Below are 115343 nucleotides of genomic sequence, written 5' to 3'. Positions count from 1 at the left end.
CGTTGCTACAGCAACTATCCTATGATAATGAAAGTCGTTTTCATTTAGGCGTTTTCACTTTCTTTTTCAAAACAGAAAAGGTACGCTCAATAATGTAAAGTGAATGATGGGAGAGAAAAAGAGATGAAGCATGTAACAAAATTGGGGATTACAATTATAACAGGAGTTTTGGCATTATTATTTGAATTTATTTTACATCAGCCGAATTGGGCGTATGGCATTATTTTAATAACAGGTTCTGTAATGGCGTTAATGATGTTCTGGGAAATGATTCAAACCTTACGTGAAGGAAAATATGGTGTCGATATTTTAGCGATTACCGCTATCGTTGCAACCTTAGCTGTGGGAGAATACTGGGCCAGTTTGATGATTTTAATTATGTTGACTGGTGGTGATTCATTAGAAGACTATGCTGCTGGAAAAGCTAACCAAGAGCTGAAGTCATTATTGGATAACTCGCCACAAAAAGCTCATCGCTTGAATGGCGAAAATTTAGAAGATGTTTCTGTTGAGGAAATCAATGTTGGCGATGAATTAGTAGTAAAACCAGGGGAACTAGTTCCAGTTGATGGCTTGGTAAAAACCGGGACATCAACAGTCGATGAATCTTCATTAACAGGAGAATCAAAACCAATTGAAAAAAATCCTGGGGATGAATTAATGTCGGGTTCCGTGAATGGTGATGGCTCTTTGAAAATGGTTGCTGAAAAAACTGTAGCAGACAGTCAATATCAAACAATTGTGAACTTAGTGAAAGAATCTGCGGCACGTCCAGCTCATTTTGTACGTTTAGCAGACCGCTATGCGGTACCTTTTACACTAGTTGCCTACTTAATTGCAGGTGTTGCTTGGTTTGTTTCAAAAAGTCCGACACGTTTTGCGGAAGTCTTAGTGGTTGCTTCGCCGTGTCCTTTAATTCTATCTGCCCCAATTGCTTTAGTGGCAGGGATGGGTCGTTCAAGTCGTCATGGGGTCGTTATTAAATCGGGAACGATGGTCGAAAAATTAGCTTCTGCAAAAACGATTGCGTTTGATAAAACAGGCACGATTACGCAAGGACAACTTTCTGTTGATCAAGTCCAACCAATCAATGCTGAAATAACTGCTGCTGAATTAGTGGGATTGGCAGCAAGCGTGGAACAAGAATCAAGTCATATTTTAGCTAGATCAATTGTTGCTTATGCCAGAAAGCAAGATGTCCCATTAAAAAATATTACAGATCTAGCGGAAGTTTCTGGTGCTGGCGTGAAGGCATTTGTGGATGGTGCTGAGATACGGGTAGGTAAAAAGAATTTTGTGACACAAGAGTCTCAAGCAACTGAAAAAATTGATAAAACGACTATTCATATTTCACGTAATGGCACATATTTAGGCCGAATTACTTTTACAGACACAGTACGACCAGAAGCAAAAGAGACTATGGAAAAATTACACCAATTACATCTTCAACGAATTTTAATGCTGACGGGGGATCAAGAATCCGTCGCAGAAACGATTGCTGCAGAAGTAGGAATTACCGAAGTACATGGGGAATGTTTACCACAAGATAAGTTAACTATTCTAAAAGAATTGCCCAAAGAAAACCATCCAGTCATCATGGTAGGGGATGGTGTAAATGATGCACCTTCGCTTGCTGCTGCAGACGTAGGTATTGCTATGGGCGCTCATGGAGCTACTGCGGCTAGTGAAACTGCTGACGTTGTTATTTTAAAAGATGACTTAAGTAAAGTCAGCCAAGCGGTCGAAATTGCCCAAGATACCATGAAAATTGCCAAACAATCTGTATTAATCGGAATTTTTATCTGCGTTTTACTAATGCTAATTGCTAGTACCGGGATCATTCCGGCGCTAATCGGGGCTATGCTACAAGAAGTCGTGGACACTGTGTCAATCTTATCTGCTTTGCGTGCTCGTCGAATTGGCAAGTAAGGTGGAACAATTAATTGCCTGAATGTCCAGCTTAGTGGTAAAATAAAGGTACGTTTTTAATATTAATAAGTTACAGGGGAGAGATTGTGCAATGAAAGGAAACCAAATAGATGGGCAACCAGTCACGGAAGAACAACTATTAAAAGAAGGCTACCGTAAATATACGGGGGAAGGAATTGATATCTTTTATAATAAAGATATTTGTGAACATATTGGTAATTGTGTTCGCGGAAATCCAGAAGTCTTTGAAGTTGGTCGGAAACCATGGATTATTCCAGATAACGGAAGTGTTGAAAATGACATGATTGTGGTAGATTCATGTCCAAGTGGTGCTCTAAAATATATTCGGAAAGCAGGGAACGAATATGCAAATTAAAGAAGAAAACAATCGTTTTGCTCTATATAACGATGAAAACCAAGAAATTGGTGAAATGACTTGGTCAGATGCTGGCGAAAGCATGATGATTATTGATCATACGTTTGTTGATCCAACTTATCGTGGACAAAAATTAGCTGAAAAACTTGTTTTAGCAGGTGTTGAAAAAGCGAGAAAAGAGCATAAAAAAATTATTCCGCTATGTCCATTTGCCAAAAAAGAATTTGATACTAAACCTGAATACGGAGACGTATTGAGAAAATAAAGAAGAAACTAGCAACAGCCGCAAGTAGAAATCTGATTCCTACTTGCGGCTGTTGTTATTAGAGACAAATAAGGAAAGACATTAAATTTCACTGGTGTTTACAGATAAAATATGCTACATTAAAGTAGATGAATTTCGCATATTTGTATAAAAAGGAGAATTAACGCATGTATAATCTAATCTTAACGTTGGTCATCATTTTATCTGTTTTAATCGTCATTACTGTTATGATGCAACCAAGCAAACAAAACAGTGCAGCAAGTGCCTTCACTGGCGGTGCAGATAAATTATTTGGGAAGCAAAAAGCGCGCGGTTTTGAAGCTGTTATGCAACGCTCAACAGCAGTTCTTGGCGCAATTTGGATGATTTTATTATTTGTTTTGGCGTTCTTATCTTCAAAATAAGTACGTAATCTTTTAAAATGACAAGTTTAGAACAGAGAGATGAGTGCGGACACTTATTTTTCTGTTCTTTTTCTTTCTGAAAAAGTCTTTGAAACTTATCATTTCGGAAGGTTTTCTTTTGAGAATATGATAGAATGAAGCTGAGGTGAGCGAAGTGGCAAAAAAAATCAATTTACCGAAGCCGTTATTTTCAGAAAAAGGAAAACGGGCGGTCCTTTTATTACATGCTTATTCTGGCAGCAGTAATGATGTACGGATGTTAAGCAGACGTTTAGAAAAAGAAAATTATACTGTCTATTCGCCTAATTTTTCAGGACATGGCACGCTAGTTCCTGAAGATATTTTAGATCAAACAACGGAACAATGGTGGCAAGATACACAAGAAGCAGTCGCTTTTTTGAGAGAAAGAGGCTACCAAGAAATTGCCATTTTTGGTTTATCAATGGGCGGGATTTTCAGTATGCATGCATTAACGGAACAATTAACAGGATTAATTGGTGGTGGATTTTTCTGTTCACCGATCTACCCTGTCGAAAATAAAGTCCCAGAAAATTTCGTATTATACGCAGAAAACGTGATGAAAATCGCAGAAGTTCCTGCAGAGGAACAACAAAGCCGGTTGCAATCGATTGAGCAACGAGTCAAACAACAATTAGGAGCGATTGAAACAATTGCTAGTCAGACGGCAGACAAACTAAACAAAATCCACGCACCTCTTTTCTTAGCGCAAGCTGGCAAAGATGAAATGATTGAGCCAATGGGCGTCTATCAAACGGCCCAAGCGCTAACACAAGCACGTGTGACCTTACAATGGTACCCAAATAGCGGACATGTCATTACGGTGAGTGGAGAACACAAACAATTAGAGCAAGATGTGGTGCAATTTTTAGCAACACTACCTTGGAATGAGGAGAAATAATGACAAAACAAACAATTAAAGAGCAAATTTTACATTTCATGGAAAGCCAAAAAAAGAAAAGCTTTTCAATGGAAGAAATTGCACAAGGCTTGAATTTAGAAAAAAGTTCAGATTTTAAAATTTTAGTGCAAACCATTGCACAAATGGAACGAGAAAAGTCAGTTAGTTTCAACAAAAAAGGCAAAGTCCTGTTACCAATGAAAGACTTATTAATAGAAGGAACGTTTCGTGCAAATGAACGAGGCTTTGGTTTCGTGACCATCGATCCTGAAGAACCAGATGTTTACATTCCTAAAGAGGCAACGAACTTTGCAATGGATGGAGATACGGTTTTAATCGACGTGATCCAACATGCGGATCCTTTTTCAGATCGCGGCGCAGAAGGTAAAGTCAAAGAAATTAAAGAGCGAGCAGTGAGCCAAGTTGTCGGAGAATTTGTGGCATATAGTGAAGAAGAAATGGCAGAAATGGGACTGTATGGCTACATGATTCCCAAAGATAAGAAATTGAATCAGTATACTGTATCAATTGCACCTGAAGGGATTAAGCCAGTAGATGGTAGCATTGTCATTGCTGAAATTACCTATTATCCAGATCAAGAATATCCAACGAGTATGGAAGGACTAGTCAAACAAGTGATTGGTCATAAAAATGATCCAGGAATGGATATTTTATCAATCGTGGTGGCTCATGGAATTCCCACAGCATTTCCTGATGAAGTTTTGGCTGAAGCGGACCAAGTACCAGAAACTATTGCAGAAAGCGATTTAGTCGGTCGTCGGGATTTACGTGATCAGTTGATTGTGACGATTGATGGAGAAGATGCGAAAGATTTAGATGATGCAGTAACGGTACAAAAGTTAGCAAATGGCAATTTCTTTTTAGGGGTGCATATTGCAGATGTTTCTTATTATGTAACTGAAGGAAGCCAATTGGATATGGAAGCGTATGAACGCGGCACAAGTGTCTATTTGACAGACCGTGTTGTGCCAATGATTCCGCAGCGATTATCAAATGGTATTTGTTCGCTAAACCCACATGTTCCACGTTTAACCATGAGTTGTGAGATGGAAATTACACCAGAAGGAGAAGTTATTTCGCATGAAATTTTCCAAAGTGTAATCCAAACAACGGAGCGAATGACCTATACAGCAGTCAATGAAATTTTAGAAGAGCAAAAACCTGAAACGTTAGAACGCTACAAAGAGCTAGTTCCCATGTTTAAAGAGATGGGCGAGCTGCACCATATATTAGAAGAGATGCGTATGCGCCGTGGTGCGATTTCTTTTGAAGATCGTGAAGCCAAAGTCCTAGTTGATGAAAATGGTCATCCCCAAGATATTCTTTTACGCACGCGTGGCGTGGGTGAACGATTAATTGAATCCTTTATGTTGGCAGCGAATGAAACTGTGGCGCGTCATTATCATGACTTAAAACTGCCATTCATTTATCGGATTCATGAACAACCAAAAGAAGAAAAAATGCAACGTTTCTTTGACTTTGCTGCAGTACTTGGCATTCTTGTTAAAGGAACAAAAGAAAACATTTCACCGAAAGATTTACAAAAAGTTTTAGAGCAAGTTGAAAATAAGCCGGAAGAAGTGGTTATCAATACGATGTTGCTAAGAAGTATGCAACAAGCGAAATACTCAGAAGACAACTACGGACACTATGGGTTGGCTGCTGAATATTATACGCATTTCACTTCACCAATACGTCGTTATCCAGATTTAATTGTGCATCGTTTGATTCGCAGCTATAGCCAAGATCAATCTGAAAAAAATCAAGAAAAATGGAACGAAGCATTACCAGAAATTGCCAATCATAGTTCAAGTATGGAACGTCGCGCAGTTGATGCAGAGCGTGAAGTGGACGCCATGAAGAAAGCCGAATTTATGGTAGATAAAGTGGGAGAAACGTATGACGGGATTATCAGCTCAGTCACAAAATTTGGTATCTTTGTGGAACTGCCTAATACAATAGAAGGCTTGATTCACGTGAACAACTTAAAACAAGATTATTTCCACTTTATTGAAAATCATATGGCGTTAGTTGGTGAACGGACGGGAATGACTTTGAAAATTGGTCAGAAAGTTCAAATCCGTGTTGAAAAAGCTGATCCAGAAACAAGAGAAGTTGATTTTGAATTGATTTCAGCTGAGGAAGTCGCGCCAGTCGAAGGACCAAAAGGACGTAAAAAAGGTAAAGCCAATTCTTCAACTCGTTCAAATAATCAACGAAGAAATAAAAAAGATGAATCATTTGATGGTAAGAAAAAGAAAAATAAGAAAAAAGGCAAAGGCAAAAAACAACCTTTTTATAAAGAAGCAATGAAACAAAAAAATAAAAAAGGGAAAAAGAAGAAGTAGAGGAGGTCGCTTATGCCAAAAGGGGAAGGAAAATTAATCGCACAAAACCGCAAAGCTAGACATGATTATTCAATTATCGATACGGTTGAAGCAGGTCTTGTTTTACAAGGAACAGAAATCAAATCTATTCGAAATGGTCGTATCAATTTAAAAGATGGTTTTGCACGAATTCGAAACGGAGAAGCCTTTTTGTATAATGTTCATATTAGTCCATATGAACAGGGCAATATTTTTAATCATGACCCATTACGTACCAGAAAATTATTATTACACAAAAAACAAATTAATAAGTTAATCGGCGAAACCAAAAATACAGGTATCACATTAGTACCTTTGAAGGTCTATATTAAAGATGGCTATGCCAAAGTTTTGATTGGTTTAGCTAAAGGGAAAAAGCAGTACGACAAGCGTGAAGACTTGAAACGTAAGGAAGTTGACCGACAAATCAGTCGAACATTAAAAAATAACCGACGTTAAAAATGTAAATTTATTCTTTTTCGCATATTTGCTTGCCTTTCTTCGGATTAGGTGTAAAATCTGGTAAGTGTTGAGTAAATGAATGTAAATGATTCATTTTTTAATCGCTTCGGAAAGCAGTACCACCCTGCATTAGATTGGTTTATGGAAAAGGTTTTCCAACCAATTTTCAACACATGAAATTTTAAAAGTAAACTATTTGTAAATTATCAACAAGTGGTGGTACGATAGCTTTGCCAGGGATTATCACTCAGGAGTAGGATGAAACTTCTGAAAGATTGTTGGAAAAGAGGTGAATTGATTTGGAAGAGAAGAAATTACTCTTCAATATCGGACCAATTTGGTTTGATGGAACCATTGTTTTGATGGTGCTGTTGACGTGTATCATTGTTTTCGCCTTTGTCTATGCTTGTACGAGAAATATGAAGCTACGACCTAAAGGCAAACAAACGGTCATCGAATGGTTAGTGGATTTTATTCGTGGAATCATTACAGACAATTTACCTCGTAAAGAAGTGAGCAATTTTCATTTAATGGCGTTTACCCTGTTCATGTTTGTGCTTGTTTCAAACATCTTGGGTCTCGTTACAAAAATCGTTGTGGGCGACGATCTCAGCGTTTGGAAAAGTCCAACCGCCGATCCAATCGTAACCTTAACGTTAGCGATGATGATGATTGTCTTAACACACTTCTTTGGTATGAAACGCTTTGGTTTTAAAGGCTATCTAGTTAATAGTTATTTAAGACCCGTTGGTTTCTTACTACCGGTAAAATTAATGGAAGAATTCACGAATCTATTAACATTAGGCTTGCGTTTGTACGGAAACATTTTTGCCGGCGAAGTTCTCTTGGGCTTGATTGCTGGAACCGTAGCAAGCGTCGGATTATGGGTTATCCCACTAGCAATTCCGCTAGAAATGATTTGGGTAGCATTCTCAATCTTTATTGGATGTATCCAAGCGTTTATCTTTGTGACACTTTCAATGGTTTATATGTCACACAAAATTGAAACAGAAGAATAATCAAGAAATACGAAGGACAAAAATTATCTTTTAGGAGGATTTTACACAATGGAAGGATTAAATTTTATCGCAGCAGCAATTGCAATTTTCGGTTCAGCTATCGGAGCCGCTATCGGTAACGGACAAGTTATTTCAAAAACAATCGAGTCAATGACTCGTCAACCAGAAATGTCTGGTCAATTAAGAACAACAATGTTTATCGGGGTCGCTTTAATCGAAGCTGTGCCAATTTTAGGTGTCGTTGTTTCTTTATTACTTTTATTCAGATAAGCAATAAAATGGAGGCAGGACGCTGATTATTATCGGGACCGTCACTGCTTTCTTCTATCTTTAGCCTTTTCAATAGCTGGTGATAAAGCAATTGAAGAAGCTAAATCGATTTTTGCAGGAAAGGAAGTTGAGACTTCATGCTACTTACTACATTGGTAGTCGGTGAAACGGCTCCTAGTACCACACTAGGCACGATGATTGTTGTCAGTGGTGCATTTTTAATCTTGATGCTCTTATTAAAGAAATATGCATGGGGAGCAATCGTAGATATTTTGACACAACGTGAAGAAAAAATTGCCAACGATTTAGACTCTGCAGAACAATCTCGCGTAGCAGCAGCGAAAATGGAAAAAGAACGTCAACAACAATTACTTTCTTCCAGATCAGAAGCAGCTGAAATTATTAAAAACGCGAAAGAAAGTGGAGAACAGACTCGCCAAAAAACATTAAAAGAAACAACTGCGGAAGTTACTCGCTTACGCGAAAAAGCTCGGACAGATATTTCTCAAGAACGTGAAGAAGCATTGTCTTCAGTAAAAAATGAAGTGGCAGATCTTTCTCTTCAAATTGCAGCCAAAATTTTAAATAAAGAATTAACACCAGATGCACATGAAGCATTGATTGATTCTTATATTGAAAGTTTAGGTAAAGCAAATGAAACTAGATAAATATACAGTTGGTAAACGCTACGGCAAGGCTTTGTTTGAGTTGGCAGTTGAAAAGAACCAAGCTGAAGCAATTTATCAAGAATTATTGACGCTTCGCGAAGTCTATCACCAAGTACCTGGTATTGGCGATATTTTAAGTGATGATCGCTTAGAGCCTTATGAAAAAGACAGCATCATGGAAAAACTAGTAACAGGTTTTAGTGAAATGATGCAAAACTTTTTGCGAGTGGTTTACGAATATCGTCGCATGTACGATCTGCTCTTGATGATTGATGAATATGAACGACGTTATGATGAGCACCAAGGACTAATTTTGGGTTCAGTGACAACAGCCATTCCTTTATCAAAAGAACAACATCAAGCAATGGAAGAAAAAGCTGCCCAATTATTAGGGTATGAACAAGCGCATTTAGTCAATTTAATTGACCCGTCAATTGTCGGCGGAGTGGTTATTGAAGCAAACCATCAAGTAATCGATGGCAGCATCCGCAAACAATTAGAACATATGCAGCAGAAGTTATTAAAATAATCTTTAGGACTACAAAGAGGTGAATTGAATGGCTATCAAAGCAGAAGAAATCAGTGCCTTGATTAAAGAACAAATCGAAAACTATCAACAACAGCTTGCTGTTGAAGAAGTTGGAACAGTCACTTACGTCGGTGACGGAATTGCCCGCGCCCACGGTTTAGAAAATGCCATGAGTGGAGAACTTGTTGAGTTTTCAAACGGTTCATACGGAATGGCACAAAACTTAGAAACAAATGATGTAGGGATTATTATCCTTGGCGATTTTGAAACCATTCGTGAAGGAGATAAAGTACAACGCACAGGCAAAATCATGGAAGTACCCGTCGGGGAAGCTTTGATTGGCCGTGTTGTTAATCCATTAGGTCAACCATTAGATGGTTTAGGCGAAATTAAAACAGACAAAACACGTCCTGTGGAAGCAACAGCTCCCGGTGTTATGCAACGTCAATCTGTTGCTGAACCAATGCAAACTGGCTTAAAAGCCATTGATGCCCTAGTACCAATTGGTCGTGGACAACGGGAATTGGTTATTGGAGACCGTAAAACAGGGAAAACATCGATTGCAATTGATACAATTATTAACCAAAAAGGACAAGATGTAATTTGTATTTATGTAGCGATTGGTCAAAAAGAATCTACTGTTCGTAACCAAGTAGAGACACTTCGTAAATTTGGTGCCTTAGATTATACAATCGTTGTGACTGCAGGGGCTTCACAACCAGCACCATTACTTTACATTGCACCATATGCAGGAACTGCAATGGGTGAAGAATTCATGTATAACGGCAAACATGTCTTAATTATTTTTGATGACTTATCAAAACAAGCCGTGGCTTATCGTGAACTTTCTCTACTATTACGCCGTCCACCAGGTCGTGAAGCTTATCCAGGGGATGTCTTCTATTTACACTCACGTTTGTTAGAACGTGCAGCTAAATTAAGTGATGAATTAGGTGGTGGTTCAATGACAGCCTTACCATTCGTTGAAACACAAGCAGGCGATATTTCTGCTTATATTCCAACAAACGTTATTTCAATCACTGATGGACAAATTTTCTTAGAAAGCGACTTGTTCTATGCAGGCACTCGTCCAGCCGTTGATGCTGGGTTATCTGTTTCTCGGGTCGGAGGATCAGCGCAAATCAAAGCAATGAAAAAAGTTGCCGGAACGCTTCGTTTAGACTTAGCTAGTTACCGTGAGTTAGAAGCCTTTACACAATTTGGCTCTGATTTAGATGCGGCAACACAAGCTAAATTAAACCGTGGTCGTCGTACGGTAGAAATTTTAAAACAAAAACTACATGCGCCACTGCCTGTAGAAAAACAAGTCTTAATTTTATATGCGTTAACACACGGCTTTTTAGATAGCGTGAGCGTGGATAAAATTTTACACTTTGAACAAGATTTATTCGATTATTTTGATGGCAAACATGCAGACTTATTGGAAACCATTCGTACAACGAAAGACTTACCAGATACTGATGCATTAGATGCAGCGATTACAGAGTTTTCTGAAATGTTTGCAGCGGCAAACAACAGCGGAGATTCAGCCAAAGAAGCTTTAGAAAAAATCGATAACGCATAAGAGAGGTGAGCGACATTGGGTGCTTCATTAAACGAAATCAAACAACGCATTGCATCAACAAAAAAGACAAGCCAAATTACCAAAGCGATGCAAATGGTTTCTGCAGCCAAATTGACCAAGTCAGAAGGCGCCTCTAAAAGCTTTCAAGAATATTCTTCAAAAATTCGTAGTGTCGTTACGCATTTAGTAGCTGCTCAGTTAAGTGAATTACGTGAAACAGAACAATCTTCTCTTAGTGAAGGGAACTATCATGTGATGTTAGCACAACGACCTGTCAAAAAAACAGGCTATATCGTTATCACTTCTGACAAAGGGTTAGTTGGTGGCTACAATAGCTCAATCTTAAAACAAACCATGAGTATGATTCAAGAAGACCATGATTCTAATAAAGAATATGCCTTAATCGCTATTGGTGGTACAGGGGCGGATTTCTTTAAAGCACGCGGAATCGATGTTTCCTATGAGCTAAGAGGCTTAACGGATCAACCAACGTTTGAAGAAGTCCGTAAGATTGTGACAACGGCAACGACTATGTACCAAAACGAAGTGTTTGATGAATTGTATGTTTGTTATAATCACCACGTTAACTCACTAACGAGTCAGTTTCGTGTGGAAAAAATGTTGCCAATTACTGATTTAGATCCATCAGAGGCGACCTCTTACGAACAAGAATATCTTTTAGAGCCTTCACCTGAAGCAATCTTGGATCAATTATTACCACAATATGCAGAAAGCTTAATTTATGGGGCGATCATTGATGCGAAAACAGCAGAACATGCTGCTGGGATGACCGCCATGAAAACAGCCACTGACAATGCGCAAAATATTATTAGCGATTTAACAATTTCTTATAACCGTGCTCGTCAAGGGGCGATTACCCAAGAAATTACAGAAATTGTTGCTGGTGCAGCTGCACTAGAATAATCTAGTCTTACGTTTGAACGTTTATAAAAACGTTCAAAGCGTGTGACTTTATGAAGACTGGAGGAAAGAAATTATGAGTTCAGGAAAGATTGTTCAAGTAATCGGTCCCGTTGTTGACGTGGAATTTTCATTAGATCAATCCTTACCCGATATTAACAACGCTTTAGTCGTTTATAAAAATGGCGAAGCAAAACAAAAAGTAGTACTTGAAGTCGCTTTAGAACTAGGTGATGGAGTGATTCGTTCTATCGCCATGGAATCGACAGATGGTTTACAACGTGGAATGGAAGTTATCGATACAGGAAAATCAATTTCAGTTCCTGTTGGTAAAGATACATTGGGTCGTGTGTTTAACGTTTTAGGAGACACAATTGACTTAGAAGCGCCATTCCCTGCAGATGCTGAACGTAGTGGGATTCATAAAAAAGCGCCAGCATTTGATGAATTAAGTACCAGTAATGAAATTTTAGAAACAGGGATTAAAGTTATTGACTTATTAGCGCCTTATCTAAAAGGTGGTAAAGTCGGACTTTTCGGTGGTGCCGGTGTTGGTAAAACCGTCTTAATTCAAGAATTAATTCATAATATTGCCCAAGAACATGGAGGGATTTCCGTCTTTACTGGTGTTGGTGAACGGACACGTGAAGGGAACGACCTGTACTATGAAATGAAAGATTCAGGCGTTATTGAAAAAACAGCCATGGTTTTTGGTCAAATGAACGAACCACCAGGTGCACGGATGCGTGTGGCCTTAACTGGGTTAACGATTGCTGAATATTTCCGTGATGTGGAAGGACAAGACGTGCTATTATTTATTGATAACATTTTCCGTTTCACCCAAGCCGGTTCAGAAGTTTCTGCCCTTTTAGGTCGGATGCCGTCAGCCGTAGGTTACCAACCAACCTTAGCGACTGAAATGGGACAATTACAAGAACGGATTACTTCAACGAAAAAAGGATCAATTACCTCTATTCAAGCAATCTATGTTCCAGCCGATGACTATACCGATCCAGCGCCAGCAACAGCGTTTGCCCATTTGGATGCAACAACTAACTTGGAACGTAAATTAACCGAACAAGGGATTTATCCAGCGGTAGATCCGTTAGCTTCATCTTCTAGTGCCTTGGCTCCTGAAATTGTTGGAGAAGAACACTACGAAGTGGCTACCGAAGTGCAACATATTTTACAACGTTACCGTGAATTACAAGATATCATCGCTATTTTAGGGATGGACGAATTATCAGATGACGAAAAAGTACTTGTTGGTCGCGCACGCCGTGTTCAATTCTTCTTATCTCAAAACTTTAACGTTGCTGAACAATTTACAGGTCAACCTGGTTCTTATGTACCAGTTGCGGAAACAGTTCGTGGCTTTAAAGAAATTCTTGAAGGTAAACATGACAATCTGCCAGAAGAAGCCTTCCGTAGTGTCGGTAAAATTGAAGATGCCATCGAAAAAGCGAAACAATTAAACTACTAGAAAGGCGGCAAACACAATGGATAGTCTTACTGTGAATGTAGTAACGCCGAATGGTCTAGTTTATGACCACCATGCAAAAATCGTTGTGGCGAAAACAACAGATGGTGAGATTGGTATTTTACCAAAACATGCGCCAATCATCGTTCCGCTAGCGATTGATGAAGTCCGCATCAAACGGACCGATTCAGATACACATGTTGACTGGGTAGCTGTAAATGGTGGTATCATGGAAGTCCGTGATAATGTCGTTTCTATTATTGCCGATAGTGCTGAACGTGAACGAGATATCGATGTACCTCGTGCTGAACGAGCAAAACAACGAGCAGAACGTTTAATTGAAGAAGCCAAAGCAAAAGACGACCGCGATCAACTACGTCGTGCGACTGTTGCTTTGCATCGTGCAATCAACCGGATCAACGTATCGAAACATGGGTAAAAAAGGCTGAAGGATTCAGTCACTTTTGTAGAGTTTAAGGCGCTTGCTATTGAGTCAGGTGCCTTAAACTCTATTTCTTCGTATTTTTTAATAAATAGTGTCAAATTTTGGCATTTCAAGTGGATTAATTATCGGTTTTTATTATTTTGTGATAAAATGTTCCTACGTTAGAAAAAAGGAGGCTCCTTATGCAATACTATGGAGTAGATGCTATTGTTCGAATCGTTAGTCATCTTATGTTCATTTACATAAGTTTTTGGGCGTTGCAATCATTGCGTATTGAGCAATTTTTCAAAACCCAATTTACACCGCAAATCAGAATGTTGATGGTATTTTTCGCCATCGCTATCGGATACACAGTTAGCTCGTTTGCTTTAGAATTGATTGCGCTTTGTCGAAATCTTTTCATTGTGTATTTTCCTTAAAAATTGAAAAATAAAAAAAGGTACAATTTTTAGTTGAATAATGGTATAATAGTAAAGATTTTGAATAGGAATACCTATTCTCATTTTTTTGGGGGGAACAAAATGGAACAAATTATTGTTCATGGTGGTAATACAAAATTAGAAGGAACTGTAAAAATTGAAGGCGCCAAAAACGCTGTTTTACCAATTTTAGCAGCTACTCTTTTAGCTGAAGAAGGCGTTACTACTTTAAAAAATGTACCAATTTTATCTGATGTATTTACAATGAATCAAGTAATTAAGCATTTGAATGTAGCCATTGATTTTGATGAAGACGCGAATGAAGTAACAATAGACGCAACACAACCTTTAGGGATCGAAGCAAACTATGAGTACGTTAGTAAAATGCGTGCTTCTATCGTTGTAATGGGACCTTTATTGGCTCGTAATGGCCATGCCAAAGTGGCAATGCCAGGTGGCTGTGCCATTGGAAAACGACCAATTGATTTACACTTAAAAGGCTTCCAAGCATTAGGTGCAAAAATCATCCAAAAAAATGGTTACATTGAAGCAATTGCGGATGAACTAATCGGTAACACTATTTACTTAGACTTCCCAAGTGTCGGCGCTACGCAAAACATTATGATGGCTGCTGTTCGTGCGAAAGGAACAACCATCATTGAAAACGTTGCTCGTGAACCTGAAATCGTTGACTTAGCAAACATTTTAAACAAAATGGGTGCCAATGTTATCGGTGCTGGAACAGAAACGATGCGTATCGAAGGCGTCGATAAATTACATGCCGTAGAGCATTCAATCGTTCAAGATCGAATTGAAGCAGGTACGTTCATGGTAGCTGCAGCAATGACTGAGGGAAATGTTTTAATTGAAGAAGCAATTTCTGAACATAATCGTCCGCTAATTTCTAAATTAACTGAAATGGGTGCAATCATTGAAGAAGAAGAAAATGGCATCCGTGTAATTGGACCAAAACATCTAAAACCAACAGATGTTAAGACAATGCCGCATCCTGGTTTCCCAACAGACATGCAAGCACAAATGACAGCGATCCAAATGTTTGCTGAAGGAACAAGCATCGTGACAGAAACAGTCTTTGAAAATCGTTACCAACACTTAGAGGAAATGCGTCGAATGAACGCTGACTTAAAAATTGACGGCAACATTGCCGTTATTAATGGTGGCAACGAGTTACAAGGAGCAGCAGTGGAAGCCACTGATTTACGGGCAGCTGCCGCATTGATTTTAGTAGGGTTACGTGCAAATGGCATTACACGTGTCTCTAATTTGAAATATTTAGATCGTGGCTATTATGAGTTCCATAAAAAACTTCAAAAATTAGGCGCGAACGTTGAACGTGTCAATGATGAAAAAATTGAAGAAAAACAAGCAACGACAGTAATCTAAAGGAGTCAAACGTATGAGTTCATTTCGTTATATTTTAGTAACATTATTGAAAATTCTAGTGGTCATTTCGTTAGTCATTATCTTATTTGTTGTGGGAACAATGATTGGTTATGGTTTGATTGGAAATGGGAATCCAATGGATGTCTTTGATGAAAAAATTTGGACTCATATTATGAACTTCTTTAAATAAAAACTTATTTTAAGGCGGTGAACAAAAGTCAATTGACGATTGTTCACCGCCTTTTCTTTTTCCTGAATATCTATTTTATTCTATGCTATAATAATAGAAGTAAGATAATGAAGGAGTGGGATGGAAGATGCAAGCAACCGTAACAGAAATAGGCAAACATGCAATCGATGATTCAGAAAAAATGATTATTCTTTTTGGAGAAACTGCTACCGATACCTTGAAGCAACATGCAGTTATTCAATCATTCCCAGAAAAAGACCAAGTTACCTTGGCAGAAGGAGATCATCTGAAAATTGGCGATACAAACTATACAATCACAAAAGTGGGTTCTTTTGCCAATAGTAACTTGCAAAGTATCGCTCACAGCACTTTAATCTTTGCTGATGCACCAACCGATGAGGATGATGTTATCCGAAATGGTGTTTATTTAACGCCCCATCAGTTACCAAAGATAACCATTGGAACAACAATTGATTATTTAGTAAATGGAGCGTGAATCAATGGATAAAAAACAAACGACTGATAAACGCCTGTCTTGGTTTTGGCGTTGGTTTTTAAATAATCAAGTAGTAACAGCCTTACTGATTGTCTTATTGGTGCTGTTAATTATTCTAACTTTTACGAAAGTTTCTTATTTATTTAAGCCCGTCTGGCAGTTTTTTGGCGTTGTCGGCTTACCAGTAATTATGGCGGGGATTTTATATTATTTATTAAATCCGATTGTCGATTATTTAGAGAAAAAACAAATCTCGCGTGTCTGGAGTATTATCGGCCTATTTATTTTAATTGTGGCACTACTCATTTGGGGTGGTATTGTAATCGTTCCTAAAATTCGTGAGCAATCTGTCAGCTTTGTGAATCATTTTCCTCAATATATTGATACAATTGATCAAAAATCGCAGGAAATATTAAGTGATCCACTTTTTGCGCAATTTAGAGAACAACTTGAAGCGGCAGGCGATAAAGTTGTCAGTTCGTTAGGTACCATCATTAAAAACGTCTCAACGTTCACAGTACAAGGAATTGGTAATTTCTTTGGGGCGGTGGCTACGATCTTTGTCGCCATCATTACGATGCCGTTTATTCTATTTTATTTACTGAAAGATGGCAAAAACTTAGCGCCATATTTAATGAAGTTTTTACCAGTGAAGATGCGTAAACCAACCTTAAAAGTTCTTGCAGAAGTCAATGATCAAGTCTCTTCTTATATTAGAGGACAGTTAACTGTCGCTTTCGCAGTGGCAATTATGTTTATGATTGGTTTTTCTGTCATTGGCTTAGATTATGCAGTCACTTTAGGTATTGCAGCAGGCTTTTTAAATTTAATCCCTTATTTAGGGTCATTTTTAGCCATGATTCCAGCAGTCTTTTTAGGAATTGTCAGTGGGCCAGCTTTGTTAATTAAAGTCTTGATTGTTTTTGCCATTGAGCAAACGGTCGAAGGTCGGTTTATTTCACCACTTGTCCTAGGCAGTCAGTTATCCATTCATCCAGTCACCATTTTGGTTGTTTTATTAACGTCTGGTAAACTATTTGGGATTGTCGGGGTGATTTTAGGAATTCCTGTTTATGCCGCAGCTAAGGTGATAATTACACACATTTTTGAGTGGTACCAAATTGTTTCCGGTTTGTATGATGAAGATAAGCCAGATCAACAAGAATCTACGTAACAAAAGAGACAAGCAGTGAACGAACTGCTTGTCTCTTTTTGATGTAAATCACTCGGAAAATTTAGAATGTTTTACCGTATTCAGTTGCTTTGGTCATGGCAGTATTTAAAAGTTCTTCCGCGCGATCAGGGAAATGATCGATTCCTTCGATGAATAATCCGTCGACTTGCTCAACACCAATAAAGTTTAGAATCGCTTTAATGTATTGAGAAGCAAAATCTTTTCCTTCGTAGAAGCCGCCATTTGATTGGATGTGTAAGGCTTTTTTACCACTTGTTAGAGGTTTTGGTCCTTCTGCAGTATATTGGAATGTTTTTCCAGCAACGTTGATTGTATCTACCCAAGCTTTTAAGCGTGTCGGTACGTTTAAGTTCCACATTGGATTAGCAATTACTACTTTGTCTGCAGATAAAAATTGATCAGTTAATTCATTAAAACGAGCCACTTTTTGTTGTTGGTTTTCGCTTAATGTTTCAAACGCTGCGCCAGCGCGAAGTGCACCCCAAGCAGATAATAATTCTTCATCGATTTCCGGCATGTTTGTTTCTGGTGCATAAACATCTAAAATTTCGATTTCGTCTGATGGATTTGTTTCACGGTATGAAGCTAAAAATGTTTCTAACGCACGAACTGAGCGTGATTCTTCTTTTGTTAATGGATGTGCTTTAACAACTAATAATTTTGACATTGTGTAATCTCCTTAAAATAAATAGTTTAAAAATTCAACATCTCTATTTTACTAATAAAAAGTAAGAGAAAGCAAGTCTTTTTTTTACTTTTAGTAAACTTTTTTTAAAATGGATCAAAAGTGTAAAAAATAAATAAAAATATTTTTTTGGAAAGGCTTGCATATTAAAAAAAAGCATGCTATTATTACTTTGTAAATAAGGATTGTTACTGCTTTGCAGGCAAAACCAGAGTCTTCCATTAACACAATCAGTGGAGGGATTCTGGGCTTTTTTTATAAAAAAGTGAGGTTGCATTCATCATGAGGATTGAAAAAGTTTTAAATAATAATGTCGTGCTTTCAAGAAATGAGCAAGGCGAAGAAATTGTTTATATGGGACGCGGCTTAGCCTTTCAAAAGAAGATTGGAGACACGATCAATCCAGATTATGTTGAAAAGGAATTCGTGTTAAAGGACTCCGCTATGGCAGGGCAATTCCAGCAGCTGTTTGAAGACGTCCCCACCAAAGAAGTAGAAGTCGTCAAACAAATCGTTGATTTAGCAGAAACAACGCTAGCGATTGAGCTTTCATCAAATATTTATTTAACTTTAACGGATCATATTCACTATGCGTTACTTCGAGCCAAAGAAGGAATTGATATTCCGAATCCTCTTGTATTCGAAACACGCAAATTTTATCCTAAAGAATTTGAAATCGCAAAGCAAGCATTAGCGATTATTGCTGAAAAGCTAGGGGTTCAATTTTCAGAAAATGAAGCGGGCTTCATTGCTTTTCATATTGTGAATGCTGAACAAGGAAATGGCAATATGGAAGTTACCATGGAAGCAACCAAGATGGTTCGTGATATTTTAACGATTATTAGTCGCTACTTTGGACAGGTGTTTGATGAAGATTCATTGAACTATCAACGAATTGTTACACATCTTCAATATTTTGCGCAACGTTATTTAAAACAAGAAGCGCATGATGAGGAGGACGAATTTCTTTTTGCATTGGTCCAAGGAAAGTATCCTAAGGCGTTTCAAGCGGTCCAACGTATTAATGAGTATTTATTAAAAAGCTATGATCGACCAATTGATCAAGCGGAAATGATTTATTTAACCATTCATATCCAAAGAGTGGTCAATGATAAAAAAGCATAACAACCAATAATCGCGGATTGTTACTGATAATGCAGGCAAAACCTAGATTGAAAAAACCGATAACGATTTTCGCAGACTGCGCAGCTGTGAAGAGAAGGATCTGGCTCTTTTTCAATGTAGGTTTTTTTGATATTAAAAATTAATGGAAATGAGGATCTAGAGATGAGTAAAAATCAAGAAATTGCAGCACGTGTGTTAAAAGCTGTTGGGGGCGAAGGCAACGTTAATAGTGTTGTTCACTGTGCTACGCGCTTACGTTTTAAATTAAAAGATGAAAATAAAGCAGATACAGCTGCATTGAATGCTGACCCAGATGTTATTCAGGTAGTTCAAAGTGCAGGACAATATCAAGTGGTTATTGGCAGTCACGTTAGTGATGTCTATAAGGATTTGATGGCCAACAGTGGACTAGGTAATGATTCTGATAATAGAGAAAAAGAAAGTGGCGGAAATATCTTTAACCGTTTAATTGATATTATTTCTTCTATTTTTACACCGTTTTTAGGTGCAATGGCCGGCGCTGGGGTTCTAAAAGGCTTCTTAACATTGGCTGTAACTATGGGCTGGTTGGCTGACACTTCAGGCGTATATCTTGTTCTCTTTTCGATTGCAGATGGTTTATTTACTTTCTTACCAATTATGTTAGCGTTTACGGCTGCTAAAAAATTCAATACTAATCCCTTTTTAGCGGTTGCTTTGGCGATGGCCTTAGTTCATCCCAGCATTACTGCTTTAGCAGGCAAAACAATTAGCTTTGCTGGTCTTCCAGTGATTATTGGGCCAAGTGGCTATACTTCTTCGGTTTTACCAATTATTTTGGCTGTTTTTGCACAAAGTTATGTGGAACGTTTCTTCAAAAAAGTAATTCCGAGTTTTCTACAAATTATCTGCGTTCCGTTAGCTGTGTTCCTTATTATGGCACCTGTTACCTTCTTAGCTATTGGTCCTATTGGGACGGTCATCGGCGATTGGTTGGGACAAGGATACAACGCAATTTACGCTTTTAGTCCAATTATCGCAGGGTTATTAATGGGTTCGTTGTGGCAAGTCTTGGTAATGTTTGGTATGCATTGGGGCTTTGTACCAATTATGATGTTAAACTTAACACAAGGTGGTGATACGATGGTACCAATGTTATTACCAGCCGTTATTGCACAAGGCGGGGCTGCTTTAGCTGTCTTTTTCCTAACAAAAAATGTGAAACTAAAAGGTTTGGCTTTGTCTTCAAGTATTACGACTATTTTTGGAATTACTGAACCAACTGTATATGGCGTGACTTTACCATTGAAAAAACCATTTATTGCAGCTTGTATTGGTGGCGGTATCGGTGGTGCATTTGTGGCTATGAATCACGTGAAAAACTTTACGTTTGGCTTGGTTAGTATGTTGAGCTTACCTGGGTTTATTCCTGCAGAGACAAAAGATACTGCACCGATGATTACTGGTGCAATTGGTGCTGGAATTGCTTTTATCATTGCGTTTGTCTTAACGTTTGTCTTACGTTTTGAAGATCAACCTAATCCAGAAACAGCAACTGAAAAAACAGCAACTGATAAGGTGGTGGCACCTGTAAAAACGAATCAAGAAGACAAAATTATTTTAGCAAGTCCACTTCAAGGTGAAATTTTACCGCTAGAAAAAGTACAAGACCCTGTTTTTGCTTCAGGTGCTTTAGGAAAAGGTGTTGCAATTGAGCCGACTGAAGGCAAACTGTATGCACCCGCAGATGGTGAAATCACCACATTATTTCCGACAGGACATGCTGTTGGCTTGACGACAACAGAGGGCGTTGAATTATTAATGCATATTGGCATGGATACGGTCGAATTAGATGGTAAAGGCTTTGAATTATCAGTGAAACAAGGTGATTCTGTTAAAAAAGGAGATTTGCTGGTTACTTTTGATATTGCTGCCATTAAAGAAGCTGGTTATCCAGTAGTTACACCGATTGTGGTAACGAATACGAATGATTATTTAGATGTTTTGGATATGAACCAAACAGACGTGTTACATGGTGAAGACTTTTTAGCCATTATTAAATAAAAGACAATTGGAGGAGGAACAAGTATGACAACAACGACAAAATTTCCAAAAGGATTTTTATGGGGCGGTGCGACCGCAGCCAATCAATTAGAAGGGGCTTACTTAGCCGATGGTAAAGGGTTATCTGTGGCAGATGCGATGCCGGGAGGAAAACAACGTTTCGCTATTTTAGGAGATGAAGCGTTTGATTGGACGATTGACGAAACGAAATATCGCTACCCTAATCATACAGGAATTGATCACTATGATCGCTTTAAAGAGGACATTGCGTTGTTTGCTAAAATGGGCTTCAAATGTTATCGCTTTTCAATTGCGTGGTCGCGTATTTTTCCAAAAGGAGATGAAACACAACCGAATGAAGCCGGCTTGAAATTTTATGATGCGGTTATCGATGAATGTTTAAGCTATAACATTGAACCAGTAATTACGATTTCTCATTATGAAATGCCACTGCATTTAGCGAAAGAATACGGCGGGTGGAAAAATCGTCAATTAGTTGACTTTTATGAACGTTTTGCGGAAACTGTTTTAACACGTTACCACCAAAAAGTTAACTATTGGATGACATTCAATGAAATTAATTCAGCTTTTCATTTCCCAGCACTTAGTCAAGGATTGGTGAAAAGCAATGGAGCCAATGATTATCAAAACATTTTCCAAGCCTGGCATAATCAATTTGTTGCAAGTAGTAAAGCTGTAAAAATTGGCCATGAATTAAATCCAGAATTACAAATTGGATGTATGATTATTTATGCAACAACGTATGGCATTGATTCGAATCCAGTCAATCAAGTTGCTACAATGATTGAAAACCAAGAGTTTAATTATTATTGTACAGATGTTCAAGTTCGTGGTGAATATCCAGCATACGCAGAACGCATGTATCAAAAATATGCTGTGAAAGACTTAGTTATTGAAGAAGGAGATTTAGAATTATTAAAAGAATACCCAGTGGATTACATTGGCTTTAGTTATTATATGTCGACTGCTGTCGATGTTACTGGTACTACCAACGATACAGCAAATGGGAATCTTTTAGGCGGCGTTAAAAATCCCTTCTTAGAAGCAAGTGAATGGGGTTGGCAAATTGATCCCGAAGGCTTACGAATCGCCCTAAATGAATTATATAATCGTTATCAAAAACCTTTATTTATTGTGGAAAACGGCTTAGGTGCAATTGATAAAGTAGACGAAAATTTCTATGTGGCAGACGACTATCGGATTGATTATTTACGTCGTCATATTGAAGCAATGGCAGAAGCAGTTGCAGACGGCGTCGATTTAATGGGCTATACGCCGTGGGGCTGTATTGATTTAGTCAGTGCTTCCACAGGTGAAATGAGTAAACGGTATGGGTTTATTTACGTTGATTTAGACGATGAAGGAAATGGTACTAAAAACCGTTATGAAAAAAAATCGTTTAATTGGTACAAACAAGTTATTGAAACTAATGGACAAAACTTAGACTAGTTATTGTAATTAAACAAAACAAGATAAGCGTAGTAGGTTGTTGCTTCTGTTCCCGCCGTTTATTAATTTTTAAGCTTGGACCAAAAATCTAAAGTGATTTTTGGCCCAAGCTCTTTTTTGTCAATTTTTCAAAATAGTGCACAATACGTTATAATAGAAACAACTGAGAGGAGCGTTTCTAATGATTAAGCAATTACAACATCCATTTTTTGTTATTATGGGTCCGAGTGGTTCTGGCAAGACCGCAATTACAAGTAAGGTTTTTCCGAAAAACTATAAAGTTATCTCGCATACTACGAGGAAAAAACGATTGGATGAAGTGGATGGTGTGGATTACTATTTTGAAACAAAAGCAAGTTTTCAAACCTTGATTGAAACCAATCAGTTAGTGGAGTATGATTTTTACCATGGAAACTATTACGGTGTCGGTGTAGCTGCCATCGTTGAAACAACGAAAGAGCATCCAGCCTATAATGCGTTAACTTTTCCAGGCTTTCAAGCGGTCTTTGAGCGTTTCGGCGAGTCCGTCATTCCAGTTTTTTTTGACGTTTCAAAAGAAAATATTTATCAACGTTTAAAACAACGAGAATCTGATCCTAAAATTATTGAAGAACGTTTAAACCTTTATGATCAAGAAATTCTTATCAAAAACCAATTGGAACAATATCCTAATTATCAACGAATAGATGCCAATGGACCTATAAAAGAGGTCGCTGGCTTGTTACAAGAATGCATCAAACACTATTATTAATCAAGCAACTGGTGAGACAGAATCTAACATCAATTTTGTCTTGCTAGGTGCTTGATTTTTTTTGTAAAAAACTTGCATTCTGAATAGAGAGTGCTATAATGACATGGTGTCATATGACAATGTGTCATAAAAGGGAGGAACACAAATATGCCTACGAATACGTTTTTTCATTTGCCAGAAGAAAAGCAACAACGCTTATTAGATGCTGCGCAAATTGAATTTTCACGACATTCTTTACAAGAAGCGTCAATTGCAAATATTGTTAAATTAGCGGGAATTCCGCGCGGTAGCTTTTATCAATATTTTGAGAACAAAGAAGATTTGTATTTTTATTACTTTGCGACATTAAGAAAAAATAGTGAACGAGATTTAGAGAAACAAATTATTGCAGAAGATGGCGATTTAATCGAAGCCATGGATGTCTATTTCTCCAAGATGATTGTCGAAGTGCTAACTGGAGAGAATGCTTCTTTCTATCGGAATTTATTTGTCAACATGGACTATCGTGCTTCACGTCGGGTGACAGATAATTTAGCGACTGGGGAAGAGGAAAAAAATAGGAAACAGCACTGTCATAAGCATAGAGGAAGAAAAGGCCATGCTGCCTATGCAGAACATCTTTATCAAATAATCGATCGTTCGAAATTAACCATTGAAACGCCAAAAGAATTCACATGGTTCATGCAGACGGCGATGCATGCCGTTTTCTCAACAATTGTTGACGGGTATCGTCAACAAAGAGAAAATACCGCCTATGATTCAACTGAAGCAGTCAAACAATTAAAAATGAAATTAAATTGGTTGAAAAATGGCGCTTATAAGTAGCAAAAAGGAGGAGAAGTTAGTTGATTAAACTAGTCAAACGGATGTCGTTATGGTCGGTCTTTGCAGCGGTTGTATTTATGATCGTACAAATTATCGCAGATTTATATCTGCCCACATTAACATCTAATATCATTAATGACGGTGTCGCTAAAGGAGATATTAACTATATTTGGAGTACAGGAGTTGTCATGTTAGGCTTTTCTTTGATTAGCATTGTCGCTTCTATTGGAAATACCTTTTTTGCCACCAAAGAATCACAAAGTTTAGGTAAAAAATTACGGACTGATATTTATCGAAAAGTTGAAAATTTTTCTAATAATGAATTTGACAAATTCGGGACAGCTTCGCTAATTACACGAACAACCAATGATGTCAATCAGATTCAAATGGTTATGCAAATGTTTTTACGTTTAATGATTAATGCACCGTTAACGTTAATTGGTGCAAGTTTTATGGCGTATAACAAGGACCCACAATTGACAAAAATTTTTCTATATGTTTTACCAATTATGGCTGTTTTAGTGGGCGGTATCATGTTTTTAGCGGTTCCGTTATTTAAGAGCATGCAAAAGAAAACCGACCGTTTAAATTTAGTTTTTCGTGAAGGACTGACAGGAGTTCGTGTGATTCGGGCCTTTGGCAAAGCAAACTATGAAGAACAACGTTTTGATGAAGCCAATAAGGATTATACACAAACGGCGATTAAAGTGAATACGATTGTCGCTTTGATGATTCCTTTAATGACACTCATTATGAGTGGTACCAATATTGCAATCACCTGGTTTGGCGGTCATTATATTGCGGAAATGCAACTAGAAGTAGGAAACTTAATTGCCTTTATGACTTATGCCATGCAAATTCTGATGAGTTTCATGATGTTATCTATGATTTTTGTCATGGTACCGCGGGCGCAAGCTTCTGCTGATCGGATTAATGAGGTGCTAAATACTGATTCAGAAATCAAAGATGTACCCAATCCAGAACTACTCTCTCTAAAAGGCGACAAAGCAACATTGGCGTTTGAACATGTTAATTATCGTTACCAGCATGCTGAAAACTTAGCACTGGAAGATATAGATTTTTCAGCAAAATCTGGGGAGACGGTCGCAATTATTGGTGGGACAGGTTCTGGGAAAACAACGCTAGTTAATCTTTTACCACGTTTTTATGATGTTGAATCTGGCAAGATTTTGCTAAATGGTAAAAACATTAAAGATACGTCACAGCATAATTTACGAGAAATGATTGGCTTTGTACCGCAAAAGGCTGTTTTATTTACAGGAACGATTCGTGAAAATATGCAATACGGCGCCCCAAATGCGACCGATGAAGAAATTTGGCAAGCCTTAGAAATCGCGCAGGCGAAGGCGTTTGTTTCAGAATTGGCAGAAGGTTTGGATAGTCATGTCGAACAAGGCGGCGGTAATTTTTCTGGCGGACAACGCCAGCGGTTGGCTATTGCTCGTGCTTTAGTAAAACCAGCAGATGTCTATGTTTTTGATGATTCCTTTTCTGCATTGGATTTCAAAACAGATGCTAATTTAAGAAAAGCCTTAAAAGAGCAGATGACGGATGCAATTGTCGTTTTAGTGGCCCAACGTGTAAGTACGGTTATGGAAGCATCGACAATTTTAGTATTAGACGAAGGAAAATTAGTTGGTAAAGGAACGCATGAAGAGTTATTAGCGAATAACCAAACGTATCAAGAAATTGTACATTCTCAATTGAGAGAGGAGGACCTTGCATGAGTAGTCGACCAAAAGGCGGACCAATGGGCGGTGGACCAGGACGCAACATTGGCGCAAAAGGGCCAAAACCAAAAAATTTCTGGAAAACAGTGAAACGTTTATTTCGGTACATGTCTAAACGAATGCTGTCAATTATTGCTGTCTTAGTGTTAGCAATCGCAGCCGTCGTTTTCCAAATTCAAACACCAAAAGTATTAGGACAGGCAACAACTGAAATTTTTAAAGGCGTCATGAAAGGCGCTGCTGAAATGAAACAAGGCTTAAAAATAACATCTTTTCCAATTGATTTTGACAAAATCGGTCAAATTTTATTAATTGTTATTGCCATGTACCTTATTTCTGCTGTCTTTAATTTCTTGCAGCAAGTAATTATGACACGTGTTTCACAGCGAACAGTTTATGAATTACGTCAAGAATTAGAAGCGAAAATGAACAAAGTTCCAATTTCCTATTATGATACTCATAGTAATGGGGACATCATGTCGCGGGCAATTAACGACATGGATAATATTGCGAGTACTTTACAACAAAACTTAACCCAATTAATTACCAGTATCGTGACATTTGTGGGCGTACTTTGGATGATGCTGACCATTAGCTGGCAGTTAACACTAATTGCCTTAGCAACAGTGCCATTAAGTTTAATTGTTGTGATGGTTGTGGCGCCTCGCTCGCAAAAACATTTTGCGGCTCAACAAAAAAGCTTAGGATTATTGAATAACCAAGTCGAAGAAACCTACGGTGGTCACGTAGTAGTAAAAAGTTTCAACCACGAAGAAAGTGATCAAGAAGTATTTGAAAAAGAAAATGAAAAATTATATCATGCTGGTCGCAAAGCACAATTTATTTCAGCGATCATTATGCCTTTAATGAACTTTATCAAAAATCTAGGCTATGTGTTTGTTGCAGTCCTTGGTGGCGTAAAAGTAGCGAATGGTATGATGGATTTAGGGGATGTCCAAGCATTTCTTCAATATACCAATCAATTTTCACAACCGATTACTCAAATCGCTAATTTAATGAATACAATCCAAGCTACGGTGGCTTCGGCAGAACGTGTCTTTGAAGTATTAGATGAAGAAGAAATGGTGGATGAACCTTCTGGCATACCAGTGGAAACAGATAGTCCTTATCGTGTTTCTTTTGAACATGTTGCTTTTGGCTATTCACCAGAGAAATTATTAATGAAAGATTTCAATTTAAATGTTAAACCTGGGGAAATGGTCGCAATCGTGGGCCCAACAGGTGCTGGGAAAACAACCCTAATTAACTTATTGGAACGCTTCTATGATATTAGTAGCGGCAGCATCAAATATGATGGCGTAGATACGCGCGATTTATCTCGCGAAGAGTTGCGAGCACACTTTTCAATGGTTCTTCAAGATACTTGGTTGTTCACTGGAAGTATCTATGACAATATTCATTATGGTAATGAGCAAGCGAGCGAAGAAGAAGTGATCCGTGCGGCGAAAGCAGCCCATGTGGATGATTTTGTCAGAAAATTACCAGAAGGCTATCAAACGATTCTAAATGAAGAAGCCAGCAATATTTCTCAAGGTCAACGACAATTAATTACAATTGCTCGAGCATTCTTAGCAAATCCAGACGTTTTAATTTTGGATGAAGCCACCTCAAGTGTGGACACTCGAACAGAAATACTGATTCAAGCAGCAATGAATCGTTTATTGGAAAATCGGACCAGCTTTGTAGTTGCTCATCGCTTGTCGACTATCCGTGATGCCGATACGATTATCGTTATGGCAGAAGGTTCAATTGTAGAAACAGGAACCCACGATGAATTAATGGCGAAAAACGGTTTTTATGCTGATTTATATAACAGTCAGTTTTCTGAGGAAGTAGCCTAAAAGGCGAAGCAAAAAAATAGTAATTCATGATGAGGCTTCAGGAGCCATAGTCGTAAAGACTGGTTCCTGAAGACTTATTTTTTTAACAAAAAGTTAGCGAAATTGAAAAATTTCTATTTTCTTTTGAGAAAAACAGGATATTACTTGATGAAATAGCAAGAGATGTATAAAATGGGAGAGAAGAAAATGGAGGTAACAGAAAAAATGACTGAATTTCAATTAGAAAAAGCTGCGACATTAAAAACAATTGCCATTCGTGCGAAAAAAGTTGGCGAAATGGTCGACTTTTATAAAAAAGTAATGGGTTTTGTTTTAAAGTCAGAAGAAAATAACCTGTCTATCTGGGGTACACGTGAAGCAGGAACGCAATTATTAATTTTAGAAGAAACTAGAAAAGCCGAAGATTTTCATAATGAAGAAAAACAAATGGCTTATTTTTCAATTAAAGTTCCTACGGAAAAAGAATTTTTACAAATTGCTCAACGAGTGCTTGAACAAGACTACCCAATTGATGAAAGTTTCCAAATTGGCACACGTCAAAGCATGTTCATTACTGATCTTGAAGGCAATCAATTTGAGATTTTTCACGATGAAGCAACAGCAAATTCGACTTCTGAAAAGCAACCAATTGTGCTTAAAGATCTTATCAGTGAGGACTTAGAGCCACATCAAGGGTTAGCCGCTGGGTCATATTTAGCGCATGTGCAATTAAAAACAAACAATCAAAAAGAAATAAAAGCATACTATGAGGAAGTTCTGGGTTTAAAACGCAATGAAAAAGATCAATTTGTTTTAGAAGATGGCAAAGCAACTATTGGATTCCAAAAACCTGAAACAAGTGAAGTGGATCAATTACCTGATCCACACTTAGGTTTAGATTTCTTTACCATTAAGCTCTCTGATCAAGAACATATTTTAGCAATGGAGCAACAATTAACGGCAAAAAATCAAGAGTTCTTTATTGACCAGAAAAAAGCGATTGTCACTGTGTTTGATCCAATTGGCTTGGAATGGTGGTTTGTCTTAAAATAAACGCTTAGACAGACAAAATAAGCTTGTTTTAGCAAGTCTGGAATAAAGTCGGAATAAAAGTTTAACGCTACTTTTGTTCGGAACTTATTCTAGACTTTTCCTTTAATATTAAAAATAGAAGGTAAGGTGAAAAAATGTACGAAAAAACAAAGTGGAAAATTCAAAAAATGATGAAAAAAGGTGTTTTTTCGGGGGCTAGTTTTTGTTTCATTGAAGGTGAAAAAGAGGAGAGCAATTGTTGGGGACTGGCACAAGTAAAACCCACCAAAGAACAATTAACCTCGGCCATGCTGTTTGATGTGGCTTCTTTAACCAAAGTAGTCGGCACCACCACCGTTATTTTGCAATTAGTGGAAGAAGGAAAAATTATTCTAGATCAATCATTACAAACTTATTATCCCTCTTTTCAAGATTCTAATATTACAATCCGGCATTTGTTGACACATACGGCAGATTTACAAGGCTATATTCCTAATCGTGATCAGCTGAATGCCCAAGAATTAAAAGACGCCTACAATCATTCATTTCACGCAGGCAAAGCAATAGGTAAAAAAGTCGTCTATACAGATGCAGGGACTATTTTATTAGGCTTTATGTTAGAAGAAATGTTCCAACAATCAATGATAGAAATTTTATCTGAGCGAGTATTGCTTCCTTTAGGGATGAACGAAAGTACGTTTCTACCAAAGAATCCTTTAAACTGTGTGCCAACAGAATTACATGAACAAAGAGGGGTGATTCGAGGTGCAACCCATGATCCTAAGGCATTCGTTTTACGGGAACATGCAGGGAATGCTGGCTTGTTTAGCAATGTCTATGATTTAACAAAATTTGTTCGAATGTATTTAAATCGAGGCAGTTATCACAATCACCAATTCTTGAAAAAAGAGACAATTGATTTGTTACTAGTTAACCAAGTGCCAGCTGCAGATAAACCACGTTCTCTAGGCTGGGATTTTAAATATGATGTAGCTACGCAACGGCCATTATTATTCCATACAGGCTATACAGGCACTTTTTTGCTAATTGATGTGCAACGACAATCAGCGTTTATCTTTTTATCTAATCGAGTCCATCCAGAGGACCACCGGAACACTTATATCGAAGAAAGAGATCAGTTGTTGGCAACCTATTTAAAAGAGAAATCATCAGTTTCAGATGAAATGACTAGTTTTTAGTGATATAATGAGAGCGAATTCAATTTGGGAGGTCACAGTCAATGCAAGAACCATTATTTTTACAACCTGTTTTTCAAGAAAAAATTTGGGGCGGCAATCGTCTACACACGCTATTTGGTTTCGATTTACCGAGCGATAAAATTGGTGAAGATTGGGCAATCAGTGCACATCCACATGGCGTTAGTACTGTTTTAAATGGCGAATTTAAAGGAAAAAAATTAGATGAATTGTGGGCAGACCATCAAGAGTTATTCGGCCATGCAGGTGGCGCTGTCTTTCCATTATTAACGAAAATTTTAGATGCTGAAGATGATTTATCCGTGCAAGTTCATCCCGATGATGCATATGGCCAAAAACATGAAGGCGAGCTAGGCAAAACTGAATGTTGGTATATTATTGATGCAGAACCTGGCGCTGAAATCATTTATGGACATCACGCGAAAACAAAAGAAGAACTTGCAGAAATGATTGAAGAAGGTCGTTGGGACGATCTTTTAAGAAAAGTACCAGTGAAAAAAGGCGATTTTTATTATGTACCAAGCGGCACTATTCATGCCATCGGCTCGGGTATTTTAATTTTAGAAACGCAACAAAGCAGTGATACTACGTATCGGGTTTATGATTATGATCGAACAGATGATCAAGGAAAGACCCGGGAATTGCATATTCAACAATCCATTGATGTGACAACCGTTCCGGCAAAGGATCCTGACCTCTCTATTCAACAAGAAAATCAAGGACAATCAAGCATTGTTACTTATGTAAAAACAGATTTCTTTAATGTCTATGAGTGGCGTGTCAGTGGGATTCTAAAAGTCAAAAAACAAGCACCTTATACATTAGCAACAGTTATTGAAGGTGTGGGTCGATTGATTACAGAAGATGCTGCAAAAGCAGATGTGGCTACTTTTGATTTGAAAAAAGGTGATAGCTTTATCTTTCCAACAGATATTCCGAGCTGGCGTTTTGAAGGTGATCTAACGATTATAGCTTCAGAACCTGGTAGTCGCTAAAAAAAGAGGAGATCATCAACAGATGATTTCCTCATTTTTTGGCATTAAAACAGTTTATTTTGTTATAAAAGAACGTTTAGGTAAGGCAGCAATAACAGCTGTGACGATAATGACTGATAGCAGACGATCCCCGTAATCTGTTATCAATTGAACCAACAGGACGCTTGCTAGCTGATTGAAGCCTAAACCATATAAAAATTGGACAATTATGCTGGAGCCAGCAGAAGTAATTCCACCAAATAAACAAACTGTAATCAAGGAAGAAATCACTGTTCCTGGTATCGTTAACCACAACGTTTTAAATGGTAATTTGGTTACTTTTAACTGCTGATGAAGGAGCAAACCTGCTAAAATTCCTGTGCAGAGTTGGACAGGTGAATAATACAGAGAAAAGATATCCGTTGTCAATCCAGTTACTAGACTTGTTAAAATACCTGTCAGTGCACCAAAGAGTGGGCCTAATAACGCACCTGTAAAAATAGTTCCCACGCTATCAAGATAAATTGGTAAACGAAGGAGTAACGCAATGGTACTGCCAAGGTAATTTAAAGCAACACTAAAAGCGATAATTGTAATGATTCGTGGTGTTATTTTTTTCATGGTTGTCCCATCCTTAAATTTTTGAAATCTCTTTCGATCTCATCTATTTGTACATTTAAAAGAATGGATAGAAACTTCACGAAAAACTGTTGACTATCAACCGTAGTCAAGACATGACAATTAGCTGGTTGCTGCTGGAAATGATACTGATCGATCATTGATTGCCCCATAGCAATGCCGTCAGGAACAATTTGTCCGTAACTGGAAAAGCCTTGGCAGAGCGCAGGATCAATAAAATAAGCAACCGCTAAGGGATCGTTGATAACACACCCTAAAATACGTTCATATTTCCAATGAAAATCAAAATAAAATTGAGTAATCTCAGCGAGGTAATTCCCCATTTTGGGGTTGAGTCGTTGACAATAATTGAGAATTGTTGGTGTAAAAACAATTTCTCGTGTGACATCTAAGCCGACCATTTCGATTTTTGCACCTAATTTCTCAAAAACCCAAGCTGCTGCATCAGGATCACACCAATAATTAAATTCTGCAACAGGAGAGCAATTGCCGTGGCTTTTAAAGGTACCACCCATTGAGACAAAACGTTGAAGATTTCGCCCCAGAAGAGGTTCTTTTTTTAAAGCCAAAGCAATATTTGTTAAAGGACCAAGGGCAATGATTGAGCAATCGGTAGCTTGTTGAAAGGTTTGTGCTAAATAGTCAGCAGCGGAAAGCGCTTGTGCTTGGATTTTGCTAGTTCTGGGGAAATATGTTTCACCTAAACCATCCATGCCATGTGTATCTTGCGCACTAACAAATGGCCGTTTTAAAGGGCTAGCAGCCCCTTGGTAGACAGGAATATCTAAGCGATTAACTTTTTCCAAACATTTAAAAACATTTTCCACGCCAATCTCCACAGGGACATTTCCGCAAACAACTGTAATCGCTTGGACATCTAGCTCTGGTGAAGCAAGTGCGTACAAGAGAGCAAGCGTGTCATCAATTCCGGGATCACAATCAATAATTACTTTTTGCATTTTTTCCAATCCTCCTTTTTCGTTAACTGCAAATGATAACTCTTGTTAAAAAAGCTATGACTTGAGTTAGTATTGAGAGATACTTAGTTTTTTATTCTGGGAAGTTTCCGAACCAGTCCGAGAAATTCTCGATTTTAAATGCACCTCTTTATCTTACTATATTTTGTAAAGATGTAAATAGTTGTCGGAGAAATGAAAAAGAATCTAGCCCTATATGTAGGAACTAGATTCTTCTTTTATTTATAAAGCGTTTCAGGAATAGCGATCGGTTCACCATATTTTTTCTCTAAAGCGGTCCGAATTAACCGAATCCCTAGATTTTTGTTGCGTGCTAAGATTGGACCGTGGAAGTAGGAGCCAAACACATTTTTGTAGACAACGCCTTCGCCATTATCTTGACCGTTATTGCCTTTGCCTTGTTTGACTGTTCCTAAAGGTCGTTCACCTTCGCCTAAAAAAGTCATGCCATTATGATTCTCAAAACCATAATACGTTTCATCGAATTCTTCATTATAAATTTCGATATCACCAATGAAACGATTGTTGTCTTGGCTCAAAGTGTAATGATCTAATGCACCGATTCCTTTAATTTTTTCGCCTTGTGCGCCGACATAGTAATGTCCTAGAAGTTGATAACCACCACAGATAGCTAACAAGACGCCGTCATTTTCAATATAAGAAGTCAAAGCTTCTTTTTTATTCTGAATGTCTTCTGAGATGATCAGTTGCTCGAAGTCTTGACCGCCACCAACAAAGACTAAATCATATTTTTCGGGATCAAACGGTTCGTAGATACTGATAATTTCTGATCGGAAGGTAACGCCCATTTTTTCGGTTAAATATTTAAGCATCAATAAATTTCCGTTATCTCCGTAAGTATTTAATAAGTTGCCATATAAATGACAAACGACTAATTCTTTAGACACCATTCATTCCCCCTTGAATATACCCTTGGGCTGTTAATGATTTTCTTAATTGCAAAACAGCAGTATAGGTTGCCAAAATATAGACATGATCTGTCGGCAACGTTTTAATTTCTGAAATTACTTGCTCTAAATCAGCAATTTCTAGTAATTTTTCTTCAGGAATACCCGCAACTTTTAAACGCAAGGCCATATCTTCATGGCGATCACCGCCAGCAATTACTTTTGGAATGTCCATATCAGCAAAGGCTTCATGATTACCATCCCAAATCCAACTGACATCAATTCCATCTGCATAATTAGCATTTAATAATGAAACCAGCGAGAAAGAGTAAGGGGCTAAGCCCATCATATGAATGACCTGATTTAAACCAACGGGATTTTTTACTAAAACTAACGTACATTCTTTATCGCCAACTTTAATAGTTTCTTGACGCCCAAAAACTTTTTCATCATAAGCTAAGCCTGCTCGGATTTTATCTGGTGCCACCTGATAATATTCTGCTACCGCTGTGGCCGCTAGCGCATTATAAACATTATACATCCCACCAACAGCAATGCCGTATTCTTCGCCATCAATCACAAAATCAGCAGATGTGTTATCCATCCGGACCATTTCCGTTAACTGTACATCCAATTCAGGGCGTTTGAAGCCACAATTTGGGCAATAGTAATCACCTAAATTAGCATACGTAATCATTTTATAATGAAGAATATGATTACATTTTGGACATAAAACCCCATCTGTATTGTAATGAGCCAATTGCTCTTTCGGTGGTAAATGATTAAATCCATAGTATTTGCGAGGATTTACAGTTTCTTTTGAATTAAAAATTGGCGAATCACCATTGCACAAAATAGTTGCTTCAGGAGCAGCAGCGGCGCCTTCCATAATTAAGCGATACGTCGTATAAATTTCGCCATAGCGATCCATTTGGTCGCGGAAAATATTCGTAAAAACAAATAATTTTGGTTGAATATATTTAGTGACACGGCTTAAACTTGCTTCATCAATTTCTAAAACCGCAAATTTCTTTTGTCCTTTTTTCGCCTTGGCATTTAAAAAAGTAGAGACAATTCCTTGCTCCATGTTAGCACCCGTTGGATTTGTTAATACCTCATCAAATTCTTGGCGTAAAATGTTAACAGTTAAAGCAGTTGTCAATGTTTTGCCGTTCGTTCCAGTGACTACGACAATTTCATAGTCTTTTGCCAATGTATCTAAAATTTTAGGATCGATTTTTAGGGCTAATTTCCCTGGGTAGCTACTGCCGCCTTTAAAAAATGTTTGTAAAACCCATTGCGAAGTTTTTCCTGCAGCAATTGCTAAATGACTTCGAATCCCCATTTGTTGTCCCCCAATTTCTATATCTTTAATTTTTCGTTATTTTAAATTAAACTCAATCTATCATACCATAACTAAAATAAAAAATTAATTCCTTTTACTTTTTCTTACTATTATTTAAAAAGTCTTTTAGAAAAAGTAGAATAGTGAAGGAAAAAAGAGAATAGACGACTTGTCTTAACAACAAATCGTCCATCGATTTCCATTTTTATTTCGCATCAATATAACTGTATAGCGTATATTTAGAAATATTGAAGAAGTTAGAAACTTTGTCCCCAGATTTAGTGACTAAGAAGGCGCCTTTATTGTTTAAAAATTGAATACACTTGATTTTATCGTCCTTCGTCATTAATGGGACCGGCTTACCAACTAATTTGACTGATTCATGAATTAAATCGTCTAACAACTCATTAACATCCTGAGGAATGTAATCAGGGTCTTTATCTTCTTCAGGTTCTGCAGTGGAAATCAAAGATTTTAAGTTTGACTCTGCAGCAATCAATGTAGTGATGTCGTAGTTAATAGCAAAAATACCATCGAGTTGACCATTCTCATCTTTAAAATACATTGTACTAGATTTTAAAATACGACCATCATGGGTACGGGTTAGATAGTTAATATGATCATTCAACTCACTAGGGTCTTTTTTTAAGGCTTCTAAGACTACTTGAGAAGGTCCATCGCCCAGATGACGAGAAGAGACATGACCATTTTCAATGGAAACAATAGAATTGTTAATATTGTCTTCATTGATTTGGTGGATAACGACTTCGCAGTTTTCCCCAAATTGACCAGCTAAACCTTTAGCAATTTGTGTTAAAAAAGTAAGTTTTTCGTCGGATAACATAAATAAGCTCCTTTCTAATGTGCCTGGCACAAACAGTTTTTATAAGATTGTGTCAAATTTAACATAATATTTTTAAATGGAATAGGCAGGGCTAAATCCTTTAATGTCGCGTACTACCTGTTCTGAAAAATAATGATAGCATGATAAAAATAATAATACAAGATAACGGCTGTCAAAATTCTAAAAAATATTTTTTAGGTAGCATTGTTTTTTTTAAGGTAAGGTGATATACTTTAATCAAGTTAATGAGTTCGTTAGTAAAAAAATGCAAGCGCTTCAAATACTTTTCGTAGAAATATAGATTAGAAAAGATAGACAAGCTATATTCGTGAATGATTGAGCGATTGATTTGTAAGCGTTTGCTACATGTGGGGAATAGGTTGGAAAATAGGAGGAGAATACATGTTATTAATTGGAAATGGGCGTTTAATCACTCGGGATGCGCAGAATCATTTTTTTGAAAATGGGTGTGTGGCGATTGATGGTCAAGTTGTGAAACAAGTCGGAACGACAGAAGAATTAAAACAAGCTTATCCAGAAGCGACATTTATTGATGCTAAAGGTGGAGTGATTATGCCAGGCTTTATTAACATGCACAATCATATTTATAGTACCTTTGCACGTGGGTTAAGTTTAACGAATTATCATCCTAAAAATTTCATGGATATTTTGGTAGATCAATGGTGGCGAATTGATCGTGCCTTGACATTAGAAGACACTTATCAAAGTGGTAAGGTTGCTTATTTAGATAGTATTTGCAACGGCGTTACAACTGTCTTTGATCATCATGCTAGTTACGGAGAAATTACAGGGAGTTTAACCCAATTATCTAATGCAGCGGACGAGTTAGGGATTCGAACCTGCCTTTGTTATGAAGTTTCTGATCGCGATGGTGAGCAGAAAATGCGGGAAGCAGTTCAAGAAAATGCCGCCTTTATTAAAGCCAGTTCCTTAAGAAATGATGATATGCAAAAAGCGATGATGGGTATGCATGCAGCATTTACTTTATCAGATGCTTCTTTAGAATTATGTGCAGCCAATACGCCAGATGGGATTGGTTATCATATTCATATTGCAGAGGATTTAGCCGATGTTCATGATTCTTTGAAAAAATATGGGAAGCCGATTGTGAACCGATTATTTGATTTAGGGATTTTAGGAAAACAGACAATGGCAGGTCATTGCATCCATATTGGACCTCATGAGATGGAATTACTAAGAGATACAGACACAATGGTGGTCACGAATCCAGAGTCGAATATGGGGAATGCGGTCGGTTGCCCACCTGCGATGCGCATGTTTAATGAGTATGGTATTTTGATGGGTCTTGGCACAGATGGTTATACGAATGATGTGACGGAATCCTATAAGGTAGGAAATGTTATCCACAAACATCATTTAGCTGATCCAAATGCGGCTTGGGCAGAAATTCCCACAATGCTGTTTGATAATAATCCGCAAATGGCTAATCGCTATTTTAAAACAAAGCTAGGCGTTTTAGAACCTAATGCAGCAGCAGACGTCATTATTGTTGATTATCATGGCCCGACACCAATGACAAAAGAGAATTATAACATGCACATTTTATTCGGCATGAATGGTGGGATGGTCACTGACACGGTGATTAATGGAGAAATTCGGATGCGTAATCGTGAAGTTCAAGGAATTGATGAAGAGAAAGTTTGGCATGATGCGCAAACGCAAGCACAATCTTTCTGGAAACGAGTAAATCAATAGCTTTCATTATAAATAAAAGGAGTGACGTTAATGAGTGATATTATGCATCCCATCTCAATTGAGGCTTTATTAAATTGGATTTTTAGTGAGTATCAACAAGATGGCACAATTTTTGGCATTCGTAAATTTTATCATGCGGATCCTACAAAAACGATTTCGTTATTTGGAGAAAAAATGGAAACCCCTTGTGGTCCAGCAGCAGGTCCCCATACACAATTAGCACAAAATATTATTGCGGCCTATTTAACAGGTTCTCGTTTTTTTGAAGTTAAGACAGTCCAGATACTGGATGGAGAAGATTTACCAGTGAGTAAACCATGTATCGCAGCAGCAGATGAATGTTACAACGTTGAGTGGTCCACAGAATTGCGCGTTCCCCAAGCTTATGATGAATACGTCAAAGCATGGTTCGTTTTGAAGTTACTGAGTAAAGAGTTCGAGCTAGGTGACCCGAATGGTTTCATTTTTAACATGAGTGTTGGCTATGATTTGGCAGGGATTCAATCACCAAAAATTGATCGTTATATTAACGAAATGCAAAACGCAGAAGGAACGCCGATTTGGGCGGAATGCCAAGCAGCTGCCAAAAAATATCTATCTTATTTTAAAAAAGTAGATGACTCATATATCGAAGCAATTAGTCCTAAAGTCTGTCATTCTATTACGCTATCGACTTTACACGGCTGTCCATCAGATGAAATTGAACGAATTGCGGCCTATTTATTAAGTGAAAAAGGGCTCCATTCCTTTATTAAATGTAATCCAACCATGTTAGGTTATGAATATGCGCGTCAAACGATGGATGAGCTAGGGTTTGATTATATGGTTTTTGACGATCACCATTTTAAAGAAGATTTACAATTTGAAGAAGCAGTACCGATGTTACAACGTCTGCAATTATTAGCCAATAGTAAAAATCTAAGCTTCGGAGTTAAAATTACGAACACTTTCCCGGTAACGATTGCAGCAAATGAATTACCTGGTGATGAAATGTACATGTCAGGACGTTCGCTATTTCCTCTTAGTATTTCATTGGCACAAAAATTATCAGAAGCATTTGATGGGAAACTACAAATTTCTTATTCTGGCGGTGCAGATATTTTCAATAGTAAAGAAATATTTGATGCTGGGATTTGGCCAATCACTATGGCAACGACGCTATTGAAACCTGGTGGCTATCAACGAATGAATCAAGTTGCTAATGTATTAAGCGCAGCAGAATATCCTCAGATGGTTCATGTCAACTTGGATAAATTAGCCCAAGTTGTTGAGAAAGCTAAAACACAAGCGCGTTACCAAAAATCAATTAAATTACCAGAAAGTACCAAACTAAGAAAAACAGTTCCACTAACAGATTGTTATATCGCTCCTTGTCGAAGTGACGGTGGTTGTCCAATCAATCAGGATATTCCTGCTTACCTTCGTTATGTAAGTGAAGGCAATTATTTAAAGGCCTTGCAAGTAATTGTCGATAAAAATCCGTTGCCTTTTATTACTGGAACCATTTGTGCACATCCTTGTATGACTAAATGTACACGTCAATTTTATGAAGAATCTATTCATATTCGGGAAGTGAAGTTAGAAGCAGCTGAACATGCTTATGATGAATTATTGACGACACTAGAAAAGCCACAGCCAAAAGAAAATGCACCTAAAACAGCTGTTGTGGGTGGAGGTCCTGCAGGGATCTCTGCTGGGTATTTATTAGCACGTGAAGGCATGCCTGTTACTGTGTTTGAAAAATCCGAGACAATTGGGGGCGTTTGTAGCCAGATTGTACCAGAATTTCGAATTTCTATGGAATCTGTTCAAAAAGACGTTCAGTTAGCGGAATTTATGGGAGCCGAATTCCGTACAGGACAAGAGGCGCCATCATTGGCGGAATTGAAAAACCAAGGCTATACGAATGTTATTTATGCCATTGGTGCATGGAAACATGGGGTCCTTCGTTTAGAATCTGGTCGAGCATTGAACTCGTTAGAATTTTTAAAAGCAAATCGAGAAAATCCAACGATTAATCCTTACGGAGAACAGATTGTCGTCGTTGGTGGCGGAAATACAGCTATGGACTGTGCTCGTGCAGCCACAACATTACCTGGTGTTAAAAAAGTCTCAGTGGTTTATCGTCGGAATAAACGCAATATGCCAGCAGATGAAGAAGAACTTTATTTAGCCTTAGAAGATGGCGTTGACTTTTTAGAATTACTTTCGCCAATTAAACATGAAAATCAACAATTAACTTGTGAAAAAATGGTCCTAGGTGAACGAGATGCCTCTGGACGCCGTCGACCAATTGGTACAGGAGAAATGATTGATATTCCTGCTGATACAGTGATTGCCGCTGTTGGTGAAAAAGTAGATACAGAATTTTACCAAGCATTAGGCATTCACACAGACAACTATGGGAAAGTCGTTTCAAATCAAGAAACATTGGAAACAAATATACCAGGCGTCTATGTCATTGGTGACGCTAATTTAGGACCAGCCACAATTGTTGAAGCAATCGCTGATGCAACCAAAGCGGCCAATAATATTTGTCTTGTCCACAATCATCACTATGAAAAAGATAATTTAAATAGTGATGTTGCATTTGTTAGAAACAAACGAGGCATCCTTGTGACAGACGAGATGTCTTGTAGTCAAGCTAGTCGTTGCTTAGAATGCTCCACAATTTGTGAATCTTGTATGGATGTCTGTCCAAACCGAGCAAATATTGTTGTGTATGTCGAAGGAAAACCACAAATTGTCCATGTTGATCGGATGTGTAACGAATGTGGCAACTGTGAAACATTTTGCCCTTATGCAAGTGCCCCTTACAAAGACAAATTTACCTTATTTAACAGTGAAGCTGATTTTTATGACAGTACTAATTCAGGTTTCTATGTTCAAAATCCTGTGGATAAAATTTGTTTACTGCGTCTATGGGGAACGGTGTCAACGATTCAATTAACAGATCAAGGATTAGATGTACCAGAAGATTTAATCGCATTAATGGTAACTATGATTGAAGAATATGCTTATTGTATGCAAGCATAAAAGGAAATTTACGACTGGGGGATAAATAAATGTCTATTCTGCTCAAAGGTGGAACCGTCGTATCTGCATATAATCGTCGTCAATTGGATATTCGAATTGACGGCGAGCAAATTGTAGAGATGGGGGCAAATTTACCAGTAGAAAATTCTCAGATTGAGGATGTTACGGGGTGTTATGTATTACCAGGCTTTATTGATGCGCACACGCATCTGGAATTAAATAATGGCAAAGGTTCGTTAAGTACGGCGGATAACTTTACTACTGGAAGCCAAGCGGCGGTGGCCAAAGGTACGACTACGGTTATTGATATGGCTACACCTAATAAAGGCGGCTCATTGAAAGACTGTTTAGCTACTTGGAATCAATTGGCTGAAGGCAAGAGTTCATGTGATTATACTTACCATATGTCCATGATTGAATGGAAACCAACGATAGCTGCTGAAATTCAGGAAATGATTGCTGCAGGTATTACTTCCTTCAAAATGTATATGGCTTATGATAATTTGCGAACCACAGATGCGGAAATTTTTGAAGCGATGAAGGAAATAAAAAAAGTTAATGGAATGTTAGGTGTTCATTGTGAAAATGGTGATTTAGTAGATGAATTAATCCAATCATATGTTTCTCAAGGAAAGCTAACCCCGCACTATCATCCGTTATCAAGACCGGCGGCTGTTGAAGCAGAAGCGGTAGCAAGATATTTGATGATAGCGGAAATGGCTGATTTGTCGGTTAACATTGTGCATTTAAGCACAAAACGATCATTAGAAGCGGTGGAACGGGCTCGTCAAAGAGGACAATCAGTTTATGTAGAAACTTGCCCTCAATATCTTTTACTAGATGATCACTTGTACGATGCGCCTAATTTTGAAGCAGCAAAATATGTCTGCTCACCGCCACTACGCAAACGAGAGGATCAACAGGCTTTGTGGCAAGGGATTAAAGAGGGGGCAATCAATACAATATCGACAGATCACTGCAGCTTTAATTTTCACGGACAAAAAACAGTTGGCAAAGATGATTTTAGTAAAATTCCCAATGGGATGCCAGGTGTTGAAACGAGACCAGAATTAATTTACACGGAAGGTGTGGCGAAGGGCCGAATCACCTTGGAAAAAATGGTTGCTTTGCTTTCTGAAAATATTGCTAAACAATTCTCGATGTATCCACAAAAAGGTGTGGTGCAAGAAGGCAGTGATGCCGATTTAGTTGTTTGGGATCCTAGAACAACCGGCGTGATTGCTGCGAGAACGCAGTTACAAAATGTCGACTATACGCCGTATGAAGGATTTGAAACACAAGGACAGGCTCGAATGGTTTATTTAAGAGGTCAAAAAGTTGCTGAAGCTGGGCAAGTCATCTTGGCAAATCAAGGAAAATTTGTTTTTCGTAAAGCAACTTAAAAATAGAAGGAGGAGAAGTATTTTTGGAAAAAATTAAATGGACAGCAAATGAAATGCCGAAGACGGAGGATAAGTACTTACCTCTGATGTCTAAAGAAAAAATTGAGAAAGCTTTGGCTTTTCACAAAAGTTTTCCACAGTATTCAGAAACACCATTAGCAGAATTGAATCATATGGCCGCTTATCTGGGGTTAAATGATTTCTTTGTTAAAGATGAATCTTATCGCTTTGGTTTAAATGCTTTTAAAGTCTTAGGTGGTTCGTTTGCCATGGCTAACTATATTGCCGAAAAATTAAAGAAAGATGTTTCGGAACTAACATATGATGAATTAACTTCTGATCAATTACGATCAGCTTTTGGACAAGCTACGTTTTTTACAGCAACTGATGGTAACCATGGACGAGGAGTCGCTTGGGCTGCGAATAAATTAGGCCAAAAATCAGTTGTACTCATGCCGAAGGGTTCAACACAGACGAGAAAAGAAAATATTGAAAAAGAAGGCGCAACCGTCACAATTGAAGAAGTTAATTACGATGAATGTGTACGAATGGCTAATAAAATGGCCGAAGAAACTGAAAACGGTGTCATGGTTCAAGACACCGCTTGGGACGGATATGAAAAAATTCCGACTTGGATTATGCAAGGATACGGAACGATGGCGTTAGAAGCCTCTCAACAATTAAGAAAGTTTGGCTCTGAACGACCTAGTCATGTTTTTGTTCAAGCTGGTGTCGGCAGTTTAGCTGGGGCGGTGATTGGTTATTTTGCTAATGCTTTTCCAGAAAACCCACCGATTATGGTCGTAGTTGAGGCACAGGCGGCTGACTGTTTATATCAATCAGCAATTAAAAAAGACGGAGAAATTCGCTTTGTCGATGGTGATTTACAGACAATTATGGCTGGCTTAGCATGTGGAGAACCTAATACGATTTCTTTTGATATTCTAAAAAATCATACATCCTTCTTTGTTTCAGCACCAGATTGGGTTTCTGAAAAGGGAATGCGTATGTTGGGCGCGCCATTAAAAGGGGATCCGCAAGTTGTATCAGGCGAATCTGGGGCAGTAGCAATGGGCTTAGTAGCTACAGTGATGCAAGATCCCGACTATCAAGAATTACGTGAGGCATTGCAACTGGATGAGACGTCAAACGTTTTAATGTTTTCTACCGAAGGGGACACTGATCCAGACAATTATAAAAAAATTTTATGGAGGTAAAAGGAATGGATTTTAATGCAGTAAATGCAGCAGCAGAAGGTTACAGAGAAGATATGGTCAAATTTTTAAGAGACCTTGTCAAAATTCCAGGAGAAAGTGCAGAAGAAGGCAACAAAATTGCGCGAGCAAAAGCCGAAATGGAAAAATTAGGTTTCGATAAAATTGACATTGATCCTCAAGGAAATTTACTTGGTTATATGGGGTCTGGTGAAAAATTAATTGCTTTTGATGGGCACATGGATACTGTCGGAATTGGTGAAATGAGTAACTGGAAATTTGATCCTTACGATGGCTATGAAACAGAAACTGAGATCGGTGGTCGCGGTACGTCTGACCAAGAGGGCGGGATTGTTTCGGCTATTTATGGCGCTAAAATCATGAAAGATTTAGGTCTATTATCAGAAAAATACACTGCTTTAGTAACAGTTACTGTCCAAGAAGAAGACTGTGACGGCTTATGCTGGCAGTACATTATCAAAGAAGACGGTATCCGTCCAGAATTTGTTGTTTCAACAGAGCCAACAGATGGGGGGATTTATCGTGGTCAACGAGGCCGAATGGAAATTAAAGTTGATGTCAAAGGCGTTTCGTGTCATGGCTCAGCACCAGAACGTGGAGATAATGCCATTTACAAAATGGCGGATATCTTACAAGATGTTCGTGCCTTAAACAACAATGGAGATACAGAAAGCACAGCGATTCGTGGTTTAGTTCGTATGTTAGATCCTAAGTACAATCCAGAGTGGCAAGAAGCCCGTTTCTTAGGTCGTGGTACGGTGACTGTTTCGCAAATTTTCCATTCTTCACCAAGTCGGTGTGCTGTTGCGGATGGCTGTACCGTTTCACTAGACCGTCGAATGACTGCTGGAGAAACTTGGGAAAGTTGTTTGGAAGAAATTCGCAATTTACCAGCTGTTAAAAAATATGGAGATGATGTGACGGTTTCAATGTACAACTATGATCGTCCTTCTTATACTGATTTAACTTATGAAATTGAATGTTATTTCCCAACATGGGTAATTCCAGAAAATCATGATGTAACAAAAGCCTTGATGGAAACGCATAAAAATCTCTATGGAGAAACACGGAAAGGCTCTGTAGAAACATTGGAAATGCGTGAAGAGCGCCCATTGTTAGATAAGTGGACCTTCTCAACAAATGGCGTTTCAATTATGGGACGTAATGGCATTCCTTGTATTGGTTTCGGGCCAGGGGCGGAAGCACAAGCACATGCACCAAATGAAAAAACTTGGAAAGATGATTTGGTTCGTTGTGCAGCCGTTTATGCGGCATTACCAACGGTCTATTGTGGTTAAGTAAAGGATTATTAGACAAGAAAAAAGGAGCAGATGGAATGGAAACGTTTAAAGAATATATTGAGAAATTAGATAAATTAGAATTTGAAAAAATGTACGAAAATGACTTTTTCCTAACTTGGGAAAAAACAAGAGATGAATTAGAAGCTGTTTTCACAGTTGCCGATACATTACGCTATTTAAGAGAAAATAATATTTCAACTAAAATCTTTGATAGTGGCTTGGGGATTTCTTTATTCCGCGACAACTCTACAAGAACACGTTTTAGTTTCGCTTCAGCGTGTAATCTTTTGGGCTTAGAAGTTCAAGATTTAGACGAAGGAAAAAGTCAAATTTCTCACGGAGAAACTGTTCGTGAGACAGCAAACATGATTTCTTTTATGGCTGATATCATTGGTATTCGTGATGACATGTACATTGGTAAAGGCAATGCTTACATGCACGAAGTATCAGAATCTGTCCAAGAAGGATATAAAGATGGGGTATTAGAACAACGCCCAACGTTAGTGAATTTACAATGTGATATTGACCATCCGACGCAAGCAATGGCGGATGCGTTGCATTTAATTCATGAATTTGGTGGTATTGAAAACCTGAAAGGGAAAAAAGTTGCCATGACTTGGGCGTATTCACCATCTTATGGAAAACCATTATCTGTTCCTCAAGGAATTGTTGGTCTAATGACCCGTTTAGGAATGGATGTCGTCTTAGCACATCCAGAAGGTTATGAAATTATGCCAGAAGTAGAAGAAGTTGCGAAGAAAAATGCGGCAGAATTTGGTGGAAACTTTACTAAAACGAATAGTATGGCAGAAGCATTCAAAGATGCGGATGTTGTTTATCCGAAAAGCTGGGCACCTTTTGCGGCAATGGAAAAGCGAACTGAATTATATGGCAATGGTGACCAAGCAGGAATTGATCAATTAGAACAAGAATTACTTTCTCAAAATAAAAAGCACAAAGATTGGGAATGTACAGAAGAATTGATGAAAACAACAAAAGACGGCAAAGCTTTGTATATGCATTGTCTACCAGCTGATATTACTGGCGTTAGTTGTGAAGAAGGCGAAGTGGAAGCTTCTGTTTTCGATCGTTATCGGGTCGAACTTTACAAAGAAGCTAGCTACAAACCGTATGTTATTGCGGCTATGATTTTCTTAAGTAAAGTAAAAAATCCGCAAAAAACCTTAACAGACTTAGCGGATAAAGCGACACCAAGAGAAGTAAAATAATGAATTTGGCATGAAGACAGATGCTTTTTCTTTACACAATGAATCATTAGAAGTTGCCTCTTCAACATGAACAAATAAGACCTTCCCAAGTCTATTCATGAATGTGTGATTGTCTCGAGTCAAGAACGCTTAGTCATGTGCGTTGACTTCATGCAACGACAACAGACAGTTAATACGAAAACTCGTTGTGAAAAAGAAAAAGCATCGTCCTTTTTATAAAACAGAAAATGAGGTGAAGCAATGGGCAAACGCGTCGTAGTAGCTTTAGGTGGCAATGCTTTAGGAAATAATTTGACGGAGCAGATGACTGCCGTAAAACAGACCTCCAAAGCGATTGCAGATTTGATTGAAGCAGGATATGAAGTTATTTTATCTCATGGCAATGGTCCTCAAGTGGGGATGATTCAATTAGCTATGGAAGAATTTTCCTTTAATAATCCACAATATCCAGTTGTTCCGTTATCCATGTGCGTAGCCATGAGTCAAAGTTACATTGGCTATGATTTAGAGAATGCGCTACAAGAAGAGTTCCGTCAGCGAAATATAAGTAAAGCCGTCACCACCATAGTCACTCAAGTGGTCGTGGATGAAAATGATCCGGCGTTCAAAAAACCAACGAAACCAATTGGTCGCTTCATGACAAAAGAAGAAGCAGAACAATTAGTCAAAGAAAAAAATATACAAGTGATGGAAGATGCTGGCCGTGGTTATCGCCAAGTCGTCGCTTCTCCTAAACCAAAAAATATTGTCGAACTTCTCACGATTCAAACATTGGTTGATGCTGGCCAAACAGTCATTGCTGGCGGCGGTGGTGGCATCCCAGTCATTCAAGAAGGGAACCGACTAAAAGGTGTCAATGCAGTCATCGACAAAGATTTTTGTAGTGAACGACTGGCTGAACAAGTAGATGCTGATCTGCTCGTGATTTTAACAGCAGTTGAAAAAGTTTGTATTAATTTTGGTAAAGAAAATCAAGAAGCCTTAGGGAATGTTTCAACAGAAAAAATGAAACAATATGCGCAAGAAGGTCAGTTTGCTCCAGGTTCAATGTTACCAAAAGTTGAAGCAGCGATTAAGTTTGCTGAATCTAAGCCAGGTCGAAAAACATTGATTACGTTATTAGAAAAAGCCAAAGAAGGATTATCTGGAAAAACAGGGACTTTAATTGAAAATAAAGAATCATAGAATGGAGGAAAACGATGACAAACAAAATGATTAATTCTGCACAGGCACCAGCTGCTGTAGGACCTTATTCACATTCTGTCTTAGCGGGAAATACGTTGTACATTTCTGGACAACTAGGATTAGATCCGCAATCGGGCGAAATGAAGGCTACAGTGGAAGAACAAGCAAAACAAGCTTTTATCAATTTAGGTTCGATTTTAAAAGAGGTCGAGATGACCTATGATAATGTTGTGAAAACAACGGTGTTTTTACAACATATGTCTGATTTTAGCAAAATTAACGAAATCTATGGGAATTACTTTTCAGAAGTTTTGCCTGCACGTTCTTGTGTAGAAGTAGCCAAGTTGCCAAAAGATGGTTTATTTGAAATTGAAGCAGTTGCTGTCAAAGGATAATTTTTAAGATGTTTCTGAGGGAAAAAGGATTGCATTCTTTATTGATTAAGGGGAACAATCCTTTTAGAATAAAAAGAAGAAGGAAACGATCCTATGAATGAAAAAAAAGAGCAAGCATTATTTGAATATGATGCGAAACTATCAATTTCTGAAGCAATTCCGATGGGATTGCAACACGTTGTCGCAGCAGTAGTAGGGATTGTCACACCGGGAATCATGATTGCCAAAGTTTGCCAATTAAGTCCTAGTGATACGACTATTTTGATTCAAACATCATTGATTTTTTCAGCAGTTGCAACGTTAATTCAACTTTTCCCTATTTTTGGAAAAGTGGGTTCACGGTTACCAGTTATGATGGGGGCAAGTTTTGCGTATGTACCGATTTTGATGGCCATCGGAGCTGATTTTGGGATTGCAGCAATTTTTGGTTCCCAATTAGTTGGCAGTATTCTTGTTATTATTGTTGGTTTGTTCATTAAAAAAATCCGTGTGTTGTTTCCGCCTTTAGTAACAGGAACGGTTATTTTAAGCATTGGACTATCCTTGTTTCCAGTTGCGATTAAGTATATGGCAGGAGGAGCTGGTAGTGCTGATTTTGGTTCAGCCCGGAATTGGTTAGTTGCATTATTAACCTTTGCGATTGTCTTTTACTTCAATTATTTTGCAAAAGGATTTTTGAAGTTATCAGCAATTTTAAACGGAATGGTTATTGGCTATTTGATTTCTTTAGCTTTAGGGATGGTTAGTTTTGAGCCAGTTCAAAATGCTAAAATCGTTCAGGTAATTACCCCGTTTCACTTTGGACTGGATTTTCAATTGGTACCAATCTTTACGCTTGTGGTGATGTTTATTGTTGATGCTGTTCAAGCCATCGGCCAATTTACAGCAACAACGGTTGGGGCAATGGATCGGGATGCAACGGATGAAGAATTATCTGGCGGAATTATGGGGAGTGGTTTCACTAACTTTATTGGCAGTTTATTTGGATCAATCCCAGTAGCAACTTTTGGACAAAATGTTGGTCTGGTTACGGTAACAAAAGTGATTAATAAGTATGTTCTGGTTTTCGCTTCAGTTATATTATTAATTGCTGGTTTTGTTCCGAAAGTAGCTGCGTTATTAACTACGATTCCTTACGCGGTAATTGGTGGTGCAACGATTTCAGTTTTTGCTTCTATTTCTATGACAGGTATTCGGATGATTGCTTCGCAGGAAATGACTCCTCGAAATACTGGGGTTGTCGGAACAGCTCTAGCATTTGGAATTGGTGTCACATTGTCTACTGGAAGCTTAGCTGGTTTTCCAACTTGGGTAACAACGATTTTCGGTAATTCGGAAGTTATCTTAACCACTTTGGTAGCAGTCCTTTTAAATGTCATTTTAAAACCAAAAAAGCGTGTAGCACTTGAGTGAAGATTGCTTTTTTTGATACGAAAGTGAGTAAGCTTTCGTATCCTTTTTCCCTTACGTTATCTATAAAAAAATGAACGAATAAAGGAGGAGAAGATGTTTACGTATTCCCTAAACTTAAAATTAAAAACAGATCGGAACTTTTTTGGTCCTGGCGTTGTCGAAGTTTTACAAAAAATTCAGCAAACTGGTTCACTAAACTTAGCGGCAAAAGAGATGAAAATGTCTTATAATAAGGCATGGCGGATTGTGCGGGTAGCTGAAGAAGAGCTATCTTTTCCATTAATTATCAAAAGCGTTGGCGGTTGTAATGGTGGCGGGTCAATTGTTACGGATCAAGGAAAAGAGTTGATTGATCAATATCTTTTATTTGAGAAAAAAGTGTATCAACAGGTAGAGGCATGCTTTGAAGAAATATTTAAAGAACAGGATGTAGTATCGGAGGAACTGAAATGAGAGAAGTATTTCAGCGTTTGAAACAGGCAATATTGGAAAAGCAAGACACGATGTTATTAACGATTGGTACAAGTTCAGGATCTACACCACGAAGTCAAGGGGCTAGAATGCTGGTTTCCGCCGAAGGTAGAATAGCCGGAACTGTTGGTGGTGGCGCGGTAGAATTTCAGGCTGAACAAGTGGCAAAAAAGCTACTTATTGAGAAAGAAAATGCACAACGCCAATTTATTTTAGCCCCGAATAATATTGCTGATTTAGGCATGGTCTGTGGCGGAAATGTCACGATTTTTTTCCATTATCTTTCATGGGAAACGCCATTTTTAAAAGAGTTGTGTGAATCCATAGAAACGCATTTTCAAAATAACCAACAAGGTTGGTTAGTGACTGAACTAGATCAAAACAATTTAGGAAAAGTATCCTTTTATAGTGAAACAGGCGAATTGATTGGTTCCACTTCTTGGGAGGGGGAATTAAGTTTGCTACCTAAAGGTATCCATTGTGAGCAAAAAGAGGACATAATTTTTTTAACAGAAGCGATCCTCCAAGTAGGGAAAGTGTATATTTTTGGAAGTGGTCATGTTGCACGCGCATTGGTACCTATTTTAAACTATTTATCGTTTTATTGCGTTGTAGTGGACGATCGTCCAGAATTTTTGACGGCACAAGCTTTTCCACAAGCTGAGGAACTACGGGTGATTCCTTTAGAAAATTTAGCTGCATTTATTGAAATAACGGCGGATGATTATGGTATAGTAATTACCAGAGGACACAATTTTGATTTCATCGTTGCCAAACAGTTATTGGAAACACCAGCCAAATATATTGGTGTGATGGGGAGCAAACACAAAATTGCTTCACAAGTTCGACGGTTAAAAGAGGTCGGTTATACAATGACTGAAATTGAAAGCATTTTCATGCCAATTGGCTTAGATATTGCAGCCGAAACACCAGAAGAGTTAGCGATTAGCATCGCGGGAGAATTAATTCAACAGCGCTATCAATAATGAGGATCTTTAAATTAAATAAAAAACTTTTTTTGCTAAAAAATAATTTTTAGAACGGAGATTTGTGGTATAATCTAGGTGATTGAACACTAAACTATATCAGAAATCGAGGTGCAAGAAATGTATTCAATTATTGTAAATGGTCAAAGTGAAACCTGTGAAACAAACAAAAAATTAATAGACTTTTTGCGGGAGGATCTGGGCCTAACTGGAACAAAAGATGGCTGTAACCAAGGCTCTTGCGGTGCATGTACGGTGTTAGTAAATGGAAAGGCTTCCAAAGTATGTTTGTTTACTCTAGAAAAATTAGCTGGTAAAGAAGTCACGACAATCGAAGGTTTAAGCCAACGGCAAAAAGATGTCTATGCCTATGCGTTTGCAAAAACGGGTGCAGTTCAGTGCGGGTATTGCATCCCTGGGATGGTTATTTCGGCACAAGGATTATTGAACAAGAAACCCGAACCCACAAAAGAAGACATTCAGAAAGCTATACGAGGAAACATTTGTCGTTGTACAGGATATGTGAAAATAATAGAAGCCATTCAGTTAGCTGCTAAAATGTTTTGTGAAGAAACGAGCATTCCAGAAGAACATTCAAATGGTAAATTAGGGGAAGACTTCCAACGGGTCGATGCAGTGGAGAAAACCTTAGGCACAGGGATTTATGTAGATGACATTGACATAGAAGGAATGCTTCATGCATCTGCTTTGCGGAGTGCCTATCCTCGCGCAAAAGTTCTATCAATCGATAGTACCCAAGCATTGGCGCATCCTGACTGTGTGGCTGTGTTCACAGCTAAAGACGTTCCAGGAAATAATAAAATTGGTCATTTAGAATTTATTTCCGATTGGGATGTAATGATTCCAGAAGGTGAAATAACACGGTATGTTGGGGATGCAGTGGCACTCGTTGTTTCAAAAAGAAAAGAAACCTTACCAGAGATAAAAAATTTAGTGGAAGTTGATTACGAAGAAATGATACCGCTTACTTCTTGTGAAGCTGCTTTAGCAGAAGGTGCACCAGCTATTCATGAAAAGGGCAATATCTTGTCTCATGAACACTTGGTACGTGGTAATGCAGAGGAAGTGTTAGCAAATTCTGCGTTTGTAGTGACAGAACATTATTCCGTACCAATTAACGAACATGCCTTTATGGAACCCGAGTGTGCGATTGCACAGCCTGAAGGTGAGGGCATTTTACTCTTTAGTGCGGGTCAAAGTATCTATGATGAACAACGGGAAGTGGCTCGGATGTTAGGACTAGACAAGGAAAAAATTCATGTTCAATCAAAACTTGTTGGTGGTGGTTTTGGTGGAAAAGAAGACATGAGTGTTCAGCATCATGCATCCTTAGCCGCTTGGTTATTGAAGAAACCAGTAAAAGTACTGCTAAGCCGTGAAGAAAGTTTGATGGTTCATCCCAAACGCCATGGCATGGAAATGGACTTTACGACCGGCTGTGATGAAGAAGGCAATTTAACTGCAATGAAAGCAGTGATTTATGCGGATACTGGGGCCTATGCTTCTTTAGGAGGACCAGTATTGCAACGGGCTTGTACACATGCGGCAGGTCCCTACAAGTATCAAACGATTGATGTGGAAGGGTTTGCTGTATATACTAATAATCCGCCAGCAGGTGCATTTCGCGGATTTGGTGTTTGCCAAACGGCTTTTGCAATTGAAAGTAATTTAAACTTGTTAGCAGAAAAAGTCGGACTATCACCATGGGAAATACGCTTTAAAAATGCCGTCGCCCCAGGAGATACTTTACCGAATGGACAATTGGTCTCGAAAAATGCGGCGTTAAAAGAAGCCTTGTTAGCGGTTAAAGACGTCTATGAACAAGCGGAAGTTGCTGGAATTTCTAGTTTCTTTAAAAATAGTGGCGTGGGTGTGGGGCTACCTGATACAGGGCGTTGTATTATTTCTGTTGAAGAAGGAAAAATACATGTCCGCACAAGTGCTGCTTGTATCGGTCAAGGGATGGCAACCGTTACGACGCAAATTGCCTGTGAAACATTAAATTTACCACCAGAAATGATTGTTGCGGAAGCCCCTGATACAAGAAGAACACCCAATTCAGGAACGACAACGGCTTCGAGGCAGTCACTCTTCACAGGAGAAGCAACTAGAAGAGCGGCAATGCAATTACGGTATGAGCTTGATATGGGACGTGCTTTAAGTGATTTGGAAGGTGAAGAATTTTATGGGGAATATTCAGCGAAAACGGATCCATTAATTAATGATAAAAAAAGTCCAGTTAGTCATGCTGGCTATGGTTATGCTGCTGAAGTAGCTATTCTAGATGACAAAGGAAAAGTAGCTAAATTTGTGGCTGCGTATGATATGGGGCAAGTGGTGAATCCACGAGCTGCTGAAGGTCAAATTGAAGGTGGGATTGCGATGGGCATGGGGTATGCTTTAACTGAAAAATTTGCCTTAGAAGAAGGCTATGTTAAAGCAAAATATGCAACGCTAGGATTAGTGAACGCCACTCAAGTACCACCAATTGAAACAATTTTGGTTCATGCTGACAATCTTCACGAAGGTTTAGCTTATGGAATTAAAGGCGTAGGTGAGTTAGCAACGATCCCTACCGCACCAGCTTTAGCAGGCGCATATTTTGCCTTGGATGGTCAGCTCCGACCAAGTCTGCCTTTAGAAAATACCCCTTATCAAAAGAAAAAAAGATAAAAGGAGACAACTCATGTCACTCGTTAGTGTCATTATTCTAGCATCGGGCAATTCACAACGGATGGGCCAAAATAAATTGTTCTTAAAATATCAAGGAAAAACATTTTTAGAGCACACGTTAACCTTAGTGAATCAATTAGACGTATTAGAACGGATTTTAGTTGTTTCGCCTGAGAATCAGCCAGCGTTTCCTTTACCTAAGAACATTCAGTTGATTCTCAATCATCAATGGCAAGAAGGGCAAAGTAGCAGTATTCGTTTAGGAACTGAACAAGCTCGGGGAGCTGGCTATTTATACTTACCTAGTGATCAACCATTGTTAACACCTAAAATGCTACAACCCGTGTTAGATAAATGTCAGAGAAATAAAATTATAGTGCCATTACAAAAAGATGGTTGTCCTAGTAGTCCAGTATTATTCGGTAATCAATTTCGACAAGAACTATTAACATTGACTGGTGAAACAGGCGGACGCATGATTTATGAACGCTTTCCAGAAGCAGTTCAGATGTTGAGAATAGCGACTCCTGGCCGTTTAAAAGATATCGACACGCCAGAAGAGTACCAAAAATTAATTCAAGAAACCAATAGTTAGAGAGGAAAAACGTATGAAGGACTTGGTTTATTTAAATTATGCAGCGACTTCCTATAAAAAATTTCCAGCAACCATTGAGGCTTTGACTGCCTATTTAGCAGAAAATCAGTTCATGAATTACGGAAGAAATGCCCCTTTGCTGAGAGAGGGGCTTCCTCTTTTAGAGACACGTCAATTGTTAGCAGACTTTTTTCAGGCACCCAGTGCGGCTCAGATTACGTTTACGAATAACGCAACAACTTCCTTAAATCTTGCATTAGCGGGGATTTTACAACCTGGCGACCATGTGATTACGACTATGTTAGAACATCATGCAGTAGCTAGACCTCTTCACTTGCTTGAGAAAGAACGAGGCATTTCAGTGACGTATGTTGCTTGTCAAAAAACTGGCCTGTTAGATGTAGAAGATATTCAGCGAGCCTGGCGCACGAATACAAAAGCCTTGGTGATGACACACGCATCCAATGTCTTAGGCACCATTTTACCCATTGAAAAATGTTTTCAATGGGCCCAACAGAAAGGATTATTAACCGTTTTGGATGCGGCTCAAACGGCGGGCTTTCTACCAATAAAAATGACCCAGATGGCCATTGATGTGTTAGCCTTTACTGGACATAAAAGCTTATATGGATTAGCAGGTATTGGTGGGTTAGCTTTTAGTGAGCGAGGGGCTGAAGCGGTCAAACCACTGATGGCGGGCGGCACTGGTAGCCATTCTAATTCCTTTGATCAACCCTCTTTTTTACCAGATAAATTTGAAGCTGGTACGTTAAACAGTTTAGGTATTCTAAGCTTAAATAGTTCTATTAAAGAGTTGAATAAAATTGGTTTAGCAGCGATTCAAAAGCATGAACGAACCTTAATGCAGAATTTTTTAAATGGTTTATCAGGGTTACCTGTCACAATTTTAGGAACCAAGGACGTGGCACAAACTGTCCCTGTTGTTTCTATCACACTGTGGAATCAGGAAGAAACAATAGTGGCACAGCAACTAGCAGAACAATATGGCATTATGACGCGCGCAGGTTTGCATTGTGCACCATTAGCCCATCAAACAGCTGGGACTTTAGCAACTGGCACCTTACGTTTTAGCTTTGGTTGGCAGACAACGCCTGAAGAAATTACTTGGACAATTCACGCTTTACAAGAACTACTAATTTGAGAAGGAGCGGACAGCATGGATTTTTTATCACAATGTACATCAGGTGGCTGTGGGGCAAAAATTGAATCCCGTGTACTGAACCAATTGTTGCAACACTTACCCGAAACACCGGCAAATGAGCGGCTACTCGTCGGATTTGAACATGCCGACGACGCCGCTGTTTACCAAATAACGTCTGAAAAAGCTTTGATTTCAACGGTAGATTTTTTTTCACCAATGGTCAATGATCCGTTATCATTTGGGAAAATTGCGGTCGCTAATGCTTTAAGTGATGTCTATGCCATGGGCGGAACAGTCCTTTATGCGCTAAATCTTGTTTGTTTTCCACAAAAGATGTCAAAAGAATGGTTGGAACAAATGCTCTTAGGTGGCAGTTTAAAATTAAAGGAAGCGGGTGCTTTACTGGCGGGAGGCCATTCGATTTATGACCATGAACCCAAGTATGGTCTAGCGGTAACCGGAGAAGTTCATCCAGAAAATTTGTGGCATAATAATACGCCACAGGTGGGGGATGTCTTGATTTTAACTAAAGCATTAGGTGTAGGAATTATTCAAGCGGCTGTTCGGGGGCAATTGGCGAAGCAGACGGAACAAAAAATCGCACAAGATTCGATGGAACGTTTAAATAAATATGCCGCTGCGAATGCTCGATCCTACGCAGTACATGCTTGTACTGACGTGACTGGGTTTGGTCTATTAATTCATGCAAAAGAAATGGCTGATAATCAGGTAACATTACTGATTGATACAGAAGCATTACCAACCATTACAGGAGCGTTGGCCTACGCCGCAGAATGTTTAGTCACTGCAGCTGGGCAAAGAAACCGCCAAACAATCGGAACGACAATCGATTATTCAAAAATTTCTATGGAAATGCAAGAACTTTTGTTTGATCCACAAACTTCTGGCGGACTGTTAATTAGTGTCGCTGCTGACGAAGCGGCAGCCTGTTTAGCAGCTATTCAAAAAGAGGACCCTGTTGCCAAAATTATTGGCGAGGTTCTGCCAAAAGAACAACAAGCAGTAGTACTTTTATAGAGAGAAGGGCCAAATATGAAATTAGTAGATGCATTGGGGAAACCTTGCCCAATACCTGTGATTGAAACAAAAAAAGCTTTGGCGGAGTTAGGTTTAGCTGGAGGCACTATCGAGGTATTAGTCGATAACGAAGTAGCCATTGAAAATTTAAAAAAATTAGCTACTAAAAAACAGGCCACTTTGACTGCGAAGCAGATAGAAGCCACGGTTTTCTCTGTCAAAATTACGGTACCTGAAGAAGCGACTCAACAAACAAGTCAGTCAGCAACAGATTTAGTAATTACGATTGGCTCCGATCAATTAGGTACTGGAGACGAGCAGCTAGGACGACTATTAATGAAAAGTTATCTTCAATCATTATCAGAAGCAGAAACTGTTCCTACACAGCTATTATTCTTTAATCGAGGGGCGTTTTTAACGAATCAAGCAGCGAATACCTTAGCTGATTTGCAACAATTAGCGGAGAAGGGAACCACGATTCAAACGTGTGGGGCCTGTTTAGATTTTTATCATTTAACAGACACCTTAGCTATCGGCTCTATTACTAATATGTACGAAATTGTTGAAACAATGAATCAAGCGGCTAAAGTAATTACGCTTTAACAAAAAAGAAGGTGAAAAGATGGAGTATTTGCTAACCTTTCCGAATACACATTATGCTGTTCAGGCAGAACAAGTACTGTTGACAAGAAAGGTGGCTGTTCGCGTCTTTACTTTGCCACCATCATTGACGGATGGCTGTGGGATCGGTTTACTCATTAATGAAGCGGAAATAACTCGCAGTGTATGTTTTTTAGAAGAAGCAAAAGTACGCGTAGCCTCTATTTTTTCTGTGAAAAATGACCTTGGGGAAAGGAGGTACCAACTGTGGAGTCCTTAAAAAAGTGTTTTGATTTACAAGGGAAGGAAATTGTGTCGATTGTTGGTAGTGGTGGGAAAACAAGCTTAATGTGGGCGCTAGCAAAAACATATCGAAAGGAAGCTGTTCTGGTTAGTACAACCACAAAAATTGGGTTTCCCCAACGTCAATTGTATGATTATTTTTATACAAACCATTTTGAAAAAATAACGCCGAATATCTGCGGAATCACTTTAGCAGGAACAGCTATCAACAACCAAACAAAACTAACGATGCCTGCAATGACCTCGTTTCAAACATTGTTTCAGCACTTCACGAAAGTTTTTTTAGAAGCGGATGGGTCCAAACAACGACCTTTGAAAGGCTGGTCCTCTTATGAACCCGTGATATTAAAAGAAACAACCACCACAATTGGTGTGCTTCCGATTTCTGTGATTGGTCAAAAGATAGATGAAACGACCATTCATCGGTTGCCGCTTTTTTTGGAATTAACCGATGCGCAACTACAAGAACCAATCACAGAAACATTGTTAGCTCAACTGATTGATCATCCAAAAGGATTGTTTAAAGAGAGCCAAGGCCAACGAATTTTATGTTTAAATCAAACCCATACGCGAAGAGAGTTCGTTCAAGCGATGAATGTCTGTCTTCAATTACCCAAAAGCTGTTTTGAAAAATTAGACAAGATTATTGCTTGCAATATGGAATTAGAGAAAGGACTTATTTTATGGGAGAAATCAGTCAAAACATCCAAGAAAAATTAGTGATTGTTCGCGGAGGGGGCGATCTAGCGACAGGTGTTATCCAAAAATTATGGCACGTTGGCTTTAAAATACTAGTATTAGAAACAGAATGTCCTCTGGCCATTCGGCGGACTGTTTCAGTTTGTGATGCTATTTTTCAGAAAGAACAAAGAGTGGAAGATTTGGTTGCTGTTCGAATTACTTCATTAAAGGATTGCGCGAAATGTTGGCAGCAAAATAAGCTGCCTGTTTTTGTCGATCAAACAGCAAGTGCTATTCAACAATTGAAACCACTGATTGTTATCGATGCGATTTTGGCTAAGAAAAATTTAGGTACGCATCGAGGAATGGCACCGATTACGATTGCTTTAGGACCAGGCTTTTCAGCACCGCAAGATGTCGATGTTGTGATTGAGACAATGCGTGGCCATAGGTTGGGACGTTTATACTTTGAAGGAACAGCTTTACCTAATACAGGTATTCCAGGTGAAATTGGCGGAAAAAGTGCGGAACGAGTTGTCCATGCCCCTGCTTCAGGACAAGTTACCCACCTTAAAAACATAGGGGATCTCGTGTTGAAAGGGGAAGCATTATTTTTAATCGATCAGGTTCCAGTTTATTCGCCTCTGACAGGGACTTTGAGAGGATTGATTTCAGAAAAGGTAACATGTTATCAAGGGTTGAAGTGTGCAGATGTAGATCCTCGACCAGTTGAGAAAGTCGATTGCTTGACGATCTCCGACAAAGCTCGTGCATTAGGGGGAGCGGTTTTAGAAGCAATTTTTATGATTGGAAGAAGGAAAAACGTTTTATAAAAAAGAACCTAAATAATATTTTTTTTACCTTAAAAATATTGTTAAAAAGGTTTGGAATGTGGTATAGTAAAGACGTAGTAAAAAATACTCTATCTCGAAAGGGGAAGAGTACATACTTAGTTAGATTAGTTTGTGAATAAAATCATTTGTAAAAGTTATTTTTTTAGGAATTAATGTAAGGGGTTACAATTGCATTTGAATGCATTGAAATATTTAGGAAAAAGAAAGGATATGAATGAAGATGGCACTAGTAAAAATTGTTTATGCAAGTATGACTGGAAACACAGAAGAAATTTCCGAGATTTTGGAAGAACAGTTTCAAGAAGCTGGAGTTGAAGTAGAACGTGAAGAATGTTCAGAAGTTGATGTAGACTTCTTTGATGATGCAGATGCTTGTATTATCGCAACGTATACTTATGGTGATGGGGAACTACCTTTTGAATTTGAAGATTTCTTTGATGAATTAACTGAGAAGGATTTAGCAGGTAAGCCATTTGGTGTTGTTGGCTCCGGTGATCGTGAATATGGTGAATTTTTCTGTAAATCAGCGCATGATTTTGTAGGAGCTTTTGAAAAAGCTGGTGCTAAAAAAGTAGCTGAAACAGTTGAAATTGAAAACAATGCAGAAGAAGAAGACATCGAAATGCTAAAAACATTTGTTAAAAGTGTCGCCACAACTTTATCTGATAGCGTTGCCTAAGGGTTTAAGAAAGTAGGAGTCAGAATGAAAAGGAACGATGAAGGTAGGTATTTCAATGTTTAATATTCTTCAATCGACTCAATTATCTAGTAATACATTTGATTTTTGGCTGGAAGCGCCAAGAATAGCGACACATGCTCAGGCTGGACAGTTTGTTATTTTAAGAATTGACGAAAAAGGAGAACGGATCCCCTTAACGATTGCGGAGACAAATCCACAAGCAGGCGGTATTCGAATTATTTTCCAAGTAATCGGTAAGACAACAGCTGCACTTTCCCAACTTAAAACTTCAGACTCTTTGTTGGATATCACTGGACCTTTAGGTATGCCCACAGAAGTGAAGCAATATGGAACGGTGATGGTTGTCGGTGGCGGGGTTGGTATCGCGGCTATTTATCCAATTATCAAGGCTTTAAAAGAAGCAGGCAACCGAGTGATTACGATTTTGGGAGCACGAACAGCTGAGTTAGTTCTGTTACAAGAAGAATGCCGTCGTTATTCAGATAATCTAATCATTACAACGGATGATGGTTCATTAGGTAAAAAGGGCTTAGTAACAGAAGCGATGGAAGAAGTTATTGCACGTGAATCTGTAGCGTGCAGTTGGGCGATTGGGCCCAGCATCATGATGAAATTTTGTACCTTGACAGCTGAAAAACATCAATTACCAATTTATGTTTCCTTGAATCCTATTATGATTGACGGAACAGGCATGTGTGGCGGTTGTCGGGTCACTGTTGATGGTACCATGAAATTTGCCTGTGTTGATGGACCTGAGTTTAAAGGCAATGAAGTAAATTGGGATGAATTCATTAATCGAATGAAGCAATATCAGGAAGAAGAAGCAGTTTGCTTTACAGATCGTTTGAAAGAGCAGGTGGAGAAAAATGGCTAGAAAAAGTCGTATAAAAACACCGATTGCGGAACAAGCACCTACTATCAGAAAGAGTAATTTTGAAGAGGTTTGCTTAGGCTATACATTAGCAGAAGGGCAAGAAGAAGCGGTTCGTTGTTTACAATGTAAAAATGCACCTTGTATTGCTAAATGCCCCGTGATGATTGATATTCCTGGATTTATTTTAGCTATTCGTGAAGGAAACATGGAACAAGCAGCCGATATTTTAAGTAAATATACGAATTTACCTGCTATTTGTGGACGCGTTTGTCCGCAAGAGAAACAATGTGAACAAGTTTGTAAATTAGGGAAAGCCAAAAACTTTGAACCAGTGGCAATTGGCAAATTAGAACGTTTAGTTGCCGATTGGGCATTAGAAAATCACATGTTTCCTAAGAAAACAGCGGAACCAACAAAAGGGAAAGTCGCAGTGGTCGGTTCTGGTCCTTCTGGGTTAACAGTTGCGGGGGATTTGGCAAAGCTCGGCTACGAAGTAATTATTTTTGAAGCGCTTCACGAAGCTGGCGGTGTATTAACCTATGGCATACCTGAATTTCGCTTACCGAAAAAAATTGTTAAACAGGAAATTGCGAGTATTGAAGCCTTAGGTGTAACAATAGAAACCAATGTGGTAGTAGGTAAAACGATTACGATGGAAGAAATAATGTCAGAGTTTGATGCCTGTTATCTATCGGTTGGTGCAGGGGCACCAAACTTTATGGGAATCCCAGGAACTAGTTTAAATGGGGTTTATTCTTCTAGTGAATTTTTAACACGAATCAATTTAATGCATAGCTATGAGTTTCCAGAATATGATACACCGATTAAACGTGCTAAAAATGTTGTTGTGATTGGCGGCGGGAATGTTGCAATGGATGCCGCTCGTTCAGCCAAACGATTAGGCGCTGAAAATGTGAACATTGTGTATCGTCGTTCGTTAGAAGAATTGCCAGCAAGAATTGAAGAATATCACCATTCCCTTGAAGAAGGAATTAACTATTATTGGTTAACGAATCCAATTGCTTATTTAGATGACCAACAAGGAAATCTAGCCGGTGTTGAATGTGTCAAAATGGTTTTAGGTGAACCAGATGCGTCTGGAAGACGACGGCCAGAACCAATTCCAAACAGCACGTTTACCATTCCTGCTGATGCAGTAATCGAGGCAATTGGCCAAGGGGCAAATCGAGTCTTGTTATCAACATATCCAGAAATAGAACTAAACCAATGGGGGTACATTCAGGCCAATCCTAAAACAGGAGCAACCTCAATACCTGGCGTTTTTGCTGGGGGCGATATAGTCACAGGTGCTGCCACCGTTATTTTAGCGATGGGCGCTGGGAAAATCGCAGCTAATGCAATTGATCAGTATGTCAAAACACAAAAAACAACAGTCACAAGCAATGTTTAGGAAAGATAAAAGGTGAAAAAATGAAAAAAACAATGGATGGAAACACCGCAGCGGCTTATATTTCATATGCGTTTACAGAAGTTGCCGCTATTTATCCTATCACACCAAGTTCAACAATGGCTGAGTTGGTAGATGAATGGGCGGAAAGTGGTTTAAAAAATATTTATGGTCAAAAAGTTCAAGTTATTGAAATGCAATCAGAAGCTGGGGCAGCGGGAGTAGTTCATGGTTCGTTAAAAACAGGTGCGTTAACCACTACTTATACTGCTTCACAAGGTTTACTGTTGATGATTCCCAATATGTATAAAATCGCAGGAGAATTGCTGCCTTCTGTGTTCCACGTGGCGGCTCGGGCAGTAACGACAAGTGCGTTGAGTATTTTTGGTGATCATGGCGATGTGATGGCTACCCGCCAAACAGGTTTTTGTATGTTAGCAGAATCAAGTGTTCAAGAAGTGATGGATTTGTCGGCAGTTGCTCATTTAGCTAGCTTAGAAGGTAGTTTACCTTTTGTAAACTTTTTTGATGGTTTTAGAACGAGCCATGAACTACAAAAAATCGAAGTGATTGATTATGATGACCTGAAAGAAATGGTGAATCAGGAAGCTGTAACTCGTTTTAGAATGGGAGGCATGAATCCTAATCATCCCACTGTTTCAGGGACCGCTCAAAATCCTGACATTCATTTTCAACAAAGAGAAACAGTCAATAAAAATTACGAAGAAATGCCAAAAATTGTTCAAAAATACATGAAAAAAATTAACAATCTTCGTGGAACAACGTATGATTTAACCGATTATTACGGGGTAGAAGATGCAACAGAAGTCATTATTTCAATGGGGTCGGCTTCGCCAGTAATCAAACAAACAGTCGACTATCTCAATCAACAAGGACGCAAAGTTGGTTTTATCAATATTCATTTATATCGTCCATTTCCTACCGAAAACCTTCTTGAAAAATTACCAGCTACAGTAGAAAAGGTTGCGGTTTTAGATCGAACAAAAGAATCAGGAGCCGAAGGGGAACCGTTATTGCTAGATGTTCAAAGCGCTCTCTATCAACATGAAAATCGTCCAATTGTGATTGGTGGACGTTATGGGTTAGGTTCTAAAGACGTAGCGCCTAATCAAATTAAAGCGATCTATGACCATTTGTTATTGCCATTTAAAGAATTAAAACAACGCTTTACGGTAGGGATCGTTGATGATGTAACCTATCAATCATTGCCAGAAGAACCTACTTTAGATTTAACGCCAGATACTACCTTCCAAGCAAAATTTTGGGGCTTTGGTTCTGACGGAACTGTGGGAGCAAACAAGCAAGCGATTAAAATTATCGGAGATCATACCGACCTTTATGCACAAGCTTACTTTAGTTATGATTCTAAAAAATCAGGCGGTTTAACCGTTTCGCATCTGCGTTTTGGTAAAGAGCCAATTACTTCCACGTATTTAATTGAACAAGCAGATTTCATCGCTTGTCATAATGCTTCCTATTTGCATAAATACGACCTGTTAAAAGGTTTAAAAGATGGCGGAACGTTTTTACTGAATACTATTTGGGATCAAGAAAAGGTTCATCGTTTATTACCGGCTAAGTTAAAAAAATATATTGGGGAGCACCAAATCAAATTTTATATTATCAATGCGGTTGAGTTAGCTCGCAAAGTAGGCTTAGGCCGTCGGATCAATACAGTGATGTCTACTGCCTTTTTTGAAGTAACAGATATTTTAACGAAAGAGCAATATTTACCGTTACTTAAAGAAGAAGTGAAAAAGACTTATGGAAAAAAATCAATGGAAATTGTTGAAAAAAATTACCAAGCGATTGATGCTACCTTTGAATCGCTGCAAGAAATTGTAGTTCCAGAAGATTGGGCAACCATTGTTTTAGAGCCAGAAAATCAAGAGTCGGAAGCTCCAGCTTTTGTGACAAATATTTTAGAACCAATCAATCGTCAAGAAGGGGATCAGCTGACCGTTTCAGATTTGATTGAAAACGGAATGAAGGGCGGTGCCATTCCTATGGGCACTGCGGCTTATGAAAAACGTGGCATTGCGTTAGAAGTGCCTGAGTGGCAAATGGATAAGTGTACGATGTGTAATGAATGTGCCTTTGTTTGTCCACATGCGGCTATTCGACCGTTTTTAGCGGATGAAGAAGAACTGAAAGAAGCACCTGCAGGTTTTGCCATGCGCGAAATGCGTGGCACAGATGGGTTGATGTATCGTATCCAAGTTTCTTTAGAAGACTGTACAGGTTGTGGTCTTTGTGTTCAGGCATGTCCCGTGAAAGACAAGGCGATTTTAATGAAACCTTATGAAACTCAGAAAGAGCAAGCGATGAATTGGGCCTTTGCGATGACTCTTAAACAAAAAGCCAACCCAGTCAAAAAACTTTCTGTTAAAGGTTCCCAATTTAACCAGCCATTGATGGAATTTTCAGGTGCTTGTGAAGGCTGTGGCGAAACACCTTATATTAAGTTGTTGACGCAATTATTTGGTGATCGAATGATGATTGCTAACGCAACAGGCTGTTCATCAATTTGGGGTGGTTCGTCACCGGTGACGCCTTATACAACGAACGAATGTGGCCAAGGACCAGCTTGGAGTAATTCGCTGTTTGAAGATAATGCGGAATATGGTTATGGTATGTATATTGCCAATCGAACGAAACGTCAACATTTAGCTAGTCTGGTTGAAGAAAGTATTGCTAAAAACGTCGGATCAGATTCACTTCAAGCCTTGTTAAATGATTGGTTGGAACACATGGCTGAAGGGGAAGGAACACAACAGCGAGCAACCAAACTAGCGGCAGCATTAAGTGAAGAAGCCGATGAAGATCCACTTTTAACAAAAATTTACGAACAAAAAGATTTATTAGTGAAAACGAGTCAATGGATTGTCGGCGGCGATGGTTGGGCCTATGATATCGGGTTTAGCGGCATTGATCATGTTCTTGCTAGTGGGGAAGATGTTAATATTTTTGTTATGGATAACGAAGTATATGCCAATACAGGCGGACAAACATCTAAAGCTACACCAGCTTCAGCCATTGCCAAATTCTCAGCGGGTGGGAAACATACCTCTAAAAAAGATTTAGGGATGATGGCAATCACTTATGGGAATGTCTATGTTGCACAAGTGGCTTTAGGCGCAAACTCAATGCAAACGATTAAAGCAATTGACGAAGCGGAGCGGTACCCAGGCCCATCAATTATCATTGGTTATACCCCATGTATTAATCACGGGGTCAAAGGTGGAATGGTTCGGACGTTAGATCAAGCCAAAGAAGCCGTTGAATCTGGCTATTGGCCACTTTATCGCTATAATCCAGAGTTAGTTAAGAAAGGCAAAGATCCGATGGTCATTGACTACAAGAAAACAGATTTTGACAAAATGCGTGATTTCCTTGAAAAACAAACACGTTACTCTGCGTTGCATACAATTAAACAGAATCAAGAAGTAGTCGAACATTTACTTGATAAAACTAAAGAAGATGCAATTGAACGCTCTGAAAGTTATAACAAACTAGTCACACACATGAAAAAATAAAAAAACAAAGCCTCTTACTTGAGAGGCTTTGTTTTTTTATCCAATAATAATTTTTTCTGAAGGGTATTCGTAGCCTAAGTCACGTGTTTCTTTTGGTACAAAAATCATTAAGGTATAAAGCATACCAATACGTCCAATAAACATTAATAAGGCAATCATTAATTTACCTACTGTTGTTAAATCGTCTGTAATGCCTAAAGAAAGACCGGTTGTTCCAAAGGCAGAAGCGACTTCCACAATGATTGAAATCAAGGGAAGATTTTCAGTCGCTGACAAAAAGACGACAGCGAAAAAGCACATAATCAAAGATAACATGAAGACGACAATCGATTTTTTGACATCATCGTCATCTATTTTACGGCTAAAGACGCTAATATCATCTTCACTTTTTAAAAAGGCTAACAAATACAAGCCAATAATCGCAACAGTCGTTGTTCGAACACCACCACCAACAGAGCTAGGACTACAACCAATAAACATTAACACAGAAAAAATAATCAACGTTGTAATTTGGAAGTCCCCTAAATCATTAATTTGGAGGCCAGCGTTTCGTGTAGTCATCGAATAAAACATCGAACTTACCCAACGGCCACTTTCATTCATTGTCAAAAATAGGTGATCTTTTTCTAATAAGTAAATCAAAATAGTCCCACCAATAAATAGAACAATAAACGCTAGCAAAGCAATTTTACTAAACAATGAGAAGCGGAAAGGCAAGCCTCGTTTCTTCTTGCGAAAGTTCTTTTTCTTAAAATGTAACTACTCATGAATTTCCAGTAAAACGGGAAATCCAATTCCGCCGATAAAAATTAAGAACATAATTGCCAGTAAAAAGAGATAATCATGAGCAAAAGGGATAATTGAATCACCTGAAATATCAAAGCCTGAATTAGTCACTGCAGAAATAGCTTGATAAAATCCATAAAATATCGCATCTCGCCAGTTCGTATAATAACCACTTATATAAAAATAAAGCGAAAAGAGCGAGCCGAAGATTACTTGGAACCAAATTAAAATCAAAAAAGTGGTGCGGATCAGTCGAACAATTCCGCTCAGTCGCGGCTGATTCATGTCAGTCATAATTAACTGACGTTGCTTTAATGTGATTCGCCGTTTTGATAAAATAAAAAAGACCGTTGAAATCATCATAATCCCTAAGCCACCAACTTGGAAAAGAACCTCCAATAAGACGATCCCACGATCATTAAAAACCGAATTAATATCGACTGTGGTGAGTCCAGTAACACTGACTGTACTGATTGCTAAGAAAAATAAATCAATAAAAGGAACATGCGAGTCAGGTTCTCTGAAAATAGGGAGGCAAAACAATAAATAAGAAATAACCGTCATTAATATGTAATAAGCGACGATGATTTGAATAGATGAAAAATTTTTGCGAATAAATCGATCGCTTTTTCGCTGTGCCAGCCACAGCAAACGTGTATGGTTCACTAGATAACCTCCCAATTCTAATTAAACTAAGTATACCAAAACTTTTCGCCTCAAACGAATAATTCTGCCAGAAAATCCTTGAAATGACAAATAAAAATAAGAAATTCGTTAGAAATAATTGGAAAACATCCACAAACAAGCGAGAACATGATATTTTATGAAAGAATAGAAAAAATAGGTTGTTCCCCAAACAACTTATTGCTAATTGGTCAGTTTGTCTAACGATACAACTTTAAAAAGTAGTGGTAGCTTTTTTATTTCGGTTGATATGTGAATGTGTTCACTTTATGTAACAAACTGTTATTTTTATTCAAATGAAAAATAAGAAATTGTGTTGGTAGAAATCAATAGTTTATAAGGTGGGAAAACAATGAAAAAAGTGTTAATGGGAGTTCTTTCCCTAGGGTTATTATTAGGTGCAGCAACAGGTTGTACAAGCGATCAAGAAAAAGCCGCTGGTAAAACAAAAGCGTCTTCTGAAAAAACAGAAGCAACATCTGGTGCCTCTGCTAATGGTTATACAGATCCAAGTGAATTAAAAGACAGTTATGATGTTGTTATTGTTGGTTCAGGTGGTGCGGGGATGACCGCTGCATTACAAGCCAAAGAAGCTGGCATGAATCCAGTTATTTTAGAAAAAATGCCTGTTGCAGGTGGGAATACAATTAAATCGTCTTCAGGAATGAATGCTTCACAAACAAAATTCCAAGAAAAAGAAGGCATTAAAGATAGCAACGATAAATTCTTTGAAGAAACACTAAAAGGCGGTAAAGGAACCAACGATCAAGAATTACTACGTTATTTTGTTGATCATTCAGCTGAAGCAATTGATTGGTTAGATACAAAAGGAATTACATTGAGCAATTTAACGATTACAGGTGGAATGAGCGAAAAACGCACACACCGTCCTGCTGACGGATCAGCAATTGGGGGCTATCTAGTTGACGGTTTAGTACGTAACGTTCGCGAAGAAAAAATTCCATTGTTTGTTGATGCTGACGTCACAGACTTAGTTGAAGAAAACGGTCAAATCGATGGCGTAAAAGTGAAAATGAAAGATGATAAAGAAAAAACAGTTAAAGCAAAAGCAGTCGTTGTCACAACAGGTGGTTTCGGTGCCAACGAAAAATTAATTACTCAATACAAACCAGAATTGAAAAACTATGTTACAACGAACCAAGAAGGAACAACAGGTGACGGTATCCAAATGATTCAAAAAGTTGGCGGTGCGTTAGTGGATATGAAAGAAATTCAAATTCACCCAACTGTTCAACAAAGCGATGCTTTCTTAATTGGTGAAGCAGTTCGTGGAGAAGGCGCAATCTTGGCTTCTCAAAAAGGAGAACGTTTTGTTAATGAGTTAGATACACGCGACAAAGTTTCCGCAGCAATCAATGCCTTACCAGAAAAATCAGCTTATTTAGTCTTTGACCAAGGCGTACGTGACCGTGCGAAAGCCATTGATTTCTATGATCAAAAAGGTTTCGTGGAAAAAGGTGAAACGATTGAAGAATTAGCTGAAAAAATTGACATGCCTGCTGATACATTGAAAGCAACGATTGATACTTGGAACCAAGATGTTAATGCCAAAGATGACAAACAATTTGGCCGGACAACTGGAATGGAAGCTGACCTAAGCACAGCGCCTTACTACGCAATTAAAATTGCACCAGGGATTCACCACACAATGGGTGGCGTGAAAATCAATACGAAAACAGAAGTTTTACGTGAAGATGGCACACCAATTAAAGGTCTATATGCTGCTGGTGAATTAACGGGCGGCTTACATGGCCAAAACCGTATCGGAGGCAATGCCATCGCCGATATTATCATTTATGGTCGTCAAGCAGGTACGCAATCAGCAGAATTTGCCTCTGCTCAAAAATAACTAGCATTAAAAAGTCTGAAATTGTAGTCAAATAACTACAATTTCGGGCTTTTTTATTGCATACTAGCAGGATCATTAGTTGGAGTATAAACAGCCCTGCTAAAATGACTTTGGCGTAGATTCTGTTTTTTTCAGAAAAATGCACGACCATTTTAGCTAAAAATACTGCTTTTTTGCTGAAAATATAGTAAAATACGTAAGGAACTAACGGAAAGGTGTAGTGAACATGGCTCAATTATTTTTCAAGTATGGCGCAATGAACAGTGGTAAAACCATTGAAATCTTAAAAGTAGCACACAATTACGAAGAACAAGACAAACCAGTTGTTTTGATGACCAGTGGACTAGATACACGTGATGGTGTTGGGAAAGTATCCAGTCGCATCGGATTACGCAGAGATGCTATTCCAATTTTTGAAGAAACCAATGTCTTTGACTTGATTAATGATTTGTCTTACAAACCTTTTTGCGTATTAGTCGATGAATGTCAATTTTTAAACAAGCATCATGTCATTGAATTTGCACGAATTGTTGACGAATTAGATATTCCAGTAATGGCATTTGGGCTAAAGAATGATTTTAGAAATGAATTATTTGAAGGCTCAAAGTATTTACTTTTATATGCAGACAAATTAGAAGAATTAAAAACGATTTGCTGGTTCTGTCATAAAAAAGCAACTATGAACTTGCACTATATTGATGGCAAACCCGTTTATGAAGGGGATCAAGTCCAAATTGGTGGGAATGAAGCCTACTATCCTGTTTGTCGCAAACATTATTTTCATCCAAAAACAGTGAATGAAGAACAGTAAGGAGAGACACTATGTACGATCAATTACAATCTATTGAAGATCGCTATGAGGAATTGGGCGAATTATTAAGTGACCCAGCAGTCATTAGCGATACAAAACGTTTCATGGAATTATCGAAGGAAGAAGCTAATACACGTGAGACGGTTGAGGTTTATCGCCGATATAAACAAGTTGTTGAAGGGATTAGCGATGCCGAAGAACTTTTAAGTGAAAACTTAGATGCGGAAATGGCCGAAATGGCGAAAGAAGAACTTTCTGATTTGAAAAAAGAAAAAGAAGTGTTAGAAGACCGCATTAAAATTTTATTATTACCAAAAGACCCAAATGATGATAAAAATATCATCATGGAAATCCGTGGTGCAGCCGGTGGCGATGAAGCCGCACTTTTTGCTGGCGACTTATTTAATATGTACCAAAAATATGCAGAAGCACAAGGGTGGAAAGCGGAAGTTTTAGAAGCGAACGTCACTGGAATCGGTGGATATAAAGAAGTAATTATGATGATTTCAGGAGATAACGTCTTTTCAAAATTAAAATATGAAAGTGGCGCTCACCGCGTGCAACGAGTTCCTTCAACAGAATCACAAGGACGGATTCATACATCGACAGCAACCGTTGTAGTTATGCCAGAAGCCGAAGAAGTCGAAATCGAATTAGCTGATAAAGATATCCGTGTCGATATTTATCATGCAAGTGGCGCTGGTGGACAGCACGTCAATAAAACCGCTTCGGCTGTTCGTTTAACCCATTTACCAACAGGAATCGTGGTCGCAATGCAAGATGAACGTTCACAGCTAAAAAACCGTGAAAAAGCAATGAAAGTTTTGCGTGCTCGTGTGTATGACCAAATTCAACAAGAAGCACAAAGTGAATATGATGCTAACCGTAAATCGGCGGTGGGGACCGGAGATCGTTCAGAACGAATCAGAACGTATAACTTCCCACAAAATCGAGTAACGGATCATCGTATTGGTTTAACCATCCAAAAACTAGACCAGATTCTTGCTGGTAAATTAGACGAAATCATTGATGCATTAGTCTTATATGATCAAACATCGAAATTAGAAGAGATGCAAAATGGCTAAACGTTACTTTGAAGTCCTTAACTGGGCTTCTTCTTTTTTAGAGACGCAAGGCAAAGAAGGCTATGCTATTCACTATGTTTTTTTAGAACGTAAAGGTTGGGATAAAACGCAGTGGCTCCTGCATATGCAAGAAGAAATGCCCCAAGAAGAAGAGGAACAATTAAAAACGGATTTAGCCCAATTATTGACAGATTACCCAGCACAATATTTACTAGGACAAGCTGAATTTTATGGACATTCCTTTATTGTTAATGAACATACTTTGATTCCTAGACCAGAAACAGAAGAATTAGTCGAGCGTTGCTTAAAAGCCAATCCAGATACTCCTTTGACGGTCGTGGATGTCGGAACAGGGACAGGTGCCATTGCGATTAGCTTGAAACTGGCACGGCCCAACTGGCGAGTTATTGCCATTGATCTTTCAGAGGAAGCGTTGACTGTCGCTAAACAAAACGCGCAAGCATTAGGTGCTGGCATCGAATTTTATCATGGGAATGGGTTACAGCCAGTTGCTTCTGAAAAAATTGATCTGCTTATTTCTAATCCGCCCTATATTAGTGAACAAGAATGGCATTTAATGGATGCAAGTGTCCGAACGTATGAACCTAAAACCGCTTTATTCGCTGAAAATAACGGTTTGGCTTTATACCAACAATTAATTCATGAAAGTCAAACGATGCTTAAAGCAGACGGTAAAATTTATTTTGAAATAGGGTTTCAACAAGGCGCGGCCCTCCAAGAATTATTGAGCGCCGCCTATCCACAAAAAACAATTAAAATTGAAAAAGATTTATCTGGCAACGATCGCCTCGCGATAGCCGAGTAACTAAGGTTCTTCGTCGCCACTTTTCTAGAAGGAGCGATTTGCAATGGAAACAAAAAAATTAACCAAACAAGAAATAGCCCAAGCAGCAGCAGCCATTCAAGCAGGTGAGCTAGTGGCTTTTCCAACAGAAACTGTTTATGGCTTAGGTGCCGATGCCTTAAATGAAGCGGCAGTAAAAAAAGTTTACCAAGTAAAAGGCCGCCCCAGTGATAATCCATTGATCGTTCATGTGAACAACGTTGAAATGGTCAAAAAATACGTGGCGACCTTACCAGAAGTCGCTACAAAATTGGTGTCTGCCTTTTGGCCGGGACCATTAACTTTAATTTTTAATGTGCCTAGCGATACATTTTCTAAAACAGTAACAGGTGGTTTAGAGACAGTCGCTTTTCGTATGCCAGATAACCAAGCGACCTTAGCTTTGATTGAACAAGCCAATGTTCCGTTGGTCGGACCAAGTGCGAACACTTCTGGCAAGCCTAGTCCAACATCTGCAGAGCATGTTTATCATGATTTGCAGGGGAAAATTGCTGCCATATTAGATGATGGCCCAACGCAGATTGGGGTGGAGTCAACGGTCTTAGATTTAACGGCGGAAGATGGTGTGCCAGTTATTTTACGACCAGGAGCAATTACCAAAGAGCAGTTGGAAAGCATTATTTCCCAAGTGAAAATCGATACACATTTAATTAGCGAAAATGCAGCACCCAAAGCGCCAGGGATGAAATACAAACACTATTCTCCTGATGCGGAAGTTTGGATTATAAGCGGTCAAACAGCAGAATGGCAAGCGGCGATTCAGCAAGCAACAGAACAACAGGAAAAAATCGGCTTATTTTTAAGTGATGAACAGGCAGCACAACTAGATACAGAAAATGCGTTTGTTTATTCTTATGGTGCAGAAACGGTTGAAAATGCCACAAAAGAACTATTTGCAGGGTTAAGAGCGTTAGATGAGCAAGGAGCTACCACGATTTTTGCGCAAGGATTTGCAGAAACTGGTTTAGGCACTGCTTACATGAATCGCTTGAAAAAATCAGCTAATCAAAAATTTTTTGAAAAATAAGAGGTATTTGTAACGAAGCTGACACAGAAGTATGATACAATCAGACAAAAGAAAACAAAATGGAGTGTTGTTTGAATGGATTACAAAACGTATGACCCAGATTTATGGAATGCAATTGCAAGAGAAGAAGAGCGCCAAGAAAATAACTTGGAACTAATCGCATCTGAGAATGTCGTGTCAAAAGCAGTTATGGCTGCCCAAGGAAGTATTTTAACGAATAAATACGCAGAAGGTTACCCTGGTAAACGGTACTATGGTGGTTGTGAATTTATCGATATCGTAGAAAATTTAGCTATCGATCGTGCCAAAGAATTATTTGGTGCAAAATTCGCGAATGTACAAGCCCATTCAGGTTCTCAAGCCAATACAGCGGCATACCTTTCATTGGTTGAACCAGGTGATACCATTTTGGGGATGGATTTATCAGCTGGTGGTCACTTAACACATGGTTCGCCCGTTAACTTTAGTGGCAAAACCTATAATTTTGTCAGTTATGGAGTGGATCCTTCAACAGAAGTAATCGATTACGATGTTGTGCGAATTTTAGCAAGAGAACATCGTCCAAAATTAATTGTTGCTGGCGCAAGTGCGTATTCACGAACGATTGATTTCAAACGTTTCCGTGAAATCGCTGATGAAGTAGATGCCAAGTTAATGGTTGACATGGCGCATATTGCAGGCTTGGTAGCTTCAGGGTTGCACCCAAATCCAGTTCCGTATGCTGATATCGTAACAAGTACGACCCATAAAACATTGCGTGGTCCTCGTGGCGGTTTAATTTTGACAAATAGCGAAGAATTGGCGAAAAAAGTAAATAGTAGTATTTTCCCAGGCATTCAAGGTGGCCCATTGGAACATGTGATTGCTGGAAAAGCCGCAGCTTTTAAAGAAGCTTTGGATCCAAGTTTTGCTGAATATAGTCAGCAAGTGATTGCAAATGCACAAGCGATGACGAAAGTTTTCAATCAAGCGCCAGAAGCTCGTTTAATTAGTGGGGCAACAGACAACCACTTATTACTGATTGAAGTGACAGGTTTTGGTTTAAATGGAAAAGAAGCAGAAGCTATTTTAGATAGTGTAAATATTACTGTCAATAAAAATTCAATTCCGTTTGAACAATTAAGTCCATTTAAAACAAGTGGTATCCGTATTGGAACGCCTGCGATTACTTCACGTGGTTTTAAAGAAGAAGATGCGGTAGAAGTTGCTAAATTAATCGTCCAAGTTTTAAAAGATCCAGAAAATACAGCAGTTCATGATGAAGTCAAAGCAGCTGTAGCAGCGCTAACTAAAAAATATCCATTATATAACTAACATCAGGGATAGCTGAAGCGCGATTCTCTGTACAAATAAGAGTCGGAGCTTAGGATTTAAGGAATTCAACTTGTGTCCTAGGCTCTTTTGTTTTACAATAAGAAAGAATAAAATAATGAAGGAGAATAGATATGGGAAAATTTCAAGTAATTGATCATCCGCTAATTCAACACAAACTAACAATGATTCGCGAAAAGAACTGTGGGACAAAGGTTTTCCGCGAAGTTGTCAACGAAATTGCTATGTTAATGGCTTATGAAGTATCACGGGATATGCCTTTAGAGGATGTTGTCATCGAAACACCGATGGGTAAATCAACACAAAAAACACTTTCAGGGAAAAAAGTAGCAATCATTCCTATTTTACGTGCCGGTATTGGCATGGTTGATGGGATTTTAGAATTAATTCCAGCAGCGAAAGTCGGACACGTTGGACTTTACCGTGATGAAGAAACATTGCAACCACATGAATACTTCGTGAAATTACCTGAAGACATTGCAAGTCGTCAATTATTTGTTGTTGACCCAATGCTAGCAACAGGTGGTTCCGCAATTATGGCCATCGATTCCTTAAAAGAACGTGGTGCTAGCAACATTAAATTTGTATGTCTAGTGGCCGTTCCAGAAGGTGTGAAAGCTTTACAAGAAGCGCACCCAGATGTAGATATTTATACAGCAGCTTTAGATGAGCGCTTAAACGAAGACGGCTATATCGTTCCTGGTTTAGGGGATGCTGGTGACCGTTTATTCGGAACAAAATAATAACAAAAAACCGTTAGGTAACCGATTATGGTTACTAACGGTTTTCTTTTGCTTAAAGAACTTTTCTAGGTGTATAATAAAAAATAAAAAAACAAAGGAGTAGCTATGAAAAAGAATAAAAAAGTCTTACACGCTATCGCTGTGATTGCTAGTGTGATGTCAGTTTTGATGTATGTTTCATATATTCCACAAATTTATGGAAATTTACATGGGGAAAAAGGCAATCCGACGCAACCATTAGTGGCAATGATTAATTGTATTTTTTGGACGATTCACGGGCTATATGGAGACGATGGAGAAACACGTGATAAGTCCATTATTTTTGCTAATGTTCCTGGAATTATTTTTGGTTTTTTTGCGTTTATTACAGCATTATAGTTTCCGACGAATTGGAAAGTATTCCAATTCTGTACATAAAAAAGAGCGGGGGAAATTTCCCACGCTTGAAGAATTAAATCTTTTTCAATTGTTTGTAATTAATAACAATCACACCATTGCTGTGCACCATTAAGTGATTGTTTTTTTGCGTTTCGTCAATTTCGACGACAGCGGCATTTTTTAATTGTTTCGTAACAACGCCTGTTTGTGGCTGTCCGTGAACAAGAAAAGTAACATGGGTGTCAACGGCGAAATCCTTACCAGCATCCGATGGAACAACAGGAGTAACCATACCATTAAAATTTGACATACAAAAAACCATCCTTTCTTGATATCTCTATTATACCACATTTTCAGAAAAAAGTTTGTAAAGTCGCTATTTGGCTTATTTTAAAGAGATTTTGCATAAATAAATAACAAACAGACTTTACAAATAAAGTAGAAAGTCCTATAATAGATTTGTTTCAGGCCAGCTTAGCTCAGTTGGTAGAGCAACGCACTCGTAACGCGTAGGTCACAGGTTCGATCCCTGCAGCTGGCATCTAAAAAAACAGACAGGCACTACCATCTGGTAGTGCCTGTCTGTTTTTTTAGATAAAATTTTGGATTAGTGCAAATGAAGCAATGCCTACCAGTACAATAAGCAATAAGTTTTTAGTAAGTATTGCGGCTAAAATGGTAGGAAATGAAGCGAATAAATAAGGAAGATTGAGGCTTGGTAAATGTCCTATTCTTTGTCCAAATAAGCTACTAAACCATAAGGCGGACATAATCACAATGGGAACAAAACTTAGATATTCTAATAATTTCTGTGGCAGACTGATTTTTTTTAAAAGTAAAAATGGCAGTATTCTTGAAAGCCAGGTTGCAACGGTACAGCCTAAAATTGTTAAAAAGAGATACTCAGAAGAAGGCATGTTTTATCATCACTCCTATTCCACAACCGATTAACGTGACAACTAAGACAATTAAATTACTGGGAATAAAAATTAGACCAATAGACATCAACCCAAAAGTAATCAGGACCATGATGAGTTGTAAAGCGATTTTCATGGAACGATCACTAATTATCTGCAGATAGAGTAAACCAATGAACATAGCCACAACCGCAAACTCAAGACCTAATGCTTGAGGGTTTGCAATAAAGCGCCCTAGATAGGCACCGATGATCGTCGAAAAAACCCAAGTCGCATAGGAAATCAAATTGGCAGCATTAAACCACTCAAAACTTAAACGTCCTTTGGTGTGGTTTAATTTATTCATTCCTAGTGCAAAACTTTCATCCGTCAGTAAGGTTCCCAACCAGAGATTTTTACCGAGAGATTCGGCTTTAAAGTAAGGCGCAATGGTCATTCCCATAAGAATCATACGCGCATTTACTAAGAAAGTCGCTAACACAATAGATAAGATAGGGCTGCCGCCAGTCAACATACTAACTGTTACAAACTGAGCAGATCCTGCAAAAATAAAAAACGACATCGCACTAACAATAAGAGGGGAAAAACCTGCTGCTTGTCCTACGATACCAAAAGCAATGCCAATACCAATATAGCCAAAAACCGTTGGCAAGGCTTCACGAATGCCAGTGCGTGCATCTAATTGGTGGTTCATTCTCTTTTTTTCCTTCTTTCTGTATAAAATTTAAACACGTGTGTATGAAAATCTAGACCTTCGATAATGAGACACAACGAGCGAATGAGCGTTTTCATTATTAACCACTCCTTTTGAACAACTAAGATATATATTGTATAATACAATAAAGAATACTTTTGTTCAATATATTAAACTTTTGGATGATAAAAAGAAACAGAAGGAGCAACTATTTTGGAGATTAATACAATTATTGGCAATAATTTAAAAAAAATTAGACAAGAAAAAAAACTTACGTTAGATGAACTAGCTGGGATAACCGGAGTGAGTAAAGGGATGCTTTCGCAGATTGAAAAAGGAACCACCAATCCTACCATAAATACAATTTGGAAAATAAGTAATGGACTCAATGTTCCATATACGTATTTATTAGAAGATGACTATGTTAAAGAAAATCCCGTGGTTAAAAAAACTGAGACGGTAACACAACATTCTGAAGATCACTCCTATCGAGTCTTTAATTACTACTCAGACAACCAGGAAAGAAACTTTGAACTCTTTCAGTTTGAATTAGATCCAGGGAAAAAGTATCAAGCTGTTGGGCATTCAAAACGTTCGACAGAATATGTCATGGTTATTCAAGGATCATTAGCTCTTGAAGTGGGCGGTCAGAGATATCTTCTTCCAAAAGACGCTGCTATGTATTTTGATGCTAATCAAGTACACACGTATATAAATGACGGAACAGAGAAAGTCCAAGCAGTCGTCATTAACTATTATACGTAACAGTGGAAAATAAACATTAGAAAATTGCTGCATCTGTTATTTTATGGACAAAAAAAGTAAACAATGCTACCCTAAAAATAATAGAAAATGAAAGATAAAAGAAGAGGTCAAAATGAATAAAAAAATTGAAAGTCTTGGTAATACAGCATTAAGTTTACTAAGTAATACGATTATTGTTGTGCCTTATTTACTTTACATTCAATTGAGTGATGGACACAACCTTCTAACAATTTTACCATTTGTCTTATTTTATACATTGCGTATGACAGGCATTTTTCTAGTTCGAGGAATTAATTTGTCTTTGACTAGTCTAGGTCTACTAAAGATTTCTCTATTGTTAGGCTTGGCAGGATCCTTAATTGGGATCGCCGGCGCTTTTTCTTTCCCGCTTTATAGTATTTCAGGAATGTTGTTAGGACTTAGTGGGGCGTTGTTGCCACCAAGTAATCAATCAATTCGCTTTTTCTTGAAAGAAGAAGGTCAAAAAATCAGTCACAGCAATCTTTTAACGACAGTCTTATTGACCGCTGTTTTATTTGGCGCTTTATTTTTTAAAGCGACTGAGATTGGACTGGCGTTATTGGTGTACGCGCTCTATTTTCTGGTTGCTTTAGTAGCAATCAAGAGCTATCCTGTTTCATTAAACGAGCTAGAAGAAGAATCAGCAGAAGTTTCACGAAAAGAATTAATTCTGTTTGTTATCTTTTTTGTGTTATTACTTTTATTAAGAAGTGGTCGCTTATTAACGAATGCGGTGGAATTTGATTATGCGATTGTTGGCGCCTGCTGTTTCTTTGTGGTGGCTGTCCTTTTCGTTAGTCATTATGGCAAACGCGGTGCGTATAAAGTATCATTAGAAATGAATCTTGCGACCTTGATTAACGGGATTGTCGGGAACTATTTATTTTTATTTGGTTCCATTTATGTTGCAGGGGTTTACGGCAGAGCTCATATGGGCATCTATCTCTATTTACCTTATGTTTTAGGGATGATTTTTGCAATGATTGTAGCTAGTAAAACGAAACAATGGTCAAACAACATACCAATGATTGGTCTGGCGGGAAGTTTGGGAATATTACTTCTTACCTCGTGGACTATTTTAGGCCTGTTTCTCTTGAGTTTTTTCAAAAGCACATTGAATAGCTTTTTAGCTAGGCGATATTATCAAGAGACAGATTTGCCAAAAGATAGCCGCATCCTTATCAAATATACAACACAAACAAAAGGGAGTTTATTCCATCAATTTATTTTGATGGCGCTTATGTTAGTCACTGTAGTAGGCAAAGGTGGCACGACACAATTTTTATTAGAATTGACTGGCGGCAAAGGTATTTCAACGCAAACAAGTCAATTTTTAACTTTCATTAAAAATAGTAACTCGCTCTTAGTGTTATTGTTTATTGCAGTTTATTTCGTGGTCGTTTTTCGTCAAAAGAAACGATAATTTACAAATATTAATAAAAAAATACTTGGAAAAACAGTGATTGTGGCTGATTTTCCAAGTATTTTTTTATGAAAAGCTGTTTTTTTTTTTCGAAGATTCAAAAAAAATTAATCAATTGTTTCATTTTTAACAAGCTATTATTAGGTTATATGAATTTTATTGAAAGGGGATTAGTATGAAGAAAAAAACTTTTTCTTTTGTGATGTTGAGTATACTTCTCGCACAAAATTTCGGGTTTGCCGCAAATGCCTATGCTGTAACAACGACAGAAGCACAAACAGAGACCACTGATACAGTAAAAAAAGAGGCAGAGTTATCGAACTCAACACCATCTTTACCTTTAGCAACAACGACTACTTCAGAAATGAATCAACCAACTGCAACAACTGAATCGCAAACCACAGAGGCGAGCACAACAGCTTCCAGTGATGCTGCTACACCATCTGAACAACAAACAACGGAGGACAAGAACACCTCACTTAATGAAAAAGCCCTACCAGATGTTCAAGCGCCAATTACAGATGAACTACTTGACAGTATGAGTCTTGCGCCGATTGGTGGAACAGAATACAGCCAAACAGAGGTTCACCGCGAATTAAATACAACACCGGTAACCGCTACGTTCCAATTTGCTGTTGGAAACACAGGTTATGCACCTGGATCAGTTTATACAGTTCAATTACCAGAACATTTAGGTTATTCAACTGTTAGCGGAGATGTGACAGGCATTGGCGCAACTTGGGCAGTCGATGCGGCAACCAAAACATTAAGTATTACGTTTAATCAGCGAGTTTCGGATACCTCCTTTAAAGTAGAACTAAAAAGTTATCTAACAACAGAGGCGGAACCATTAATCAAAATTGAAACTCCAGGAAAAAATAAAAAAACCTACTCGTTTGATTTATATGAACAAGTAGAACCAATTCAATATAACGAACGAACCAGAACGACAGGGTTAGATGGCGAAATTTTTTATAATTTAGACCGGACGTTAACTGGCAATCAAACATTAGAATTATTGACAACAGAGACACCAGGCGCTGTCTTTGGAAAACAAGATAACTTGGAACCTCAAGTTTTCAGTTACGATGTCGACATTAATGGTCAAATTTTACCAGAAACGCAAACCCTGTTAACACCTGGCAAAGATTATACATTAAGCGATAATTCACTCGGGCGGATTGCTGTAACTGTTCCAAACATGAATCAACAAAAAGCCTATTCTTTATCGATTAATCGGACAATTTATTTAGAGAGTGTTTCGGACTACAGTTATTCATTTTATCAGCAATATCCAACAACCAAGTTAGGTTCTCTTTCGTTAAAAAGTACGACAGGAACGAATAAAACAACCGATTTTACTGCTAAGACGAGTCAAACAAGTAAAGTAATTGCTGATCGTGAAATGCGTAGTATGTCCTATATCAGTTTTCAAAGCAAAGGGAAATATTATGTAACAATTTATGGCACGTTAACAGAAACAAAAGTGGGTCAACAAATCGTATTAGAGAGTACAAACGGTCAAGAAATTAAGAATCCTAAATTTACGGCGTATGGTCCTTTATATGAAAATGTAAAATTGGAAGACTATTTTGATATTAAAACTGAAGGTGGCAAGCTTACCTTAACGGCCACAAAAGATAGCTATTTAAGAATAAATATTTCTGATTTAACAATGGATTTTGACAAGAAGGACATTAATCTATCATTAAGTACACCTGTAATTGGTCCCGATAAAGCCATTCAATTAGTATCCGATCAATATATTGAACCAATTAGTGTTGTTAATCCTTTGAATGCTGAAACTGCTTGGGGTAATTATGATCAAAATGGTGCCTATTCATCAAGAACAACTGTCTCAGTTATGGGAAGCAAAGAGACACCGATTCAAAATTTAGAAATTAAAGTAAAGCATCCTAATTATCTTTCATTGCGAGCTACAAAAGAAATTTATTTTTATTACAAGTTAGGAACGGATTATACAGTAACGCCAACGTCAGATGGTTCAGTTATTAAGTTCACTACGCCAATAACCAACGAAATCCAAATTCCAATTGGTTTTAATTATGTGCCCGATAGTTTGCCAAAAGATAAAAGTATCCCAGTCGATACGATACCGATAACAATGAGTGCTGAAGGTTTAACTCCAGTTGATACGACAGTAACTACTAATAGTAAGCGTGGTTCTGAACGAACACTTCAAAGTAGTAAAAATCAATTCCTTGTCAATGCACGAAATGATTCTTTTGACTCACTAAGCGTCCGTACAAAAATTCCAGCTGGCGCCGATGTTCTTTTTGACATTTATGATGTTTCAAACGATCAGGTAGATTCAATTTATCCACAATACTGGGATCGTGGCTATTATTTTGATAAACCAATGTCACCAGACAGTCCTGGATACCCAACGATTACTTTTGACGAAAATACCAATAGTTACACGTTTGATTTTGGAAAAACCAACAAACGTTACATTATTGAGTATAAAAACGCCAATGGCTGGATCGACGTGCCAACTCTTTATATAACAGGGACAGCTAAAGAACCACAATCGAATAATAATGAAGGGTCTGCTTCGGTTTCTGTTCAAAATGAAGCGTTAGACATTTTGAGTGCAACACAAGCGGCGAATCCAACATTAAAAAATGTAACAAAAACAACAGTAACAACAAAAAATATTGATAATAAAACACATCGTGTGAAAAATCCAACGATTGAATTAACACCAAAAGGCACAACCAATGCTCAAATCGATTTGAATTCTATTACCGTGAAAGGCGTGCCAGAAGATGCTTATTCATTAGAGAAGACTACAAACGGTGCGAAAATTATTTTTAAAGACTATACATTGACAGAAAACATTACGATTGAATACAATACTGTCTCTGCAAACGCTGGCCAAATCTATACAGAAACAACAATCGACTCTGAAACATTGAACCAGATGTCTGCTAGCAAGAAAAAAGTTACCACTGCGCCAATCACATTGAAATTCTCAGAAGGTGATGCGGAAGGTATTGTTTATTTAGCAACTGCCACATTCTATACGCATAACATAGAGGATGAAAACCAAGCAATTGCGAAGGTTTCTTTTGAACTAATTGATAATGTCACGCATACAGCAACCGAATTTACAACAGATGAAAAAGGTCAATACTCCTTTGATGACATCATGACAGGTGATTATACCTTGCGAGTAACGAATGTACCGCAGGAATATTCCGTGGATGAAGAGTATTTGACAGGAAAAGCCATTAAGCTGGTCAAAGGAGACAATCAACTAAAAATTCCATTAACTAAAACAATTGATCACAGTCGCTTACAAGTCAAAGATACAACGATTTATGTCGGCGATTCATGGAAACCAGAAGAGAACTTTGTTTCAGCAACAGATAAAACAGGTCAAGATGTTCCCTTCGAAAAAATCACTGTTTCAGGTCAAGTTGATACTAGCAAAGCAGGCGTTTATCCAATCGTATACAGTTACGAAGGTAAAGAAGAAACAGCCCATGTGACCGTCAAAGCCGACCAATCTAAGTTAGAGGTCAAAGATTCAACGATTTATGTCGGCGATAAATGGAAACCTGAAGATAATTTCGTTTCAGCAACAGACAAAACAGGTCAAGATGTCCCGTTTGAAAAAATTGACGTTCAGGGAACAGTGAATGTTGATAAAATAGGCGATTATGAAATTGTCTATAAAAATGGCACAAAAGAAGCGAAAGCAATCGTTCATGTCCGTGATGACAGTCAGTTAGAGGTCAAAGATTCAACGATTTATGTCGGCGATAAATGGAAACCTGAAGATAATTTCGTTTCAGCAACAGATAAAACAGGTCAAGACGTTCCGTTTGAAAAAATTGATGTTCAGGGAACAGTGAATGTTGATAAAATAGGCGATTATGAAATTGTCTATAAAAATGGCACAAAAGAAGCGAAAGCAATCGTTCATGTCCGTGATGATAGTCGTTTACAAGTCAAGGATACAACGATTTATGTCGGCGATTCATGGAAACCAGAAGAGAACTTTGTTTCAGCGACAGATAAAACAGGCCAAGACGTTCCCTTCGAAAAAATCACTGTTTCAGGTCAAGTTGATAACACCAAAGCAGGCGTTTATCCAATCGTATACAGTTACGAAGGTAAAGAAGAAACAGCCCATGTGACCGTCAAACCCGACCAATCTAAGTTAGAGGTCAAAGATTCAACGATTTATGTCGGCGATAAATGGAAACCTGAAGATAATTTCGTTTCAGCAACAGACAAAACAGGTCAAGATGTCCCGTTTGAAAAAATTGACGTTCAGGGAACAGTGAATGTTGATAAAATAGGCGATTATGAAATTGTCTATAAAAATGGCACAAAAGAAGCGAAAGCAATCGTTCATGTCCGTGATGACAGTCAGTTAGAGGTCAAAGATTCAACGATTTATGTCGGCGATAAATGGAAACCTGAAGATAATTTCGTTTCAGCAACAGATAAAACAGGTCAAGACGTTCCGTTTGAAAAAATTGATGTTCAGGGAACAGTGAATGTTGATAAAATAGGCGATTATGAAATTGTCTATAAAAATGGCACAAAAGAAGCGAAAGCAATCGTTCATGTCCGTGATGATAGTCGTTTACAAGTCAAGGATACAACGATTTATGTCGGCGATTCATGGAAACCAGAAGAGAACTTTGTTTCAGCGACAGATAAAACAGGCCAAGACGTTCCCTTCGAAAAAATCACTGTTTCAGGTCAAGTTGATAACACCAAAGCAGGCGTTTATCCAATCGTATACAGTTACGAAGGTAAAGAAGAAACAGCCCATGTGACCGTCAAACCCGACCAATCTAAGTTAGAGGTCAAAGATACAACGATTTATGTCGGCGATAAATGGAAACCAGAAGATAATTTCGTTTCAGCAACAGATCGTGACGGTCATGCTATATCCTTTGATAAGGTTCAAGTAAAAGGGGAAGTTGATACAAAGAAAACAGGAGAGTACCAGATTTCCTATACCACTGAGCCAGTTAATGAAACCAAACCAGCTGTGCAGTCACGACTTTTCTCAATGTTTTCAAACGAAACACCTCGTCAATTAACGACAGTAGCAACTGTTCATGTGATTGATCGTAATCCTACACCACTACCAGATAAAAATGAGAACAACCAGACTAGTTCTTCAACGAATCAAACCACGATAAAAAGTAGTCAGTATGTCACACACATTGTGAAACCTGACAAGCAAGGACGTTATCCCAAAACGGGAGAACAAACTAATGGTCTATATCGTGTGCTAGGACTTGTTGTGTTACTTATTGTGATTATTAGTGGTATAGTCATCAAGAAGAAACGAAAATAATTAAATGAGCGTGGGGCAAAAGTTTAAAGTAACTTTTGTTCCACGCTTAAAAGATGAATAAGTGCATGAATGAGGGTAGCTGTTTCCTTGGAAAATAGGAAGTTTTACAAGTGACTTTTATTTTAAGAACACCTATTAGCAGGTTTTTCTGTTAAGATAGTTATTTTTATGAAATAGTTTGGAGGAATAATAAACGAGATGAACCAGCGAACTATTTATTATGGTAGTATCGGCACAGCCTTATTTCTTTCTTCAGGAATGTTGATTGCTTCAGTGAATAGCTATGCAAACGAAGCGACAACACCAGGCAAATACACCGTGACTTATGAAGTGGATGGCAAAATTGAAACAGCAACCATTACGGTCAAAGAAAATCAAACGGAACTTAAATTAAAAGACACGTTTTTAGGAGTTAATCAAGCATGGTCACCCTTAGACAATGTCGTTTTTTTAAAAGATAAAGAGGGTCGCCCTTTAAATTTAGAAAATGTAATTATAGAAAATAATGTAAATACTCAAAAAGTAGGCCTTTATTTTGTAACCTTCCGTTACGAGTCATACCTTTCTATTGCGAAGGTGTATGTCAACCCTACTAATTTTGCTGCAGAGGGGAATATGCTTGCAGAGCTTCCTTATAGTCAAGCAATGATTGGCCCAGAAAGACCAATTATTGCCTCGAGACAGGACAAGGAGCAACAAACAAAACAGGAGAAAAAGAAAAATAAAATTGAACAGGAACGAGTAAATAAAAAGGTGCTGTTAAATGATGAGTTGTTGAAAAAAATAGATACGATAGCCCCAGTGGAAATTACTGGAGGAGCGGCAAGTGGGTCCTCTCAATTTGGCACCACTTTAAGCTTCCTGTCAGGCTCACTTTTGTATGGAACAAGGAGAGTTTAAATGGAATTCTTGTTATTAGATGATCGGGAAAATTTAAAATTAGCGATTATTAGAAAGTTAGAGCAACAATATTCATTTTCTGAACGAAAAGATCGTTTATGTAAGCAATTAGCTATTTCTCCTTATTTGCTAGAACGGAACATAACAGAAATCAATGCAGATTTGCAACGCTTTGGTCTGATTAATGAGATGGAAATCAGTGAAAAAAATAATGAAATTTTGTTATCTCAAAGCCTTCGTATTTCTTCAAGTATTATTGAAGAATATTATTTAAAAGACTCGTTAGAATTTAATCTATTAAAAACGATTTTCTTTCATCAGTTTACCTCAATCAAAAAATACGGTGAAAAGCACGGGATGAGTCGAACGGTTGTATACAAAATTGTTGACCATATCCGGAAAGAATTAGGTCAATACGGTATTAAGTTATCCAAAAATTTACAACTTAGCGGCAATGAAATGGCGATTAGACAATATTTTACTATGCTCTATTACCGAATTTACAAAGATTCTGAAGAATTATATAATCAAACAGATCTTCGCGCAGTGAACCAATTATTGGCTCAATTGAAAGGCTCTTATGAAAATATCACTAATTTTCATTTATTTAAACATTATGTATTGGTGGCGTTAGAACGAACGCAAAGAAAAGCTAATTATTTTTTATCCCAAGAAGAAAATCCATTCGCTTTTGATGAAGAAAGTTCGATTTATCAAGAAATTCAAAGTTGGATCAACGAAGTGATGAAGGCGACTCATGCAGAGAAAAACGCAGAAATTCAAGGAATTATCGGCAATTTATCGGTCTATCAAAGTGAACTCATTTCGGAACATTTGCTGAGTTCTCACAATGAGGCAATTACGGCTACGAAAACATTATTCTTTTCTTATATGCCGTTTACAATTTCGGACGAAGAATTTTATCAAGAAATTGTTCCGATTATTTATCAACATCGTTTTATTACGCCGTTCATCGATATCACCTTACGAATTATGGATTTAGAATTTTTTCAGGAACGCTACCCAATTGTTTTTAATAGCTGTCGTCAGTTTTTATTTGCGTTGGATTGCTCGGCGTTTGAGTTTAGTAAGCTTTCTTTATTTTTTGATTTGCTATTAGTGTTATCCCGTCTTTATGACCAAAGGAATGAAAAAAGCACGATCAATCTTTATGTGAATTTTACGCAAGGAGAAAAATATACTCAGTTTATCAAAGAACAAATCAAAATATTCGAATCTTTCAGCATTCACTTTCATTCAGCGATTCGACCAGATACTGATTTAGTAGTTTCGGATTATTTACCAAAAACGTTATTTTCAGTAAAATGTTTAATTTGGTTAGCGCCCCCGCGAGCCAGTGACTGGCAAAATTTTGGCAACGAAATTGTCCGAATTAATAAAGAGCTACAACAAACGAAACAAAGAAAAAGCGAATAAAAACAGTCGCAACGTGTTTTAGTTGCGACTGTTTTTTGTTACTGAATGTTTATAGTAAACTTTCTCATTATCACTGATGTGAAAAATTTTAAATAAAAGCAAAATAGGATTGAAGAAAAAGAAAAAATTGCTAGTGAAGGACCAATTCTCTAAAGTTTTTCTCAAATATAGTAGAATTCCTTTCTTTTCTTCTGTGAGAAAGATATAATAAAAAACGTATGAACAAAGGAAAAGGGATGACGAATGAATAGAAAAGAGAAAACAAATTTAGATAGTCGAATTGATTACGGCGTGATATTACCAGTTTTTCTTTTATCACTAATTGGTATGCTATCGCTTTACGTAGCGCTTTACAATGATCCAAGCAAACCTAAAATTGGTAGCTTGTTAATGAAACAAGGACTGTGGTATTTAGTCGGAGGATTAAGTATTGTCATTATTATGCATTTTAGCTCAAAATTACTCTGGCGGTTAACGCCCGTTTTTTATGCACTTGGATTAGTATTAATGGGATTACTACTGAAATTCTATGACCCCGTGCTAGCAGAGCAAACAGGTTCTAAAAACTGGATTCGCTTTGGTGGCACCACATTCCAACCATCGGAATTGATGAAGATTGCGTTTATTTTGATGTTGGCCTATATAGTGACCATGCATAATGTTAAATATGTGGACCGAACACTCAAAAGCGACTTTTGGCTAATCGCTAAAATGCTATTAGTCGCGATTCCGGTAATTGTTTTAGTACTTTTACAAAAAGACTTCGGGACGATGTTAGTTTTCTTAGCCATTTTTGGGGGAGTTTTCTTAATGTCTGGCATTACTTGGAAAATTATTGTGCCAGTTTTTATTTTAGCTGCTCTAGTGGGGGCAGGAACTATTTACTTGATTACAACAGAAACAGGTAGAGATTTATTGTCTAAGTTAGGGGTCGAAGCCTATAAATTTGATCGGATTGATTTATGGCTAAATCCTTTCCATACAGATCCAGATCGCTCATTCCAACCAGCGCTAGCATTAACAGCAATTGGTTCTGGGGGCCTTTTCGGAAAAGGCTTTAACGTGAGTGATGTGTATGTCCCTGTTCGTGAGTCAGATATGATTTTTACAGTTGTTGGTGAAAACTTTGGCTTTATTGGTGGCTGTTTCATTATTTTGTTGTATTTTATTTTAATCTACCGCATGATCCGCGTTTGTTTTGATACAAATAATGAATTCTATGCCTACATTGCCACAGGAATTATCATGATGATTTTGTTCCATGTTTTTGAAAACATTGGAGCGAATATTGGTTTACTACCATTAACTGGGATTCCATTACCGTTTATTAGTCAAGGTGGTTCTTCCATTTTAGGTAACATGATTGGGGTGGGCTTAATTATGTCCATGCGTTACCAACAAGAAACGGTTCGTACCAGAAGTGGTCGTTAAAGAAAGAAGAAAGAAGGGGTAGAAATGTACACACTTTATGAATATCCTAAATGCTCAACTTGTAAAAAAGCGAAAGCGTGGTTAGACCAACAAGGCGTTAAATACCAAGCAATTGATATTAAAGCAACACCGCCTAGTAGTGAACAATTAGCAAAATGGATGAAAGAGACCGGCTTGCCTGTTCGTCGTTTTTTTAACACAAGTGGGGTTTTATATAGAGAACAAGGCTTAAAAGATCTTGTTGACAGTTTTTCTATTGAAGAAGCAAGTCAGCGCTTAGCTGCGGATGGCATGTTGATTAAGCGTCCAATTCTCTTAAAAGACAATACATTTCTAACGAATGGTTTTAAAGAAGCAGATTACGAAGGAGTGCTTGGAAAATGAGTGAAATGAAACAAATCGATCAATTATGGATCGTACCAACAGAAGCAGGTTATAAAATTGGTTTAACCGCCGAAGCCCAAGAGGATTTAGGAAAGATTACTTTTGCAACGTTTCCAAAAGTCGGACAAACATTAGCTAAAGGTGACTCTTTAATTGAATTAGAAGCAGAAAAAGCAGTCAGTGAATTCAGTAGTCCATTATCTGGTAAGGTAGTTGCGATTAATGAAGCGGCTGATCAAGAGCCAAGTGCATTAGATGAAGAAAATGCCTGGATTGCTGTTTTAGCAGATGTTGAACCAACAGAATTTGAAAATCTTTAGTCTTACGTTGACAAGGCCAATGTTTATTGCTATAATTTTCTCAATCTAATCAAAAGAAAGCTTTGAAAAGAAGAGTACATGTTAAGGACGTTTGAAGAGAGCCCTGTTTGCTGAGAATGGGTAACAGATTTAAGATGGAAGATGGTCTTTGAGCAGAGTAAGTGAGCGAAGCAGTGAACTTACTACGGGGCGCCCGTTACAGCCAACGGTATGCGAAGAATCAAGTACCGTATGAGGTTATTATTGAGAAATAATAGCGAATTAAGGTGGTATCACGAAATGACAAACTTTCGTCCTTTTTGCTGTAATAGCAAAAGGATGGAAGTTTTTTTGTTTTTATTAAGCAAATTCGTTTCATAAAAAGTGCGAAACCTTCAAAATAAGAAAGTAGAACAGAAAGAAGAGGAGAACAAAATGGCATTAATTGAATTACGTCATGTAAAAAAAGAGTTTTCCGGTAAAGCGGGTAAAGTCACGGCTTTAAAAGATATTGATTTAACGGTTGAATCTGGTGATATTTATGGCATTATTGGCTATTCGGGTGCAGGAAAAAGTACGTTGGTTCGCTTATTGAATGGACTTGAAACACCTACAGAAGGTGAAGTAGAAATTCAAGGACAAGATATTGCATTGTTGCCAAATAAAGAACTACGAAACTTCCGTAAAAAAATTGGGATGATCTTTCAACATTTTAATTTATTATGGTCACGGACGGTCCTAGAAAATATCATGCTCCCATTGGAAATTGCTGGCGTTCCAAAACAAAATCGGAAAAGCCGCGCAGAAGAGTTAATCAAGTTGGTTGGTTTAGAAGGACGGGAAACCGCCTACCCAAGTCAACTCTCTGGTGGGCAAAAGCAACGAGTGGGGATTGCCCGTGCCTTAGCTAACAATCCTGACATTTTGCTTTGTGATGAAGCAACGAGTGCTTTGGATCCGCAGACAACTGATGAGGTGCTAGAATTACTACTAAAAATCAACCAAGAATTAAATTTAACGGTTGTATTAATTACCCATGAAATGCACGTGATTCGTAAAATTTGTAATCGCGTAGCTGTGATGGAATATGGTGAAATTGTTGAAGAAGGTAAAGTAATCGATATTTTCAAAAAGCCTCAAACAGAAATTGCGAAACGCTTTATCCAACAAGAAGCGGATAAAAACATTGAAGAAACGGAACTGGTTGTTGAAGAAATGTTGGAACAATATCCGAATGGAAAAATTGTTCGCCTACTTTTCCACGGCGAACAAGCGAAATTGCCAATTATCTCGCATATTGTCCAAGAATATCAAGTAGAAGTTAGTATTATTCAAGGGAACATTCAGCAAACAAAGCAGGGTGCAGTGGGTTCTCTTTATATTCAATTATTAGGCGAAGAGCAAAATATTCTAGCAGCCATTGAAGGATTACGTAAACTTCGTGTAGAAACAGAGGTGATTGGAAATGAATAATCGTGGCTTAGCAAGTTTCTTTGATTTTTCCCAAATTGATATAAGTAAACTACAAGAAAAAACGATTGAAACACTCTATATGACAGGGATTTCAATCATAGTGGTCGCCATTTTAGGGCTGATTTTAGGACTACTACTTTTTGAAACGTCAGGCAGAAAAGGGATTTTGAGCCGATTACTGTATTGGCTAGTGGCCATTTTTGTAAATATTTTCCGTTCGATTCCGTTTATTATCTTAATCGTTCTGTTAATTCCTTTTACAAAAATTATTTTAGGGAGTATGTCTGGTGTCAAAGGCTCCTTACCAGCATTGATTATTTCCGCAGCACCTTTTTATGCTCGCATGGTCGAAATTGCTTTTCGTGAAGTCGATAAAGGCGTGATTGAAGCAGCCAAAGCAATGGGGGCCAATCGTTTCCAAATAATTTGGAAAGTTCTATTACCAGAAAGTCTGCCAGCGCTTGTTTCTGGCTTAACCGTTACAACCATTTCTTTAGTGGGCTATACTGCAATGGCAGCTGCTATTGGAGCGGGCGGTTTAGGAAGTTTGGCGTATCAAGATGGCTTCCAACGTGGTCAAAATACAGTTACCTTAGTAGCAACGATTTGTATCTTAATTATTGTCTTTGCGATTCAATGGCTTGGGGATACAGTCGCTAAAAAAATAGATAAACGATAAATGGAGGGAATAAGATGAAAAAACGTACATTATGGTCAGTAATTACTGTAGCAGTAGCTGTCTTAGTTTTAGGGGCTTGCGGCAATAAAAAGAGTGATGACTCGGTCTTGAAAGTTGGAGCTTCACCGGTTCCGCATGCAGAGATTTTAGAACATGTAAAACCTTTATTAGAAAAAGAAGGCGTAAAACTAGAAGTGACGACTTATACAGATTACGTGCTACCTAACAAGGCGTTGGAAAGTGGCGATATCGATGCCAACTATTTCCAACATGTGCCGTTCTTTAATGAAGCGGTTAAAGAAAATGATTATGACTTTGTGAATGCAGGTGCGATTCATTTAGAACCAGTTGGGCTTTACTCGAAAAAATACAAATCGTTACAAGAAATTCCTGATGATTCAACGATTTACGTTAGCTCTTCCGTTTCAGATTGGCCACGTGTTTTAACGATTTTAGAAGATGCTGGTTTAATCACGCTGAAAGAAGGGGTAGACCGGACAACTGCTACTTTCGATGATATTGATAAAAATACTAAAAAGTTGAAATTCAATCATGAAAGTGATCCAGCAATCATGACCACTCTTTATGACAATGAAGAAGGGGCTGCGGTTTTAATTAACTCAAACTTTGCCGTGGATCAAGGATTAAATCCGAAAAAAGATGCGATTGCCTTAGAAAAAGAAAGTTCACCTTATGCCAATATTATTGCGGTTCGTAAAGAAGACGAAAACAACGAAAATGTAAAAAAATTAGTCAAAGTGTTACGTAGCAAAGAAGTCCAAGATTGGATTACGAAAAAATGGAACGGTGCCATTGTTCCAGTCAATGAATAAAAAGAAAAAGACAATAGAATAAAAACTTGAGGTCGGGACAGGCGTGTTAAGCTTCAAGAAATAAGAAGAAAGTTCTGAAAGATGCTTTTTGTCTCTCAAGGACGTTCAGCTTATTTCCGAAGAAGCTGCTCCTGTCCCGTTGCTTATTTAAAATTTTAGGGCTAGGCAGATACATCATGTTGATTTACCTGCCAAGTCTAAGTTTTTTTCTTTTAAAAAAGGACCATAAATGATAAAGTTACAAGGAATTTCTTAATTATCAGGAAAATTCAGGGACTATGCATAGGCATTTGCATTAGTTATTGTTATAATAATTAAGATAGATTTTTTGGAATGGAGGGAAAAAGATGTTACGTTTTTTTCCGCAAAAAAATAAATATGTAGAAGAAGCAAGCCAGTACGCCTTTGATAAAGAAGGCCAAATTCCGCAGCACATTGCCATTATTATGGACGGAAATGGCCGGTGGGCACAGAATCGAAGACTGCCGAGAATTGCTGGACATAAAGAAGGCATGGATACGGTCAAAAAAATAACGAAGCATGCTAGTCATTTAGGCGTTAAAGTTTTAACACTTTATGCATTTTCAACGGAAAATTGGAAGAGACCAACAGATGAAGTCAATTTCTTAATGCAATTGCCTGTTGATTTTTTTGATACATTCGTGCCTGAATTAATTAAGGAAAATGTTAAAGTCAATGTAATGGGCTACCAAGAGTTTCTACCAAGCCATACGCAAGATGCTGTTAAGCGGGCCATTGAGCAAACCAAGGACAATACGGGCATGGTTTTGAACTTTGCTTTAAATTATGGGGCGCGTGCGGAGCTATTAACTGCCATGAAACAGATTGCTGTAGAGGTTTCAGAAAAAACATATACGGCAGATGATATTACAGAAGAAACGATCGCAGATCACTTAATGACTGGCTTTTTACCCACGGAACTTCGTGATCCAGAATTGTTGATTCGAACAAGTGGGGAAGAGAGAATTAGTAATTTCTTGCTATGGCAAATTGCTTATAGCGAGTTGTTTTTTACAAAAGCATTATGGCCTGATTTTTCAGGAGACACTTTAGAAACCGCGATTGCTTCTTTCCAAAATCGTAATCGTCGTTTTGGTGGTCTAAAAGAAACTACAGAAACAGAAGGGAGCGATCCGCAGTGAGACAACGTGTCATCACAGCTATCGTCGCATTAATCATCTTTATTCCAATTATCTGGTATGGTGGTTTTGCAATTGAGATTTCCGCTGTTGCTTTGGCAGTAGTCGGCGTGTACGAGTTATTCCGTATGAAAGGATTAACGTTATTAAGTTTTGAAGGTGTTTTATCAGCATTAGGGGCCGTTTTTTTAGTTATCCCGACAATTAAATGGTTAAACTTTTTGCCGGAAATGCAAACAAATTTCATTTTATTTTATGTCACTGTAATGTTGTTGTTAGGTGCTTCGGTAATTTCTAAAAATACATATACGATTGAAGAAGCTGGCTTTCCAGTTATTGTCAGTTTATATGTAGGGATGGGGTTCCAGAACTTTATTAGTGCCCGTTCCGCAGGTTTTGAAGTCTTGTTATTTGCTTTATTCATTGTCTGGGCAACGGATATTGGTGCATATCTATTTGGACGCCGATTTGGTCGTCATAAATTGATGCCAGATGTTTCACCCAACAAGACAATAGAAGGTGCACTTGGTGGTATTTTATCAGCCGTGGTTGTAGCAGCGTTGTTTTTAGTTTTCACAGCTAATAAAGGGCTATTTCCTTATCCAATGCTGGTGATGCTCGTATTGACGGTTCTATTTTCTATAGTAGGGCAATTCGGTGATTTGGTTGAATCTTCTATCAAACGTCATTATGGCGTGAAAGACTCTGGTAACATCTTGCCAGGACATGGTGGTATTTTAGATCGTTTTGATAGTTTATTATTTGTTTTCCCAATTATGCACTTATGTGGATTATTTTAAATTGATTAACAAAATTTAAAAAAGTATCGTCAAACAAGCAAAAATCCAGAAGAGAGACTCTTCTGGATTTTTGCTGTTTATAGGGTTAGTTTAGGTAACTTGTGAGTTATTTAATTTCTAAGAGTAATTGTATAAAGGCGGCTAAAGTTTCTAAAAATTAAATAGGTGATCGGATGTTAAATATCTGAACATTTATAGGGAAATTCGATTGTTAAAAATTAAATTATAACAATCGAATAACACTGGAATGTTTATTTCAATAAAGCCATTGACGTTTAGCATAGATAAATTTATACTTAAAAGAAGAAAAGCAAAATAATGTATTTTATAAGCTTGTTCAATCGTGGTGAGAGTTATTCATAAATTTAAATAAGTAAAGAGAAGATAATTTATAGATTTGTGAACGCGTTCTTCATACAAAATTATAGATTAGGATTATATTTTTGATAATCTAATGTAAAGGATTAATTCAATGAAAAAATTTTTAGAGAATAGTATACATCAAGCCATAAAAGCTTGTTTTTTCTTTTTAGGTAAACTACCTAAAAAGAAGTTATTTATTTTTGAAAGTTTTCATGGAAAACAGTATAGTGATAATCCGCGTGCAATTTTTGAGTACATAAGAGATAACTGTCCTGAATATCAATGTATTTGGGCAGTCAAAAAAGGATATGAGATGCCTTTTGTGGAAGAGAATGTTCCTTTCGTCAAACGATTAAGTTGGAGATGGCTATGGTTGATGCCAAGAGCTCAGTATTGGGTTTTTAACACACGGATGCCAGTCTGGATGTATAAGAATCAAACAACAATCTATATACAGACGTGGCATGGAACCCCTCTAAAGAAACTGGGCTTAGATATTGAAACAGTCAAAATGCCAGAGCATGAAACAGAGAGCTATAAACTAGAAGTCATTCAAGAAGCAAAGCGTTGGGATTATCTCATCTCACCTAATGCATACAGTACAAGAGTGTTTCGACAAGCCTTTCATTATGAAGGGGAAATATTAGAAATAGGTTATCCAAGAAATGATTTGTTAGTTTGTGAAAATAAGGACAAAATAGCTTTTTCTGTTCGCAATCAGCTAGGTCTTGCAGCTAACAAAAAAATTATTCTTTATGCGCCAACATGGCGCGATGATGAGTCTATCCGAAAAGGAGCCTATCGTTTTACCAATCATTTGCCAGTTGAACAACTTTTAGAAATTGATTCTTCTATTGTAATACTTACACGATTACATTATTTAATTGCAGAAAGTTTTGATATAAGTGCATTTGGTTCACGTGTAATCGATGTTTCTTCTTATCCAGATATCAATCAACTTTATTTAATCGCTGACTTATTAATTACAGATTATTCATCGGTTATGTTTGATTTTGCATTAACAAAAAAACCGATGCTATTTTTTATGTATGATAAGGAAAAGTATCAAAATAGTACAAGGGGATTCTATTTTGACCCAACAGCAATTTTGCCTGGGAAAATTGTGACAGATACGGATAGCCTGGTAACGTCTGTAAAAAACGTATTGTTTTCTAAAACGGAACAGGAACAACGTTTATATGTGCAGTTTTTTCGTGAATTTTGCCTTGAAAATCAGGATGCCACTAGACAGCTGATTTCAGAAATTTTAAAGAGATAAAAAGCCGGAGGGTGTAGGTTGGAAAAACAAAAAGAAGTCCAAAAAGAATATGAAGAGTATCAATATATGTTAGATACTGAAACGTGGAAAAAGGAGTTAAGTCAATTTAAGCTGTCCTCTTCAGAAAAAATATCAAAAAATCCTAAAGTCTCAATCATTATTGCTAATTACAATAATGCACCATATCTTAAAAAGATGATGGATTCTCTTGTTCAACAAACCATTGGGATTGAGCAATTGCAAGTGATGTTTATTGATGATTGTTCCACAGATCATTCGTTAAAAGTAATAGAGCCATATCTTGAAAGATATCCGAATATTGAAATTTATCAGCTACTTGAAAACACTGGAGGCGCTCACGGCCCAAGAAACGTAGGGATTGTAAATGCACGTGGTGAGTATAGTGTCTTCTTAGATGCAGATGATTGGTATGATTTAAATGCATTGAAATATTTATCAGACCTACTAGATGACTCTCACGATGATTTTGCTGTTTCTGGTCTAATACAGAGTACGGATGGCCACTTAATGTTAAAAAGTAAGCCATATTATGTGGATGGGTCATTTAAAAATCGGTCTATCCAAGAATTGCCAGCTGAATTTTATGGTTGGTTAGGACCGCAAGCTATCATGTTAAGAACTTCACTGATACACAATAATAATTTACACTTTGTTAATCAACGGGTGGCTGATGATGTGCTGTTCTTTTATGAAGCCATGCGATTTTCAAAAACCATTACACAAGGGGAAAGGTTAACGACTTATTTAAATCGAGATGCAGATAATGAAGGTTTGAGCAAATCAATTAATCGGACATTTATGCTTTCTTGGTTGCGTGCGTTAAGTTATATTAATCAACAGTTTCCAGATGATTTGTCTAAAGAACGGATGTTAGCACGCCGTTTAGAATGGCTAATTTATGACTTTTGTATTCGGAGGGATACTGGATATCCATTCAGTAAAAAGCGATTACAAGACTTTAAAGTACAGATGGATCAGTATTTAGGTGAATTAAATTTTGATCCTAGTCCGTATTTTAGAAGTGATGTGCGCCAAATCATTTGGACATTTTTACAAACTAACGATATTGATGGTTTGTATTGGTTTATTCAATGTCAGTCCATTCGTTGGGTGTTAGTCAATCGCTTTGGTTATGTTTCAAAAACAGAGAAAAGTTATTATTATCCAAGATTATTGAAACGATTCCCAGCAGTTCGCATGAATGCTTATGCAGAAGCAACGCAACGTGATGGCAATACGCTTTCTTTAAATGTGTATACACACCAAAAAATTACAGGATTTGAAATAAAAGAGCTGAAAAATCCTTTTGAAACAAGACAGAGGCTGGCGTTTAAAAAAATTAGTGAAACTAGTTACCAGGTGGAGTTGCCAGAAAAATTTTCAAATAAAGAAAGTAGATTTACGATAGTTTTTGATAATTATTTAGAAATTGGGGTTAAAGATTTTAGTAAGTTTTTTGCTTAAATTTTGTCCGTTTAAATCAGGATATTTTGAGTATACAACTATAAATGATAAGTGAGGGAAATTTGTTTTATGGAAAATGTGAAAGTGTCAGTCATTGTACCCGTCTATAACGTAGAAACCTATTTAGAAGAGGCATTAATGAGTTTGAAAAACCAAACATTGAAAGAAATTGAATTCTTAATTATTAATGATGGCTCTACTGATAATAGTCAAAAAATTATTGAAGAAATTGCACAAGATGATCCACGTTTTCGCGTTTTCAATGTTAAAAATGGGGGAATTGGAAAAGCCTTTAACTTGGGTGTTTCAGAAGCAAAAGGTGAGTATATTGCTGAATTTGAAAGTGACGATTATGTAGCGTTGCATGCCTATGAGCGTTTATACAATACGGCTAAAAGTCATCATGCAGATGTTGTCCGTTGTAACTGGGTTGAATTTTCTTCTGAAGAAGAGGTTGAGCGAGATATATTATGGCAATATCCCGATAAATACAATCAATTGATTGACTTAAAAACGACGGATTTAATTGTACAAGTTTATCCATGGAATGCCATTTATAAAAAAAGTATGATTGAGAAAGAAAACGTAACTTGGGATGAGGAAATTAAAAGTTATGGGGACACTGGTCTATTTTGGAAAATCAATTCAGCATCTCAGAATGTTATTTTTATTAAAGATTGTTTGTATTTTTATAGACAAGACAACCCAAATTCGACAGTAAATAATGTGGCAACAAAGGTTCCTTTCTTGTTTCAACAATTTAAACTAATTCGTTCAAATTTAATTGAACAAAATAAATTTGAACGCTACAAAGGTTATTTTTATAAACAAATGTTCGAAAAATACTTTTGGGCGATTGAAAAACTAACACATTTACGTGACGAGTCGGTTTATGAAGTGATTCAAAAGGTAGCTGTAGATTTTAAACAAGCTATAGAAATAGACCAGCTGAATGATATCGATTTTGAATACATCAAACAATTTTATCAAATTGCGAATGATCCAGTAGCTTATTATGAGGACTACTTGAAAAATCTGTATAAAGTTAGTGTTGTCATGCCGATTCACAATGCTTCAAAATATTTAAGACAAACATTAGAAACTGTTTGTGAGCAGTCTTTACGTGAGATTGAAATCATTTTAGTAGAGAATGGCTCTACAGATAATACCATGGATATTATTAACGAATTTGCAGTAAAAGATCCGAGAATTACGGGGATTTCTATTGGCAAAAGTAATCCTGGACACGCAAGAAATGTGGGCATTTCGATAGCACGAGGACGGTATTTGCAATTTCTGGATGCAGATGATCATTTTGAAGCGAATTTATTACAAGACGCTTATTATCGTGCATATGATAGTGCAACAGATATTCTGTTATTTGGCATGAAAGAAAAGTTACCAAATGGAGAAGTGCACGTTGTTCACAATCCATTACTAACTAATGGTGGACGTATGTCTGGTGAAGAAATTTCATTGGATGAAGTAACTCCTTATTTATATGACAAATTATTTTTATTAGAATACATCAAAGAAAATAACTTGGTAAACTTAGAACAATTTGTTGGCGAGGATGCTTATTTCACTTATACAGCATTATTAGGTACCGAAAAAATTGTTGCACTAAACAAATATTTGCTGACACGAATCGTTAGACAAGATGGCTTGATGTCTACGTATGGAATGAATTATCGTGATGAGTTCAATTTACATGACAAAATGTTGGAGTACTTAAAACAACATGCTCCAAATCGAATTGAAGCATATCGGTTAAAAATTATTAATACATTAAACTGGTTTATTTTTGACATGAATCGTGTTGATCAAGCATTTAAAGAACGTTTCTATCAAGAATTAAAAGAGAAATACATCCAACAACTAGGGCTAGACTTAGTGAAAAAAGAAAAATATTCTAATGATCCAGAACAAGTAGAGCGTATCACACGAATCCAAAATATTTTACAATACAATCTAGAAATATATCAAAATATTTATAAAGATTTTGGGATGAAAAAAACCTTTATTATTCCGAATGTTCATATTCAAGAGCGTGGAGGTAAAGTAATTTTTGGACAAGAGAAAGCCCAGGGAAATGGGACGGCAATTGAAATGTTTTCAATTATTATTGCAGATAACGATACAAGCAATGCCAGCGGAGTAATTGATTTCGTTTATATGGGTGACAATACAAAAATAATTCATGATAGTTTATTAGTATCTTTATTAATTAAAAAAGAAGGTACTACTTTAAAATCGATTGTTTTACAAGCCGAGTGGGAAAAAGGCTATACCTTACTACAAGAAAATATGTATTATACTTTCGTAGACAATGTTTTTACAATTTGGGCGGGCTATACTCAAAAATATGCAGCATTTGATTACAATGTTCGAATTTTGACTTCTCGAGAAGGGGAAACACATTTTAGTGTCGTTCGACAAAACCAAGGCTATATCCAAGATACAATGACAAGTATTGGTAACGAATTAACACCTATCAATAAAATTGAAGGAAATGAACCTACAACAATTAAAAAAGCTGTATCAAAAAGTCTTAAAAAAGCAAAAGGGTTGTTGAAATAGAAAGATTTTAAAGGAGATTAAAAATGAACGATTTATGGAATTTTTTAGATAATCATCCTGAAGAGAAAGAATTGATAAAGGCAAAAGCATTACAAGGTTATACAGTTGATGGAATTTTAAATAATCAACTTAATTTTGTTGCTCTAGATACTCTGTCTATTGGTCTGGAAAAATTTGGAAATATTCATTATAGTATCCAAATCCCAGAATTTAATGAATTACTAAGTAAGAAGATGGTAGTACTTTTTGTTCCTGCGGATGGAGTGGGACACTCTGGCGCCAAAGAAAGATATTTTGGATTGAGACAATGGAATACCCTGTCTCAATCTGTTCGAAAAAATACCATCATTCTTAGAATAGCTGATGTTGGCTTTGTGTCAGGATCCTATTACACATTATTTGAGCAAGAAATTTTGGATTTAATTGAAGCAAAGAAAACAGAATTTGGACTGAAGCATCAAGATATAATCTTCTATGGAAACTCTAGAGGCGGAACGGGAGCGTTATTATTAGGTATTACAGGTAATTACAAAACAGTTAGTGTAGATCCAGTAATTGATCGAGAGCCTTGGGTAAACAGCGCGGATGGTAGAATAGATCGCCAGTTAATGTTTGATTTCGTAGAAATGGATTTTTCAAACCGAATAAAAGATAAGATGGAACAGTCAAACTATGAATTAGAAAACATTACGGTGATTGCTTCTGAAGCAAATAAAAAAATGTATGAGAAAATTTCCCCCTTATCTAATGGTTTTACCTTGAAAAAATTAGAATTAATGATTGATTCTGAAAATACAATTGGTATACACGGCCTTACGATAATGGAAAGTATTCATTTACAATTAGCGTTAATAAATAATTATTTATTTGATTAAGTAACAGAGAAAGTAGGAGCGGAAAAATGAAAAAAGCAGCAATTATGGGCTGGTGGTATAACCAAAATTATGGATCAATCTTAACATACTATGCTCTAAACAAATATGTACAGAATAAAGGGTACGAGACGGTTATGATTGATGGACCACTAGGTTATAAAAACAGAAGTAACTTTCGAGCATGGATGCCTTTAGCGTATAATTTTTTTAAGAAAAATAATATGCCCTATACTGAGCAATTAACAAAAGAAACGTTACCGACATTGAACGATTTAGAAAATCTAGATACCTTTATTTTAGGCTCTGATCAAATGTGGAATCCGTGGAATGGTTGGGTAGACGACGATGATTTCTTAGATTTTGTTTATCCTCGTAATAAAACAATTGCTTATTCTGTTTCATTAGGAAAAGCAGATACAAGTAAATATGATCCTAAATGGGTTGCAAACCGCAAAAAAGATATTACACAGTTTAATCATGTTTCTATGAGAGAAGATTTTTCTGTACAAATTATGAAAGATATTTTTCAAGAAGAAGTTATTCAGGCTTTGGATCCAACCTATCTTGTTGAAAGAAGTGAATATGATTCTTTAGCTGATCAAGCTACGTTTAAACGACAAGAATCAGGAGATTATATGGCTGTCTTTTTCTTGGATATTAACAAGGAAAAAGTTCGTGTAGCACTAGCGATCGCAGAAAAATTAGGACTGAAATTAGTGGTCTTGCCTAATCCTTTAAAAGGACGTGAACTAGCGAAAAAAACGTTTCCTAATACAGTAGAATATGTTTCTGAAGATACACCAGAAAATTTCTTATCTGTTTATCGAGAAGCAAAATATATTATTACTGATTCGTTTCATGGCACTGTTTTTGCGACTATTTTCCAAAAACCGTTTTCAATTTTTTATAATGAACAACGTGGAATTGACCGCTTTAATAGCTTGATGAACCTGTTTGAGCTTGGCGAAACTAGACGTGTCTATGAGCAAAACACAAAACAAGAAATTGAAGAAAATAAAAATATTAGTTTAGCACTTGACTATCAAAAGACCGCTGGAAAGATTGCTAGAGAAAAAGAGATTTCAGATAAGTGGTTAACCGATGCGTTGACAAGTAAATTTAGCCCAGATGAAGACGAAGTATATGATGAATTTAGACGATATATTATCAATAAACCTTTGGATTTTTATCGAGCTAAAACAACTGTTCCAATTTCCGCAGCAATTGTTTTATCGCCAAATGGTACGATAAAAAATTCCAACCCTAATGAAAGCTTTTGGAAGCTAACAGATAAAGAATTAATTTTTATGAATAATCATCGTGAAGTCACTACAAGATTTAATCGTGAAAAGTTTAAGGGAAAGGAAACGTTCAGTCCTTTTAGAATCGTCGGTAAATATGTGAAAGATGAAAAAATCGAACATGTTATGTATTTGCATCCGATACAAAAACCTAAGCCTAAACCGAAACAAGGCACAGAAAAAAAAGCATTAGCAATTCCAGAGAATCTTTTAACAAGAAAACAATTAATTATGAAAATTGTACAAAATGAGAGAATTCGTTCGTGGAAACAAGATCTTTTAGAAGAACTACCAGATTTGGAATTATTTGTAGGTCGTGAATTAAAAGAATATGCTTCGAATTTTGTTGGTGGTCCAGCAGACCTTTTAATTTTTCCAAAAGCGATAGAAGAAGTTGCTTTAATTGTAAAATATGCTAAAAATAATCAGATTCCTTTAACTGTTATCGGTAAAGGTTCAAATATTTTAGTCCGTGATGGTGGTATCCGTGGGATTACTTTAAATATGACTGCCTTGAATTATCGTAAAATTACGGGGAATGTTTTAACAGTTTCGGCAGGTGCAAGTTTAATTGAAACATCTTATTATCTACTAGAACACTTGAAATGCGGTTTAGAATGGGCAGATAATATTCCAGGAACCATTGGTGGCGCAGTTTATATGAATGCTGGGACAGTTAAGGATATTAATAGTATGTTTCTTGAAGCTACGATTGTAGATGAAAATGGAGAAATTAAAGTTTTAAATAAAGAAGATGTTCAATTTAGTCATCGCTATAGTTCATTTATGGATCATCCTGAGTGGATTATTCTAGAAACTAAATTACAGATTTCAGAAGGTAATTTAGAAAACATGGTAAATGACATGGTAGGAACTGTCGAAATTAGAGAAAGGATGCACCCACTAACACATCCAAATCATGGGTCAACTTTTACTTGGGGACGGGCGCCTCGATTAATTCAACAAGCTGGCTTAGTTGGTACTAGAATTGGCGGAGTAAAAGTATCTGAAAAACATCCAGGTTTCTTTATCAATGTTGAACAAGCCTCTGCTCAAGACTATGAAGCATTAATTTATTTAATTATTGCAAAAGTTTATGAATTTTCTGGATTTTTATTAAAACCAGAAGTGAGAATTTTAGGTGCAAATATGTGGGAAGCAAGTTTAACTTTTAAATAAACAGGGGAGTGTGTGACATGAAGAAAATAATCACAATAATTGTGTCTTTAGCAATTGGTATCGGTTGTGGTTTTTGGTCAGGATATTACATCAGTAAAAAATATTCAGAAAACCAAGAGACAACTATTTCCAAAAGTACTAACTCAGAACAACCTTTGATTACAAATGGAGAGTATCAAGTAACAGCTAATTGGGATTGGAAAACATTAGTTGTTAAAGATAATGTGTGGACATTGGATGGCAAACGTATTTATGATGTTTCGACTACAAATGATAATATTGTGATTTTAAAGGGAAAAAATTTGAAATCACTTGTAGTTTATAAAATAGAAAAAGATAACGAAAAAATCAACTTATATTCTTACACAAAAGAAGGCGTTGGGAAAAAAGTATTGGCTACTCTAGTGAAGAAATAAATAATGCATTTGGTGTTTGAAATAAATTGAAAGTAACTTTGTTAGGAGAAGTTAGTAAATGAAATACAATACGAAAAATTATGACTATTTAATTGTTGGTTCGGGACCTTTTGGGGCAACGTTTGCTTGTGAAGCAGCTAAACGAGGAAAAAAAGTATTAGTTATTGAGAAACGTGCTCATATTGGTGGCAATATGTATACACATAAAGAAAATGGGATCAATGTCCATGACTATGGTGCCCATATTTTTCATACTGACAATAAAGAAGTATGGTCTTATGTCAATCAATTGACGGAATTCAATGGCTACATCAATCAAGTAGTTGCTAATTACAAAGGGGAGCTCTACAACCTACCATTCAATATGAACACGTTCTACCAAATGTGGGGGGTAAAAACACCAGCTGAAGCACAAGCAAAAATTTCAGAGCAGCGGGAGGCAGCTGGAATTAAAGGCGCTCCAAAAAATTTAGAAGAACAAGCGATTCGTTTGATAGGAACGGATATCTATGAAAAATTAATTAAAGGCTATACAGAAAAACAGTGGGGACGTAAGGCTACGGAATTACCAAGTTTTATTATTCGCCGTTTGCCAACTCGTTTTACTTTTGATAATAATTACTTTAACCATCGCTATCAAGGCGTACCTGTCGACGGTTATACAGCTATGTTTGATAAATTGTTAGAGAGTGAATTAATTGATATTCAATTGAATAAAGACTTTTTGGCAGAAAAAGAAACTTACTTATCAGAGTTTCCAAAAATTGTTTATACAGGGATGATTGATGCATTCTTTGATTATTCTTATGGCGAATTAGAATATCGTTCAGTACGTTTTGAAAATGAAACAGTAGATTCAAACAATGCACAAGGCAATGCCGTAATTAATTACACAGATGCGGAAACCCCCTATACACGGATAATGGAATGGCGACATTTTGATCAACAGGCCGATGAAAACAAAACGATTTTGACGAAAGAATACCCACAAGATTGGGATCGTTCAAAAGAAGCCTATTATCCTGTTAATGATGAGAAAAATTCACTTTTGTTTAGAAAATACAAAGAAAAAGCAAACGCTCAAGAAAAAGTTATTTTTGGTGGACGTTTAGCCAATTATCAATACTATGATATGGACCAAGTTTTCGGAGCAGCTTTGAAAGCAGTCGCTAAAGAATTTGGTGAAATGGCCAACTAGTGAACGGTTAGACTCGGAGGAACAAATGGAAAAAGAACTGAAAGTTAGAACAAAATTACTTACCAAAGAATACAGTTTAGCGCAAACACGTATTGACAAATTGAAGACACTTTTTAGTATTTTTCAAAACAAAGTTCCCACATTTTGGGCGTTAAAAGGTGTTAGCCTCGACGTATATTCTGGAGAAACAATTGGTATTATTGGTTTAAATGGTTCAGGCAAATCCACTTTATCAAATATTATTTCAGGCATCACCCCTCAAACATCAGGAGAACTTGAAATAAATGGTGAAGTGTCAATTATTTCGATTGGTGCAGGACTAAATAATAATTTGACAGGACGAGAAAACATTCGAATGAAATGTTTAATGTTGGGAGAAAAAAATAAAGAAATTGATGCCAAAATCGATGATATTATTGAATTCTCAGAATTGGGTGTTTTTATCGATCAGCCTGTTAAAACTTATTCTAGCGGTATGCGTGCTAAGCTTGGTTTTTCAATTGCGGTTCATCAAAATCCAGATATTTTAGTGATCGATGAAGCGTTATCTGTAGGAGATCAAACCTTCTATAATAAAGGCTTAAAAAAAATGCTTGCATTTAAAGAGCAAGGCAAAACTATCTTTTTTGTCTCTCATTCTATTCAACAAGTAGAGCAAATTTGTGATCGTGTCGCTTGGATGCATTATGGGGACTTACGTGCATTTGGTGAAACTAAGCATATTTTAAAAGAATATCGTGCTTTCTTGCACCGTTATAATCATTTCACTGAACCGCAAAAAGAATCGTATCAGAGAGATGGCAAGGCCAAACAGAGAAATTTTTCTTTGGAACAACTTCAAGAAACAATTCTTGAAAAAGCCAATCAACAAGTAGGCAGTCGCCGGACGACTAAAGAAGTCATTAAATTTACTACTAAAAATAAAATTGGAGATAAAATGACTCTTGGTACGAAGAGCTTGTTAATTTTGCTACTTTGTATGATTTTTTATGTAAGTCTTACCTTTGTAAAAGGTATTTCATTAACAACAGCTTTCATTCATCCAGCGGAAACAATTCAACGTATATTTGTTCCTGAGAAAGTAGCAGGGAAGGATACAAACGCTGTGAAAACAACTAAAGCTAAACCAGCTTCAACAAAAGAATCTAGCCAGCAGGAAGAAGTTCAGTCTAGCTCAAAGAACGCATCAGAAAATAATAATAGCGAACAAGCTGTGTCAACGTATACTGTGGAAGTTGGAGATTCAGTCAGTTTGATTGCTGAAAATCACGGACTCACTATAGAACAACTTCAAACTTTGAATCCAGAAATTATTGAGGTACCTATTTATCCTGGACAAGTGTTGAAATTGAAAGAGGTGACTGAATAATGCGCGAGGTAAAATTAATTTTAGCGGAACAGTTTTCATACTTAGGCGTTGCACAACGAATTGCTAAATACAGTAATAAAGCATTATACCAAAGCCACATCTTAGGAAATTTATGGCAAATTTTAAGTCCTTTAATTCAATTAGGTGTCTATTATTTTGCTTTTGGGATTGCTCTTGGCGGTGCTCGAACCGTAAAAGGAGGAGTATCCTATATTGCTTGGTTAATGGTAGGATTGAGTACATGGATTTTTTTAAGTACAGTAACAAAACAAGCTTCTAGTTCTGTTTATATGCAAGTTGGTATGGTCTCTAGAATGAAGTTTCCGATAAGTATATTGCCAATGGTTAAAATATTTTCTGAGTTACCAAGTTATTTTGCATTCACTACGTTAGCAGCGATTGTGTCAATCTCGACAGGTGAAAAGATTTCTATTTATTGGATTCAGCTACCTTACTATATTGTAGCGATGATTATCTTTTTATATAGTTTTAGTCTGATTAATTCAACGATTGCTGCATTAATTAGGGATTATCAAATTTTCTTGAATTCTATTATCCAAGTATTAATGTATATGTCAGGGGTCTTTTGGGATTTGAGTACAAAGAATTTACCGTCTTGGTTATCAAAAATTCTTATGTTGAATCCTTACGCATATATTATTAATGGATTTCGAGATACATTTTTCTATAAAAGATGGTTTTTTGAAGATAAGCCCCAGCTTGTTGTTTTTTGGCTAACAACATTAGTAATATTTATCGTAGGAGCTCATTTACATGTTAAGTTCAGAAGTAAATTTGTTGATTATATGTAACATGTGAAGAAGTAAAACCACCGTATACTGACAAGAATACGGTGGTTTTACTCTTTAATTGACAATAGCCTTCTCTTTAAAGAGAAGGCTATCTAACGAATCAATATTATTATTTTAAAGTTGGATCAGACTATTTCTAGTATTCAAGTATTTTTCATTTAAGCGATGTATTCCCTACCTCTAATACATCCTTGTGTCTCTCTAGACACGCCAGTTTTGAATAAAATCATCAAAACAATTGAATGGTTCGTTTAAAAATATTTTTCGTGTTCTAATTATTATAACATAAAACTCGTCAACTGACCACTAGCTGACGAGTTCATAATTTTTCCAGATAAATAGACAGCCGTTTTCCGCCGACTGTCTAAGATTAAGATAGATTTGTAAAGAAGTGAATAAATGCTTCCTACTATCTCTTTATAACATGAGGAAAAGAAAACTGCAAAAGATAGCTGTGTTTTTTGAAAAAAAGATCAGCTGGTTTCCGCCAGCTGATCATCCGTTGAAAAGAGATATAAAGAAGTGAATAAAGCTTGCTTTACCTCTATTTTATACCATGTTTTGATTCAAATAACTATTCAGTATTAGTTATACTTAAATAATAAATATGTATACGGATGTATTGTTTTGAGGTATAGTCATAGAGAAAAGAGGGAACGTTTATGAAAAAATTTTGTTTAAGTTATAGCTCTGGTAAAGATTGTTTATTGGCGATGGATCGATTGGTACAAGCAGGAAATCAGCCAGTTGCGTTAGTGACAACATTAAGTGATGAAATTAATCGTTCTTGGTTTCACGGGATACCAATCTCCGTCTTAGAAGCAGCAGCCGAAGCGTTAGATTTACCACTTGTTATATCACATAACAATGAAACAAATTACACAGAAAAAGTGGTTGAGGCACTGCAGGAAACCAAAAAATTAGGTGCAGAAACGGTTTGTTTTGGCGATATAGATATTGAACAAAATGGTGCTTGGGATCGCCAAGTTGCATTAAGTGCTGGGCTTGAGCCACAATTACCTCTTTGGCAGGAGAATCGCGAAGCACTTGTGAAAGAATTCTTGGCAAAAGGGTACACAGCAATTATCAAAACGGTCAGCAAAGAGGCAGGTATTCCAATAAAATTTTTAGGAGAACCGTTAGATGAAACATTTATCACGTACCTTAAAGAGAATCAATTAGATATTTGCGGAGAAAACGGGGAGTACCATACGTTGGTAATTGACGGCCCGCTATTTAAAAAGAGGCTCAATTATTATACTTCAGGAATTTATGAAAGTCCTTATGCTTATTCCTTGATTATTGATGCTTAAATGAAAGTAAAAGGACACAAGCTGCCACTTTTTCTAGGGATATGCTATAATTAACTTAAGAAAAGTAGAGAAAGTGAGTGGTTAATTATGGAAGAAACTGTCTTTTTTAATTTAGGAAATGCCCTTGCTTCAAAAAGAGATCAAAAAGAATTAATTAAAGAAGCCCAAATTGCGAAAGATACTCGAAAGATTCCAGGAAAACTGATTATCGTTGAAGATGAAGAAAATGGTACCCATATTTTATTTGAATTAGCTGATCAAACAGAACCATCTGCTGAAACAAAAGAATTCAAAGTGAAAAAAGTGATTGATTAATAAAAAAGCAACGAATTTTTCTAAATTCGTTGCTTTTTTATATTTTTTTACACAAATGATACAAAAAGAATATCAAAATCAAATAAATGATTAGTATACTTGAAGAAACAAATAGGAAGCAAAGCAAACGTTTTGAGGTGTTCTTTCATGGAAAATCGAGGAATTTTATTTGATAAAGATGGTACGTGTATTCGTTTTGACACTCTTTGGCAAGCAGGTTTGCAAGCTTGTTTTGAAACACTAAGTATGTTAGCCCCTCATCATTCAGCAGAAATAAAAAAGATATTAACTATTCAGGAGCAACGTTTTTTGCAAAAACATTTACTTGATGAAGTCCTTTATCAGGAACTTTATCAGGAATTGGCGCAATTTGAGGAATTAGTCGAACAGGGAATCAGCAGTCGATGGCTGGAGCAATTTTTTTATGATTATTTACGAAAAAATCTGAAAAAGATCGAACCGATTGGTGATTTAAAACAGTTATTTCTTGAGCTGAAACGGAAGAACTATAAAATTGGATTAGCAACTTCAGATACTTTGCCAGCGACTATGTTGATTATGGAATATCTTGGTTTAACAGAAATGTTTGATTTTATTGCGACAGGAGATCGTTACTTACCGAAACCAGATGCGGACATGCTCCAAGCCTTTTGTCAGTCATGTCAATTGAAGGCGACAGAAGTAATTATGGTAGGTGATTCGCTCGTGGATGTTTTTATGGGAACGTGTCATGGCAAAGCAGGAATTGGTGTTTTAACCGGCAACTGCCAGTCAACTGATTTTGAAAAGTTTGAAGTAGCCTATTTCCGTGATATCCATGAAATACCTTATCAAGAATTATGGGAAAATACCAAGAAGAAAAAAATCTATTATTTTTGATATATGTATTGTGAAAAACGTTTCTTTTATTCGAGTATCTAAGCAAGCATACTAGTGTATTTCAATAAAATACCATGATGTTCATAGGTTTTATAATTTCAGCTCACAGATTTTTGTTCAATAAGAAAAAAATTACAACTAAAATAGAAAACGAGCGTGGGACAAAAATCACTTTGGATTTTTGTCCCACGCTCAAAAACTGATAAACGGCGGGAACAGAAGCAACACTTTCGGAAATAAGCCGAAAGTGACTTTCTCACACAAGTGTTCGGGATATCTTAATCCTTACCTACGTGGTGCTCGGAGTTAAACACTTCTGTCCTGACTTCGTTGTTAATATTTTACAATGACAAGTTTTTCTTATTTTAATCCTGAACTTGATTTAGAAATTGCACTTCCATTAGAAAAAGAAACAGTAACAGTAGCACCTAAATCACCATCTAAGTTTTTCATCCAGATTAAAGTATCATTTTTTTCACCATTGATATTTGTAGAAGTAATCCCTGTTGGGTCTCCTAAATCTTTTCTAGCTTGTTCTTCAGAATATGAACCATCAGTAGCAATGTTATTTACTTGGTCTGCAGTAACTTTATCATGTTTTGCAACCTTCAAGCCACTTACAGATTTGCTCGCTGCTTTGCCATCAGAGAATGAAACAGTAATAGATGCAAGAAGATCACCACCCTTGACATTTGTCCAAGATAGAGTAGTGGTAGAGATGCCTTGGATATCTGTTGTAGAAGAAGAGGCTGGTTCACCTAAAATTGCTTTTACTTCATCTTCTGTAGAACCGCCTTCGCTGCTGTTCATAATATCACCGACATTAATTTTATCGTAAGTTGCTTTTAAATCAGAGTTATCTTTCGATTTATCTTCTGATTTCTTTTCAGAGCTTTCTTTTTTTGTATCATTTTTTGAACTATTCGTAGCTTTTGAAGAAGAGGCTTCTGTTTTCACTTCTTTGGTATCATTGCTTGCTTTTTTATCCTCTTTGCCAAGACCACTACCAGCAATCCCCAGTACAATAACTACTACAACCCAAAACCAAATTTTCTTATAAAATGGTTTTTTTACTTTTCCTTCATTTGAATCATTTTTTTTCATTTTCACTTTCCCTCCCATAGTTTAGTTAATGATTTGTAGCGCTTACTAAATAGTTGAAAACAATCCCCAATTAAATAACTTTGGACTACAAATCACTTAGTTTAAATGAAAATAAGTATACCGCCATGTGTAAAAATAACACACCACAGTATACTTATTTTATCATTATTTCATAAAAATAACACCATTATTTTTATGAAATAATTAAAAAAGATAAAAAATCTAAAAACTTCGACCGCCGCCACCGAATGTGCCGCCGCCAGTTGAGTGGGTGGTGCTACCACCACCGCCCATTCCGCCACTGCCGCCATTGTTTTTAGGAATACGACGCGTAGTGATGAAAGAGTTGGTTAACTGATCTGTGCGGGAGGTTAAGTTTAAAGTTGTTTTTTCCCTAAAGGGATATTGATAACTTGAAAATTTTAATTGATATTTAGAAATATTAATGCCTAAGAAGACCAAACTGAGTATCAGAGCAGCAGCAAAAGCAATTACCATTTCCAGCGGGGTAATGACTTTATAACGAGTGATTTTACCTGTTGCGCTGTCCACACGATAGTGCCCCCCAGGAACCCCTTTATTAACAAATGCTTGAGTTTCCTGAACAAAGGTTTGAGCAGCCGCGAAATAATTTCCTTGACTCATCCCATCCATTACTTTATCTAAGGTGTCATTAATTCGTGCATCCGTCATATAATCAATCATGTTTCCAGAAGTAGAGATGTAGACTTTCCGTAAGTCCATATCAATGAGAAAAAGAATCGCATTTTGGTCCTTGCCAACTTTATTTAAAAGATAATGATCTGCATATTCTTGTTCATCGCCATAGGTATTATTATTTGTGGTCACAATAAAGACAGAGGCTTTTGTTTTTTCTTCTAAAGGTTGTATCTCTTGCTTTAGTTGGTTGATTTGATCAGGTGTCAGTAATTGTGCGCCATCATCAATTGAATTTTCAGCCGCCGAAACGGGTAGGGCAAGGCCAAAGGTAAGAAGTATTAGGAAAAAAATAGGTAAAAGTCGTTTTTTCATATGAAATAACCTCCTAATAAAAAGAGTGCTAAGAGTCCAGCGAAAATGCCTAACGTTGCTAGCCCTAAACGAGTGTAACTAATTGGAAGCACACCGCTTACTTTACCTGTTTGTCCATTCATGGCATAATAATAAACTTTTTTTGATTGTTCCTGACTGCGATAGGTGACTAACCAAATTGGCAAAAGCATATAGTGATTATTTTCTTGGTTTAGAGAAATATCCGTGCGAACATTTGTCAACGTAGTATAACCAGAAGCAGAGTCCCGTAACAATGATTCCGAATAATCTTGTAATTCTTGTTGGACGTGTTTTTTGATTGCTTCATATTCAATATCGCGTTTTTCTGCTTGGAAACCTGCTAGGTATTGGCTTTTGAAAGGCACCGCTTGATCAATTAAAAATGGTTGAACGCCTTCCACCATTTTTTGTTGGACGTTTTTTGACAAGGCATTTTTAACTAATTCTTTAAACGATAATTTTCCTGAACGTCCCACATTGAAACGTTTTGTTTCGGTGTATTCAATATCACCTACGCGCCAAATGCGAATACTTGTGCCAGTAGCTTGCAGTTGTCCGTCGACTTCTGCATCAACGACCCAATAGGGGAAGTAAACCCCAGTTAATTTATCGATTTGATTTTTGCTGAAAAAATCTCGAGGAATGAACCATTTTTTCTTGGTCCAAGCGAGAAATTTTTCAATCGCTTCGTCTTTTTCAATTGTAAAGGGTAAGACGTTTTCTGGTAAAAATTCGCCACTTAATCGACCAGCCAAGACAACTGGATTATGGCAATAATAACAGTATGTGGCAGCCGTTGTTGCATCGGTGACAATTTGAGCGCCACAGCTTGGACAATTAAAAATTTCCATTGTGCCTGCATCTGCAGTTGTTTCATTCTCAGTGGTCTCTGTTTGTTGCGTAGCGGAGGATTCTTCTTCCGCTGTGAAAGTCAAATTTTCCTCGGCAGTCGTTGTTGAGGGATTCTCTAAATGCGCCTCATGTTGCTGTTGCTCATAACGAGTCACTTCTTCTTCCGTGTAAATATTTAAACAATATTCACAATGAAATTTTTGATCTTTGGGATTAAATAAGAGCGGGCCGCCACAGTTGGGGCATTTATGGGTAAATGTTGTTTCCATTGCAACCGTCCTTTCTAATAGAGTGAGTAAATAACAGGAATCTGATTCAAAGAAAAAGGGTAGACTTGTGCCTGCCCCTTTTCTTTAATTGTTCACTACTTGCTTATAAAGGAACCCCTTGGAATGGTTTACCACAATGTGGACAGAACTTAGGAATACCATTACTTAAGTCAACAATTTCGCTACATTCACTACATTTCATTTCTAATTTTGGTTTCTCGTTTGTTGGTTTTGGTGTACCACAGTTTGAACAAAACTTCCCAGTGTTTTCAGTCCCACATTGTGGGCAAGTCCAAGTGTCTGTAGCCCCTTGTGCGTTTTGCTGGTTTTGTTTTTCTTGCATTTGTTGTTGGTTTGTTTGAGACGCTTGCGCAAAGTAGTTGCCATTCGCATTCATGCCCATACCAACGCCCATAAAGCCGCTCATAGCGCCACCTTCATTTTTACCAGCAGCCTCCATACCACGAGCCAAGGAACCTTGAACATAGCCTTCGCGAACACCTGGATCGCTGAGCATAGCACCTTCATTTCGCATGTTGATTAATTTAGTTGAATCATCTGTATAAGAAATGCTCGCAACTGCTACAGAAACAATTTCCATACCGCGATTGGTGCGCCAATCCTCATCAAGCGCAGTTTGCATATATTTGCTTAATTCAACACTTTTTGAGGGAACATAAGAAATACGTTGCCCATCAGCAGACATTTGATTGATTGCTGCTTGCAATGCTGTAATGAACTCTGCCAAATATTGTTCATTAATATCATTAATATCTACTTGCGTTTGATTTTTAGGAATCGCATTAGTGTAAAATAGCAAAGGATCTGTAATTTTAATTGAGTAATTTCCGTGTGCACGTAAGAAAAGTTCGGCATTATAAAAATTATCAAAATAGTTTAATGGCGCAGGTGTTCCAAATTTAATGCCTTTAATTTCTTGCAAGTTAATATAAAAAACTTGTTGTTTTTGTGGAGTTACGCCACCAAATTTGAAACGACTGAAGGTCTCTGCAATCGCATCTTTTAAAGAACCGTTAAACATTGAAGGCGCAGAATCATTTTTGACTGTATAATAGCCCTCTTCAGCAGTGTAATCGATGATTTTGCCACCATCGACAAGAAGCATCATCATGTTGGGATAGACATGTACAACAGAACCATCTGTTAAAACATCGTCCGTTCCTTTACGATTAGAACCACGTTTATCATCTTTACGTACAAAAACACCTTTTGTCATGACGGTTGTGTCCCCCATATTATCAGGTTCAATAACCTCTAGCCATTGATCGGCCAAGCCACCGCCAACTGAACTTGTTGCTGCTTTAATAAGTCCCATGTTCATTCCTCCTAATAAAAAAACTAATTGTTAAAGCTAGTATACCACACAATGAATGCAGAGAAATCCAACGAAAGCCTGATGAAATGGAAAAAATTGATCAAACTTTATTAAGAAATTAAAAAAAGTATAGGTGAAACACAAGCATTTTAAAAAAAGTTACGTATAATAGAAGAAAAGACATATTATATAGTTAGGGGATTATTGAATGGAACGAAGCAATCGTAATAAAAAATCTTCAAAAAAACCACTTATTCTTGGTGTTTCTGCCTTGGTTCTAATCGCTGCTGCCGGTGGCGGGTATTATGCTTATAGTCAATGGCAAGCCAAACAAGAATTAGCCGAAGCGAAGAAAACAGCTACTACATTTTTAAACGTATTGTCAAAACAGGAATTTGATAAGTTACCGTCCGTTGTTCAAGAAGCTAGCTTAAAGAAAAATGGCTATGATACTAAATCTGTTGTTGAAAAATACCAAGCAATTTATTCAGGGATTCAAGCAGAAGGAGTCAAAGCTAGTGATGTTCAAGTAAAAAAGGCGAAAGACAATCAATACACATTTACCTATAAATTATCGATGAGTACCCCTTTAGGCGAAATGAAAGATTTGTCTTATCAATCAAGTATCGCCAAAAAAGGCGATACCTACCAAATCGCTTGGAAGCCGTCTTTAATTTTTCCAGATATGTCAGGAAATGATAAAATTTCGATTCAAGTAGATAATGCCAAACGTGGAGAAATTGTCGATCGTAATGGTAGTGGGCTAGCAATTAACAAAGTGTTTGATGAAGTGGGCGTAGTGCCTGGCAAACTCGGTTCTGGCGCAGAAAAAACAGCCAATATCAAAGCTTTTAGTGATAAATTCGGCGTTTCTGTTGATGAAATCAATCAAAAGTTAAGCCAAGGATGGGTCCAAGCAGACTCCTTTGTACCAATCACAGTCGCTTCTGAACCAGTGACAGAATTACCAACAGGGGCTGCGACAAAAGATACAGAGTCACGTTATTATCCGCTGGGGGAAGCAGCTGCGCAATTAATCGGGTATACGGGCACCATTACTGCAGAAGATATTGAAAAAAATCCAGAGTTAAGTAGTACGGGCGTAATTGGTAAAACTGGTTTAGAACGAGCGTTTGATAAAGAATTAAGAGGGCAAGATGGTGGCTCACTAGTTATTTTAGATGACAAAGAGAATGTCAAAAAAGCTTTACAAACCAAAGAGAAAAAAGATGGTCAAACGATTAAATTAACGATTGACAGTGGCGTACAACAACAAGCCTTCGCTATATTTGACAAACGTCCTGGTAGTGCGGTCATTACCGATCCTCAAAAAGGCGATTTATTAGCAACGGTTAGTTCACCTTCGTATGATCCTAATAAAATGGCCAATGGTATTTCTCAAAAAGAATATGATGCTTACAATAACAACAAAGATTTACCATTCACAGCACGTTTTGCGACAGGCTATGCACCAGGCTCTACCTTTAAAACAATTACCGGTGCCATTGGTTTAGATGCAGGGACATTGAAGCCAGATGAAGAGCTAGAAATTAATGGTTTGAAATGGCAAAAAGATAAATCTTGGGGCGGCTATTTTGCGACACGTGTAAAAGAAGCAAGTCCAGTCAATCTGCGTACCGCTTTAGTTAATTCAGATAATATTTATTTTGCCCAACAAACATTACGGATGGGAGAAGACAAATTTAGAGCGGGTCTTAATAAATTCATTTTCGGTGAGGAACTAGATTTACCAATTGCCATGACGCCTGCTCAAATTTCAAATGAAGATAAATTTAATTCTGAAATTCTTTTAGCAGATACGGGCTACGGTCAAGGTCAATTGTTAATTTCGCCAATCCAGCAAGCTACCATGTATAGTGTTTTCCAAAATAATGGAACATTAGTCTATCCAAAACTAGTTTTAGACAAAGAAACGAAGAAAAAAGACAATGTAATCAGCGCCAACGCAGCGAATACAATTGCCACAGATCTTTTAGGTAGTGTGGAAGATCCTTCAGGTTATGTTTATAATATGTACAATCCGAACTTCTCATTGGCTGCTAAAACAGGAACAGCTGAAATAAAAGATAAACAAGATACAGATGGCAAAGAAAACAGTTTCCTTCTAACGTTAGATCGTAGTAACAATAAATTCTTAACAATGATTATGGTTGAAAATTCAGGAGAAAATGGTTCTGCAACAGATATCAGTAAACCATTAATTGATTACTTAGAAGCAACCATTAAATAAAAAGAGAAAATGAACGAAACGAGGTTTCTGTAAAAAGAAACCTCGTTTTCCCTTTTTAGAAAAAGGAAAGTGTGCTACAATGAAGCGACTAAATTGTAGAAGGAAAGGGATTCGTGTGCGAATTTTAGCAATAGATACATCTAACCAAACATTGAGTATTGCTGTGTGTGAAAATCAAAAAATTCTGGGAAGTTATACAGCAACGGTTAAAAGAAATCATAGCTTAACATTAATGCCGGCAATTGACTATTTGATGAGTCAATTGAACTTGGCGCCAACGGCAATTGATCGTTTTGTCGTAGCAGAAGGACCTGGATCATACA

General features: G+C 37.4%; 101 protein-coding genes, 1 tRNA gene, 1 pseudogene, 1 riboswitch and 1 other annotated feature (1 of these 105 running past the window's edge). Of the genes and pseudogenes, 89 read left to right on the top strand and 14 right to left on the bottom strand.

The window, feature by feature from the left end; genetic code table 11:
• The first annotated feature begins 99 nt into the window (after window positions 1-99).
• The 20 genes from IGL37_RS10355 (at window position 100) to IGL37_RS10260 (ending at window position 17342) form a co-directional block, all read left to right on the top strand.
• Window positions 100-1929, top strand: coding sequence for a heavy metal translocating P-type ATPase (locus IGL37_RS10355; RefSeq protein ID WP_002356542.1), 1830 nt, complete (start codon window positions 100-102; stop codon window positions 1927-1929).
• Between the two features lie 91 nt (window positions 1930-2020).
• Window positions 2021-2305: a (4Fe-4S)-binding protein gene (locus IGL37_RS10350; protein ID WP_002356543.1), complete on the top strand. Its 285-nt coding sequence runs from the start codon at window positions 2021-2023 to the stop codon at window positions 2303-2305.
• A complete protein-coding gene (locus IGL37_RS10345; RefSeq protein WP_002356545.1) occupies window positions 2295-2570 on the top strand; it encodes a GNAT family N-acetyltransferase in 276 nt (91 codons plus the stop codon). Before IGL37_RS10350 ends, IGL37_RS10345 begins: the two co-directional genes overlap by 11 nt.
• Before the next feature lie 167 nt (window positions 2571-2737).
• Complete coding sequence (gene secG / locus IGL37_RS10340; RefSeq protein ID WP_002356546.1) at window positions 2738-2974, top strand: preprotein translocase subunit SecG; 237 nt, start codon at window positions 2738-2740, stop codon at window positions 2972-2974.
• Window positions 2975-3119: 145 nt separating this feature from the next.
• Window positions 3120-3893 (top strand): alpha/beta hydrolase, encoded by a 774-nt coding sequence (locus IGL37_RS10335; protein WP_002384145.1) that lies wholly within the window; start codon window positions 3120-3122, stop codon window positions 3891-3893.
• The gene (gene rnr, locus IGL37_RS10330; RefSeq protein ID WP_002356549.1) at window positions 3893-6262 is read left to right on the top strand and encodes a ribonuclease R; all 2370 of its coding nucleotides are present in this window, start codon (window positions 3893-3895) and stop codon (window positions 6260-6262) included. The genes IGL37_RS10335 and rnr overlap by 1 nt, the downstream gene beginning before the upstream one ends.
• 12 nt (window positions 6263-6274) lie before the next feature.
• Entirely contained in the window at window positions 6275-6739 is a 465-nt protein-coding gene (smpB, locus tag IGL37_RS10325; RefSeq protein ID WP_002356550.1) for an SsrA-binding protein SmpB, read from the top strand.
• Window positions 6740-7041: 302 nt separating this feature from the next.
• Window positions 7042-7761, top strand: coding sequence for a F0F1 ATP synthase subunit A (gene atpB, locus IGL37_RS10320; RefSeq protein ID WP_002356551.1), 720 nt, complete (start codon window positions 7042-7044; stop codon window positions 7759-7761).
• Window positions 7762-7809: 48 nt separating this feature from the next.
• Window positions 7810-8031: an ATP synthase F0 subunit C gene (atpE, locus tag IGL37_RS10315; RefSeq protein WP_002356552.1), complete on the top strand. Its 222-nt coding sequence runs from the start codon at window positions 7810-7812 to the stop codon at window positions 8029-8031.
• 137 nt (window positions 8032-8168) lie between these two features.
• Entirely contained in the window at window positions 8169-8699 is a 531-nt protein-coding gene (atpF, locus tag IGL37_RS10310; RefSeq protein WP_002365031.1) for a F0F1 ATP synthase subunit B, read from the top strand.
• Entirely contained in the window at window positions 8686-9228 is a 543-nt protein-coding gene (gene atpH / locus IGL37_RS10305; RefSeq protein WP_002356554.1) for an ATP synthase F1 subunit delta, read from the top strand. Before atpF ends, atpH begins: the two co-directional genes overlap by 14 nt.
• Window positions 9229-9256: 28 nt before the next feature.
• The gene (atpA, locus tag IGL37_RS10300; protein ID WP_002356555.1) at window positions 9257-10813 is read left to right on the top strand and encodes a F0F1 ATP synthase subunit alpha; all 1557 of its coding nucleotides are present in this window, start codon (window positions 9257-9259) and stop codon (window positions 10811-10813) included.
• Window positions 10814-10828: 15 nt separating this feature from the next.
• On the top strand, window positions 10829-11737 hold the full coding sequence (locus tag IGL37_RS10295; RefSeq protein ID WP_002359606.1) for a F0F1 ATP synthase subunit gamma: 909 nt from the start codon (window positions 10829-10831) through the stop codon (window positions 11735-11737).
• Between the two features lie 73 nt (window positions 11738-11810).
• Complete coding sequence (gene atpD / locus IGL37_RS10290) at window positions 11811-13217, top strand: F0F1 ATP synthase subunit beta (RefSeq protein WP_002356558.1); 1407 nt, start codon at window positions 11811-11813, stop codon at window positions 13215-13217.
• Window positions 13218-13233: 16 nt separating this feature from the next.
• Window positions 13234-13653 (top strand): F0F1 ATP synthase subunit epsilon, encoded by a 420-nt coding sequence (locus IGL37_RS10285; RefSeq protein WP_002356559.1) that lies wholly within the window; start codon window positions 13234-13236, stop codon window positions 13651-13653.
• 188 nt (window positions 13654-13841) lie between these two features.
• Entirely contained in the window at window positions 13842-14078 is a 237-nt protein-coding gene (locus IGL37_RS10280; protein ID WP_002356560.1) for a DUF1146 family protein, read from the top strand.
• 102 nt (window positions 14079-14180) lie between these two features.
• The gene (gene murA / locus IGL37_RS10275; RefSeq protein WP_002356562.1) at window positions 14181-15482 is read left to right on the top strand and encodes a UDP-N-acetylglucosamine 1-carboxyvinyltransferase; all 1302 of its coding nucleotides are present in this window, start codon (window positions 14181-14183) and stop codon (window positions 15480-15482) included.
• Window positions 15483-15495: 13 nt separating this feature from the next.
• Window positions 15496-15672 carry a DNA-directed RNA polymerase subunit beta gene (locus tag IGL37_RS10270; protein ID WP_002356564.1) on the top strand — a complete coding sequence of 59 codons (177 nt, stop codon included), beginning with the start codon at window positions 15496-15498 and terminating at the stop codon, window positions 15670-15672.
• Window positions 15673-15799: 127 nt separating this feature from the next.
• A complete protein-coding gene (locus IGL37_RS10265; RefSeq protein ID WP_002356567.1) occupies window positions 15800-16168 on the top strand; it encodes a PTS glucitol/sorbitol transporter subunit IIA in 369 nt (122 codons plus the stop codon).
• Between the two features lie 4 nt (window positions 16169-16172).
• Window positions 16173-17342, top strand: a complete 1170-nt coding sequence (locus tag IGL37_RS10260; protein WP_002381494.1) for an AI-2E family transporter — start codon at window positions 16173-16175, stop codon at window positions 17340-17342.
• A 61-nt stretch (window positions 17343-17403) separates the two neighbouring features.
• Here the strand turns inward: IGL37_RS10260 and IGL37_RS10255 are convergent, their stop codons facing one another.
• A complete protein-coding gene (locus IGL37_RS10255; RefSeq protein WP_002356569.1) occupies window positions 17404-18030 on the bottom strand; it encodes an FMN-dependent NADH-azoreductase in 627 nt (208 codons plus the stop codon).
• 300 nt (window positions 18031-18330) lie between these two features.
• On the opposite strand from IGL37_RS10255, the gene licT reads away from it, so the two are divergent.
• The 10 genes from licT to manA all read left to right on the top strand — a co-directional run bounded on the left by licT (window position 18331) and on the right by manA (window position 31098).
• On the top strand, window positions 18331-19173 hold the full coding sequence (gene licT, locus IGL37_RS10250; protein WP_002359608.1) for a BglG family transcription antiterminator LicT: 843 nt from the start codon (window positions 18331-18333) through the stop codon (window positions 19171-19173).
• 162 nt (window positions 19174-19335) lie between these two features.
• Complete coding sequence (locus IGL37_RS10245; protein WP_010821045.1) at window positions 19336-21216, top strand: beta-glucoside-specific PTS transporter subunit IIABC; 1881 nt, start codon at window positions 19336-19338, stop codon at window positions 21214-21216.
• A gap of 24 nt (window positions 21217-21240) precedes the next feature.
• Window positions 21241-22686 (top strand): glycoside hydrolase family 1 protein, encoded by a 1446-nt coding sequence (locus IGL37_RS10240; protein WP_033917842.1) that lies wholly within the window; start codon window positions 21241-21243, stop codon window positions 22684-22686.
• Between the two features lie 181 nt (window positions 22687-22867).
• Window positions 22868-23437, top strand: coding sequence for a guanylate kinase (locus tag IGL37_RS10235; protein WP_002367148.1), 570 nt, complete (start codon window positions 22868-22870; stop codon window positions 23435-23437).
• A 147-nt stretch (window positions 23438-23584) separates the two neighbouring features.
• Complete coding sequence (locus tag IGL37_RS10230) at window positions 23585-24262, top strand: TetR/AcrR family transcriptional regulator (protein WP_002362576.1); 678 nt, start codon at window positions 23585-23587, stop codon at window positions 24260-24262.
• 20 nt (window positions 24263-24282) lie between these two features.
• The gene (locus tag IGL37_RS10225; protein WP_002379719.1) at window positions 24283-26010 is read left to right on the top strand and encodes an ABC transporter ATP-binding protein; all 1728 of its coding nucleotides are present in this window, start codon (window positions 24283-24285) and stop codon (window positions 26008-26010) included.
• Window positions 26007-27875, top strand: a complete 1869-nt coding sequence (locus IGL37_RS10220) for an ABC transporter ATP-binding protein (protein WP_002359616.1) — start codon at window positions 26007-26009, stop codon at window positions 27873-27875. Before IGL37_RS10225 ends, IGL37_RS10220 begins: the two co-directional genes overlap by 4 nt.
• A 162-nt stretch (window positions 27876-28037) precedes the next feature.
• Entirely contained in the window at window positions 28038-28907 is an 870-nt protein-coding gene (locus tag IGL37_RS10215) for a VOC family protein (RefSeq protein ID WP_002359617.1), read from the top strand.
• A 134-nt stretch (window positions 28908-29041) separates the two neighbouring features.
• A complete protein-coding gene (locus tag IGL37_RS10210; protein WP_033917843.1) occupies window positions 29042-30085 on the top strand; it encodes a serine hydrolase domain-containing protein in 1044 nt (347 codons plus the stop codon).
• A 41-nt stretch (window positions 30086-30126) separates the two neighbouring features.
• On the top strand, window positions 30127-31098 hold the full coding sequence (gene manA / locus IGL37_RS10205) for a mannose-6-phosphate isomerase, class I (protein ID WP_002356580.1): 972 nt from the start codon (window positions 30127-30129) through the stop codon (window positions 31096-31098).
• Window positions 31099-31152: 54 nt separating this feature from the next.
• Here manA and IGL37_RS10200 read toward each other — a convergent pair whose 3' ends face one another.
• The 5 genes from IGL37_RS10200 to IGL37_RS10180 form a co-directional block, all read right to left on the bottom strand.
• Window positions 31153-31698 carry an ECF transporter S component gene (locus IGL37_RS10200; protein ID WP_002407211.1) on the bottom strand — a complete coding sequence of 182 codons (546 nt, stop codon included), beginning with the start codon at window positions 31696-31698 and terminating at the stop codon, window positions 31153-31155.
• Window positions 31695-32675, bottom strand: coding sequence for a nucleoside hydrolase (locus IGL37_RS10195; RefSeq protein WP_002359623.1), 981 nt, complete (start codon window positions 32673-32675; stop codon window positions 31695-31697). The genes IGL37_RS10200 and IGL37_RS10195 overlap by 4 nt, the downstream gene beginning before the upstream one ends.
• A gap of 77 nt (window positions 32676-32752) precedes the next feature.
• Window positions 32753-32797, bottom strand: a riboswitch (PreQ1 riboswitch).
• A 114-nt stretch (window positions 32798-32911) separates the two neighbouring features.
• Complete coding sequence (locus IGL37_RS10190; protein ID WP_002356583.1) at window positions 32912-33604, bottom strand: type 1 glutamine amidotransferase; 693 nt, start codon at window positions 33602-33604, stop codon at window positions 32912-32914.
• Window positions 33594-34946: a Mur ligase family protein gene (locus IGL37_RS10185; RefSeq protein WP_033917844.1), complete on the bottom strand. Its 1353-nt coding sequence runs from the start codon at window positions 34944-34946 to the stop codon at window positions 33594-33596. The genes IGL37_RS10190 and IGL37_RS10185 overlap by 11 nt, the downstream gene beginning before the upstream one ends.
• Before the next feature lie 205 nt (window positions 34947-35151).
• Window positions 35152-35790, bottom strand: coding sequence for a helix-turn-helix transcriptional regulator (locus IGL37_RS10180; RefSeq protein WP_002381503.1), 639 nt, complete (start codon window positions 35788-35790; stop codon window positions 35152-35154).
• Between the two features lie 402 nt (window positions 35791-36192).
• On the opposite strand from IGL37_RS10180, the gene ssnA reads away from it, so the two are divergent.
• The 23 genes from ssnA to nifJ all read left to right on the top strand — a co-directional run bounded on the left by ssnA (window position 36193) and on the right by nifJ (window position 64647).
• A complete protein-coding gene (gene ssnA / locus IGL37_RS10175; RefSeq protein WP_033917845.1) occupies window positions 36193-37527 on the top strand; it encodes a putative aminohydrolase SsnA in 1335 nt (444 codons plus the stop codon).
• Between the two features lie 30 nt (window positions 37528-37557).
• Complete coding sequence (ygfK, locus tag IGL37_RS10170; protein ID WP_033917846.1) at window positions 37558-40563, top strand: putative selenate reductase subunit YgfK; 3006 nt, start codon at window positions 37558-37560, stop codon at window positions 40561-40563.
• A 29-nt stretch (window positions 40564-40592) separates the two neighbouring features.
• Window positions 40593-41966, top strand: coding sequence for a dihydropyrimidinase (gene hydA / locus IGL37_RS10165; protein ID WP_002365023.1), 1374 nt, complete (start codon window positions 40593-40595; stop codon window positions 41964-41966).
• A 23-nt stretch (window positions 41967-41989) separates the two neighbouring features.
• Complete coding sequence (gene dpaL / locus IGL37_RS10160; protein ID WP_002356589.1) at window positions 41990-43183, top strand: diaminopropionate ammonia-lyase; 1194 nt, start codon at window positions 41990-41992, stop codon at window positions 43181-43183.
• Window positions 43174-44499, top strand: coding sequence for a YgeY family selenium metabolism-linked hydrolase (locus tag IGL37_RS10155; RefSeq protein ID WP_002356590.1), 1326 nt, complete (start codon window positions 43174-43176; stop codon window positions 44497-44499). The genes dpaL and IGL37_RS10155 overlap by 10 nt, the downstream gene beginning before the upstream one ends.
• A gap of 38 nt (window positions 44500-44537) precedes the next feature.
• Window positions 44538-45731, top strand: a complete 1194-nt coding sequence (gene ygeW / locus IGL37_RS10150) for a knotted carbamoyltransferase YgeW (RefSeq protein ID WP_002359643.1) — start codon at window positions 44538-44540, stop codon at window positions 45729-45731.
• 240 nt (window positions 45732-45971) lie between these two features.
• A complete protein-coding gene (arcC, locus tag IGL37_RS10145; protein ID WP_033917847.1) occupies window positions 45972-46916 on the top strand; it encodes a carbamate kinase in 945 nt (314 codons plus the stop codon).
• Between the two features lie 14 nt (window positions 46917-46930).
• Window positions 46931-47311: a RidA family protein gene (locus IGL37_RS10140; protein WP_002356593.1), complete on the top strand. Its 381-nt coding sequence runs from the start codon at window positions 46931-46933 to the stop codon at window positions 47309-47311.
• 93 nt (window positions 47312-47404) lie between these two features.
• The gene (locus IGL37_RS10135; RefSeq protein WP_002356594.1) at window positions 47405-48724 is read left to right on the top strand and encodes a nucleobase:cation symporter-2 family protein; all 1320 of its coding nucleotides are present in this window, start codon (window positions 47405-47407) and stop codon (window positions 48722-48724) included.
• Between the two features lie 93 nt (window positions 48725-48817).
• Window positions 48818-49177 (top strand): winged helix-turn-helix domain-containing protein, encoded by a 360-nt coding sequence (locus IGL37_RS10130; protein WP_002356595.1) that lies wholly within the window; start codon window positions 48818-48820, stop codon window positions 49175-49177.
• Window positions 49174-50181, top strand: coding sequence for an XdhC family protein (locus IGL37_RS10125; RefSeq protein WP_033917848.1), 1008 nt, complete (start codon window positions 49174-49176; stop codon window positions 50179-50181). Before IGL37_RS10130 ends, IGL37_RS10125 begins: the two co-directional genes overlap by 4 nt.
• A 120-nt stretch (window positions 50182-50301) precedes the next feature.
• A complete protein-coding gene (xdh, locus tag IGL37_RS10120; protein ID WP_430598783.1) occupies window positions 50302-52875 on the top strand; it encodes a selenium-dependent xanthine dehydrogenase in 2574 nt (857 codons plus the stop codon).
• Between the two features lie 13 nt (window positions 52876-52888).
• Window positions 52889-53470, top strand: coding sequence for a molybdenum cofactor cytidylyltransferase (gene mocA, locus IGL37_RS10115; RefSeq protein WP_002362594.1), 582 nt, complete (start codon window positions 52889-52891; stop codon window positions 53468-53470).
• 13 nt (window positions 53471-53483) lie between these two features.
• A complete protein-coding gene (gene sclA / locus IGL37_RS10110) occupies window positions 53484-54632 on the top strand; it encodes a selenocysteine lyase SclA (protein ID WP_002368915.1) in 1149 nt (382 codons plus the stop codon).
• A 15-nt stretch (window positions 54633-54647) separates the two neighbouring features.
• Window positions 54648-55670: a selenide, water dikinase SelD gene (selD, locus tag IGL37_RS10105; protein ID WP_002359657.1), complete on the top strand. Its 1023-nt coding sequence runs from the start codon at window positions 54648-54650 to the stop codon at window positions 55668-55670.
• 15 nt (window positions 55671-55685) lie between these two features.
• Window positions 55686-56273 carry a sulfurtransferase-like selenium metabolism protein YedF gene (yedF, locus tag IGL37_RS10100; RefSeq protein ID WP_002356602.1) on the top strand — a complete coding sequence of 196 codons (588 nt, stop codon included), beginning with the start codon at window positions 55686-55688 and terminating at the stop codon, window positions 56271-56273.
• Between the two features lie 19 nt (window positions 56274-56292).
• Complete coding sequence (locus IGL37_RS10095) at window positions 56293-56550, top strand: DUF3343 domain-containing protein (protein WP_002362598.1); 258 nt, start codon at window positions 56293-56295, stop codon at window positions 56548-56550.
• Complete coding sequence (gene yqeC / locus IGL37_RS10090) at window positions 56538-57293, top strand: selenium cofactor biosynthesis protein YqeC (protein WP_002359659.1); 756 nt, start codon at window positions 56538-56540, stop codon at window positions 57291-57293. The genes IGL37_RS10095 and yqeC overlap by 13 nt, the downstream gene beginning before the upstream one ends.
• Window positions 57257-58087: a selenium-dependent molybdenum cofactor biosynthesis protein YqeB gene (gene yqeB, locus IGL37_RS10085; RefSeq protein ID WP_002356611.1), complete on the top strand. Its 831-nt coding sequence runs from the start codon at window positions 57257-57259 to the stop codon at window positions 58085-58087. Before yqeC ends, yqeB begins: the two co-directional genes overlap by 37 nt.
• A 235-nt stretch (window positions 58088-58322) precedes the next feature.
• Window positions 58323-58787 (top strand): flavodoxin, encoded by a 465-nt coding sequence (locus tag IGL37_RS10080; protein ID WP_002382673.1) that lies wholly within the window; start codon window positions 58323-58325, stop codon window positions 58785-58787.
• 37 nt (window positions 58788-58824) lie between these two features.
• Entirely contained in the window at window positions 58825-59682 is an 858-nt protein-coding gene (locus IGL37_RS10075) for a sulfide/dihydroorotate dehydrogenase-like FAD/NAD-binding protein (protein ID WP_025186357.1), read from the top strand.
• Window positions 59675-61093: an NADPH-dependent glutamate synthase gene (gltA, locus tag IGL37_RS10070; RefSeq protein ID WP_033917850.1), complete on the top strand. Its 1419-nt coding sequence runs from the start codon at window positions 59675-59677 to the stop codon at window positions 61091-61093. Before IGL37_RS10075 ends, gltA begins: the two co-directional genes overlap by 8 nt.
• A gap of 20 nt (window positions 61094-61113) precedes the next feature.
• Window positions 61114-64647, top strand: a complete 3534-nt coding sequence (gene nifJ, locus IGL37_RS10065; RefSeq protein WP_033917851.1) for a pyruvate:ferredoxin (flavodoxin) oxidoreductase — start codon at window positions 61114-61116, stop codon at window positions 64645-64647.
• Window positions 64648-64683: 36 nt separating this feature from the next.
• Here the strand turns inward: nifJ and IGL37_RS10060 are convergent.
• Window positions 64684-66099, bottom strand: a pseudogene (locus tag IGL37_RS10060) (TrkH family potassium uptake protein).
• A 370-nt stretch (window positions 66100-66469) separates the two neighbouring features.
• On the opposite strand from IGL37_RS10060, the gene IGL37_RS10055 reads away from it, so the two are divergent.
• The 8 genes from IGL37_RS10055 (at window position 66470) to IGL37_RS10020 (ending at window position 74228) form a co-directional block, all read left to right on the top strand.
• Complete coding sequence (locus IGL37_RS10055) at window positions 66470-67987, top strand: flavocytochrome c (protein ID WP_033917852.1); 1518 nt, start codon at window positions 66470-66472, stop codon at window positions 67985-67987.
• 226 nt (window positions 67988-68213) lie between these two features.
• Entirely contained in the window at window positions 68214-68798 is a 585-nt protein-coding gene (locus tag IGL37_RS10050; RefSeq protein ID WP_002356618.1) for a thymidine kinase, read from the top strand.
• 11 nt (window positions 68799-68809) lie between these two features.
• Complete coding sequence (gene prfA / locus IGL37_RS10045) at window positions 68810-69883, top strand: peptide chain release factor 1 (protein WP_002356619.1); 1074 nt, start codon at window positions 68810-68812, stop codon at window positions 69881-69883.
• Window positions 69876-70709 carry a peptide chain release factor N(5)-glutamine methyltransferase gene (gene prmC / locus IGL37_RS10040; protein ID WP_002410252.1) on the top strand — a complete coding sequence of 278 codons (834 nt, stop codon included), beginning with the start codon at window positions 69876-69878 and terminating at the stop codon, window positions 70707-70709. The genes prfA and prmC overlap by 8 nt, the downstream gene beginning before the upstream one ends.
• A gap of 43 nt (window positions 70710-70752) precedes the next feature.
• Entirely contained in the window at window positions 70753-71775 is a 1023-nt protein-coding gene (locus IGL37_RS10035) for an L-threonylcarbamoyladenylate synthase (protein WP_002368930.1), read from the top strand.
• A 75-nt stretch (window positions 71776-71850) separates the two neighbouring features.
• Window positions 71851-73089, top strand: coding sequence for a serine hydroxymethyltransferase (gene glyA / locus IGL37_RS10030; RefSeq protein WP_002356623.1), 1239 nt, complete (start codon window positions 71851-71853; stop codon window positions 73087-73089).
• A 131-nt stretch (window positions 73090-73220) separates the two neighbouring features.
• Window positions 73221-73850: a uracil phosphoribosyltransferase gene (gene upp / locus IGL37_RS10025; RefSeq protein ID WP_002356624.1), complete on the top strand. Its 630-nt coding sequence runs from the start codon at window positions 73221-73223 to the stop codon at window positions 73848-73850.
• Between the two features lie 105 nt (window positions 73851-73955).
• The gene (locus IGL37_RS10020) at window positions 73956-74228 is read left to right on the top strand and encodes a membrane protein (protein ID WP_002356625.1); all 273 of its coding nucleotides are present in this window, start codon (window positions 73956-73958) and stop codon (window positions 74226-74228) included.
• A gap of 73 nt (window positions 74229-74301) precedes the next feature.
• Here IGL37_RS10020 and IGL37_RS10015 read toward each other — a convergent pair whose 3' ends face one another.
• Window positions 74302-74538, bottom strand: a complete 237-nt coding sequence (locus IGL37_RS10015; RefSeq protein WP_002381528.1) for a hypothetical protein — start codon at window positions 74536-74538, stop codon at window positions 74302-74304.
• 158 nt (window positions 74539-74696) lie between these two features.
• On the opposite strand from IGL37_RS10015, the gene IGL37_RS10010 reads away from it, so the two are divergent.
• Window positions 74697-74769: transfer RNA gene (locus tag IGL37_RS10010), tRNA-Thr, on the top strand.
• 49 nt (window positions 74770-74818) lie between these two features.
• On the opposite strand, the gene IGL37_RS10005 is transcribed toward IGL37_RS10010, so the two are convergent.
• Together IGL37_RS10005 and IGL37_RS10000 are read right to left on the bottom strand one after the other, a co-directional pair.
• Window positions 74819-75145 carry an AzlD domain-containing protein gene (locus IGL37_RS10005; protein WP_002380629.1) on the bottom strand — a complete coding sequence of 109 codons (327 nt, stop codon included), beginning with the start codon at window positions 75143-75145 and terminating at the stop codon, window positions 74819-74821.
• Window positions 75132-75839 (bottom strand): AzlC family ABC transporter permease, encoded by a 708-nt coding sequence (locus tag IGL37_RS10000; RefSeq protein WP_002356628.1) that lies wholly within the window; start codon window positions 75837-75839, stop codon window positions 75132-75134. The genes IGL37_RS10005 and IGL37_RS10000 overlap by 14 nt, the downstream gene beginning before the upstream one ends.
• Before the next feature lie 213 nt (window positions 75840-76052).
• Between IGL37_RS10000 and IGL37_RS09995 the strand changes: the two genes are divergently transcribed.
• From IGL37_RS09995 to IGL37_RS09875, 25 genes are all read left to right on the top strand, one after another.
• Complete coding sequence (locus IGL37_RS09995; RefSeq protein ID WP_002356629.1) at window positions 76053-76604, top strand: helix-turn-helix domain-containing protein; 552 nt, start codon at window positions 76053-76055, stop codon at window positions 76602-76604.
• A gap of 112 nt (window positions 76605-76716) precedes the next feature.
• Complete coding sequence (locus IGL37_RS09990; protein ID WP_033917854.1) at window positions 76717-78048, top strand: hypothetical protein; 1332 nt, start codon at window positions 76717-76719, stop codon at window positions 78046-78048.
• A 175-nt stretch (window positions 78049-78223) separates the two neighbouring features.
• The gene (locus IGL37_RS09985) at window positions 78224-83395 is read left to right on the top strand and encodes a bacterial Ig-like domain-containing protein (protein ID WP_430598782.1); all 5172 of its coding nucleotides are present in this window, start codon (window positions 78224-78226) and stop codon (window positions 83393-83395) included.
• Window positions 83396-83593: 198 nt separating this feature from the next.
• The gene (locus IGL37_RS09980) at window positions 83594-84295 is read left to right on the top strand and encodes a bacterial Ig-like domain-containing protein (protein ID WP_002356634.1); all 702 of its coding nucleotides are present in this window, start codon (window positions 83594-83596) and stop codon (window positions 84293-84295) included.
• On the top strand, window positions 84296-85732 hold the full coding sequence (locus IGL37_RS09975) for a helix-turn-helix domain-containing protein (protein ID WP_002356635.1): 1437 nt from the start codon (window positions 84296-84298) through the stop codon (window positions 85730-85732).
• A 243-nt stretch (window positions 85733-85975) separates the two neighbouring features.
• On the top strand, window positions 85976-87163 hold the full coding sequence (locus IGL37_RS09970; protein ID WP_002356636.1) for an FtsW/RodA/SpoVE family cell cycle protein: 1188 nt from the start codon (window positions 85976-85978) through the stop codon (window positions 87161-87163).
• Between the two features lie 24 nt (window positions 87164-87187).
• Window positions 87188-87547 carry an arsenate reductase family protein gene (locus tag IGL37_RS09965; protein ID WP_002359675.1) on the top strand — a complete coding sequence of 120 codons (360 nt, stop codon included), beginning with the start codon at window positions 87188-87190 and terminating at the stop codon, window positions 87545-87547.
• Window positions 87548-87552: 5 nt separating this feature from the next.
• Window positions 87553-87867, top strand: a complete 315-nt coding sequence (locus tag IGL37_RS09960; RefSeq protein WP_002413422.1) for a glycine cleavage system protein H — start codon at window positions 87553-87555, stop codon at window positions 87865-87867.
• A gap of 53 nt (window positions 87868-87920) precedes the next feature.
• Window positions 87921-88168: a binding site (T-box leader), on the top strand.
• A 113-nt stretch (window positions 88169-88281) separates the two neighbouring features.
• Window positions 88282-89319, top strand: a complete 1038-nt coding sequence (locus IGL37_RS09955; protein ID WP_002356639.1) for a methionine ABC transporter ATP-binding protein — start codon at window positions 88282-88284, stop codon at window positions 89317-89319.
• Window positions 89312-89998: a methionine ABC transporter permease gene (locus IGL37_RS09950; RefSeq protein ID WP_002356640.1), complete on the top strand. Its 687-nt coding sequence runs from the start codon at window positions 89312-89314 to the stop codon at window positions 89996-89998. The genes IGL37_RS09955 and IGL37_RS09950 overlap by 8 nt, the downstream gene beginning before the upstream one ends.
• A 14-nt stretch (window positions 89999-90012) precedes the next feature.
• Entirely contained in the window at window positions 90013-90831 is an 819-nt protein-coding gene (locus IGL37_RS09945; RefSeq protein WP_002364463.1) for a MetQ/NlpA family ABC transporter substrate-binding protein, read from the top strand.
• A gap of 347 nt (window positions 90832-91178) precedes the next feature.
• Window positions 91179-91994, top strand: a complete 816-nt coding sequence (locus IGL37_RS09940) for an isoprenyl transferase (RefSeq protein ID WP_033917856.1) — start codon at window positions 91179-91181, stop codon at window positions 91992-91994.
• Window positions 91991-92791 (top strand): phosphatidate cytidylyltransferase, encoded by an 801-nt coding sequence (locus IGL37_RS09935; RefSeq protein ID WP_033917857.1) that lies wholly within the window; start codon window positions 91991-91993, stop codon window positions 92789-92791. The genes IGL37_RS09940 and IGL37_RS09935 overlap by 4 nt, the downstream gene beginning before the upstream one ends.
• 472 nt (window positions 92792-93263) lie before the next feature.
• Window positions 93264-94433 carry a CDP-glycerol glycerophosphotransferase family protein gene (locus IGL37_RS09930; RefSeq protein WP_002401894.1) on the top strand — a complete coding sequence of 390 codons (1170 nt, stop codon included), beginning with the start codon at window positions 93264-93266 and terminating at the stop codon, window positions 94431-94433.
• 18 nt (window positions 94434-94451) lie between these two features.
• A complete protein-coding gene (locus IGL37_RS09925) occupies window positions 94452-95918 on the top strand; it encodes a glycosyltransferase family A protein (RefSeq protein ID WP_033917858.1) in 1467 nt (488 codons plus the stop codon).
• Between the two features lie 69 nt (window positions 95919-95987).
• Window positions 95988-98498, top strand: coding sequence for a glycosyltransferase family 2 protein (locus IGL37_RS09920; RefSeq protein WP_033917859.1), 2511 nt, complete (start codon window positions 95988-95990; stop codon window positions 98496-98498).
• 23 nt (window positions 98499-98521) lie between these two features.
• Entirely contained in the window at window positions 98522-99373 is an 852-nt protein-coding gene (gene cpsF, locus IGL37_RS09915) for a casular polysaccharide biosynthesis protein CpsF (RefSeq protein WP_033917860.1), read from the top strand.
• 26 nt (window positions 99374-99399) lie between these two features.
• Window positions 99400-101853 carry a UDP-N-acetylmuramate dehydrogenase gene (gene murB, locus IGL37_RS09910; protein ID WP_052133298.1) on the top strand — a complete coding sequence of 818 codons (2454 nt, stop codon included), beginning with the start codon at window positions 99400-99402 and terminating at the stop codon, window positions 101851-101853.
• Between the two features lie 17 nt (window positions 101854-101870).
• Window positions 101871-102269, top strand: coding sequence for a lipoprotein CpsH (gene cpsH, locus IGL37_RS09905; RefSeq protein ID WP_002387128.1), 399 nt, complete (start codon window positions 101871-101873; stop codon window positions 102267-102269).
• Between the two features lie 58 nt (window positions 102270-102327).
• The gene (glf, locus tag IGL37_RS09900) at window positions 102328-103467 is read left to right on the top strand and encodes a UDP-galactopyranose mutase (RefSeq protein WP_002359687.1); all 1140 of its coding nucleotides are present in this window, start codon (window positions 102328-102330) and stop codon (window positions 103465-103467) included.
• Window positions 103451-104836, top strand: coding sequence for an ATP-binding cassette domain-containing protein (locus tag IGL37_RS09895; RefSeq protein ID WP_016627370.1), 1386 nt, complete (start codon window positions 103451-103453; stop codon window positions 104834-104836). The genes glf and IGL37_RS09895 overlap by 17 nt, the downstream gene beginning before the upstream one ends.
• A complete protein-coding gene (locus tag IGL37_RS09890) occupies window positions 104836-105648 on the top strand; it encodes an ABC transporter permease (protein WP_002362627.1) in 813 nt (270 codons plus the stop codon). The genes IGL37_RS09895 and IGL37_RS09890 overlap by 1 nt, the downstream gene beginning before the upstream one ends.
• Before the next feature lie 662 nt (window positions 105649-106310).
• Complete coding sequence (locus tag IGL37_RS09885) at window positions 106311-106961, top strand: diphthine--ammonia ligase (RefSeq protein WP_010818461.1); 651 nt, start codon at window positions 106311-106313, stop codon at window positions 106959-106961.
• 87 nt (window positions 106962-107048) lie between these two features.
• On the top strand, window positions 107049-107276 hold the full coding sequence (locus tag IGL37_RS09880) for a hypothetical protein (protein ID WP_002362220.1): 228 nt from the start codon (window positions 107049-107051) through the stop codon (window positions 107274-107276).
• Between the two features lie 147 nt (window positions 107277-107423).
• Window positions 107424-108155, top strand: a complete 732-nt coding sequence (locus IGL37_RS09875; protein WP_002380615.1) for an HAD family hydrolase — start codon at window positions 107424-107426, stop codon at window positions 108153-108155.
• 360 nt (window positions 108156-108515) lie between these two features.
• Here the strand turns inward: IGL37_RS09875 and IGL37_RS09870 are convergent, their stop codons facing one another.
• The 4 genes from IGL37_RS09870 to IGL37_RS09855 all read right to left on the bottom strand — a co-directional run bounded on the left by IGL37_RS09870 (window position 108516) and on the right by IGL37_RS09855 (window position 112769).
• Window positions 108516-109259 (bottom strand): DUF3862 domain-containing protein, encoded by a 744-nt coding sequence (locus IGL37_RS09870; protein ID WP_002379690.1) that lies wholly within the window; start codon window positions 109257-109259, stop codon window positions 108516-108518.
• A 222-nt stretch (window positions 109260-109481) separates the two neighbouring features.
• A complete protein-coding gene (locus IGL37_RS09865) occupies window positions 109482-110291 on the bottom strand; it encodes a TPM domain-containing protein (protein WP_002362631.1) in 810 nt (269 codons plus the stop codon).
• Window positions 110288-111433 (bottom strand): hypothetical protein, encoded by a 1146-nt coding sequence (locus IGL37_RS09860; protein ID WP_033917861.1) that lies wholly within the window; start codon window positions 111431-111433, stop codon window positions 110288-110290. The genes IGL37_RS09865 and IGL37_RS09860 overlap by 4 nt, the downstream gene beginning before the upstream one ends.
• A gap of 103 nt (window positions 111434-111536) precedes the next feature.
• Window positions 111537-112769 carry an SPFH domain-containing protein gene (locus tag IGL37_RS09855; RefSeq protein WP_002356656.1) on the bottom strand — a complete coding sequence of 411 codons (1233 nt, stop codon included), beginning with the start codon at window positions 112767-112769 and terminating at the stop codon, window positions 111537-111539.
• Between the two features lie 208 nt (window positions 112770-112977).
• Between IGL37_RS09855 and IGL37_RS09850 the strand changes: the two genes are divergently transcribed.
• Window positions 112978-115020, top strand: a complete 2043-nt coding sequence (locus tag IGL37_RS09850) for a penicillin-binding transpeptidase domain-containing protein (protein ID WP_002356658.1) — start codon at window positions 112978-112980, stop codon at window positions 115018-115020.
• A gap of 115 nt (window positions 115021-115135) precedes the next feature.
• Window positions 115136-115343: the 5' end (the start) of a tRNA (adenosine(37)-N6)-threonylcarbamoyltransferase complex dimerization subunit type 1 TsaB gene (gene tsaB / locus IGL37_RS09845; protein WP_033917862.1), read on the top strand. 512 nt of this gene lie beyond the right edge of the window; 208 of the gene's 720 nt are visible here — the first part of the coding sequence; the start codon lies at window positions 115136-115138; its stop codon lies off the right edge, out of view.

Source organism: Enterococcus sp. AZ119, assembly GCF_050546175.1.
Lineage (GTDB): Bacteria > Bacillota > Bacilli > Lactobacillales > Enterococcaceae > Enterococcus > Enterococcus faecalis.
Note: the sequence above shows the minus strand (reverse complement) of the source record. Positions and strands in the feature narration are given on the sequence as shown.

Bases quoted from the DNA above. Each gene is read 5' to 3' on its own strand.
- IGL37_RS10350 (WP_002356543.1), top strand. From the start codon at position 2,021: ATGAAAGGAAACCAAATAGATGGGCAACCAGTCACGGAAGAACAACTA.
- IGL37_RS10345 (WP_002356545.1), top strand. From the start codon at position 2,295: ATGCAAATTAAAGAAGAAAACAATCGTTTTGCTCTATATAACGATGAA.
- secG (WP_002356546.1), top strand. From the start codon at position 2,738: ATGTATAATCTAATCTTAACGTTGGTCATCATTTTATCTGTTTTAATC.
- rnr (WP_002356549.1), top strand. From the start codon at position 3,893: ATGACAAAACAAACAATTAAAGAGCAAATTTTACATTTCATGGAAAGC.
- smpB (WP_002356550.1), top strand. From the start codon at position 6,275: ATGCCAAAAGGGGAAGGAAAATTAATCGCACAAAACCGCAAAGCTAGA.
- atpE (WP_002356552.1), top strand. From the start codon at position 7,810: ATGGAAGGATTAAATTTTATCGCAGCAGCAATTGCAATTTTCGGTTCA.
- atpF (WP_002365031.1), top strand. From the start codon at position 8,169: ATGCTACTTACTACATTGGTAGTCGGTGAAACGGCTCCTAGTACCACA.
- atpH (WP_002356554.1), top strand. From the start codon at position 8,686: ATGAAACTAGATAAATATACAGTTGGTAAACGCTACGGCAAGGCTTTG.
- atpA (WP_002356555.1), top strand. From the start codon at position 9,257: ATGGCTATCAAAGCAGAAGAAATCAGTGCCTTGATTAAAGAACAAATC.
- atpD (WP_002356558.1), top strand. From the start codon at position 11,811: ATGAGTTCAGGAAAGATTGTTCAAGTAATCGGTCCCGTTGTTGACGTG.
- IGL37_RS10285 (WP_002356559.1), top strand. From the start codon at position 13,234: ATGGATAGTCTTACTGTGAATGTAGTAACGCCGAATGGTCTAGTTTAT.
- IGL37_RS10280 (WP_002356560.1), top strand. From the start codon at position 13,842: ATGCAATACTATGGAGTAGATGCTATTGTTCGAATCGTTAGTCATCTT.
- murA (WP_002356562.1), top strand. From the start codon at position 14,181: ATGGAACAAATTATTGTTCATGGTGGTAATACAAAATTAGAAGGAACT.
- IGL37_RS10270 (WP_002356564.1), top strand. From the start codon at position 15,496: ATGAGTTCATTTCGTTATATTTTAGTAACATTATTGAAAATTCTAGTG.
- IGL37_RS10265 (WP_002356567.1), top strand. From the start codon at position 15,800: ATGCAAGCAACCGTAACAGAAATAGGCAAACATGCAATCGATGATTCA.
- IGL37_RS10260 (WP_002381494.1), top strand. From the start codon at position 16,173: ATGGATAAAAAACAAACGACTGATAAACGCCTGTCTTGGTTTTGGCGT.
- IGL37_RS10255 (WP_002356569.1), bottom strand. From the start codon at position 18,030: ATGTCAAAATTATTAGTTGTTAAAGCACATCCATTAACAAAAGAAGAA.
- licT (WP_002359608.1), top strand. From the start codon at position 18,331: ATGAGGATTGAAAAAGTTTTAAATAATAATGTCGTGCTTTCAAGAAAT.
- IGL37_RS10245 (WP_010821045.1), top strand. From the start codon at position 19,336: ATGAGTAAAAATCAAGAAATTGCAGCACGTGTGTTAAAAGCTGTTGGG.
- IGL37_RS10240 (WP_033917842.1), top strand. From the start codon at position 21,241: ATGACAACAACGACAAAATTTCCAAAAGGATTTTTATGGGGCGGTGCG.
- IGL37_RS10235 (WP_002367148.1), top strand. From the start codon at position 22,868: ATGATTAAGCAATTACAACATCCATTTTTTGTTATTATGGGTCCGAGT.
- IGL37_RS10230 (WP_002362576.1), top strand. From the start codon at position 23,585: ATGCCTACGAATACGTTTTTTCATTTGCCAGAAGAAAAGCAACAACGC.
- IGL37_RS10220 (WP_002359616.1), top strand. From the start codon at position 26,007: ATGAGTAGTCGACCAAAAGGCGGACCAATGGGCGGTGGACCAGGACGC.
- IGL37_RS10215 (WP_002359617.1), top strand. From the start codon at position 28,038: ATGTATAAAATGGGAGAGAAGAAAATGGAGGTAACAGAAAAAATGACT.
- IGL37_RS10210 (WP_033917843.1), top strand. From the start codon at position 29,042: ATGTACGAAAAAACAAAGTGGAAAATTCAAAAAATGATGAAAAAAGGT.
- manA (WP_002356580.1), top strand. From the start codon at position 30,127: ATGCAAGAACCATTATTTTTACAACCTGTTTTTCAAGAAAAAATTTGG.
- IGL37_RS10200 (WP_002407211.1), bottom strand. From the start codon at position 31,698: ATGAAAAAAATAACACCACGAATCATTACAATTATCGCTTTTAGTGTT.
- IGL37_RS10195 (WP_002359623.1), bottom strand. From the start codon at position 32,675: ATGCAAAAAGTAATTATTGATTGTGATCCCGGAATTGATGACACGCTT.
- IGL37_RS10190 (WP_002356583.1), bottom strand. From the start codon at position 33,604: ATGGTGTCTAAAGAATTAGTCGTTTGTCATTTATATGGCAACTTATTA.
- IGL37_RS10185 (WP_033917844.1), bottom strand. From the start codon at position 34,946: ATGGGGATTCGAAGTCATTTAGCAATTGCTGCAGGAAAAACTTCGCAA.
- IGL37_RS10180 (WP_002381503.1), bottom strand. From the start codon at position 35,790: ATGTTATCCGACGAAAAACTTACTTTTTTAACACAAATTGCTAAAGGT.
- ssnA (WP_033917845.1), top strand. From the start codon at position 36,193: ATGTTATTAATTGGAAATGGGCGTTTAATCACTCGGGATGCGCAGAAT.
- ygfK (WP_033917846.1), top strand. From the start codon at position 37,558: ATGAGTGATATTATGCATCCCATCTCAATTGAGGCTTTATTAAATTGG.
- hydA (WP_002365023.1), top strand. From the start codon at position 40,593: ATGTCTATTCTGCTCAAAGGTGGAACCGTCGTATCTGCATATAATCGT.
- IGL37_RS10155 (WP_002356590.1), top strand. From the start codon at position 43,174: ATGGAGGTAAAAGGAATGGATTTTAATGCAGTAAATGCAGCAGCAGAA.
- ygeW (WP_002359643.1), top strand. From the start codon at position 44,538: ATGGAAACGTTTAAAGAATATATTGAGAAATTAGATAAATTAGAATTT.
- arcC (WP_033917847.1), top strand. From the start codon at position 45,972: ATGGGCAAACGCGTCGTAGTAGCTTTAGGTGGCAATGCTTTAGGAAAT.
- IGL37_RS10140 (WP_002356593.1), top strand. From the start codon at position 46,931: ATGACAAACAAAATGATTAATTCTGCACAGGCACCAGCTGCTGTAGGA.
- IGL37_RS10135 (WP_002356594.1), top strand. From the start codon at position 47,405: ATGAATGAAAAAAAAGAGCAAGCATTATTTGAATATGATGCGAAACTA.
- IGL37_RS10130 (WP_002356595.1), top strand. From the start codon at position 48,818: ATGTTTACGTATTCCCTAAACTTAAAATTAAAAACAGATCGGAACTTT.
- IGL37_RS10125 (WP_033917848.1), top strand. From the start codon at position 49,174: ATGAGAGAAGTATTTCAGCGTTTGAAACAGGCAATATTGGAAAAGCAA.
- xdh (WP_430598783.1), top strand. From the start codon at position 50,302: ATGTATTCAATTATTGTAAATGGTCAAAGTGAAACCTGTGAAACAAAC.
- mocA (WP_002362594.1), top strand. From the start codon at position 52,889: ATGTCACTCGTTAGTGTCATTATTCTAGCATCGGGCAATTCACAACGG.
- sclA (WP_002368915.1), top strand. From the start codon at position 53,484: ATGAAGGACTTGGTTTATTTAAATTATGCAGCGACTTCCTATAAAAAA.
- selD (WP_002359657.1), top strand. From the start codon at position 54,648: ATGGATTTTTTATCACAATGTACATCAGGTGGCTGTGGGGCAAAAATT.
- yedF (WP_002356602.1), top strand. From the start codon at position 55,686: ATGAAATTAGTAGATGCATTGGGGAAACCTTGCCCAATACCTGTGATT.
- IGL37_RS10095 (WP_002362598.1), top strand. From the start codon at position 56,293: ATGGAGTATTTGCTAACCTTTCCGAATACACATTATGCTGTTCAGGCA.
- yqeB (WP_002356611.1), top strand. From the start codon at position 57,257: ATGGGAGAAATCAGTCAAAACATCCAAGAAAAATTAGTGATTGTTCGC.
- IGL37_RS10080 (WP_002382673.1), top strand. From the start codon at position 58,323: ATGAAGATGGCACTAGTAAAAATTGTTTATGCAAGTATGACTGGAAAC.
- IGL37_RS10075 (WP_025186357.1), top strand. From the start codon at position 58,825: ATGAAGGTAGGTATTTCAATGTTTAATATTCTTCAATCGACTCAATTA.
- gltA (WP_033917850.1), top strand. From the start codon at position 59,675: ATGGCTAGAAAAAGTCGTATAAAAACACCGATTGCGGAACAAGCACCT.
- nifJ (WP_033917851.1), top strand. From the start codon at position 61,114: ATGAAAAAAACAATGGATGGAAACACCGCAGCGGCTTATATTTCATAT.
- IGL37_RS10055 (WP_033917852.1), top strand. From the start codon at position 66,470: ATGAAAAAAGTGTTAATGGGAGTTCTTTCCCTAGGGTTATTATTAGGT.
- IGL37_RS10050 (WP_002356618.1), top strand. From the start codon at position 68,214: ATGGCTCAATTATTTTTCAAGTATGGCGCAATGAACAGTGGTAAAACC.
- prfA (WP_002356619.1), top strand. From the start codon at position 68,810: ATGTACGATCAATTACAATCTATTGAAGATCGCTATGAGGAATTGGGC.
- prmC (WP_002410252.1), top strand. From the start codon at position 69,876: ATGGCTAAACGTTACTTTGAAGTCCTTAACTGGGCTTCTTCTTTTTTA.
- IGL37_RS10035 (WP_002368930.1), top strand. From the start codon at position 70,753: ATGGAAACAAAAAAATTAACCAAACAAGAAATAGCCCAAGCAGCAGCA.
- glyA (WP_002356623.1), top strand. From the start codon at position 71,851: ATGGATTACAAAACGTATGACCCAGATTTATGGAATGCAATTGCAAGA.
- upp (WP_002356624.1), top strand. From the start codon at position 73,221: ATGGGAAAATTTCAAGTAATTGATCATCCGCTAATTCAACACAAACTA.
- IGL37_RS10020 (WP_002356625.1), top strand. From the start codon at position 73,956: ATGAAAAAGAATAAAAAAGTCTTACACGCTATCGCTGTGATTGCTAGT.
- IGL37_RS10015 (WP_002381528.1), bottom strand. From the start codon at position 74,538: ATGTCAAATTTTAATGGTATGGTTACTCCTGTTGTTCCATCGGATGCT.
- IGL37_RS10005 (WP_002380629.1), bottom strand. From the start codon at position 75,145: ATGCCTTCTTCTGAGTATCTCTTTTTAACAATTTTAGGCTGTACCGTT.
- IGL37_RS10000 (WP_002356628.1), bottom strand. From the start codon at position 75,839: ATGAACCACCAATTAGATGCACGCACTGGCATTCGTGAAGCCTTGCCA.
- IGL37_RS09990 (WP_033917854.1), top strand. From the start codon at position 76,717: ATGAATAAAAAAATTGAAAGTCTTGGTAATACAGCATTAAGTTTACTA.
- IGL37_RS09985 (WP_430598782.1), top strand. From the start codon at position 78,224: ATGAAGAAAAAAACTTTTTCTTTTGTGATGTTGAGTATACTTCTCGCA.
- IGL37_RS09980 (WP_002356634.1), top strand. From the start codon at position 83,594: ATGAACCAGCGAACTATTTATTATGGTAGTATCGGCACAGCCTTATTT.
- IGL37_RS09975 (WP_002356635.1), top strand. From the start codon at position 84,296: ATGGAATTCTTGTTATTAGATGATCGGGAAAATTTAAAATTAGCGATT.
- IGL37_RS09970 (WP_002356636.1), top strand. From the start codon at position 85,976: ATGAATAGAAAAGAGAAAACAAATTTAGATAGTCGAATTGATTACGGC.
- IGL37_RS09965 (WP_002359675.1), top strand. From the start codon at position 87,188: ATGTACACACTTTATGAATATCCTAAATGCTCAACTTGTAAAAAAGCG.
- IGL37_RS09960 (WP_002413422.1), top strand. From the start codon at position 87,553: ATGAAACAAATCGATCAATTATGGATCGTACCAACAGAAGCAGGTTAT.
- IGL37_RS09955 (WP_002356639.1), top strand. From the start codon at position 88,282: ATGGCATTAATTGAATTACGTCATGTAAAAAAAGAGTTTTCCGGTAAA.
- IGL37_RS09950 (WP_002356640.1), top strand. From the start codon at position 89,312: ATGAATAATCGTGGCTTAGCAAGTTTCTTTGATTTTTCCCAAATTGAT.
- IGL37_RS09945 (WP_002364463.1), top strand. From the start codon at position 90,013: ATGAAAAAACGTACATTATGGTCAGTAATTACTGTAGCAGTAGCTGTC.
- IGL37_RS09940 (WP_033917856.1), top strand. From the start codon at position 91,179: ATGTTACGTTTTTTTCCGCAAAAAAATAAATATGTAGAAGAAGCAAGC.
- IGL37_RS09930 (WP_002401894.1), top strand. From the start codon at position 93,264: ATGAAAAAATTTTTAGAGAATAGTATACATCAAGCCATAAAAGCTTGT.
- IGL37_RS09920 (WP_033917859.1), top strand. From the start codon at position 95,988: ATGGAAAATGTGAAAGTGTCAGTCATTGTACCCGTCTATAACGTAGAA.
- cpsF (WP_033917860.1), top strand. From the start codon at position 98,522: ATGAACGATTTATGGAATTTTTTAGATAATCATCCTGAAGAGAAAGAA.
- murB (WP_052133298.1), top strand. From the start codon at position 99,400: ATGAAAAAAGCAGCAATTATGGGCTGGTGGTATAACCAAAATTATGGA.
- cpsH (WP_002387128.1), top strand. From the start codon at position 101,871: ATGAAGAAAATAATCACAATAATTGTGTCTTTAGCAATTGGTATCGGT.
- glf (WP_002359687.1), top strand. From the start codon at position 102,328: ATGAAATACAATACGAAAAATTATGACTATTTAATTGTTGGTTCGGGA.
- IGL37_RS09890 (WP_002362627.1), top strand. From the start codon at position 104,836: ATGCGCGAGGTAAAATTAATTTTAGCGGAACAGTTTTCATACTTAGGC.
- IGL37_RS09885 (WP_010818461.1), top strand. From the start codon at position 106,311: ATGAAAAAATTTTGTTTAAGTTATAGCTCTGGTAAAGATTGTTTATTG.
- IGL37_RS09880 (WP_002362220.1), top strand. From the start codon at position 107,049: ATGGAAGAAACTGTCTTTTTTAATTTAGGAAATGCCCTTGCTTCAAAA.
- IGL37_RS09875 (WP_002380615.1), top strand. From the start codon at position 107,424: ATGGAAAATCGAGGAATTTTATTTGATAAAGATGGTACGTGTATTCGT.
- IGL37_RS09870 (WP_002379690.1), bottom strand. From the start codon at position 109,259: ATGAAAAAAAATGATTCAAATGAAGGAAAAGTAAAAAAACCATTTTAT.
- IGL37_RS09865 (WP_002362631.1), bottom strand. From the start codon at position 110,291: ATGAAAAAACGACTTTTACCTATTTTTTTCCTAATACTTCTTACCTTT.
- IGL37_RS09860 (WP_033917861.1), bottom strand. From the start codon at position 111,433: ATGGAAACAACATTTACCCATAAATGCCCCAACTGTGGCGGCCCGCTC.
- IGL37_RS09855 (WP_002356656.1), bottom strand. From the start codon at position 112,769: ATGGGACTTATTAAAGCAGCAACAAGTTCAGTTGGCGGTGGCTTGGCC.
- IGL37_RS09850 (WP_002356658.1), top strand. From the start codon at position 112,978: ATGGAACGAAGCAATCGTAATAAAAAATCTTCAAAAAAACCACTTATT.